Source organism: Rhizobium sp. L9 (assembly GCF_002531885.1).
GTDB lineage: Bacteria > Pseudomonadota > Alphaproteobacteria > Rhizobiales > Rhizobiaceae > Rhizobium.
Genome location: NZ_NWSZ01000012.1, coordinates 113814 through 225278, shown reverse-complemented (window position 1 = coordinate 225278; position 111465 = coordinate 113814). Strand labels below are relative to the sequence as shown.

Here is a 111465-nt window from a genome sequence, read left to right as displayed (position 1 = left end):
GGGGCAACTTCTGACCCGATCCTGACGCGCTGCCGGAACGGTCGCGGCTACGTCGAATGACGTACGGCGGCCCCTTAAGGAAATGCTGTATCAGTCGGGACGGTTTTGGTCCGTCCATTCTCTCTGTTATGCTAAGCCCGCCTCACCCCAGGCGGGCTTTTTTCATGCAAGAGGCTGCGTGTCGCCGGCAGCCGCCATTACTTCTTGGCGCCGGCCGAAAGCACCCGATGGGTCGCATTATCCATTGCGTGGCTCGCCTCCTGTCCATCCTTCTTCAGCCCGTATGCGGTATTGCCGCAGCCGGCGAGCGTAAGCAGGCAGAGGCAGCAGGCGATAGCGATTGCAGCTTTTGGCATCGAGGTTTTCCCTGATTGAACGAACCCCCGGAAAAATGACGCAGTCCGAGCCAAAATCAATCCGCCGGCGGCCGGACATAACTCAGCACCTGCGCCGAATTGATGCATCCGACGGCTCCCTGTTCCGTCGAGAAACGGATTACTTCAGCCAAAACTCTCCGAAACGTAGAATTGCCGGACGGCAATCGAAGGCACATACCATTTATCCGTGTCTTTCAGAATGATATCCGCGAACAACTGCGGGATCACGCTTGGAATTTATCATTTTACTTAAATATCTCACTTAACCAATTGTTATTAATAACCTTGCGTAGCACGCGCTTCGGCTTATGCTTTACTCAAAACGGGAGAGGAGAGAATGTTTAGCAAAAGCCTGATCATGCCTTTCGGCTTCGCAATTCTTGCGCTAAGCGGCCTAATGTTCCAACTCGTCGCGTACCTGCTGGAAACCCCGGTCACCGTGCTGCATCCCTAAGTTCCTCCAGGAGTGGAACTTTCCTTTGTTTCATGCATTCTTGCGAGTTGTTTCACCAGGAGGGATCACTATGGAAAACGCAGGCGTGGGTTGGATTGCGGCCATCATCATCGGCGGCATTGCCGGATGGCTGGCAGAAAAGGTCATGAGCAGCAATATGGGCGTGCTCATGAATATATTGCTCGGCATCGTCGGCGCGATTGTCGCCAACTGGATCTTGGGTCTGTTGCACATCCAGCCGTTGGCGGGGTGGCTTGGTTACCTGATCACCGGCTTCATCGGTGCCTGCATTCTGATCTTCATCGGCCGCGCCATCCGCCGCTGACTTGCATTACTGGCAGACATGACTAAAAGCCGGGCGCTCCATGCGTCCGGCTTTTTCTGTCCGGAATTCAGTGTTCAGCGGCGGCTCAGCAGGCCGAAAAGATAGGCTACGCCTGCCGTTACCGCGAGCGCCATGATCGGTTCTTCGCGAACCTTGTCGCGCAGCCGTTCCGTCATCAGCGAAGCTTCGTCCGTAACCACCGACTTTGCCCCCTGCCCCAGCGCCCGCACACTGTCCGTCAATCTGGAGAGATCTTCACGGAGTGCCGTAACCTGTGCCGACAGATCGTCTGCTGCGATATCCGCCTTGACGCGCGCAGCGGTGGATTCGGCGGAAGCGGTTTTCAATTCTGCCATGGTCTGCTCCTGTTTCATGGGATGCCGCTTCAACGAAATGGCGGCCTGAAAGGTTCCGCCGGCAGACGATCTTTTGTTCGCCATCAACGCCTTGCGTCGCGCTTGCGGCCATGCGCAGCTTTTCGCGTGACAACCCTTCATTTCCTGTCGGCTTTGTTTTAAGGAACGTCGAATGTCTGCCCGTGCGCGGGTCAATAAATACTGCGAGGTTTGCGTTTCCATGTTCCATCTTCTGAGAAGAGCTGCTCAGACCTGGGTTGCCAAGCTGCTCCTGCTTCTCCTGGTGGCCTCCTTCGGCATCTGGGGCATATCGCGCGAGCTGATATCTGGCGGCAGCAGCACCACGGTCGTGACCGTCGGCGATCAGAAGGTGGGGGTGAACGAGTTCCACCTTGCCTATCAGCGTCAGGTGGCAAGCATCGGCCAGCAGTTCGGCATGCGCCTCACGCCCGAGCAGGCCCGCGCCTTCGGAATTGAGCAGCAGGTGCTGTCACAGCTCGTTGCCGGCGCCTCGCTCGACCAGCTCGCCGAAGATATGAACCTCGGCCTGTCCGAGGATCGTCTCGCCCAGCTGATTGCCGACGATCCGGCCTTCAAGGCTGTCAACGGCCAGTTCGATCGCGAGCTGTTCGTTTCGCGCCTGCGCAATGCCGGCATTCGCCAGGACGATTACATCAGGGAGCGCAGCAAGGTCGCCGTCCGCAGCCAGATCGTCGATGCCGTTTCCAACGGCTTTACCGCGCCGAAGACGCTGATCGACGCACTGAAGCTTTATGGCGATGAAAGCCGCAGCATAGACTACCTTTTGCTGACCAACGCCAATATCGAGCCGATCAAGGCGCCCGCCGACGACGTGCTGGCGAGCTGGTTCGAAGGCGTCAAGCAACGCTACCGCGCACCGGAATACCGCAAGCTCATCTATCTCAAGCTGCAGCCGGCCGATATCGCCGATGCCGCGACCGTTACCGACGACCAAATCCGCGAAGCTTTCGAGAAGGGTAAGGACAGTTATCGCACGCCGGAAAGCCGGACGATCGAACAGCTGACCTTCACCAGCAAGGATCTCGCCACCGCCGCCGAAACGGCGCTGAAGGGCGGCACCAGCTTCGACCAGCTGGTCACCGACCAGGGCAAGACGGCAAGCGACGTGCTGCTCGGCGAGTTCACCAAGGACAAGGTTCCCGACCAGGCCGTCGCCGATGCCGCTTTTGCGGTGTCGAAGGATGGCGGCACGACGCCTGTCGTCGACGGCTCGTTCGGCCCGGTCATCCTGCGCATCACCAACATCAAGCCGGAAACGGTCAAGAACTTCGACGAGGTGAAGGAAGACATCCGCAAGCAGCTGGCGCTTTCCAACGCTTCTCAGGAAGTGATCAATGTTCATGACCGTATCGAGGATATGCGCGCCGGCGGCGCGACGCTCGAGGATATCGCCGGTCAGCTGAAGCTCAAGGCGGTGACCGTCGACGCCGTCGATGCGACCGGTGCCGACAAGGACGGCAAAGAGGTCAAGGATCTTCCTGCCAAGCAGCAGCTGCTCGGCGAAGCCTTCAAGACCGACGTCGGCGTCGATGCCTCGCCACTTCCGATCGGCAATGACGGCTATGTCTGGTTCAACGTCCGCGAAATCACGCCGGACCGGGACCGCCCGATTGCCGAGGTGCGCGAGAAAGCCGTCGAGGACTGGACAGCAGAGCAGCAGAAGGCCGAACTCGCCAAGAAGGCCGCTGAATTGAAGGCCCAGGCGCAAAAGGGCACCGCCCTTGCGGACATTGCAGCGCCGCTCGGCATTGCCGTCGAAAGCAAGAGCGGTATCACCCGCTCCACCGATGATCCGGTTCTCGGACGCGCCGCTGTCAAGGCCGCTTTCTCCGGCCCTGTCGATACGGTTGCGACCGCGGTCGGCGCCGATCCCTCGACGCAGATCCTGATGAAGGTCACCGAGGTCAACAGCCAGCCGACCGGCGACGTGCTGAACAACCGCGACGCCCAGCTCACCGCCATGGCCAATGCCGCCGGCGATGATATTCTCGACCAGATGGTCAACCTGCTGCAGACACAGTATGGGGCTTCGATCAACCAGACGCTCGCCGAACAGGCGGCGGTCCGCTAGGAGGTTTTATGACCGATCTGAAGCCGTTCCTGGCCAAGGCCGCAAGCCGCGAGCCGCTGACGCGTGACGAGGCCCGTGCCGCCTTCGAGATCCTCATGTCGGGCCAGGCGACGCCCTCGCAGATCGGCGCCTTCCTGATGGCGCTGCGCGTGCGTGGCGAAACCGTCGACGAGATCGTCGGCGCCGTCAACACCATGCGGTCGAAAATGCTGACCGTCGAAGCGCCGGCCGATGCCATCGACATCGTCGGCACCGGCGGCGATGCCAGCGGCACCTATAATATCTCGACGCTGGCTGCACTGATCGTCGCCGGTGCCGGTGTGCCCGTCGCCAAGCACGGCAACCGGGCACTGAGCTCGAAATCGGGCGCAGCAGACAATCTGGCAGCTCTCGGCGTCAATATCGATGTCGGTCCCGAGATCATCACGCGCTGCATCGCGGATGCGGGGGTCGGCTTCATGTTCGCCCAGCTGCATCATTCCGCCATGCGCCACGTCGGCCCCTCGCGCGTCGAACTTGGCACGCGCACCATCTTCAACCTGCTCGGGCCGCTTTCCAACCCAGCCGGCGTCCGCCGCCAGCTGCTTGGCGTCTTCTCGCCGCAATGGCTGGTGCCGCTTGCGGAAGTCATGCGCGATCTCGGTTCCGAATGCGTCTGGGTCGTCCATGGCGATGGCCTCGACGAAATCACCACGACCGGCGTCACCAAGGTGGCGGCGCTCGAAGACGGCAAGATCCGTACTTTCGAGCTATCGCCCGCCGATTTCGGCGTCAGCCCCTGCATGCTCGCCGATATCAAGGGCGGTGATGGCGTCGCCAATGCCGCAGCGCTTCGCGAAGTGCTCGGCGGCGCCAAGAATGCCTATCGCGATGTCTCGCTCGCCAATGCCGCCGCTTCGCTCGTCGTCGCGGGCAAAGCCGAGACGATCCGCGACGGCATGGCGCTGGCCGCGCATTCGCTTGATAGCGGCGCCACGGCGCTCGCCCTCGACAAACTCATCGCCGTTTCCAACGATATCGATTAGGATTGGCCGATGACCGATATCCTGAAGAAGATCGAACTCTATAAGCGCGATGAAATAGCCGCCGCCAAAGCCGCGGTGTCGCTCGCCGATTTGAAGGCGATGCAGGCCGATCAGTCAGCGCCTCGCGGATTTCATCGGGCGCTCCTTGCCAAGCGTGAGGCTGGCCAGTTCGGTCTCATTGCCGAGATCAAGAAGGCAAGCCCATCCAAGGGCCTAATCCGCCCGGACTTCGATCCGCCGGCGCTGGCAAAAGCCTATGAAGCCGGCGGCGCCGCCTGCCTTTCCGTGCTGACCGACACGCCGAGCTTTCAGGGGGCACCGGAATTCCTGACGGCGGCCCGAGCCGCCTGCGCGCTGCCTGCCCTGCGCAAGGATTTCATGTTCGAGACCTATCAGGTCCACGAGGCACGCGCCTGGGGTGCCGATTGCATTCTGCTGATCATGGCGTCGCTGAGCGATGACGATGCAGAGCGTCTGCAGGACGAAGCTTTTTCGCTCGGCATGGACGTGCTGGTCGAGGTTCACGACGCGCCGGAAATGGAGCGGGCGCTGAAGCTCTCTTCGCCGCTTATCGGCATCAACAACCGCAACCTGCGGACCTTCGAAGTCAGCCTGACGGTCAGCGAGACGCTTGCCTCCATGGTCCCCGGTGATCGGCTTCTCGTCGGAGAAAGCGGCATCTTCACCCATGCCGATTGCCAGCGCCTGCAGGCCGTCGACATCAATACCTTCCTTGTCGGCGAGAGCCTGATGCGCAAGGACGACGTGGCGGCCGCCACCCGCGCGCTGCTCTTCGGCGAAGCCGCCATCGCGGCCGAATGACATGAGCGGCGCGAAGCCCGGCCTCACCCATATCGATCCCTCCGGCGAGGCGCATATGGTCGATGTCTCCGACAAGGCCGAAACGGTACGCATCGCCACGGCCGAGGGTCATGTGAAGATGGCGCCGGAAACCCTCGCGCTCATTCGCCAAGGCAACGCCAAGAAGGGCGATGTCATCGGCACGGCGCGCTTGGCCGGCATCATGGCGGCAAAACGCACCGCCGATCTCATCCCGCTCTGCCATCCGCTGATGCTGACCAAGGTCACGGTCGAAATCGAGGAAGATGCCGCCCTGCCCGGCCTGCGCGTCACCGCCACCGCCAAGCTCACCGGCAAGACCGGTGTTGAGATGGAGGCGCTGACCGCCGTCTCGGTCGCTTGTCTGACGATCTATGACATGGCCAAGGCCGCCGACAAGGCGATGGAGATCGGCGCCATCAGGCTGCTCGAAAAGTCCGGCGGCAAATCAGGCGATTTCCGTCATCCGGAGGCAAGATGAACCTTCTGCCGGTCGCCGACGCTTTGGACCGCCTGCTCACCCGCGCAAAGCCCGTCGCCGCGTCCGAGACGTTGCCGCTTTCCGAGGCTGAGGGCCGCGCGCTGGCCGTTGATCTCACCGCGCGCCTGACCCAGCCGCCCTTCAATGCCTCGGCCATGGATGGCTATGCGCTGCGCCGCGAGGACGCACCGGAGCCGGGTGCTGAAGTGAAGGTCATCGGCACGTCGTCCGCCGGCCACGGCTTCGACGGAAGCGTCGGCCAGGGAGAGGCCGTGCGTATCTTCACCGGCGCGCCTGTTCCACCGGGCGCCGATAGCGTCCTGCTGCAGGAGGATGCGGAGAAGATCGATGGCGGCATCAGAACCAGGTTCCCGGTGCGGCTAGGCCAGCATGTGCGCCCCCGCGGTCAGGATTTCGCCGAAGGCGAAGCGGTGCTGCCTGCCGGCACCGTGCTCGATTTCTCCCGGCTGACGGTCGCGGCCGGCATGAACCGGCCCGATGTCGAGGTTCTCAAGCGCCCGCTGATTGCCATCCTGGCAACCGGCGACGAATTGCTGCCGCCCGGAACCACGCCCGGACCTTCGCAGATCATCGCCTCCAATACCTTCGGTATCGCAGCCCTGGCCCGCAATGCCGGCGCCGATGTGCTCGATCTCGGCATCGTGCCCGACGACAAGGCAAAAATCACCGCAGCGGTCGATAAGGCCCGGGATGCCAAGGCCGATGTCATCGTCACGCTCGGCGGCGCGTCGGTCGGCGATCATGATCTGGTGCAGGCCACACTGATCGAAGCCGGGATGCAGCTCGATTTCTGGCGCATCGCCATGCGCCCCGGCAAACCGCTGATGGTCGGCAGCTTCGGCGAAACCCATGTGCTCGGCCTGCCCGGCAATCCGGTTTCAAGCCTCGTCTGTTCGCTGCTGTTCCTCGAGCCACTGATTCGCAAGCTCGCCTCCCTGCCGCCGGTACGGCGTGAGACGACGGTGGAGGCTGCCGTCACACTGCGCGCCAATGATCACCGGCAGGACTATATCAGAGCGAAACTTACGAAGTCCGCGGCCGGAAACTGGCTAGCCGAACCGTTCGGCAAGCAGGATTCCTCGATGATGAAGGTGTTCGCGCAAGCCGACTGTCTCATTATCCGTCCGCCGCACGCGCCGGAACTGTCGGCCGGAGCACACTGCCCTGTCATGCTGCTGCGGCCGGATCTTCTCGTATAGTCTCGCCTCTTCCCGATCAGGAGAGCGAAAAAACGCCCGCTTGCACCGCGCTACTGCTGGCAGTCGCGCCGAAGTCCGCAACCGCCTGTGTCGAGATTCGCCTGAGTTCTCGATCCGGCAAATAGGCTCGCTCGGGATCGCCGACCAGCACCTCTATGCCGCTTGCCCGGCAAAGCCGCAAAAAGCCCAATACACGCAGGGCAAGCGAGGGATCATAGAAAAGATCGCCGACCACGATCAGATCAGTCGCTTCCGGTGGCGGCGCATCGAGGATATCGGCGGCGACCGCCGAGATGATCACGCCGTTGATGGCTGCGTTGAGACCGATTGCTGCAATGGCATTGGCATCGACATCGACCGCCATCACCATCGCTGCTCCAGCCTTCGCCGCCGCGATGGCGACCAGCCCAGAGCCGGCGCCGAGATCGAGGACGCGGCGGCCGGCGACCTTTTCCGGGCAGTCGAGCAGATGGCGGGCAAGCACGACGCCGCCGGCCCAGGGATAGGCCCAGTACGGCGGCGTATCGGCCTCTCCGCGGTCGGCGAGCCGCCAGAGGCCGCTCGCAGGCCCGGCCGAGTGGAGCAGGATCTCGGGGATAGACGGGACCGCCGCTATCGGCAGATTGGCCTTGATGAAGGCGGCCGGATCGACACGAAATATGCCGGAGTGTTTCATCGTCATCTGATCCTGGTCAAGAATCCTGCGCGATAGAAATCAGCCCGGCTTTTTCTTCGAGAATTTGCCTTTCGCTCCGCCTTTGCCTTCATATTTGCCGCCCTCGAATTTGGGCTTGTCATATCTAGGCTTGTCGAATTTCGCGCCATCGTAGCCGGGCTTGCTTGCCTTCTTGCTCCAGGGCTTGGCGTCGCGCCGTTCTCCGCCGCCATTGTCGGCTGCCGCATAGCCGCCGCTCGAACCCTTGCCGAACTTTTTCTTCGGCCGTTCGTCACGGAACGCCTCGCCAGGCCGTTCGTCACGGGCCTTGTCGGCATAAGGTTTCGGCGACGACGCGCGGCTGAAATCCGGCGTGCCGGCAAGCCTCGTCACGCGGATACCGCGTTCGAGCGCCTTGTTCGGTCCGATGGCGTTCAGGAAGCTCTCGGCGCTCGCTGCCGCAATCTCCACATAGGTTTCCTCGGGCTGCATCTTGATCGCGCCGATCTCGCGCTTCGTGACGTTGCCGTTGCGGCAGAGCATCGGGATCAGCCAGCGCGGCTCGGCATTCTGCTTGCGCCCGACCGAGACCGAGAACCAGACGCTCGGGCCGAAATCTTCGCGCGGTCCCTTTTGCGCCGGCTCGAAGGGGGCGGCATTGTCGCGGCGCTTACGGCTGCGATCGTCTTGAACGGTAACCTCGATCAGATCTTCCGGCGCCGAATGATTGGTGCGGTAAAGGCGCAGGAAAGCGGCGGCGAGCTTTTCGGCGCCATGGCTGGAAAGCAGTTGCTGCACCAGTCCCCGCTCTTCCTCCTGCGGCGCGTCGTGGAAGATCGGATCGGCAAGCAGCCGCTCGTCGTCGCGTTCGCTCACCTCCTCGGCCGACGGCGGCCGCGCCCAGGCCGCCGAAATGCCGGCATTCTCCAGCAGGCGTTCCGCCTTGCGCCGGGCATTCAGCGGCACGATCATGGCGCTGATGCCCTTGCGACCGGCCCGGCCGGTGCGGCCGCTGCGATGCAGCAGCGTTTCCGGATTGGTCGGCAGGTCGGCGTGGATGACGAGATCGAGGCCCGGCAGATCGATGCCGCGGGCGGCGACGTCGGTCGCGATGCAGACGCGGGCGCGCCCGTCCCGCATCGCCTGCAGCGCATGGCTGCGTTCGTTCTGCGTCAGTTCGCCGGAGAGCGCCACGACGGAGAAATTGCGGTTGTTGAAGCGCGCGGTCAGGTGATTGACGGCGGCGCGCGTCGAACAGAACACGATCGCGTTGGTCGCCTCGTAATAGCGCAACACGTTGATGATCGCGTTCTCGCGGTCGCTCGGGGCCACGACAAGCGCGCGATATTCGATATCGACATGCTGCTTTTCCTCGGCCGCGGTGCTGATGCGCACGGCGTTGCGCTGGTAGCTCTTGGCGAGCTTGGCAATGGCCGCTGGCACTGTCGCCGAAAACATCAGTGTGCGGCGCTCGTCCGGTGCCGAATCGAGAATGAATTCCAGGTCCTCGCGGAAGCCCAAGTCGAGCATCTCGTCGGCCTCGTCGAGCACGGCGGCCTTCAGCTCCGACATGTCGAGTGCGTGGCGGCGGATATGATCGCAGAGCCGGCCGGGCGTGCCGACGACGATATGGGCGCCGCGTTCGAGCGACCGGCGCTCGCTGCGGATGTCCATGCCGCCGACGCAGCTTGATATCACCGCACCGGTCATCTCATAAAGCCATTCGAGTTCGCGCTTCACCTGCAGGGCAAGCTCGCGCGTCGGCGCGATGACGAGGGCGAGCGGCGCTCCGGCGTTGCCGAAGCGTTCGCTGCCGTCGAGCAGCGTCGGCGCCAGCGCCAATCCGAAGGCGACGGTCTTGCCGGAACCGGTCTGGGCCGAGACGAGTGCGTCCGAAGCGGCAAGCGCCGGATCGAGCATCGCCTGCTGTACCGGGGTAAGTTCGGCGTAACCGCGTTTCTGCAACGCCTTGGCGATCGCCGGAACGACGCCGTTGAATTCTGTCATGAGTTCGATCTTTCGGAGCTTTCAGGCGCGAAATGCGCCATGGCCGGAGCCAGCCGGCGGGATATTTGCGCCGTTCCTAGCCGCTCCCGCAGCGATTGTCAAAGCGTGCGGCTGCGCCACAGCCAGGCATCGATATGGCTTGCCCTGCCGCGCAGTTCGGTTTCCAGCGGCCCTTCGATCCGGCCTGATTTGAGGAGCACGCTGTCCGGGCCTGCGGCGCCGACGATTTCGGCGCTGAGCGCCAGCTCGACGCCATGACGGGCGGCGACCTCCATCAGGCGGCTTCCGACGTTCACCGTATCGCCCGCCGCCGTGATCTGTTGCCTGTCGCCGGTGCCGAGCCGAGAGGCGACGATCGGCCCACAATGAGCGCCAACCTTGAAACCGATGTTCTTCCCGGCAAAGCCCCCCTGCGTCCGAAGCCAGGCGCGGGTGCGCTCGCAGAGCCTGACCGCGCAGGCGATGGCCCGGGCGGCATCGTCGTCGGCGACTTCCGGCAGGCCAAACAGGATCATCGCCCCGTCGCCCATGAAGCTGGTGATGGCTCCGCCTTGAGCCCGTGCCTCCTCATCGATGATTTCGAAGAAACCGCTCAGCATTTCGCTCACCCTGACCGGCCCGAGGGTTTCGCTGAGGCCGGTGAAGCCCGAGAGATCGATGAAGACGACGGCGGCGTTCTGGCGCACCGGGGCGGCGAGGAAGTTCGGATGGCGCGCCAGCCATTCTCCAAGACCGGGCGCCTCGATGCGCTGCAGCAGCGCGCTCTGCTCGGCGAAATGGCGGGCGCGGCCGCGGTCGAGCCAGAGCTCGGCTGCGCCGAAGATCAGCACTGGCGGCAACGCTGCGGCGATCGGCAGGGCGGCACTCAGCCAATAGCCATGCGCAAACGCCGCCAGATTGAGCATTGCCCAGACGACCAGCACCAGCACTATGATTGCATAGCCCGCAGCACTTCGCCGCCAGGCGGTCAGCGAAATCAGCATGATCGCCAGCCCGACGGCGATGGCGGCATCGATCAGCCTGATCCTGTGGTTGCGCACCATGCCGTCGCCAGTGACGAGATGGGTGATCGCGGTCGACATCACCTCGACGCCCGGCATCACGGGATCGAAGGGCGTCGGGAAGACGTCGCCGCCACCGGTGACGGTCGAGCCGATGACGACGATGCGGCCGGTGACCGCGTCCGCCGCAAGCTTGCCGTCAAGCGCATCGGCGGCGCTTGACGTGGCGATGCTGCCGCGCCGGCCATAGAAGGTCACCGGCAGGCGCTGGCCGATATCCGTGGGAATGCGCAATGCTCCGAGCATGATCGCATCGCGTTCGATGCTGGGATCGACACCGAGCGCCACCGAGGCGGCTCGCAGCGGAAAAGCCGGATCCAACCGGTCTGCGGCGCGCGAGATCAGTGGAATGAAACGAGGCGTGCCGGTCTGGTCGGTGGCGACATTGACGACACCGACCGCGGCCGCGCTGGCAAAGCGCGGAAGCGGCAAGAGAAGCTGATCTGCTTCAGGGATGGCGGCAAGCGGATCGTCTGCCAAGTCGGTAACCCGCTGCCGGCTCTGCGCAAAGGTGGCCGCCGCCGCAATCACGCTCGGTCCCTCTCCAAGGGCAGCGGTCAGTGCTGCATCGCCCTCCTCCGGTCCCGGATCGACGAGGAGGATGTCGAGAGCCAGTGCCTTCGGCTTCAAAGCGTTGATTGCATTGACCAGACGCGCCAGTGTCGCCCGGTCGAGCGGATAGCCGTGGGCCGCCGCCGTACGGTCGTCGATTGCGACGATCGAGACGACGGGAGGCGGCGCCTTCGCTCCGACGACGATGCTGCGAATGTCGGCGAGCGAGGCCTCCATCCGGTCGAGAAAGCCTATCCCGCCATTGAGATTGAGATAGCCGAGCGCCGCGCTCCAAAGACCGGCCAGCAGCAGCGCGATCATGGTCAGCAGGCGATGACTCATGGCATTTATTGGCCGAGGCGGGCAAGAAGGGCGGCGACACGGGGCGCGGGCCAGCGGCGCACGACCAGCGGTTCGGTTCCGCTGCTAACATCGACGCCCTCGCCCGGGGACAACACCACTGGCTCGCCGGCAGGCCGGCGGACGGCCACGCTGCCTCTGACGACAAGGACCGAGGTCTTGCCGCCCGCGACGTCGACAGCCCATTGCGTGCCGCGCACGGCAGCGATCGCCTGCGGTGTCACCACCTGGAAACCACCCGCATGCTGGCTGCCGTCGACATCGACGAGGATCGCTTTGCGCCGTAGCGACGCCGAATCGGGACTGCCGTCGCGATTGCGGTCGGAGAGTTGGAAAGACGCGCCGGCCTCCGCCGTCACCTTGACGCCACCGGGGCAACTGAGCGTCTGGCGGGCGCCGCCATCGCGCGAGATCGCGCAGCCCGCAGATTGCGCGAGTACCGCGCCCTGCGGAATGAGGCCGGCAGCGAGCCCGGCGGCAAACAGCTTGAGAAACGTTATATTCATGGAAAGCCCCCGTGACCGGGCGGAACTGCATCTGCGAAAGCGCCCGCCAACCGTCTTCTTCCATACGAGGCATGATAGCCGAATTCGGATATTTCAATAGGCGAAAAAAAGCGAACCGCGCATCCTCAAGTGCTGCTCTTCATATCGGGCGCCGGTCCGGTATAACGTGCCCGTGGCCGGATCAATTCGCCGCTTTCGATCTGCTCCATCGCATGCGCGAGCCAGCCGGTGCAGCGTGCAAGCGAAAAAATGACGATCGGCGCCTCTCTCGGCAGATCGAAGGCTGCCGCCATCGCGGCAAGCGCGAAATCGACATTGACCTTTTCCCCGACGATCTCCTCGCCCCTATCCCTGACCTCGGCGAACTCAGGTGGCAGTGAAAATTGCGAAAGCAGCGCCAACGCTCTGATATCTCCGTCCGGATAAAGCGGATGACCGAAGGCGGATAAGCGATTGCCCTGGGCAAGGGAGCGGCGGATTGCCTGCGCCGGACCGAGGGCGCAGGCTGCCTCGATCAATGCATCAACGCTCTGCCAGGCGGCGCCGTGCAGCGGTCCCGTCAGCGTCGCCAAGCCGGAAATTACGGCGGCCGATAGCGCCGCACCCGATGAGGCCGTGACTCGTGCAGCAAAGGCCGAGGCGTTGAGTTCATGATCGGCAAGCAGCACCAACGCGCGACGCAGGCATTCGCCGGCCTCCGGCCGCTGCCAGCTTGCCGCAAGTCTGAGATGCAGCGGCCGGTCCGAAGCGCCTGGTGCCAACGCATCTGCGATCGTGGCGAGAATTCCGTGCGCCTCGCGCCGGAGTGCCGCCGGCGAGCGGCCAAGCGACGGCAGGTCCGATGTCACCCGCCCGGCAAGCGCCAGGAACGCGGCCTGAAGCGATGGAGAGCCATGCGTGGTCGCGGTCGAGGAGGCAGGCGTCTCCGCTCCATTCCACAGCAATGCCGCGGTCTGCTCCAGCGTCGCCGTCTCGGCGAAACCGGCCACATCCTTCCCACGATAGAAAAGGCGTCCGCCCGTCACGGTGGAGATTGCCGAGGAAAGTACGGGATCGCCCCAGCGGATCGTCTCGGCCGCCACTATTTCGGCCTTGCGGCGGCCGGCATGGCGATCTGCAAGCCGCCGGACGTCGGCAGCGTGATAGAGGCTGCGGCGCGGATCGGCGGGATCGGGCTTGGCGCGGATGCGCCCTCGGCTGACATTGGCGTAGAGCGTCTGCGGTTTGGTCTTCAGCGCCTGCAGCGCCTCGTGGGTGGTCAACCACGGCATCACAGCCTCACATTGATCAATCGGGTCAAGATTGACGTCAATAAGACTAGGTCGGATCATTCAAGCCGTAAAGGAGAACCCACATGAAAAACGGCTTGGAAGATGTTATTGCCGCCGAAACGCAGCTGTCGGATGTCGATGGCGAAGCGGGTCGACTGATCATCCGCGGCGTATCGCTGGATCATCTGGTCGCAGGCGGCACCTATGAGCGCGTCGCTGCACTGCTGCTCGACGGGTTGATGGAGCGAAGCTTCGATGAGGCGCTCTTACGCGACTGGCTGGCACAGGCACGAACGAAGGTTTTCGCCCATATCAAAGCCGCCGACGCCGCCTTGATCGCCTTGCCGCCGGTCGATGCGATGCGGGCACTGTTAGCCCGGCTGTCCGATGGCGAGGATTTCGACATCGCGCTCAGCCTTCTGGCAGCGCCGGCGGTCTTCCTGCCGGCGGTTCTCAGGCTGCAGCGCGGGCAGAAACCGATTGCGCCCGACGCCTCGCTGCCACAAGCGGCCGATATCCTGCGCATGCTGATCGGACGATTGCCGACCAGGGAGCAGACGGCGGCACTCGACGCCTATCTCGTGACGATATCAGATCATGGGCTCAACGCCTCGACCTTCGCATCGCGGGTCATCGCCTCGACGCAGTCTGGCCTCACCTCTTCGGTTCTGGCGGCGTTGAGCGCGCTGAAGGGGCCGCTGCATGGCGGCGCGCCCGGTCCCGTCCTCGATATGCTGGATGCGGTGGGAACGCCGGATAATGCCGGCACATGGCTCGCCGATGCACTCGATCGCGGCGAAAGACTGATGGGCTTCGGCCACCGCATCTACCGCGTCCGCGATCCCCGCGCCGATGCGCTGAAAGGCGCGCTGACGCCTTTGATCTCGTCAGGCCAGGTCGACAGCGCCCGCGTCGAACTCGCCGAGGCGGTGGAAGCCGCCGCATTGGCGATCCTGAAAGCGCGCAAGCCCAACCGGCGGCTCGAGGTCAATGTCGAATTCTATACCGCGCTGCTGCTCGAAGCGCTGGGCTTCCCGCGCCAGGCCTTCACCGGCGTCTTTGCGATCGGCCGCACTGTGGGGTGGCTGGCGCATGCTCGCGAACAGGCGCTCGACGGCCGGCTGATCCGCCCGCGTTCGGTCTATATCGGGCCGCTGCCGACCGCTGCCTGAAAATAGAATGGCTGATTGACGAGATCGCGCGATAGCCGCGCGATCTGGCGCCGCAGTCGTCAGACGAGACGGCTCTGCTCGGTTGCTGCTTCGATGAAGCTTGCAAACAGCGGATGCGGATCGAGCGGCCGGCTCTTCAGTTCGGGATGGTATTGCACGCCGATGAACCAGGGATGATCGGGATATTCGATCGTCTCCGGCAGCACGCCATCCGGCGACATGCCGGAGAAGACGAGGCCGCAGCTCTCGAGCCGGTCCTTGTAGTCGATATTGACCTCGTACCGGTGGCGATGACGCTCGGAAATATCCGTCGAGCCGTAGATCTCCGAGATCTTCGTGCCCTTCTTCAGCGCCGCCTTGTAGGCGCCGAGGCGCATGGTGCCGCCGAGATCGCCGGCCGCCGTGCGCTTCTGCAGCTCGTTGCCCTTGACCCACTCTGTCATCAGGCCGACCACCGGCTCCTTCGCCGGGCCGAACTCGGTCGACGACGCGTCCGGCACATCAGCGAGATTGCGCGCCGCCTCGATGACGGCCATCTGCATGCCGAAGCAGATGCCGAAATAAGGCACCTTGCGCTCGCGGGCGAAGCGCGCCGCATGGATCTTGCCCTCGGAGCCGCGTTCGCCGAAGCCACCGGGCACGAGGATGCCGTGCACCTTTTCGAGATAAGGTGCGGGATCTTCCTTTTCGAAGACCTCCGACTCGATCCATTCGAGCTTGACCTTGACCCGATTGGCGATGCCGCCGTGATGCAGCGCCTCGATCAGCGACTTATAGGCATCCTTCAGACCGGTATATTTGCCGACGATCGCGATCGTCACCTCGCCTTCCGGCGTACGGATGCGGTTGCAGACCTCTTCCCACTGGTCGAGGCGCGGCTTCGGCGCCGGCTCGATGCCGAAAGCCGCGAGCACTTCGTCGTCGAGGCCTTCCTTGTGGTAGGCCATCGGCACGTCGTAGATGTTGCCCACATCGAGCGCCTGGATGACGGCAGAGGGACGCACGTTGCAGAACAGCGAGAGCTTGCGGCGCTCGGCTTCCGGAATTTCGCGGTCGGCGCGCACCAGCAGGATATCGGGGTGAATGCCAAGCGCCTGCAGTTCCTTCACCGAATGCTGGGTCGGCTTGGTCTTGAGCTCGCCGGCGGCCGGAATGTAAGGCATCAGCGTCAGATGCACGTAGACGGCGGTGCCGCGCGGCAGGTCGTTGCCGAGCTGGCGGATTGCCTCCATGAAGGGCATCGCCTCGATGTCGCCGACCGTGCCGCCGATCTCGCAGATGACGAAGTCGTAATCCTTATTGCCCTCGGTGACGAAATCCTTGATCTCGTTGGTGACGTGCGGAATGACCTGCACCGTCGCGCCGAGATAGTCGCCGCGCCGTTCCTTGTCGATGATGTTCTTGTAGATGCGGCCGGTGGTGATGTTGTCCGTCTTGGTCGCCGAACGGCCCGTGAAGCGCTCGTAGTGGCCAAGATCGAGATCGGTTTCCGCGCCGTCGTCGGTGACGAAGACCTCGCCGTGCTGGGTCGGGCTCATCGTGCCCGGGTCCACGTTCAGATAGGGGTCGAGCTTGCGAAGCCGTACCCGATATCCACGGGCCTGCAGCAACGCTCCGAGAGCCGCGGCCGCAATTCCTTTTCCGAGAGAGGAAACCACGCCGCCAGTGATGAATACGTATCGCGCCATGGGATTCACCGGATACCTTTTCAAAAACGATTCCACCAGCCCAAAAATTCTTTTCCAGAATTTTCGGAGCCTGACCGGGAATCTGCACAAAAGAAAACCGGCAGACCCGAGGGCCTGCCGGCGGTTTATGTCGAAGCCCGGTTTACTGTCCCGTCGGGACGCCGGAGGGCTGAGCCGGTGCCGGCGTGGCCGGGGCTGCGGGCGTTGCCGGCGCAGTCGTCGATGGGGCAGTTGCTGCCGGAGCAGTCGTCGAAGGCGCGGTGGCTGCCGGAGCCTCTGCTGCGGGAGCTTGCGCGGCCGGAGCCTGTTGTGCGGGCGCAGCCGCACCGCTGCTCGGAACGCCGTTGCCGGCCGGCTGGTTCGCCGGGGGCTGTGTGCCGCCGCCGAGCGAATCGAGAATGCCGTTGCCCTGGCCGCTCGTCGCGGGGATGCGGTTGAGGATGTCGCTCGGACGGCCCTCGTAGCGCGTCAATATGCCGAGACCGAGCGAGGTGAGGAAGAACAGGGTCGCCAGGATCGCGGTTGTGCGGGTCAGCGCATTGGCCGTGCCGCGGGCCGACATGAAGCCCGAACCGCCGCCGATGCCGAGGCCGCCGCCTTCCGAGCGCTGGATGAGCACGACGCCGACGAGGGCGAGCACGATCATGAGATGGATGACAATCAATACTGTCTGCATGGGTCCAGTCCTGCCCGCCTGGAGACGGACATAAGTAAGAATTCTGGCGGCTCTTTACATGAGGCTCTCGCCTATTCCAAGCCCTTCTGCCGGAATAAACCGAGCTATGAACAACGCGTCAGGCGAGCAGCGCCTCATAAGCCCGGTAGATGGCGAGGAAGTCGGCGGCTTTCAAGCTCGCTCCACCGATCAGCGCGCCGTCGACGTTGGCGATGCCCAGCAGTTCTCCGGCATTGGCGGGTTTAACCGAGCCGCCATAGAGAAGCCGCATCTTGCGGCCTTCATCGCCGAAGCGAGAGACGAGCTCCGCACGCATGAAGGCATGCGCCTTTTCGACATCGCCTGATGTCGGCGTGACCCCGGTGCCGATCGCCCAGATCGGCTCGTACGCGATGACTGTGTTCTCGGCGGTTGCGGCATCGGGAACCGAGGCGGAAAGCTGGCGCTTGATGACGTCGAGCTCCTGCCCGGCCCGGCGCTCGGCCGCCGTCTCGCCGATGCAGATGATCGCTGTGAGCGCGGCGGCGAAAGCCGCTTCCGCCTTGGCGCGCACCAGATGGTCCGTCTCTGCATGGTCGGTGCGACGTTCGGAATGGCCGACGATCACGTAGGTGCCGAAGCTATCGGCGATCATCTCGGCCGAGATGTCGCCGGTATGCGCGCCCGACGGCTTCTGGTGGCAGTCCTGCGCGCCGATCGCAAGCGGGCTGTCGGTGCAGAGCGCGGTTGCCACGTAGAGCAGCGTCGTCGGCGGGCAGATCAGCGCCTCGACCTTGTCGGCGAGCGGCGGGCGAACGCCCTCGGCGATCGCCTTGATCTGATCGAGCGAGGCACGCGTGCCGTTCATTTTCCAGTTTCCCGCCACCAGCGGGCGCACGTCAGGTGTCATGCCGGCCTTCCACAAACTTCATATCCCCGGCCGCATTATCAAAAGCTTGCGGCAAAGAAAAGCATCATGCCCCTGACGTAACGGGAATCTCCGCGATCTCGAGCATATTTCTGCCGGAAAACGCCCGTTAAGCCGCAAGGATCCAGTTCAAGACCCTGCGCCAGTCGATCATCCGGATCGGCGTTCCGTGATTGCCGGTCTGAAACAGCGTGAAGTGCGTCGGATATTTCGCCTTTCGCAGGCTCTCGAACAGCGCCTGCTGGTCGGCGGCGGCATAGACCGGGTCGCGGCTGCCATGCGCGAACCAGAGCGGTAGTTTCGCCTTGTAAAACGCGCTCCTGGTGAAATCGGGATCGGTGACACCGCTCATGACGAGCATGCCCTTCAGCCGCTTGACGCTGTCGCCGTCACGCGCAATGCCCCAGCAAATCTGGCTGCCCATCGAGGCGCAGGAAAGGACGATGGGCCGGCCCGGTGATTGCGCGCTGGCATAACGGATCAGGCCTTCGATCGCGGCAACGCCGTTGCTGTCGAAACTCCTGACTGTCGGCGAATAATAGACGCCGCCATTACCGGCGACGAGGTTCTTCAGCCGGTTGAAATTGCCGCCGAAGCTGTAATCATTGGCCCCGAGCCGGCGGTCGCCATCGCGTCCGTGGATGAAAATCACCGTGAAGGCAGCATTCTGGGCTGGTCCCACCCTGGTGACATCGAGCCTGACGCCGTCGAGTGAGAGGGTTTCGTCCGCCTGGGCCTTGCGGATGGCGAGAGACACATATTTCTGCTGCGCCCGCTTCTCCGGGATCTGGTCGCGGTCGTTGATATCGCGCATCTCGTCGTAATCGATAACCTCGGAGGCGCCGTCGTCGGCGCTCTGCAGCACTGCCTGCTTCGAGAACAGTTCGTCCTTGAAGGGTGCCAGCGCATCAGCTGCCCGCGCCGGCCCGCCGGAAGTCAGCAGCGCGGCGGCCAGCAAAAAGGCCGCAATTGTGGTGATAACGGTGCAATCACTTGTGGACATTCGCATGCGGATGGTTTCCTGAAGCCTGCCGCCGCTTGCCATTCCGCGCCCGGCAACGCAAATCAATTTGGGAAAGCCGCCAAACCGGCGGTGTCGCGTATAGCGGTGCTTTCTGGCAGAATCTGCCTGATTCGCAAACGTGAGATGAAATGCGGTGATTTTGGGTCGGCGGCGGATGCCCACCCAAGACAGGATGAAGATCTGAACGGCTCCATGGACGACAGCAACGACCTTTTTTCCGGACTGCCCCTTTCTGAAAAGCGCGAGGAGGCGCAGAAGCCTGCCGGCGTGGCCGATCGTGCGCCTGTGGCTGCGTCGCCCGCCTCTCCTCGCCCTGCCCCTGCGGCCTCGAACGCGGATGACTATGGCGCCTCGTCGATCCGCGTTCTCGAGGGCCTCGAGCCGGTGCGCATGCGCCCGGGCATGTATATCGGCGGCACCGACGAAAAGGCGCTGCATCACCTCTTCGCCGAAGTCATCGACAATGCGATGGACGAAGCGGTCGCCGGACACGCCAATTTCATCGAAGTGCATCTCGATTTGCAGGGTTATCTGACCGTCACCGACAACGGCCGCGGTATTCCGGTCGAGAACCATCCGCAGGTCCCGGGCAAGTCGACGCTCGAAGTCATCATGACCAAACTGCATGCCGGCGGCAAATTCGACGGCAAGGCCTACGAGACCTCGGGCGGCCTGCACGGCGTCGGCGTCTCGGTCGTCAATGCCCTCTCCGACTTCCTCGAAGTCGAGGTAGCGCGAAACCGCAAGCTCTACCGCCAGCGCTTTTCCCGCGGCCTGCCGCAAGGCGGGCTCGAAGAACTGGGCGACGTCCACAATCGACGCGGCACGCGCGTGCGCTTCCATCCCGACCCCCAGATCTTTGGGGAGCACATGAAGTTCGAAGCCGCCCGCGTCTTTCGCATGGCGCGCTCCAAGGCCTACCTCTTCGGCGGCGTCGAGATCCGCTGGAGCTGCGAGCCTGGCGTACTGCCCGAAGGGTCGGAGGTGCCCGACAAGGCGACATTCCATTTCCCCGGCGGTCTCAAGGACTATCTCCAGGCGACGATGGGAAAGGAATTCACCGTCACCCGCGAAATCTTCGCCGGCAAGACCGAGAAGGCCAGCGGCCACGGTTCGATGGAATGGGCGATCACCTGGTATGGAGGCGATCCGCAGGTGCATTCCTACTGCAACACCATCCCGACCCCCGAAGGCGGCACGCATGAGGCAGGCCTGCGCATCGCACTGACCAAGGGCCTGAAGGCCTATGCCGAGCTGACGCAGAACAAGCGCGCGGCCCAGATCACCACCGACGACGTGATGATCTCGGCCGTCGGCATGCTGTCGGTCTTCATCCGCGAGCCGGAATTCGTCGGCCAGACCAAGGACAAGCTTGCGACGGTCGAGGCCCAGCGCATCGTCGAGAACGCGCTGCGCGATCCCTTCGACCACTATCTTGCCGACAATCCGAACGAGGCGGCCAAGCTGCTCGACTGGGTGATCGAGCGCGCCGAGGAGCGCCTGCGCCGGCGCAAGGAAAAGGAAGTCAACCGCAAGACGGCGGTGCGCAAGCTGCGCCTGCCCGGCAAGCTCGCCGATTGCTCTCAGAATACCGCAGAGGGCGCCGAACTCTTCATCGTCGAGGGCGATTCGGCGGGCGGTTCGGCCAAGCAGGCGCGCAACCGCGCCAATCAGGCGATCCTTCCGCTGCGCGGCAAGATCCTCAACGTCGCCAGCGCCGGCCGCGAGAAGTTCGGCGCCAACCAGCAGCTCGCCGATCTTATCCAGGCGCTCGGCTGCGGCACGCGCTCGAAATACCGTCAGGAAGATCTGCGCTACGAGCGCATCATCGTCATGACCGATGCCGATGTCGACGGCGCTCACATTGCCTCGCTGCTCATCACTTTCTTTTATCAGGAAATGCCGGAATTGGTGCGTGGCGGTCATCTCTTCCTCGCCGTGCCGCCGCTCTACAAGATCACGCAAGGAGCGAAATCCGCCTATGCGCGCGACGATAATCATCGCGCCGAGCTGATGCAGACGGAATTCAAAGGCAAGGCCAAAGTGGAGATCAGCCGTTTCAAAGGTCTCGGCGAAATGATGCCCGCCCAGCTCAAGGAAACCACCATGGACCCGGCCAAGCGCACCCTGCTCCGGGTGCTGATCGACGAGGTGGATTTCGAAGGCACCCGCAGCGCCGTCGACGATCTGATGGGCACCAAGCCGGAAGCCCGCTTCCGCTTCATCCAGGAGCGCGCGGCCTTCGCCGAAAACCTCGATATTTAAACACGTGTAAGGCGCGCCGAGCGATCTGACTGATACGCCCGGCGCGCCGCATTTTAGCATCAGCGATTTCACGGAACTGACGAAGAACCGTAACAACTCCGTCAAAGAACCGGCGCATGAAGCGGACGGCGCGCGACCTTTCCAGGAAATGGTGGGTGCGTCGGTTCGAATCGTTTTCAACCTTGCCGGATCTTGCCATGACGAAGCGATTTGCCGCGACTGCCGTTTTCGTTCTCCTGTCCAGCACCGCAACGGTCGGCGCCACCTACGAAGTGCCTGCCCCGCGAGAGCCAGGTTCTCGATCTGACGCCAATCGGTCTCGTCCCGTACAACATCGGGGCGATGTCGCTCGGCAAGGCCCGGGACGGTACCGACGTTCTCATCCTCAGCTCCGAGAATAATTTCTCGACAAGCCAGAAGTCGCAATTCTACGCCTTCAAGGTTCTCCGCCGGTCGCAACAGTAAGATACGCTTTCGAATGGTCGAACTGCGACGCTTTGTATGGGCTTTCACCGTGCGCACCTTGAAACCGCCGGGTTCATGGCCCATAACCAGAGTACAACAATAAGAAGAGGCGCGCGTGGGTGTGTTCGACCGTCAGAAAACCAATCATGAGCCGCGATGGCTGGGGCCATCGGCGCCGACGCGCACGCCGCTGATTCCCTCCATCTCTGCGGCGCGCTGGCTGCTAGTGCTGGTCGTCGCCGCTGGAGTCTATTTCTTCTATGGTTTTCTCGTGCCGGTGCTTGCTGCCCTGGTCATCGGCTTTGCCAGCTGGCCGCTCTATCGCAAGCTGCTTGCCCGCGTTGGCGGGAATACGACGGTCGCCGCCACCATCGCCATCCTCATGATCCTTACCTTCCTGGTCATCCCGATCGGGCTCGCGGTCACCTATACGACGGGCGAAGTGCGCACCTGGCTCGCGTGGGCGATCCACGCCAACCGCGCCGGCGCCTCGACACCGGATTGGATCGTCGCCTTGCCGTTTGCCGGCCCCTATCTCGATGATCTCTGGACCAAATATGTCGGCAGTCCCGGCGCGCTCGGCGAACTCATTCAGGCGATTAGCGGCGCTCATATCGGCAACATCTATCGCGCCGTGCTGGCAGCTGGCGGCGGCGCTTTCCATCTTCTCCTGACGCTGCTCTTCATGCTGATCGCGCTGTTCTTCGTCTATCGCGACGGCTTCTCCTTCTCCAAGCAGATCGACATGCTGGGCGAGCGCATCCTGCCGAACCGTTGGGAACGCATTTCCCGCGTCGTCCCGGCAACGATCAGCTCCACCGTCATGGGCATGACGCTGATTGCGATCGGCGAAGGCATTGTGCTCGGTGTGGCTTATTGGATCGCCGGCGTGCCGTCGCCGGTAACGCTCGGCGTGCTCACGGGGGTGATGGCGCTGATACCAGGCGGTGCGCCGCTCTCCTTCACGCTCGTCTCCATCTATCTCCTGGCGAGCGGCTCGCATGTCGCCGGCATCGGCCTCTTCGTCTGGGGCACTGTCGAGCTCTTCATCGTCGACAAGACGCTGCGACCGAAGCTCGTCGGCGGGCCGATCAAGCTGCCCTTCCTACCGACCTTTTTCGGCCTTATCGGCGGCGTCAAGACGATGGGTTTTCTAGGCCTCTTCATCGGTCCGGTGCTGATGGCGCTGATCGTCGCCATCTGGCGCGAATGGATCCACGAGGCCCGCAACGCCGAGAGCAGCGAAAGGGTGCCGCAGATCGTCATCGACGAACAGGCGCCGCCGGCGAAACCGATCCCGCGCGTCGCCGAAGGCTGAACCTGCCTTCGCAGGCTGCTATCCCAGCCGCTTTTCCATGAACAGACTGAGCGGATCCGGAAGATAGGTGCCGAAAGCCTCGATCTCCTGGTATCCGTATTTACGGTAGAGGGCGATCGCCTCCGGCTGGTGGATGCCGGTTTCGAGCCGGATCGCCGTCAGCCGCTTTTCCCCCGCGATCGCCTCCAGCGCATTCATCAATCCGCTCGCGATCTTCAATCCCCTCGCCTGCGGGTCAACGAACATGCGCTTGATCTCCGCCGTGCCGTCGCCGGCCTCGACCAGCGCGCAGCATCCGACGATTGCCCCCTCATTGCGGGCGACGAAGAAGCTTACCGAAGGTTTCTCCAGCAAGGAGAGGTCGACCATGTGGTTGCTCTCCGCGGGATAGAGCGACGCTGCATAGGCGTCGGAAAGATCGAGAAGGCGGATGACGCCGTCCTGGCGCGGCGGCTCCTGGGTGATAGTGACGGACATGATGGTTTCCAATGTTTGCGGTAGGCGCAAATTTTGCGACATGACGAAGAGTTAATGCCTTCGCCTAGTTTCGGTTGGAATTGCGCCGTCTAAGGCGATCTCAAGGTTCAATAGCCAAGGAGGCAGAATATGCAAGCGGTGCTCATCGCAATGACCATTCTCGGTTGCGACGATTCCGTCAGTCAATGCAGCTATGTCGCAACGGTCGACAAACGCTGGGAAACCGTTGCCGCTTGCGATGCCGAAGCCGAACGCCGGCTCAAGGCCTATGCCAATGTCAGCTATCCCTCTGTCATCGCCGTGTGCGAGGCGCCGAAAGCGCTGGCCGCCGCCGAACCGCCGAAACCGGCGCCCTTGCCTGCCGCCGCGGCCGACACCGCTCCTGTGGCACCCGAAGAACCGACAGGCCTCGCCGGCTTTGCTGAAAACATCGCCGGCCAGGTCCGCGCACATCTGCCATCCGGCCGAGACGTCAGGGAGACGCTTTCCAAACCCGTGCATTTCGTATCCACCAGCTATTCCTGGGTGGTGACCCGGCTGAACGACTAAGCCGCCGCAAGCGCCGCATAGATGCGGGCCGTTTGGCGCTGCTCGGTGACATGAAGCTTTTCGACCATGTCGAGCAGTTCACCGGCCGCGCCGAGTGCACCATAGTGATGGCGGAATTTTTCGAGAAGACGGCCGCCGACCGTGCCCAGGATGCTGCCCGGGGCCCTTCGAGCGGCCTCGCGCCACAGAAGCGTCGCCTCGACGAAGATCACGCTGATATCCCTCGGCAGGCCGGCAGATTCGTAGAGGGCGCGAACCGCGTGCATGCGGCCGGTTGCCAGAATCGAGCGCACCCTGCGCTCGCTGCACGCTGTCAGATCGACGATTGCAGCAGCGAAGAAGTCCAGCTTGCCGACGCAGAGCGCATGCATCAGCAAGGACGGCGTCAGGCGGCCGTTGAGGCGCAGATGTTCGACGAGATCCGGGATCTCCCGCGGCGCGATATCACCGGCGATCGAAACGATGGCTGCCTCGGTCGCCTCGCGGCTGATGCGCTGGAGCCGCTGCAGGCCGATCGCCGCCTGCGCCAACGGCAGGCCGACCAGCGCATTGCTGACATGCTGGGTGAGCAGCTGGCGGGCATCGGCCGGAAGATCGCTGCGGTCGAGCAGCAGGTTGCGAATATCGCAGCAATCGCCAAGCCGCTCGGCGATCCGTTTCAACGATTGGCTGGAGATGGCCGCGCCATCGTTTTCGAGCAGGCAGAGCACTTCGTCTTCATCGCCGACCTCCGCAAGTGCAGCCGAGACCGGGCGCGTGACATGGGCCCTGGCCGCGATCAGCATGCGGGTGGCGCCATTGCCGCGCGCGGCGAGGTCGACGAGATCGGCGTCGCTGAGAAGCGGCGAACAGGTAACGGCGTGGCACGCAACCTCGGGCTGGTCCGCGGCGAGCGAAAGGATCAGGCTGCGCGGTGCGTCGGGTGACCAGGCGATCGCCTCGGCCAGTGCAAGCCGCACACGCGGCGACGGGTCATCGAGAAGAAAGGTCATCGCCATTTCGGCTGCGGCCCGCTCCTCTCCGCTCATCTCGGATTGCAGATAGGCTCGACCGAGTGCGTTCGCGGCCCGGGCCCGATCACCGGTCTTGGCCGTTTCGATCCAACGAAGGAAAGCTTCTACGATCACGCGACGCCCCAGCACTTGAACGCGATTCCTTCGCGTTTCATTCAATGCTGTGACCGTAGCGACAAAAGGTTTAAGATTGGTTCACCATATTTCTTAAGCCTTTCTATGCCTTGCCTTCAGGCTCCCGCCTTTGGTATCTGCGGCCGGAACATCTCGAAAACATCGCTGCCTTCGCTGTAATCCATGTAGCCCATGCGGGCGACAGGGCGGGCGATCGACATGTCGAGGCGGCCGTCCCTGACGATCGCCTCGTCGATATGGATGCCGACCACCTCGCCGAAGACGAGGACGTTTTCAGACGGCGCGCCCGATAGCGTTTTCGGCTCGATGATTTCGGTGACCCTGCATTCGAGCACGGCGTAAGCCTCGCCGACATAGGGCGCGTCAATCAGTTCGGACTGTTTCGGCGTCAGCCCGGCGAAATCGAATTCGCTGTTGCCGTACGGCAGCGCCGCCGAGGACAGATTCATCTTTTCGGCGAGATCGCGGCTGACGAAATTACAGGTGAAGGCGCCGGTTTCCCCCGCATTGCGCTGGCTGTCCTTGCGACCGGCGGAAGAAAACATCACCAGTTTCGGCCGGTCGGCGACAGCGTTGAAGAAGGAATAGGGCGCAAGATTGATTGAGCCGTCTCTGCCCTTGCTGCCGATCCAGCCGATCGGCCGCGGCGAAACGATCGCCTTGAAGGGATCGTGCGCAAGGCCATGCCGGTTGCTGTCGGTGGTGTAGAACATCAGTCCGCTCCCCCGACCCAGGTCACGGTATCGGCAAGCTCCGGCCGCGGCCGCTCTATCGCCGGGAATGTCGTCGAGCCGATATGGATGAAGCCCGCCACCTTTTCGCCAGGACCGACGCCGAGCAGAGGATAGGCGCGCTCATCATAGGCGAACCATTCCGTCAGCCAGTTGGCGACATAGCCGTTGGCATTGGCGGCAAGAATGACGTTGAAGCAAAGCGCGCCCGCCGACATGACCTGCTCCCATTCCGGGATCTTGATGTGCGGCCCCGCCTTGCTGACGACGGCGACGACCACGGGCGCGCGCGTGAAGCGGGTGCGCTCGACCTGGATCATCTCTGCGGAAAGGTCCGGCTTTGCCTCGAGCGCCAGTTTGAGAAGCTCCTCGCCGAGGCGCGCACGCTCATCTCCGCGATAGACGATGAAGCGCCAGGGAGCGATCTTGCCGTGGTCGGGAACGCGCGAAGCAAGCCGCAGGATCTCTTCGATTTCGGCCTTTTCCGGGCCGGGTTCGCACATCTGGAAAGCGGGAATGGAACGGCGCACGGCGAGGTAATCGATCAGCTTGATATCGGATTTCATGCGGGAGAAACTTTCATTTTTATGCTGCTGCAAAGCGTGGGTCTTGAATTTGCCATCGCGTTGGTCTTGAAGTGGCCTTTGCGATTTCAGAAGTCAATCGGTTCACGAAACAGATGTTTGGCATTTCGCCTCTTGCACGCATCGGCCTCGCCATCGCCCTGATGGTATTGATGCCCCTCGGCGCCGGTGCGCAGGATGCCTTCAAGGATTTCAAACAGCTCGACTCGACGTCGAAGATGCCTAAGCTCAATGCCTTCATCGCGCCCGGCGCCGCGCCTGAGGGCGCCAAGCTGCGCGACGTCGCGATGGAAGCCAAACTGACGGCCGACGGTACGCCTGTCGAGGATGGCCTTTCCTGGTATGTCTTCAGCCCGATCGCCGGCGCCGACGGCAAGCTGCCGCTGATCGCCAGCGCCAAGGGCGGACCCGCCGCCTTCCAGCTCGCTCCGGGCGATTATTTCGTCAATGTCTCCTTCGGCCGCGCCGGTGTCACCAAGAAGCTGACCGTGCCTGCTGACGGCGAGGTCGACAAGCAGGTGATGGTCCTTGATGCCGGCGGCCTGCTGCTCAATGCCGTCTCCGGCACTGATGCCCGCATCCGCCCCGACCAGCTGAGCTTCTCGATCTATTCCTCGGAAGTGCGCGACGATGGCGAGCGCGGTCTCGTGATGGCCGACGTCTCGCCGAACACCGTCGTGCGCCTCAATGCCGGCACCTATCACATCGTTTCCGAATATGGCAGCGTCAACGCCGTCATTCGAGCCGACATCCAGGTCGAGGCCGGCAAGCTCACAGAGGCAACGATCCAGCACCGCGCCGCCCAGATGACCTTCAAGCTGGTCTCCGAAGCCGGCGGCGAGGCGATTGCCGACACGGCCTGGTCGATCCTGACTGCCGCCGGCGACAGTGTCGGCGAAAGCGTCAGCGCCTTTCCGACCATGGTGCTTGCTGAAGGCGAATATTCTGCCATCGCCCGCAACAAGGACAAGATCTATCAGCGCGATTTTACAGTGGTTGCCGGCCGGAATACCGATGTAGAGGTTCTGATGAAGGACCAGGAGCCGCAGCAGCCCGAGAGCCCGGCGGCCCGCACGGTGCAGCAGGCGCCAGCCGGCAAGCCGCCGCCTGCGGGTGTCCAGGCGGCTCCGGAGGAGCCTCTGCCCTCCTACGAACAGCTCGTGCCACAGGGCGGCGGCGACGGCGCCAGCCTGGATTGATTCTACCAGGCACGCTTCTGCGGCGTGCCAGCGATCAAGCCGATCGGCCGGCGCTCTGCAGCGCCGCGCGTCTGATCAGACGCGCATAGGACGCTATCATTTTGGATCTACGCATCGGCCGATGCGCTAGGCGCGGATTTCATTCATTGACAGGAAGATTTGGAAGTGCAGACGAGAGGCGCATGGGCGGCTGCCCTTCGCGAAAGATATTTCCGACAGCGCCGAAGTCGGCGCTGTCGTATCCCCCTATTTTCAGGCGGCCTTGGCTTTCTTTGCGTCGGCCTTGCGACGGATGTCGGGCGGCGTAGCCTCGAGGGTGAGGCTCTCGACGGCGGCGTCAAGCTCCATGGAAACCTGGTCCTGGCTGCCGAGGCGGCGGATGTTGACCGTGCGCTCCTCGGCTTCCTTCCTGCCGCAGACGATGATGACAGGAACCTTGGTGACGGAATGCTCGCGGATCTTGTAGTTGATCTTCTCGTTGCGGAAGTCGGTCTCGACGTTGAGACCGGCCTCGCGCAGCGCCTCGGCCACTTCAAGCCCGTAGGCATCAGCCTCCGATGTGATCGTTGCGACCACCACCTGCAGCGGCGACACCCAGAGCGGCATATGGCCGGCGAAGTTCTCGATCAGGATGCCGAGGAAGCGTTCCATCGATCCGCAGATGGCGCGATGGATCATCACCGGCTGCGTCTTTTCGGAGTTGCTGTCGATGTAAAAGGCGCCGAAGCGTTCCGGCAGGTTGAAGTCGACCTGCGTCGTGCCGCATTGCCATTCGCGGCCGATCGCATCCTTCAACGTATATTCGAACTTCGGACCGTAGAAGGCGCCCTCGCCCGGCAGGATGCCGGTCTTGATGCGGCCCTCTGACTGAGCCTCGATCGTCTTCAGCACATCGGTCATGACGGCTTCGGCGCGATCCCAGAGGGCGTCGGAGCCGACGCGCTTTTCCGGACGGGTGGAAAGCTTGACGACGATTTCCTTGAATCCGAAGTCTTCATAGACCGACAGGATCAGGTCGTTGATCTTCAGGCATTCGGCGGCCATCTGCTCGTCGGTGCAGAAGATATGCGCATCGTCCTGGGTGAAGCCGCGCACGCGCATCAATCCATGCAGCGCGCCCGAAGGCTCGTAGCGATGCACCAGCCCGAATTCCGCCAGACGGATCGGCAGCTCGCGATAGGACTTCAGGCCATGCTTGAAGATCTGCACGTGGCCGGGGCAGTTCATCGGCTTCAGCGCGAAGACGCGGTTGTCCGCTTCCTTGTCGTCGGGATGCGTCATCGCATGCGCCGATTTTACGGCGAACATGTTTTCCTGATACCAGCCCCAGTGACCGGAGGTTTCCCAGAGCGACGTATCGAGCACCTGTGGCGCGTTGACTTCTTCATAATCGACGGCAAGCCGACGGCGCATATAGGCGACGAGCGTCTGAAAGATACGCCAGCCCTTACCGTGCCAAAAGACGACACCCGGGCCCTCTTCCTGGAAGTGGAACAGGTCCATTTCGCGGCCAAGCTTGCGGTGGTCGCGCTTTTCGGCTTCCGCCAGCATATGCAGGTAATTGTCCAGGTCGGCCTGATCGGCCCATGCCGTGCCGTAGATGCGCGATAGCATGGCGTTGTTGCTGTCGCCGCGCCAATAGGCGCCGGCAACCTTCATCAGCTTGAAGGCCGTGCCGACCTGGCCGGTGGAGGCCATATGCGGGCCGCGGCATAGGTCGAACCAGTCGCCCTGATGATAGATCTTCAGATCCTGCCCTTCGGGGATCGCATCGACGAGCTCGACCTTGTACTGCTCGCCCTTGGCGGCAAAGACTTCCTTGGCCTTTTCGCGCGACCAGATCTGCTTGGTGAACGGCGCGTTGCGGGCGATGATCTCCTTCATCTTCTTTTCGATCTTCGGCAGATCGTCGGGTGTGAAGGGCTCGTTCTTGGCAAAGTCGTAATAGAAGCCGTTCTCGATGACCGGGCCGATCGTCACCTGAGTGCCGGGCCAAAGCTCCTGCACCGCTTCGGCCATCACATGCGCGGCGTCATGGCGGATGAGCTCCAGCGCACGAGGATCCTTGCGGGTAATGATCTCGATCTTGCCGTCGCTCACGGTATCGGAAAGATCGCGCACGGCGTCGTCGATCGCGATGGCGACGGCGCTCTTCGCAAGCGACTTGGAAATGGATTCGGCGACATCCCTGCCGGTCGCGCCAGCAGGGAAACTGCGCACGGAACCATCGGGAAATGTCAGGGAAACGGATTGGGACATCGAAATTCTCCTTGTCCAGTCCCGCCAACGAATGCGGGTGGTTGAAATGACGCGACACCCAAGCGGGAGGCGTTGCCGCCTGATACTCAGGTTTCGCTCGGGAGTAAAGCAGCCGGTTCACATGATCATTTGCGCAAGACCGCAAACGGTGTTCCAGTTGCGCATCGTTCCGACGCCAAGCCGCTTGGTCGTCAGCGCCGAAAGCAGTTTTGACTGGCTCGGTTTGCCGGCGAAATCGATCCAGAGGTCGCCGCCGACGACGGCGATGCGTTGTCCTTCCGCCATCAGCGGCTTCAGCGCCTCCACCTTCTCAGGATCGATCGGCAGGCGCATCACCCGGACGATCACCTGGTCGCCGCTGCCGTCCCTGAAGGGGTTGGTGCCGCAGAGCGCCATCCAGGTGCAGTCGCTGCGCACGATGATATCGACATGTTTGCCGAACTTTTCTTCAAAGGCCTCTTCCAGCGCAACCTCGATTTCATGCGGACGCATGTCGTCGGCCTCGAAAACGAGATTGCCTGTTGAAACCAGAGTGCGCGGCTCGCGATAGCCGAGCTCTCTGGCAAGCGCGCGCAAGTCTTCCATGATCACCCGGCGACCTGGCGCCAGGACGATGCTGTGCAGCAGGGCGATGAACGTGCTCATGGCCGCCAGAACTCCGCTGCTCCTTCTGGCAAGGTCTGTAGCACCCTGTCGAATGCCGTTTCGTCGACTCGTTTTCGCACGGCCGCCGCCACGTCGCGAATGGCGGTGTCGGGCGAGAAATTGTGGTCACTCCGCAGTGACTGAACTTCGCGAGTCATCGTCCTGCGATCCTCGAAGGGACGTTTGACCTCATCGGGATCCCAGTCGGCGACGAAAATCGCCCGCAGCACCGGCGGCAGCAGATTGGCAAAGCGGATCGCCTCCTCGATATCAAGCCGTCGGCGAAACGTTTGGAAGACACCCTGGGTCATCGTATAGATCGCATTTCGGCTGTCGATCAGCGTATCGGTGCGGACGTCGTCAAGGTAGGCGTCGAAATCTGAGGATGCACGCCTGTACTCGCCGGGCATCGTCATCTTGCTCAACCTCTCTTGCGTCCGAGCGAGAGATACCGCCACGGTGTCCACCAGCGGAAGCCGTCTCCGAGCACTTCCGGAACGGGATCGAGGCCGCTGGTGCCGCCCGGGCCGCAACGGCCCACTCGAAACAGCGTCATCCAGCCGCCGGCCCATAATCCGTGGCGGGCGATCGACTCGTAACCATATTCCGAGCAGGTCGGGACATGGCGGCAGGCATTGCCGACAAAGCCGGAAAGAGTCAGCTGATAGAGGCGGATAAACCCCATGCCGAGCAGGCGGTCCGGGGTCTTGCGAAACGGCCCGCTGTAATTGCGGGAGTAGTGCGCATTTCTCGCGTGCGGCCGTCTTGCGGCCGCGCCGCCATCGTCCTCATCGTCAGCATGCCGGACGCAAGACTCGCACATTTCGGTTACGCCTCGACAACTTCCGCTCGTTTCGCCTCGATCTGCCCGATCGCATCGACGACGGCGTCGAAGGTCAGCATCGTGGAAGCGTGACGAGCCTTGTAGTCCCGCACGGGCAGGAGATAACGCATGTCTTCGAACCGTCCGCCGGGCCCTGCCCCGTCCGCCCTCAGCATAGCGAGCATGTCCAGTCGCGCCTGCCGCAATTCGCCCGATGTCGCGCCGACGACATGGCGGGCCATGATCGAGGACGAGGCCTGGCCGAGCGCGCAGGCCTTCACGTCATGGGAAAAACCGGTCACGACATCGCCATCCATCTTCAGCCAGATCCGCACCTTGGAGCCGCAAAGCCTGGAATGCGCCTGGGCGGTCGCATCGGCATCATCAAGCATCCCGGTCAACGGAATATTGCCGGCGAATTCGAGGATTTTGCTGTTGTAGATGTCGTCCATGCTGGATTTCCGCTCCAAAATCGCTGCGGATCGGCCTAAATAGGGCTGTCATTGTCGTTGAAACAAAAAACACATCGTGTCATCCGAGGATACTTACATATAATGGCCGTCTTCCTATATGTATGTCGTTCCAAGGCCATGAAAATGCAATGGCCTTGTGTAAGTTTGATTGGGAAACCGTGCCGGATGGGCGCTTGAAATCAGCCCTGAAAGCCCCGGAGCCTGCCAAAGGTGCATGAATTCCCGCATGGGACTGACCAGTGGCGATTCCGACAGATGGGTCCGCGATGCGGGCCAGGAGACCATTGATCATGGACGCCATCGTAAAGAACTTTCCGCAGCCGAACCGTGAATCGGACCGCCCCTCCCAGCAGGAAGCGGAAGAAGCCGTTCGCGTTCTGTTGCGCTGGGCCGGTGACGATCCGACGCGCGAAGGCCTCATCGAGACGCCGGCTCGTGTCGCCAAAGCATACCGCGAGCTTTTCGCCGGTTACGACATGGCGCCGGAAGACGTGCTCGGCCGAACCTTCGAGGAGGTCGCCGGTTACGACGACATGGTCCTCGTCAAGGACATTCCGTTCTACTCGCATTGCGAACACCATATGGTTCCGATCATCGGCAAGGCGCATGTCGCCTACATGCCTGATGGCCGCGTGCTCGGCCTGTCGAAGATTGCCCGTGTCGTCGAGATCTATGGCCGGCGCCTGCAGACCCAGGAAACGATGACCGCGCAGATCGCCCGGGCCATTGACGATACGCTTAACCCGCGCGGTGTTGCCGTACTCATCGAGGCCGAACATATGTGCATGGCGATGCGTGGCGTTCAGAAGCAGGGTTCGACCACCTTGACCACGACGTTTACCGGAACGTTCAAGACCGAGCCGGCCGATCAGGCCCGTTTCATGAGCATGGTGCGGAGCCGCTGATACCGGCTCCCTCGGGAGGGCCGCAATGAGTCAACTGATCTTCAATCAACCATCCGAGGACAAGTCGGCGTTGGAAGACGCCGGCGATTTCACGCCGCGTTTCGATGACCGTGGCCTGATCACTGCGATCGTCACCGACGCCGGCGATGGCGAACTGCTGATGGTGGCGCATATGAATGCCCAGGCCCTGGCGTTGACCATCCAGACGGGCACGGCCCATTATTTCAGCCGGTCGCGTGGCAAGATCTGGAAAAAGGGCGAGACCTCGGGCAATCTTCAGACAGTGAAAGAAATTCGCACCGATTGCGATCAGGATGCCATATGGCTGAAGGTCGAGGTCGCCGGCCATGACGCGACCTGTCACACCGGCCGCCGTTCCTGCTTCTATCGGACGGTGACGCTGCGCGACGGAAAGCCGATGCTCGACATCGTCGATGACGAGCGTCATTTCGATCCGCAGGACGTCTACGGAAAATAGACTGAACTATACTGGCATTTGCCCCTTATTGTGCCAGAAACCAGTTCTATATACCATTTGGCAACCGATCGGGCACACTATCAAGACTTACGTGTTCTACTGGAGGGGAGAGCGCAATGCTGAACTGGAGTCTGCACCGTCAAAGCGCTGAAGGCGAAGGTTCCGGTTCTGGCATGGCGACGATACTCGAGACAATCCCTGCGCCCGCGCCTGTCACCAGGATCAAGATCGCGCTCGCTCTTGGCGGCGGCGCGGCCCGCGGCTGGGCCCATATCGGCGTCTTGCGTGCTTTGGACGAAGCAAAGATCGAGATCGGCATGATCGCCGGCACATCGATCGGCGCGCTGGTCGGCGGCTGCTATCTCGCCGGCAAACTCGATGAACTCGAAAGCTTCGCTCGCTCGCTGACCATGCGCCGCATCGCCAGTCTGCTCGATCTGACGATCGGCGGCAGCGGGTTGTTCGGCGGCATGCGGCTGACCAAACGCATGCAGGAGCATCTCGAGGGCCTGAACGTCGAGGATCTGGACCGGCCGTTCGTCGCAGTCGCGGCCGAGGTCAATACCGGCCATGAGGTCTGGATCGCCAATGGTTCGCTGATCACGGCGCTGCGCGCCTCCTATGCGCTACCCGGCATTTTCGAGCCGGTCCGCAGCAATCACCGCACGCTGGTCGACGGCGCGCTGGTGAACCCGGTTCCCGTCTCCGTCTGCCGCGCCTATGAGCAGCCGCTGGTCGTCGCCGTCAATCTCAATTACGATCTCTACGGCCGCTCGGCCGTCGTCCGGCACAATGCCAGCCTCTCGCAGCAGGAAGTGCAGAAACAGGAAGAGGCACCCTATGCCCGCCTCGGCATGACCGGAGTCATGGTGCAGGCCTTCAACATTATCCAGGACAGAATTGCCCGCGCTCGCCTTGCCGGCGATCCGCCCGACATTTCGCTGCAGCCGCGCCTAAGCTATATCGGCCTCTCGGAATTCCACCGCGCCGGTGAGGCCATCGAGCGGGGCTACGAGGAAGCCAGGGCCAGGCTTCCCGAGATCAAGCGCATGCAGGAAGTCTACGCCAGCGCTCCGTGACGCGTCGCCCCGACAGGAGCGACAGCACGTTTGAACGAACAGCCGCACCCTCAGCCGGCAATATAGGCCTTGATGTCCTCGGCTTCGCGCTCGACTTCGGCGATCCGCGATTTTACCACGTCGCCGATCGAGATGATGCCGGCAAGCTTGCCGTTGCTTTCCACCGGTACGTGGCGGAAGCGGCGGCTGGTCATCAGTTCCATCAGCTCGTTGACGGTCGTCTCCTCGTGGCAACGGTAGACTTTTGAAGTCATCACCTGCGAGAGCGGCTGATCGAGACCCCCCTTGCCGTGTTTGGCGATGGCATGCACGAGATCGCGCTCGGTGAACATGCCGGAAATCCGGTTCTCCATGCCGACGACAACGATGGCGCCGATCTTCTTCTTGCTCAGAATCGCGGCTGCCTCGGCGACGGTGGTGTTCGGCCCGGCGGTGACGACGTCCCTGCCCTTCAGGTCGAGGATTGCTTTGACTGAACTGGTCATTCGAACCTCCTTTGTCGAACCTGTGACATGTGTCACAGGCATCCACGACGGCTTCTCCCCCCAATCGCGGATCGTTCGATGGTGCACCGCCCGGCTCAGGATTGCAACATATCCTTCTCCGCTCCCTTCGGTTCTGCAGGCGGCCGTGGCGCCCGGTCGAACAACGAAAACAAAAGGAATCCGAAGACGAAGCCGCCAATATGCGCATCCCAGGCGATCGCTTGGTCGCTGTCGCCTACGAGCGGAATGCCGACGGCGATCAGGGCGTTACCGACCAGCCAGAGAAGAATGAAAATGACGACGGTCCGGCTCTTCAGGGCGTCGACGACAGAAAGCCGGGCGTTGAGATGCGCAACCGGCATCGGTCGCCGATCGGCCGGAAAGGCGAATCGGCAGGCGGCCCCCATCAGCCCGGAAATGACGCCCGACGCGCCGATCAGCAGCGATACGTCTCCCCAATTCAGGATCGCGTGCAGGGCGGCGGAAGCGGCGGCGGACAAGATCCAGAAGAACAGGAAGCGTAACGTCCCGATGCGGCGCACGACCGGTGCGCCGAAGGCCATCAGCCAGAAGGCGTTGAAGAGGATATGCTGGGTGCTGCCGTGCAGCAGCGAATAGGTAACGGGCGTCCAGAACAGCTCCAGCCCCTGCTGCGATAGCGGAATCACGTAGCGAGCGGGGACGAAACCGAAGGTAAACAGCAGCCAGCCCACCGCATCGTCCGATAGAACGAGCGCCTGCACTGCATAGATGAGGATAAGCAGGCATAGGCTGAAGAGCAGCGCCGGCGGAAGGTTGAAGACCGGTACGCGCGGGGGCCGCGCCGGCGGCTCGGCCTCGGAAGGTTCGGGCGCCTTGTCTGGCGCGCCCGTCTGCTCGTTCATCTTTATCGCCTCGTTGAGGCCTCAGCCATACAGGAGGCATGACCAAAAAAAAAGCCGCCCGTAGTGCCGGGCGGCGTAACCCGAATTCCTGGAAAGACCCCGGATCGGCAGATTGTGCTGAACTCCGAAAGTCGGAGCGATGGCTGGACATTGTCACGATGGACGCCGCGCTTCAACCGAAACCCTTTCTTAACCTTAACGGCCCGGATCTGGCATGAAATCCGCAAGGTAGAAGCTGTACGGGCAATGACTGCCCGAAAATGCTCCGGAATGGGACAGGTTGGTGTGAAATGCGTGTTCAAACGACCATCGAAATTTTTGACTACTGGAACCATATCCGCGGCGCCGCCGATGCGCCGCTGAAATCACAGGTTGAACCCTCTGCCGTTCCCCATCTTCTGCAAAGTCTCTTTATCCTTGAGGCGCGCGACGACGGAGACATCGTTTTCCGACTCGCCGGCACCCGCATCTGCGATTTCTTCGGGCGCGACCTGCGGGGTGAACATTTTTCATCCCTCTGGGCGCATGGCCAGCATGCGGACATCGAACGCACGGCGATGGGCGTCATGGACCATGCCATGCCGGCCCTGTTCAACACCACCGGCTACAGCACCGTCGGTCATCAGGCCTCTTTCGAGATCATCATGATGCCGCTGCGCTCGTCTAACGGTGCCTGCGACCGGCTGCTCGGCGCGATCGCTCCGACGGCGGCTGCGAGCTGGCTGGAGATCGTGCCGCTGGAATTCCTGGCGCTCGACCGCAGCCGTCTGCTGCCCGAAAAATTCAGCAAGGCCACGCCGGCCGAACTGCGCTCGATCAACGAGGTCGTCGCGGCAAAAGGCATCGGATTCGGCCAGGCCATGCGCCGCATGGTGTCACAGCTGCTGAGCGCCGAGGCGCGTTAAAGCGTCTCGTTTCGGGACACGGCGCGCACTCGTTTTCGGCTATGTCACAATAGGGCGAAACAACCTTCTGTTAATGGATTGGAGGTAAGGATTAATCTCTCCAGTTTTCATGAAGAAGCCCTTTGATGCACTCGTTCCAGCCAGCTCAGACGCAACGACCTGCGCCGCGCCCTGAACAAGGCGTTTTCCAGCGTGTGCCGATCAATATGCAGGGCCGGCTCATGCTTGCGAATTACGAGGAATTCGAATGCATGGTGATCGACATGTCGCCCGGCGACATGTACGTCACCTGCTCCGGCCGGCCGCGCGCCAACGAACGCGTTGTCGCCTATATCGACCATCTCGGGCGCGTCGAAGGTTACGTCCAGACACTCGACGGCCGCGGATTCACCATGTCGATCAACGCCACCGAGCGCAAGCGCGAGAAGCTCGCCGCCCAGCTCACCTGGCTTGCCAACAAGCACGAGCTCGGCCTGCCGGAAGATCGTCGCCACGACCGTCTGACGCCGCGTGATACGAAGACCGAACTCACGCTCGAGGATGGCACGCGCTATACCTGCCGGATCATGGACCTGTCGCTGTCCGGCGCCGCCATCGACGTCGAAATGCGTCCCTCGATCGGAACGGCGGTGCGCCTCGGCAACATGCGCGGCCGCGTCGTGCGTCACTTCGTCGAAGGCGTGGCGATCGAATTTCTGTCGATCCAGTCCCGCGAGACGCTGCGCGAATTCCTCTGACAGCCTGAAAAAAACCGATGCCCTGCCGCGAGCCTTTGTGGCGGGTCCATTGATGACGGACAGTTCCGAAAGCGTTTGTCAAATCGGAGCCGCACCAGGTCTGTCGTGCACCGGGTCAGGTCGTGTTGAAACGCACAAGCCTCCCCGCAAGCGATCTACAAGCGGGCAGCAAATCCGGCTTTGGAAGATTGGCGCGAATCCTGTCGCAAGTCCTTCCAACCAGTAAGCACATAAAGTTATGAGTGGAACAACCTGCGACATCGTTCGCCCGGAGCAGGTCGCGTGAAATCGGGCAGGATTGTTTTGGCCGGCAATTCCCGTCCTGTCATCCGTCCTCCCTTCGCCATGGATATGATGGATAAGCCTATCTCGACCGCAGGTGCACCGATGCCAGCCCTCTATCCGGAAATCGAACCATACGATCACGGCCTACTCGGTACGGGCGATGGCAACCTGATCTATTGGGAAGCCTGCGGCAACCCGATGGGGCGGCCGGCGCTTGTCCTGCACGGCGGGCCGGGTTCAGGCTGTTCGACCGCGGCGCGCCGGCAGTTCGATCCGGACGCCTACCGGATCATCCTTTTCGACCAGCGCAATTGCGGCCGAAGCCTGCCGAGTGCAGCCGATCCCGAAACCGATCTCTCCTGCAATACGACCTGGCATCTCGTGGCCGATATCGAAAGGCTGCGGCTCTTCCTAGGCATCGAGAGCTGGCTGCTGTTCGGTAACTCCTGGGGCTCGACGCTGGCGCTCGCCTATGCCGAATCGCATCCACAGTGCGTCAGGGCGATTGTCATATCGGGCGTCACCACCACGCGGCGATCGGAAATCGACTGGCTTTGCCGCGGCATGGCGCCGCTTTTTCCGGAAGAATGGCACCGCTTCCGTCGGGGAATCCCGTCCGGCACGCCAGGGCTGGACGACGACATGGCCAGCGCCTATCACCACCTCCTCAACGATCCGGACTCTGAGACGCGTCTCAAGGCGGCGCGAGACTGGCATGATTGGGAAGCTGCCTCAATCCTGCTCGCTGGAGAAGGACTGCCGCGCCGCTGGGCCGATCCGGCTTATGTGCTGACACGCGCCCGCATCATCACCCACTACTTCGTCAACGGAGCCTGGCTGGAGGATGGCGTGCTCCTGAAGAACGCCGCGCGGCTTGCCGACATTCCCGGCATCCTGCTGCAGGGGCGGTTCGACATCGAGGCGCCGCTCGTCACCGCCTGGGAACTGGCCCGCGCCTGGCCACAAAGCGAACTCGTAATCCTTCCGCACGCTTCCCATTCCACCGCAGGCCCCGATATGAGCGCAGCAATCGTCGCCGCCACCGATCGATTTCGCAATCTTTCTCAAAAATAATTTTAATGCCAGACGCCGGAATCCGAGCGATATTGTGCTTTCGGCCCATTCCAACCGACCGATTCCACCGGTATCGCCGTCGCAAACATCCCGTCGCAGCGCCGCCGGCACTTATCCGGCCCAGCGAAAACTCTTAACGCCGCGACGGCGGCGCAGGCTGTCCGTGGACGAAGTCCTTGTCGCGTCCATTACAAATTTAATCGATTTCGCCACAAATACGCACTGAATTTTATTCGCATTCGAGCCAAGTTTTAGCGGCATTTGATTCAACTAAGCCTTTAATTCTACTGCGTATTTTTGCGTGAGATAAAAACGTCCGTGTCATTGTCGCCTCAACTTAGGGGAGACGGCAATGACAACTGCGAACATCCTGAAAGGCGGCCTGCTGGCCGGTGCGATCATGGTGGCAATGGCGAGCCCGGGACAGGCAACGCCCGCCAGCATGGCACTGGCAGGCAATGCCAGCCCGCCGATCGGACACTACGAATTCTGCAAGGCCAATCCGACGGAATGCAGCTATGCAGGCGGCGACGCCGGGCCGGCCATCCTCACGGAGGATCGCTGGAAGGAAATTCTCAAGGTCAACTACACCGTCAATTCGTCGATTCAGCCGGAGACGGACGAACAGATCTACGGTGTCGAAGAGCGCTGGGCCTATCCGACTAGTGTCGGCGATTGCGAGGACTATGCCCTGCTGAAGCGCAAGATGCTGATCGAGGACGGCTTCTCGCCATCCGACACGCTGATCACCGTCGTGCTGCAGCCGAACGGCGAAGGCCACGCTGTGCTGACTGTCCGCACTGATCACGGCGACTTTATTCTCGACAACATGCGCAACAAGGTGCTGCTGTGGTCGGACACCGAATACACCTATCTGAAGCGCCAGTCCGCCAGCGATCCGGCCCGCTGGTCGAAGCTTCAGGACGGCCGCGCTGTCGCCGTCGGCAGCGTCAGGTAAACCAGCCAGCCGGCAAAGCCGACACAGGTTTCGGCCCGGTCAGTCCCCGCATCCCGTCCCCGACCGGTGCCCAAGAGCCGTTCCCGCTGTCCCGGGAACGGCTCGCTCCTTGTTGAGACAGGGGTCCACGGCACAACGGCGACCCGAAATCTTAGCGAAGTATTAACCCTGCCGGCTCGATCATGGCGATGAGATTCATCATCGGCACCGGCGGCTCATGTTCTTCCTGCGGCGGACCGAAACGCGAAGAACCGCCATGAGCCAAGCCGCCCAAAGCGCACCCGACGAGCAGCCGCTTCTTTCGAGGAGGTTTCTTCTGCGCACGATGGCGGTGATATCAGTCCTGGCGGTCCTGACCGTCGCCATCAGCATCGCCGGCCGTTGGTTCGGCCGGCATATCTCCCTTGCCGGCAACACCGACAGCACGGCTGAAATCACGCTGACCATCGGCCGCGACACAGTGAAATTTCCCGAAAATACCATCCGCTTCCCGAGCCAGCGGCATGACGGCACTGCCGAGCGCGTCGATCTCTACCTCGCCTGGCCCTCCATGCAGGGTTACGGCAAGGACAATCATTTGCGGTTCGACGATATCGGCCAATCCTCCGGCCTCATCTTCCTGCAGATCGCCCAAAGCACCATGTCGCGCGACATGTCCGGCCGGCTGGAGCCGATCTATTCGCATCTGATCGAAGGAGCAGCCGAGCCTTTCCCGGACGGATTGACACTCCATCGACTTCGCGCCGACGCCGGTTATGGCGGAGAAGTGCTGCTCACGGCCCCGGTCAAAGGCGGGCCGGACTACGTCGTGCGCTGCATATTGCCTTCAACTCCGGACAAGGCCGCAGGCGGAGATTGTCAGCGCGACATCAAGGTCGGCAAGGATCTCAGCGTCCTCTACCGATTCTCCAGCAGCCATCTCGCCGACTGGGAACATATTGATGCCGCGATCCGCCTCTTTGTGGAGCCGCGTCTTGTGAACCGATCTGTGACAGGTCCCTAAAATGCCGGCGGAGAAGGCATGAAACGATTCATCATAAACGGATTGGTAACGCTGAATCGGTAATTTCAAAAGACGAGCTGTGCGGCGGGGGGGTGTGCGGTTCCTGCCCAATATCTGAAATGCAAAGCGAAGAGTGGAATAGTGTCAAGGTCAGTCTCCTCCGTATCATCGTCCCGGTCCGGCAGCTTCTTCGCGAAGCTCCTGGCGATCCTTTCGATGGCTCTCACGGTCGTCCTGGTTGATTCGGTCAATGCCGACGCGGAGGCGGCCAATCCGAAATATGCGGGCATTGTCGTCGACGCCAAGACCGGCAACGTTCTCTACAGCGAGAATGCCGATCGGTTGCAGTATCCTGCCTCGCTGACCAAGATGATGACCCTTTATATGACCTTCGAGGCCCTGGAGCAGGGTCGCATTCGCCTCGATACGCCGGTTCCCTTCTCCGCTCACGCGGCCGCCCAAGCGCCGACCAAGCTTGGCGTGCGCGCCGGCGGCACCATCACCGTCGAGCAGGGCATCCTCGGTCTCGTCACTCTGTCGGCCAATGATGCGGCAACCGCGCTTGGCGAGATGCTCGGCGGCAGCGAAGACCGCTTCGCCCAGATGATGACCGCCAAGGCGCATGCGCTCGGCATGACGCGCACCACCTATCGCAACGCCAACGGCCTGCCGAATACGGCGCAGATGACGACGGCCCGCGACCAGGCCCGCCTCGGCATCGCCCTTCGCCAGCATTTCCCGCAATATTACGGCTATTTTTCCACCCGCGCCTTCAAGTTCGGCACCCGCACGATCCGCAGCCACAACCGGCTGGTCGGCTCCGTGCGCGGCGTCGACGGCATCAAGACCGGTTACACCCGCGCCGCCGGCTTTAATCTGGTGAGTTCGGTGCAGGTCGACGGCAAGTCGATCGTCAGCGTCGTGCTCGGCGGCACTTCCGGGTCGGCTCGCGACGCTCAGATGCGCAACCTGATCGCCACCTACCTGCCGAAGGCGTCGAGCCGCGGCGGAAATTCGGCGCTGGTGGCCCAGACAGCCCCCGCCCCTGAAATGATCGAAACCCCCGCTCCGGTTCAGCCGCAGAAGGCCCGGCAGCAGGTCGCTTCACAGCAGGTTGCCCCCCAGCAGGTCGCAAAGACGATCACTGCGGCGCAGCCGCCAGTTTCTGCCGCTGCCGCCGATCTCAGCCTGCCGCATAAGGGGCCGCTGCCGGATGCGCGCGAGGTGGCTGAGACCGAGGTTGCCTATACCGAAACATCGGCGCCGAAGTCCGACAACCCGCTGGTCGCCCAGACGATGCCGTCGCCGACCAGGGTCAAAACCAGGAGCTTCAAGCAGCAGCCCCCGGTGGCCGCACCGGCTGCACAGGACGACGCCGCCGTCGACCACGTCACGACCGCTTCGACCAGCAGCACCCCGGCAAGCGCCGCGCCTGCGGGCTGGGTCGTGCAGGTCGGCGTCTCGCCGAGCCGCCAGATGGCCATGGACCTCCTGGAGAGCGCCAAGAGCAAGGGCGGCAAGGCGCTGGCCTCGGCAAAGCCCTTCGCCGTCGCCTACGGCGCTGGCAATGACCAGATCTACCGCGCCCGTTTCGGCGGCTTTGACGATCAGCGCGATGCGGTCAACGCCTGCAAGGCCTTGAAGAAGGCCGGCATCAAGTGCTGGGCAGCCGCACAATGAGCTATTCGATGCTGCCTGCGACATGGTCGGCGGCATCCCTAACGGCCGGAATCGGTGTTTGCGTTTCCGGCCACCGGTTTTGAACTCGATCAGTAGTGCGTACGGGGAAAACAATGGCGATCAATGAGAATGTTCCGGGAATGCCAGGCGACCGCCGCGGCGGGGCCAAAGCGCGTTCACCCCTGCATCCGCTGCACGAAGCGGCTCTGCGACTTGCCGAAATCGGTCTGCAACGACCGAGGGCGAAGTCCGCCAAGACCCGGGATCTCATCAATCTGCTGCTTTGTCATGGCGCCCGCGCCTGGCGCTATTCGCAGCCGGAAGCCCGCATTCATCTGCATGTGACGTCGCCGGACGGCAGCGCCCCGGTGCAACTGCGTCTGCGCTGAAATCCACAGGCCGTTGTCCGAAACCGGCATAGGGCGATAAAATTAGAGCAGGCCGAGCTCTGTCAGCTCGCGGCGCAGCTCCGCGGGCATTTCGGCGATCCCGGCGCCCAAGCTCGTCAGATCGGGCGGCACGTCGTCCTGCGTATAGTAGCGCCAGCCCTGGAAGGGCCGCTTCGGCTGCACCGCGGTTTCGACGACCTCCGGGCCGAGCATCAGGCGGCAGCGTGAAATTCCTTCATCGTCGGTGAACGTTTCGATGTCGAGCAGCCTCTGCCTCGCCTGCACCTGTCCCTTGATCACCCAATAGAGCGAGCCGCCGTCGAGAAGCTCCTCCATGCGTTTGGGCACCATGCGCGTCGTGTGAACCGAATGCGGTTCGAGCCCGGCGGCTATGGCGCGCAGCGAGCGCTCCGCCACCCATTCGCGCAGATCCTCGATCGAGTCGGCGCCGACACAGAGTTTGATGAGATGCAATGCCATGCCGCCGTTGAAATCCTTTTGGCGGCGGGCGTCAAGTGTGAAGCTATGGAGTTCGCACGCTCAGCATTCGACGACGTTGACGGCCAGGCCGCCGGTCGAAGTTTCCTTGTATTTCTCGCTCATGTCGTGGCCGGTCTGGCGCATCGTCTCGATACAGGCGTCGAGCGGCACGAAATGCTGGCCGTCTCCCTTGACGGCAAGCGAGGCCGCCGTGACGGCCTTGACGGCGCCAAGCGCGTTGCGCTCGATACAGGGAACCTGCACGAGGCCTGCGACAGGATCGCAGGTCATGCCGAGATGATGTTCGAGCGCGATCTCGGCGGCATTTTCGATCTGCTCCGGCGTACCGCCCATTACGGCCGCAAGGCCCGCAGCCGCCATCGCCGCGGCCGAGCCGACCTCGCCCTGACAGCCGACCTCGGCGCCGGAGATCGAGGCATTGTGCTTGATGATGCCGCCGATCGCCGCAGCCGTCAGCAGGTAATCGCGGATGCCGTTCTGGTCCCAGTCCTCGTGGAAATGCTCATAGTAGCGGATCGTTGCCGGAATGACGCCGGCCGCGCCATTGGTCGGCGCGGTGACGACGCGCCCGCCCGCCGCATTCTCCTCGTTGACGGCCATTGCATAGACGCTGAGCCAATCATTGGCGAGCAGCGGATTGACACGGTTGCTGCGCCACTCCTCCTGCAGCTTGTCGTGGATGCGGCGGGCACGGCGCTTGACATTGAGGCCGCCGGGCATGACACCCTCGACCTTGAGGCCGCGCTCGATGCAGGAGCGCATTGCTTCCCAGATGCGGTCGAGCCCCTGATCGAGCTCTTCTCGGCTGCGCTGGCTCTCCTCGTTCGCGCGCTTCATCTGCGCGATCGAAAGCCCCGAGCGCTCCGCCATCTCCAGCATCTGCTTGGCGGTCGAGAAGGGATAGGGCACGCGCACGCCGCCCGTCGCATTCTTCTTCGCCCGCATCTGCTCCAGCTCGGTGTCGGTGACGACGAAGCCGCCGCCGACCGAATAATAGATGCGCTTGAGGAGCAGCCGGCCGTCCTTGTCAAATGCGGAAAAGATCATGCCGTTGGCATGGCCTGGCAGCGGCCGTTTCTTGTCGAAGATCAGATCGGTCTTCGGCTGAAACTGGTAGGGCGGATGGCCCGCAGGCGTGATGCGGCCGGTGCGCTCCACGGTATCGATGATGCCGTCCATCCTGTCGGGATCGACACTGTCGGGCGCTTCGCCCATCAGTCCGAGAATGACAGCCCTGCCCGTGCCATGGCCGATCCCCGTATGGGCGAGCGAGCCATGCAGGCTGACCTTGATCGCGACGACCTGAGCGCCCGATGACGGACGCGGCCATTCGTTCGACAGGATCAGGTCGAGAAAACGATTGGCGGCCGACATCGGCCCCATCGTGTGCGAGCTCGACGGTCCGACACCGATCTTGAACACGTCGAATACCGATAGAAACATGGATGCGCCTTCTGAACACTGGAATGCGAATTTAAACCCCGCCGGTTTCGGATCCCAGCGGCGAACCGACATCGCATGGAGTCGGTGCGACATTTCACACTAACGCAGCGCTCTGAAAATCGGAATCGCTTTTCATAGCGCTATATCGTTCCGGGCACGCCCTGCCGGTCATTGCAGCATCGCGGCGCATATGTAAGGTGGCCGCATTCATGCGGAGACTGAATCATTGATGACGACGGCGGATTATATCGCTCTGGCCTTCTTTGCCTGTGTCTGGGCGGGTTATTCCTGGCTGTTGAAGGGCCGCACCTTCTTCGGCCGCACCAGCCTGACCCACGCGATGACCGAACGGCGGCGGGAGTGGATCTACAATTCGCTACGCCGCGACCTGAAAATGATCGACACGCAGATCATGGCCGGACTGCAGAACGGCACGGCCTTTTTCGCCTCGACCTCGATTTTCGCGATGGGCAGCTGCTTCGCGCTGCTCGGCGCAACGGAGAAGGTCGACGCCGTCTTTGCCGACCTGCCCTTCGTGCTCCATGGCGGCCACGCCGCCTTCGAGATGAAGGTCGGTGGCCTGGCGGCGCTTTTCGGCTATGCCTTCTTCAAGTTCGGCTGGTCCTATCGGCTGTTCAATTACTGCACCATCCTCTTCGGCTCCATCCCGATGATGCGCGAAGCCGAGAGCGACATCATCGCCGCCGAGCGGGCCGCCGAGCGCGTCATCCGCATGAATGTCATCGCCGGCAGCAATTTCAACGAGGGTCTCAGGGCAATCTTCCTGTCGATCGGCTATCTCGGCTGGTTCATCAATCCTTACGTCTTCATGCTGACGACGGCGACCGTGATCTTCGTGCTGACCCGGCGACAGTTCTTTTCGCAGGCGCGGCTGGCGATCATGGATGCGGGCCCGCCATCAAATCTCCACCTTTCTGCTATTCGCCGCGACACGCCGTCGAACGACGGAAATGATTTGACAGGGGGACTTTGATGACAATGCCGGCAATGCAGGCCGATGGGGTGGCAAGACCGCCGCGCATCGGCCTATTGGATACGGCGCGCGGCGTCGCATTGATTGCTATGGCGAGCTACCATTTCACCTGGGATATGGAGTTCATGGCCTATTTGGCGCCGGGCACGGCCGAGACCGGCTGGCTGAAGATCTATGCCCGGGCGATCGCCACGACCTTTCTCTTCATCGTCGGCATCAGCCTGGTGCTCTCCAGCACGCCAACAATTCGCTGGCCGTCCTTCTGGAAACGTTTCGGCATGATTGCCGCGGCGGCTGCGGTCATTTCGATCGCTACCCGCATCGCGATGCTGGACACGTGGATTTATTTCGGCATCCTGCATTGTATCGCGGTGCTCACGCTCATCGGCGTCGTTTTTGTCAGATTGCCGCTCGCCTTCACGCTCCTCGTCACAGTCGCGCTCCTTGCCGCCTGGATTCTCGATAATTTCGGCACACCGGGCCTTCTGCGCTCATCCTTCTTCGATCCGAGATATCTCGCCTGGATCGGGCTTGCCGAAACGCCGCAACGCTCTAACGATTATGTGCCGCTGTTTCCCTGGGCTACGCCGTTTTTCGTTGGCTTAAGCAGCGCCTTGATTGCCATCAGAACCAGGCTGCCGCATCGGCTCGCGGCCATCGGCACAGGCTCCTGGTGGCCGGCGAAGCTTGGCCGCCACAGCCTTGCCTTCTACCTCGTTCATCAGCCGGTGCTGATCGCGATCGCTTACGGACTTTCCCTTGTCGTCCGGCCGCCGCAGCCGGATCCGGTCGAAACTTACCTTAGGCAATGCAACTCCGCTTGCGTCATGCAGCAAGGCGAAGCCCTCTGCCGCAGCTTCTGCCAGTGCACGCTCGACAGATTGGAGGCTCAGGCGCTGCTGACACCGCTGCAGGCGGGCAAGATCGATCTGCAGAGCGATGAGCGAGTCCAGACGATCGCCGGCGAATGCAGCGCCGAGGCGCAATAAAGGTTCGGCGCCACCCTGCGGCAAGTCTCAGGTGGTAACGCCGATTTCGGCAAGGCGGCCGAGGCAGGCCTCTTCGATATTGTCGAGTTCGGTCAGCGTATCGTCTATGTCCTTGCGCTTCTGGCGCAGGTCCTCACGCTTCTCGTCGACGCGCTTCATCAGAAGTTTCAGTTGGCCTAGCTCGCCTGGCGGCTCCTTGTAGACCTGGATGATCTCGCGGATTTCCGCGATGGTGAAACCGATCCGCCGCCCGCGCAGGATTTCTCCAATGAGCCGTCGGTCCGCCGGCCGGAAAAGACGCGTGCGCCCTCGCCGCTCCGGATGGATCAGTCCCTCGTCTTCGTAGAAGCGGAGCGTGCGCGTCGATACTCCAAATTCGCGCGTCAGCTCCGTTATGCTATAATATTTGTTCACCGGCATGTGTTCCCCGTCCTCGAACCGGCAATAATATTGACTTTTACGTAATAGTCAATTTCGGCGAACCGTCAGATGCCGAACCACCACGTGGCAATGCCGAGAAAGGCGAAGAATCCGGTGCAGTCGGTCACCGTCGTGACGAACACCGACGAGGCGATCGCCGGGTCGGCACCCACCTTGTCGAGCAGTAGCGGCAGCAGAATGCCGGCAAGCGCGGCCGCCATCAAATTGATGATCATCGCCGCCGCGATCACCCCGCCAAGCTGATAGTCATGAAACCAGATGCCGGCGATCGCGCCCATGATCGTCGCAAAGACAGCGCCGTTGAGAAGGCCGACGCCGGCCTCCCTGCGGATGATGCGGCCGGCATTGTAAATGTCGAGATCGCGAGTGGCGAGCGCGCGCACCGTCACCGTCATCGTCTGCGTGCCGGCATTGCCGCCCATCGAGGCGACGATCGGCATCAGCACCGCAAGCGCGATCATTTTCTCGATCGAGGCATCGAACAGGCCAATGACGCTCGCCGACAGCATCGCGGTGCCGAGATTGATCAGAAGCCAGAGGAAACGCGAGCGCGCCGTCGAGATCACGTTGTCCGACAGTTCTTCGTCGCCGACGCCGCCGAGGCGCTTGATGTCCTCGTCCGCCTCTTCGTGGATGACGTCGACGACGTCGTCGATGGTCAGCACGCCAACCAGCCGGCCGTTCTCGTCAACGACGGCAGCAGACAGAAGGTCGTACTGTTCGAAGAGCTGGGCGGCCTCCTCCTGGTCCATCTCGGCGGGAACCGGATGGTTGGTTTCCCGCATGATCTGCTCGATCTTCGTCTGCCGCTTGGTGCGCAGGATCTGATCGAGATCGACGGCGCCAAGCAGCTTGAAGGTCGGATCGATGACGAATATCTGCGAGAAGGAATAGGGCAGATCCTCCTCGTCGCGCATATAGTCGATCGTCTGGCCCACCGTCCAGAATGGCGGCACGGCGACGAACTCGGTCTGCATGCGGCGTCCGGCCGAGCTTTCCGGATAGTCGAGCGCCCGGCGCAGCCGCACCCGCTCGGTAAACGGCATCTGGGCGAGGATTTCTTCCCGGTCCTCCTTGTCGAGGTCTTCGAGAATGTAAACAGCATCGTCCGAGTCGAGCTCGCCGATGGCGGCCGCGATCTGCTCGTTCGGCATCTGGTCGACGATTTCGCGGCGAATTGCCTCGTCGACCTCGGTCAGCGCCGTCATGTCGAAATCTTCGCCGAGCAGCCGCACCAGCGCCAGGCGCTGATCCGGCTGGATCGATTCGAGCAGGTCGCCTATCTCGGATTCATGCAGGCGGGCGACATTCCCGCGCAGGAACAGCGTGTCGCGATCGGCGATCGCCGCACCGACGAGCGCCAGGAAATCGCCGCGGACATTACCGTCCTCATCGTAGATATCCGCTTCCTCGTCATCGCGCCGGCGAATGCGGTCTTCCGTGTCGGTCGTCGTCATCTGCCGCCCTCGCACCTGGTTCGAATTTCAACGACTGCCGCACAGCATTCGCAAATGTCGGCCGAAAACACATTGTCAACAAGCGGATAAGCGAATCCCGCGCAAGGCTCCCGCGGTCGGAATTCTTGGCCCCTGCTAGCTCAAAGCATCCTTGTCGTAAAGCGCCAACCGTGCTTCGTGATGACAATGTCTGCGGCCGGCGATAGTTTCCCGCCGCTCAAAGACAGGGGAGCCCGCTTCATGCCCATCCGTCCGATCCTGCGCTATCCGCATCCGGGCCTAAAGACCCTCTGCAAACCGGTGACGGCCTTCGATGCGTCGCTGCCCGCGCTTGCCGACGACCTGCTGGCGACCATGCGCGCAGCCCCCGGCGTCGGCATCACCGCCGCCCATATCGGCGTCTTCCTCCGCGTGACGGTGCTAGAGCTCGATCGGGCCGACGGCGTGCGCCTCTACGTCAATCCGCAGATTACCTGGAGGTCGCAGGAGACGATGAACCATGCCGAGGGCAGCGTCTCCATGCCCGGCGCGATCGAAGAGGTCACACGCCCACGGGCGATCCGCTTTCGCTATCAGGATGCCGGCGGCATCGTGCATGAGGAGGCCGCCGAAGGTTTCCTCGCCATCTGCGTCCAGCACGAGGTGGACCAGCTCGACGGTATCTTCTGGCTGCAGCGGCTTTCGCGGCTGAAACGCGAACGCCTCGTCAAAAAATGGGAGAAAACCCAAGGCTGACAAAACGCCCGCCACACCGAACAATTCGCCCCTGTCGGCGTTGTCCCGAGAGAAACTAGGAGCGACTATAATGGCAAGGATCGGTGACAAGACCCCGATTTCACGCGAGGCCCCCGCGCTTTCCCGTGAAGAAGATTATCGCGACCTCGAAGAACGCAATCTCGATGACGGCTGGCCCTATGCCGATGGCACCGCTGGCAGCGACCCGGCAAACCGTCCGTATGGCGAGACTGCCGCAAATTTCGACAGCGATCCCAACACAGGTTTCCGAGTCGATGGCACAGACCAAGACGGCAACGAGAATCGCCTCAAGGATTCGTTACGCGCCGGTATGATCGATCGCGACGAAAGCGACGAGCTCGAGGCGCGGGTGAACGACGCTCTCGAAAACATTCCCGAGGTCGATATCAACAGTATCGAGGTTCATGCCGACGGTCATGTCATCACCCTCGAAGGCTCGGTCGAGACCATCGGCATTGCCCGCAAGGTCGAGCTCGGCGCGCTCTCGGTCGACGGCGTTCACCATGTCCGCAACAAGCTGCAGCTGACCGGGGTTGACGCGCATATCCCGAACGAAGACTGAAAAGCCCCGCATCAACGACCCGCCAGGAGGCGGCGCACCGCCTCCTATTGGTTCCGGACATTACCAAAAGTTAACAATTTCCGATTGTAGCAGGAGCAAGTAGCTTGCAGTCTATTTTGCTAGGCGATTGCCGTAACGGAAACGTCAAATTCGTTAACAACACCGTGATTTCATTTGAACAAAAGGCAATGAAGCGACCGGCTTCAGTTCACAATATTGCCGCAATTGACGCGCGAAATCTTCTCCGCCGGGGATGGTTTATGTTGTTGAATGCAACAACAGATTGAGGAGAAGAACCATGCGCATCAAATTTGCCCTCGCCGCGTCCCTGTTTGCCGTCAGCCTTGCAGGCTCTGCCTTCGCTCAGCCGACTTATTCCGATGATTATACCAACGACAGTGATGGCTTTGCGCCCTCCAAGATGGCGCCGCCTGCCCCCGTGCACTATAGTAACAACCACAAGGCTCCGGCCTATTCCAGCGATTACACCAATGACAGCGACGGCTTCGCCCCGGTTGCCATGACGAAACCGGCGATCGACAGGACCGCGACCGCAAGCATCAAGCCCCTCCCCCCGTGCCATAGCATGGTCGGCCCGAGCGGCTCCCATACCAAAGGTGCCGACAGCGGCGCCTCGCGCACAGAAGCCTGCCGCGCAACGCATTGATCCGATAAATAAGGGGCCGGAGAATCGGCCCCTTCATTCTAAACAGGGATCTGTCTGGCTTCAGAACACCAATGGAACGAGCCGGTAACGGGTCGTAGCCATGAAGGCCGCGTAAACAGGATCCTCCCTGAGCAGGCGCTCTTCCGCAAGAAGGCGTAGACACTGTGCGGCAAGTGCCGTGGCATAAATGGCAAAATTCCAAAAGCTCGGATGGGCCAGGAAGAAGCCGACATGCGTCAGCAGATAACCTGCGTACATCGGATGGCGGATCAACCTGTAGGGCCCGCCGATCTTCACGCCGCGATTTGCCGGCACCAGGCCGAAGCTTCGCCGCAATACCAGCTTTGCCGATATCTGCAGCAGGAAACCCAGCAACATTGCCAGAAAACAGAACCAGAGCGGTGCGAACGGCACCGCTGCCGAAGGCCTGACCAGCAGCGGGAAGAGCGTCCCGATCGCGGTGACCGCCCAGTCGAAGAGGCGCAAAGATGCGTTCCGAGTCGGCCGGCGCGTCAGGATCAGAAAGGCGGCGGCTCCTTCCGAAATCAGCAACAAACAGTCAATGATCGCCCGATTGTCCTGCATCTGGGGCATGACACGCATAACGATCGCAACGAAGAGATAGCCCAGGAGCACCTTCTCGATAATGTCGAGGACGAAATATGTATCGAGGAATGACCAGCCTGCCGCCTCTTTCTTTTCCATCATCCCCAAGACTTCCGCAGCTATGAAATTGTAGCGTCTTATGTATTCGTCGAAACTAATAATAGGTTAAACCACCGCCCAACATCTCGCAGTTCGAGCGAGTCGCCCGAAGAGCCGAATCGTTTTTCGCATGGATTGTTCGATGCCCATATGCTTTGCCGATCCTTTGCAGAAACGGCAGCGATCATAGCCACGGGCTGATCAAGGGATGCCGAAATTATCGCTCGGCGAACGTTTCCCTGATAGGGATGGTGCGGTCGAGAAGACTCGAACTTCCACGGGTTGCCCCACAGCGACCTCAACGCTGCGCGTCTACCAATTCCGCCACGACCGCATCGTGGTAGGTGCCGATTTGCTTCGGCGGGGCAGCATGTAGCAAAAGCATTTGGGGTGCACAAGGGCGATATGACAGTTTTTTTGAAAACCTTTCACGGCATTTGAATTGGCCGGAAAACGGGTCCATATAGGTCTCCTGCCGCCCCTGTTTCGTCAGGCATTTGGGACAGGCGGCAAGGAATGGCCATGCTTCGCACCGATCTCGAATTCTCCATGCTCCCGAAACTCGGCACCCGCCCGGTGCGCTGGCGCATCGCCGATGGACTCGTTGCCTATGAGGCGGCGGTGGAGACGATGGAGCGCGAGGTGGCGGCAATCGGAGAAGGCGGCGACGAGCTTGTCTGGCTCGTGGAACATCCGCCGCTCTATACTGCCGGCACCAGCGCCAATGCGGGCGACCTCGTCCAGCCGGATCGCTTTCCGGTCTTTGCGACGGGACGCGGCGGTGAATATACCTATCACGGACCCGGTCAGCGCGTCGCCTATGTCATGCTCGACCTGAAGCGCAGGCGCCAGGATGTACGCGCCTTTGTCGCCGCGCTCGAGGAGGTCGTCATCCGTACGCTCGACATGATGAACGTGCGCGGCGAACGCCGCGAGGATCGTGTCGGCGTCTGGGTTCGCCGCCCGGAAAAGCCGTTGCTGTCAGACGGCACGATGGCTGAAGACAAGATTGCCGCCCTCGGCATCCGGCTGCGCAAATGGGTGACCTTCCACGGCCTGTCGCTCAACGTCGATCCCGATCTCGATCATTTCAGCGGCATCGTGCCCTGCGGGATATCTGCCTATGGCGTCACCAGCCTCGTCGATCTCGGCCTTCCCCTCATGATGGCGGATGTGGACATCCGGCTGCGCGCCGCTTTCGAGACGGTTTTTGGTGAAACGGTCAATGACGCCTGACCGTTTGCGGGGTTTCACGGGCTTGATTTGCCCGCCTTTCCCGTGATTGATGGGCACTGTTCCCATAAGAATCGGCAGCCATGTCAAAGCCCCACCAAAATTCCCTGCAGGGCATGGCAATCATGTCCGGCGCCATGTTCATTCTGCCCACCATGGATGCCATCGCCAAATATATGGCGACCTTTGAGGCGATGTCGCCGGGTCAGGTCACCTTCTATCGCTTCTTCTTCCAGATCGCCTGCACCCTGCCGATTCTCTTTGCTGTTTTTGGACGCAGGGCGCTTTCGGCAAAGCGGCCGTGGATGAATCTGCTGCGCGGCGTGTTGCACGGGGCAGCGAGCCTGCTGTTTTTTGTCGCCGTCAAATACATGCCGCTGGCCGACGTATTTGCCATCTATTTCGTCGAGCCTTTCATGCTGACCGCCATGTCGGCCCTGTTCCTTGGAGAGAAGGTCGGCTGGCGCCGCTGGATGGCGATCGCTGTCGGTTTCGGCGGCGCCATGATCGTCATCCAGCCGAGTTACGAGATTTTCGGCCTGAAGGCGCTGCTGCCGGTAGCCTGCGCCTTTCTCTTCTCGCTCTACCTTTTCCTCAATCGCGCGATCGGCGAGGCTGATTCGCCGCTCACCATGCAGACGATGGCCGGCATCGGCGGAACGATCTTCATGGCGGCGGCCCTTCTCGTCGGCAGCAGCGCCGGCAATGGGGACTTCGCCATATCCCTGCCCTCCTCCGGCCTCGGCCTTGCGCTGCTTCTCGCCCTCGGCTCGATCTCAGGATATGCGCACATGCTGGTGGTGCGAGCGTTCCGGCTTGCACCGCTGTCGCTGCTTGCCCCGTTCCAATATTTCGAGATCATCTCGGCCACCGTGCTCGGCTATGCGCTGTTCAATGATTTCCCGAATTTCTCCAAATGGATCGGCATTTTCATCATCGTCGCATCCGGCCTCTTCATCATCTGGCGAGAGCGGCTGCAGGCGCGATCGCTAAAATCTTCGTGATTTGCGCAGCAGCCGGTTAACTCCCCTTCTTGAGGGATCGTCAATTCGCAGTCGCTAAAACTGTCTCCGGCTTCATGATGAAGCCTGGAGTTAAAACATGAGCGAATTCCGTCTCGCTTTTCCGGCCTGTGTCGTGGCCGGGAAGCATCGGCTGACGGCCGAAGATATCGTGCTGTTGCGCAAACATGCTTTCCCCGAAGGCATCCGGACGTCCCAGGATGTCGTTGCAATGTTGGCGCTCAACAATTCCTGCCCCGAAAAATGTACCGAGTGGAACACTTTCTTCGTAGAGCAGATCGCCGGTTTCATCGTCCACTACACCTATCCGCAGGGCTCGCTTGATGAAATCAACGTTGCCTGGATCATGCGCATGTTCACGACCGACGGCATCGTCAACTCGGCGCTGGAGCTTGAGCTCATTCTTCACGTCATGGAGATTTCAGCCGATGTCCCGGGTGAATTGAGAGCGCTTGCCCTCGACCAGCTTCGCCTGGCAATTACAGACGGCATCGGCGGCTATAAGCTGTCGCGCGCCGTCGACCACAAGAACATCACGCGCCAGGACGTCGATTTTGCGATGCGCATCTTCAGAAGCATCGCCGCAGACGGGGTGATCGCCGTGTCGCCGCCCGAATATGGCGTCCTCCATCAAATCGAGCAGGCAACGCTGCCGGGCGCCAACCATCCGCACTGGGCTGGGATCATGGCCGCGGTCACGCTGCGCGATCGCCCGGAACCGTCGCGCAGCCGCTGGCTGCGCATCATCGACGAGGAATCGGTCGCGGAAGCGGCCGTCGCCTGACATTAAGCGGCTTAATCTCACGTCTCCCGCCAGCCGGTTCCAAGCCCGATTGTGCGTTCCGGTGTTTTATGCGTAAAACTCCGGAACGCATTTCTGGGTGGAGTCTCGATGTTCAAGAAAATCCTGATCGCGAATCGCGGCGAGATTGCCTGCCGCGTGATCAAGACCGCGCGCCGCATGGGCATTTCGACCGTTGCGGTCTATTCGGACGCGGATCGGGATGCGCTGCATGTCGAAATGGCCGACGAAGCCGTCCATATCGGCCCCGCCGCAGCGTCGGAAAGCTACCTGGTCGCCGACAAGATCATTGCCGCCTGCAAGGCGACCGGCGCCGAGGCGGTGCATCCCGGTTACGGATTTCTCTCCGAGCGCGCCTCTTTCTGCGACGAACTGGAAAAGCAGGGCATCGTCTTCATCGGCCCGAAGCCGAAGGCCATCATGGCGATGGGCGACAAGATCGAATCGAAGAAGTTCGCCAATGCGGCCGGCGTCTCCACCGTGCCCGGCCATCTCGGCATCATCGAGGACGCCGCGCGCGCGGAAAAGATCGCTGGCGGCATCGGCTATCCGGTCATGATCAAGGCGTCTGCCGGCGGCGGCGGCAAGGGCATGCGCATTGCCTGGAACGAGGCCGAGGTGCGCGACGGCTTCGAGCGCGCCCGCTCCGAGGCGAAGAGCTCCTTCGGGGACGACCGCGTCTTCATCGAGAAGTTCATCGTCGAGCCGCGCCATATCGAGATCCAGGTGCTGGCTGATGCGCATGGCAAGGTCGTCTATCTCGGCGAGCGGGAATGCTCGATCCAGCGGCGGAACCAGAAGGTGGCGGAAGAGGCGCCCTCGCCTTTCCTCGACGAAAAAACGCGCAAGGCTATGGGCGAACAATCGGTGGCGCTGGCGAAGGCCGTCGACTACCAGAGCGCCGGCACCGTCGAATTCATCGTCGACCGCGACCGCAATTTCTATTTCCTCGAAATGAACACCCGCCTGCAGGTCGAGCATCCGGTGACCGAACTCATCACCGGCATTGATCTCGTCGAACAGATGATCCGCATCGCCGCGGGAGAGCCGCTTAGCTTCAGCCAGGAGGATGTCAGACTGGACGGCTGGGCGATCGAAAGCCGGCTCTATGCCGAAGATCCATACCGCAACTTCCTGCCTTCGATCGGCCGCCTGACACGCTACCGGCCTCCGGCCGAAGGCAGGACCGGCAACATTGTCGTCCGCAACGATACCGGCGTCTACGAGGGCGCCGAGATCTCGATGTATTACGACCCGATGATCGCCAAGCTCTGCACCTGGGCGCCGACGCGCAGCGAAGCGATCGAGGCCATGGGTCGGGCGCTGGACGGCTTCGTCGTCGACGGCATCGAGCACAATGTTCCCTTCCTGTCGGCGCTGATGAAACATCCGCGCTGGCGCGAGGGCCGGCTTTCCACTGGCTTCATTGCCGAGGAATATCCTGACGGTTTCGCGCCGATGAAGCCGGACCGGCAGGAGGAAGCCGTGCTTTCCGCAATCGCGCTGTCTGCCTCGCTCATCGAAGCGAACCGCCGCGAACGTTTCGCCGATCGCCTGCGCGCCGCATCGGCCACACTGCGGGAGCATTGGGTGGTCAAAACAGGAGACAGCTACGTCGCTGTCAGATTGCTCGATGGCCTCGTCACTATTCCTTTCGATATGGAGATGGAGATCGAGGGTGAAAGCCGGAGCGTTGTCACCGATTGGAGACCGGGCGATCCGGTCTGGAGCGGCAGAGTCGGCGACCAGGATATGGCCGCGCAGATCCGCCCCGTCCTCAACGGCCTGCGCATCGACTGGCAGGGACTGTCGGTGATCGCCAAGGTCTTTTCGCCGCGCCATGCGGAACTCGACAGGCTGATGCCGGTGAAGCTGCCGCCGGATACCTCTAGGCTCCTGCTCTGTCCGATGCCCGGCCTGGTCGTGTCCATCGCGGTCGCCGAGGGTCAGGAGGTCAAGGCCGGTGAGACGCTTGCGATCGTCGAGGCGATGAAGATGGAAAACGTCTTGCGCGCCGAGCGCGATCTCGTCGTCTCGAAGATCAATGCCGCCGCCGGCGAAAGCCTGGCCGTCGACGCCGTCATCATGGAATTCGCTTGAGCCCTGCTCGCCAGCCATGTCAAGCTTGGCCGATGCAAGCAGTTGGGAACCGACAAATTAGCAGGAGATAGGAAGATGGACGTTCGCGCCGCCGTAGCCGTTCAGGCAGGCAAACCGCTGGAAGTGATGACCGTGCAGCTGGAGGGGCCGAAGGCCGGCGAGGTGCTGGTGGAGGTTAAAGCGACGGGCATCTGCCACACCGACGATTTCACCCTGTCGGGCGCCGATCCGGAAGGCCTGTTTCCTGCCATTCTCGGCCATGAGGGCGCCGGCATCGTCGTCGATGTCGGCCCGGGCGTGACCTCAGTCAAGAAGGGCGACCATGTTATTCCGCTTTACACGCCGGAATGCCGTGAATGTTATTCCTGCACATCGCGCAAAACCAATCTCTGCACCGCCATCCGCGCCACCCAGGGTCAGGGCGTGATGCCGGACGGCACCTCGCGCTTCTCGATCGGCAAGGACAAGATCCATCACTATATGGGCTGCTCGACCTTCGCCAATTACACGGTGCTGCCGGAGATCGCGCTCGCCAAGATCAACCCCGACGCGCCCTTCGACAAGGTCTGCTACATCGGCTGCGGCGTCACCACCGGCATCGGCGCCGTCATCAACACCGCCAAGGTCGAGGTCGGATCGACGGCGATCGTCTTCGGCCTCGGCGGCATTGGCCTGAACGTCATTCAGGGCCTGCGGCTTGCCGGCGCCGACATGATCATCGGCGTAGATATCAATCCGGATCGCAAGGCCTGGGGCGAGAAGTTCGGCATGACGCATTTCGTCAATCCGAAGGAGGTCGGCGACGACATCGTTCCCTATCTGGTCAACATGACCAAGCGGGGCGGCGACCTGATCGGCGGCGCCGACTACACCTTCGACTGCACCGGCAATACCAAGGTCATGCGCCAGGCGCTGGAGGCCAGCCATCGCGGCTGGGGCAAATCGGTCATCATCGGCGTGGCCGGCGCCGGCCAGGAGATCTCGACGCGTCCGTTCCAGCTGGTGACCGGCCGCAACTGGATGGGCACCGCCTTCGGCGGCGCGCGCGGCCGCACCGACGTGCCGAAGATCGTCGACTGGTACATGCAGGGCAAGATCCAGATCGATCCGATGATCACCCACACCATGCCGCTCGAAGACATCAACAAGGGCTTCGACCTGATGCACAAGGGTGAAAGCATCCGCGGCGTGGTGGTCTATTGATGCCTGCAGCAAGCTACCGGGTCGATCTGAGGACTCTCGATGAGCTCCCCGCGCGGGAGCTCTACGACCTCCTGCGAATGCGGGTCGATGTCTTCGTCGTCGAGCAGAACTGTCCCTATCCGGAACTCGACGGCAAGGACATCGATGCCCTGCATCTCAGACTGCTGGAGGGCGGTGACCTCCTGGCGGCGGCGCGGATCCTCAAACCGCATGAGCCGCAGGACCCGTCCAAGATCGGCCGCGTCGTCGTCTCGCCTGCCCATCGCGGCAAACGTCTGGGCGACGCATTGATGCGTGAATCGATCACCGCCTGTGAGCGGCGTTATCCGGCAAATCCGATTGCCTTGTCAGCGCAGGCCCATCTGCGCCGCTTCTACGAATCCTTCGGCTTTGTCGGGACGTCGCAGGAATATCTGGAAGACGGCATTCCCCATATCGATATGGTCAGACGGCCGGCCATTCAGACGGCATGAGGACAACGCCATGATCTATGTCGACGCCGATGCCTGCCCGGTGAAGCCGGAGATCCTGAAGGTTGCCGAACGCCACGGCATCGAAGTCACCTTCGTCGCCAATTCCGGCCTGCGCCCGTCCCGCGACCCGATGGTCCACAACGTCATCGTCTCCAATGCCTTCGATGCCGCCGATAACTGGATCGCCGAGCGCGCCAGCGCCGGCGACGTCGTCGTTACCGCCGACGTGCCGCTTGCCGTGCGCTGCGTCGCCGCCGGCGCCTTCGTCAGCGGTCCGACCGGGCGTGTTTTCGACGAGACTAATATCGGCATGGCGAGCGCCATGCGCGATCTTGGTGCACATTTGCGCGAAACCGGGGAAAGCAAAGGTTACAACGCCGCCTTCAGCCCGAAAGACCGCTCGCGTTTCCTCGAAACCTTCGACCGCCTCTGCCGCCGCGCCAAGAACCTTTCCGCCGAGGCCGGCGGCCAGTCATGACCTCTTTGGCGGCCGGCAAGAAACGGGTGGCATGGCAGCCATGCCGATTCCTACCTTGAAGACAGCCGTTCCCTCACTGATATAGGCACTATCGCAGACGACTGCGGCGTCCTGAGGATGCACCGTCGCGGGGACGGCCTCGCTCTTGAACAAGGAGAGGCGTATGGCCTGGTTTCTGCTTTTTCTCGCTGGGCTTTTTGAATGTGGCTGGGCGATCGGCCTTAAATACACCGAGGGTTTCACGCGGCCGCTGCCGACGGCGCTGACTGTCATTTCCATGGTGGTGAGCGTCGTCCTGCTCGGCCTGGCGGTGAAGTACCTGCCGATCGGCACCGCTTATGCGGTGTGGACCGGCATCGGCACGGTCGGCACCGTGCTCCTGGGCATTTGGCTGCTCGGCGATGGGGCAAGTGTCTCCCGTCTTGCCTGTATTGCACTGATCGTCGCCGGCATCACCGGCCTCAAGCTCACCGCCTGATTCCGAAACGCTGCGGGGCGCCGAAACGCCCCGCAAACAATGTTCATTTCAAGCCGTCTTCCGGTTATCGACGGCAAGAGCGCCGGGACCGGAGAAGAACAGGTAAAGGAAGACGAAGCAGAACAGGATTGCCGCGTCACCCTGGTTGACGGCCGGGAAGAAGCTGTTGGGTGCATGCGCCATGAAATAGGCAACCGCCATTTCGCCCGCCAGCAGGAAGGCCACAGGCCGCGTCAGCAAGCCGACGAGAATGAGGATGCCGCCGACCAGTTCCAGAAGGGCCGCAAACAACATCAGCGGCGGCAGCGAACCTGACATTTGTGACGCCGGAAAGCCGAAAAGCTTCATCGTGCCGTGCTCGATGAACAGCAGCGCGGTGATGATTCTGAGAGCGGCTAGCCCATAGGGGCGATAGGCGGAAAGACGCTCGAAAGTTGACATTAAACCTCTCCATTAAAGAAATTGCAGCCGAGCGTTAGCCCGTCTCCGGCCGCGATTGAACACACGGATCTCTGACGGCCGTTCACTTTTTCGACAGCGGATAGACACGCGAGCGGCAGCTTTATTCAATTTGGAATGTCAGAGCGGGATGTTGTCGTGTTTTTTCCAAGGATTGGCGAGATCCTTGTTGCGCAGCATCTTCAGGCCGCGCGCCAGCCGCCGCCGGGTCGAATGCGGCATGATCACCTCGTCGACATAACCGCGCTCGGCAGCGACGAAGGGCGACAGGAACCTGTCCTCGTACATTTTCGTATGGGCGGCGATCTTCTCCGGGTCGGCAATATCCTTGCGGAAGATGATCTCGACCGCGCCCTTGGCGCCCATCACGGCGATCTGCGCCGTCGGCCAGGCATAATTCAGGTCCCCCCGCAAATGTTTTGACGCCATCACGTCATAGGCGCCACCAAAGGCTTTCCTGGTGATGACGGTGAGCTTCGGCACCGTCGCCTCCGCGTAGGCGAAGAGCAGCTTGGCGCCATGCTTGATCAGGCCGCCATATTCCTGTGCCGTGCCCGGCAGAAAACCCGGCACGTCGACGAAGGTGACGATCGGAATGTTGAAGCAGTCGCAGAAGCGCACGAAGCGCGCCGCCTTACGCGAGGCGTCGCTGTCGAGCACGCCGGCCAGCACCATCGGCTGGTTGGCGACGAAACCGACGGTGGAGCCCTCGACGCGGCCGAAGCCGCAGACGATGTTTTTGGCGAAGCTCTCCTGGATCTCAAAGAAATCCCCCTCGTCCGCCACCTTCCGGATCAGCTCCTTGATATCGTAAGGCTTGTTGGCGCTCGCCGGCACCAGCGTATCGAGCGACGCATCGGTCTCGGTCACCGATTGGTAACATTCGATCTCCGGCAACGGCGACGTGTTCGAAAGCGGCAGGAAATCGATCAGCCGGCGCACCTGCAACAGCGTATCGACATCATTCTCATAGGCGCCGTCGGCGATCGATGAGCGTGTCGTGTGCACCGTAGCGCCGCCAAGCTCCTCAGCTGTCACCGTCTCGTTGGTCACGGTCTTCACCACATCGGGACCGGTGACGAACATGTAGGAGGTGTCGCGCACCATGAAGATGAAATCGGTCATCGCAGGCGAATAGACGTCGCCGCCGGCGCAGGGGCCCATGATCACCGAGATCTGCGGAATGACGCCCGAGGCAAGCACATTGCGCTGGAAGACTTCGGCATAACCGCCAAGCGCGGCGACCCCTTCCTGGATGCGGGCGCCGCCGGCATCGTAGATGCCGACGATTGGCGCGCGGTTCTTCAGCGCCATGTCCTGCACCTTCATGATCTTCTCGGCATGCGCTTCCGAAAGCGAGCCACCGAAGACGGTGAAGTCCTTGGCGAAGACGAAGACCGTGCGGCCGTTGACCGTGCCCCACCCGCTGACGACGCCGTCGCCGGCGATACGGCTCTTATCCATGCCGAAATCGGTGGAGCGGTGCTCCACGAACATGTCGAACTCTTCGAAGGTGCCCTCGTCGAGGAAGAGGTCGATGCGCTCGCGCGCCGTCAGCTTGCCGCGCTTGTGCTGGGCATCGATCCGCTCCTTGCCACCGCCGAGACGCGCGATGCCGCGGCGGCGTTCCAGTTCTTCGAGAATTTCCTTCATGCGATCTCCCCTCGCCGCTCTCGCGGTCGATATGCGCTAGCGGCTGCGTCCGCTGAGCGAGAAAACCGAGCGGATCCGTGCAGCGACGTCCTCGGCGATGATGTCGTCGGCAAGTTTCGGGTCGGCGGCCATACTGGTTACGTCGAAGGCGCTGACGGCAATCACCGAGCCGTCGTCGACCGAAGCCGCGTCAACCCTGATTTTCGCGACGTTGCGGTCCTTTTGGAAACCGAGTCCCTTCTCAATCGAAACCACGCGAATTGTCAGCACCACCCGCGGCAGCACGGTGTCGCGCAGCGTTGCATTGATTGCGGCATTGACGCGGTCGTTGATCCCGGCAAGCAGCTCGGCGGGGATGTTCGGGCCGGAGAGAACGACAGCGCTGCGCACATCATAGAGCGGTGCCTTCGGCTTGTTGGCCGAGAGGCTGCCGCAGGCCGTCAGCGCAATACAGACGAGCACGGTCCGGCAAAAACTCGACCTCAGCCAATCCATCGCAAAATCCCGCACCACCCCGTTGGAGTCGCAGATTTCGCCATAATGTCTGGGAAGGCAATATGTTTCAGGTGCTTAGGGCGAAAAAAACATCCGCTGCCGCCTTGAACTCGGCGAAGCGCTTGGCTCTTCGCTCCTCGGCTTCCTCGTCCCGCCCCCAATGCTCGATCGTCCAGTCTTCGTCGAGATGAGCAAGCGACCACGCCTCCTCCGCCGTCAGCCGGCCCTCGGCAAACGCGAGCGCCAGGATCGCCGAGCCGGTCAGCGTCGTGACCGTATGGAGGGCAGCGAGCGCCATGGGACTCTGATGCCGCGCCAGTGTCACGGCGAAGGCCGCCGTCGCCTCTCGCGGCTGTTCGTGAGGCATCACCCCTTCGACGAGGATGAAACGGGCGCCGAGATCGTGGGCCGCCCAGTCGATTACCGGGTCCCAACGCTCCCTCTGGCGCTCGACCAACAGCTCCGGCGTGTCGGCGCGGTAGCAGATGAGGTCGCTCGAGGAAAAGCGGAGAATGTCTTCGAAGATGGCCTGCGTATTGGTTGCCACGCCATCGAGCGCGGTGTTGACCAGCCGGGTCACCGGCATGGTGACCGGATCGATTTCCTCGCCCTGCCCACGCCATTCGGCGGCGACAAGCTGTGCGAGCGCCTCTGTGGGAACGGCAAGAACCTGCCGTGCCGGCGTGCGCACCGACTTGCCGTCGAGCGTGATCGCGAAGCTGCCCTCGTGATCGGCGACCGCCACGTCGGTATAGAAACGCTTCGGCAGCGGCTTCTTCATCTGGATCTGCGCCCGACGGATGGGATCGGGATGACTCAGACCCTCGGAAAGATCGTTCAGCAGATCGCGCATGGGCTCACCTCAAGAAAAATGGCGCAATATCTCGTTCGGATGATAGGCGATCGCATCGGCGCCGTTGGCGATCAGTTCATCCACGCTGGCATAGCCCCAGGCAACACCGATCGCTTTTGCGCCGGCAGCCTTTGCCATTTGCATATCGTAAACCGCATCGCCAATGACAATGGTATCGGCGGCATTCATCCCGGTTTCGTCGCAACATTCCGTCACCATGGCCGGATGCGGCTTGGAGGGGCAGTCGTCGGCGGTGCGCGCAACGACGAAATGCCTGTCAAAGCCGTGCGTGTCCATTACGAGCTTCAAACCGCGGCGGGATTTACCCGTCACCGCCCCGATCAGCAGATCCTCGCGGCCGCTGATCGCATCGATCATCTCGCGGATTCCGGCAAACAGCGGCTCCCGGTACTCGAGATCCTGACGCACGATGGTAAACAGCGATTTGTAATGCGCCGTCATCTCGACGTCTTCCTGCTCGACGTGCGGCTTGCCCTGCATGCGGGCTATGGCGATATCCAGCGACAGGCCGATAATGGCCTTGGTGTCCTCAAATCGCGGCTCAGCCTTGCCGAACTTCTCGAAGGTGCGCCGCATGGTTTCATGGATAAGCCCGGCACTGTCGACCAAGGTGCCGTCGCAATCAAAAAGCGCAAGTTTCATTCTTGGTCGTCCAGGATGGGAGCCGAATTTTCATCGAAGCCGAGCAGGTTCCAGCTCTGCACCATATGCGGCGGCAGAGGCGCGGTGACGCGCAGGCGCCCCCCTGAGGGATGCGGGATGTCGATATGACGGGCGTGCAGGTGCAGCCGCTTCTGGATACCGCCGGGAAAATCCCAGTTCGGATCGTCGTCGAAATATTTGGGATCGCCGATGATCGGATGGCCGATATGCAAGGCATGGACACGCAGCTGGTGCGTGCGCCCTGTATAAGGCTCCATCTCCAGCCAGGCGAGACGTTGCGCCGCCGTCTCAATGATGCGGTAGAAGGACACTGCATGATCGGCGCCGTCTTCGCCATGCTTGGCGATGCGCATGCGGTCGCCGTCGGCGGTCGGCTCCTTGACGAGCCAGGTCGAAATCTTGTCCTCACGCTTGCGCGGCACCCCTTTCACGAGAGACCAGTAGGTCTTCTTCGTATCACGCTCCCGGAAGGCGGCGGTCAGCTTCTGTGCCGCACCCCGGGTGCGGGCGATGACGAGCACGCCTGACGTATCGCGGTCGAGGCGGTGGACGAGCCGCGGCTTCTCGCCCTTCGGGCTGGTCCAGGCCTCCAGCATCTGGTCGATATGCCTGGCGACGCCGGAGCCGCCCTGGACGGCAAGGCCGGGCGGTTTGTTGAGGACAATCACCTTTTCGTCCTCGTGCAGCACCATGCGTGACAGGAGGTCGAAATCCGTGGAATGTTTGAGATCCTTGCCGGCGATCGGCCCGGTTTTCAGCCTGGCGTCGACATCAAGCGGCGGCACACGCACCGTCTGGCCGGGCTGCACGCGTGCGTCCGATTTCACGCGTCCGCCGTCGACGCGTATCTGGCCGGAGCGCAACAGCTTCTGCAGCGGCCCGAAGCCCAGCCCGGGAAAATGCACCTTGAACCAGCGATCGAGCCGCATGCCCGCCTCGTCGGCTTCAACCTTGATATGTTCTATGCCAGCCATGAATAGTCTTTCGGAAATTGCAGCGCGGGCCAAGCCGGCGTTCTTGCCGCAGCCTTAGAGCATTTTCATGCAAAACGGAAACCAGAATCAGACCAAAGCGCGCATGATGGCGAGGCCCGCGAACACGGCCGCCATCGAAAGGCCGACGCTCGCTGCTATGTAGAGGCCGCCGGCGACAGCCTCGCCGCGCTCGAAGAGCGAGATGGCATCCAGCGAGAAGGCCGAGAAGGTGGTGAAGCCGCCGAGAAAGCCGGTGATCAGCAGCAGGCGCAGTTCCATCGATGCGTTGAACTTCCGCGCGACCAGTTCGGCGAAGACACCGATGACGAAGCAGCCGACGACATTGACGGCAAGAGTGCCCCAGGGAAAGGCCGGCCCCATGAGCTTTAGCGCCCATTGGCCGACATAATATCTGAGGACGGAACCGATTGCGCCGCCCAGCGCGACAAGGAGAGCCTGAATCATAAGCCGGATTTACCTCAGTTCGGCGACGACTCCAATGGAACCGCGCGAATTCTTGCCACTCGGTAAAATGCCAATGATTTTGTTACGATAGCACCAAGACCATGCGAATATCGTGACGGCATGACGCAGCTCCTGTCCATATCGGCCAACACCGCCGCCATTGCCTTCGAATCGCTGAGGATCCCCCAGCGCGTCGCTACGAGCACGGCGGCGCGTGATGCAAAGCGCATCGCTGACCGGCAATTGAACGGCGGGGCGTTCGATCAGGCCGAGGAGCCCTCCAGCATCATCCAGTCGACGGAGGTGGCGCTCGACCTGATGGCAAAGGGCAACCAGCAACCACAGACAGGCCTGCGGCAGGCGCTGCAATCCTACGAGGATGTCTAACAGACAAGCCGCTTCCAATAGAAAGCCCGCGACTTTAATCGCAACCGCAGGCTCTCTGTGTGAATCGGCCGGCCCTACTTGCCCTGGGCCGACAGCACCTGCAGCACCAGATCGACCTTGCCGGCTTTCTCGAAGCTCAGCGTCACCGGCACCGTGTCACCCTCTTTAAATGGCGTCTTCACCTTCTGAAACATCAGATGCAGGCCGCCGGGCTCGAGCTTGACCGTTTCGCCCGCGGCAATGGCGATGCCATCCTTCAGCTGGCGCATCCGCATGACATTGTCCTTGGTAGCCATCTCGTGGATCTGAACCTCGCCCGCCGCGGGCGAGCTGATGGAGAGCAGGCGATCATCCGTCTTGCCGTTGTTCTTCACCATGAAAAAGCCGCCGCCGACCGGCTGGCCGGGCAGCATCGCTTTGGCGAAGGCGCCGGAGATTTCAAGGTCGCCGGCCTTGACTGTGTCGCCGGCTGGAATTGCTGCTGACATGTCCATGCCGGGCATGGGGGACATTCCGGACATGTTCATCCCCGCCATATCGTCATGGTCGTGGCCATGATCATCACCGGCAACGACCTTCAGGAGCGGCGCCGGGCTTTTAAGCGCGTGCGGATCGCCGCCTTCTCCAGCCACCTGATCCCAGGCCGTGACCTTATCGCCGCACAGCTGCGTCACCGGAAAGGCAAGCGAGCTGCCGGCTTCGACGCCCGACACCTTGCCCTGGATGACGAAGGTATCGTAGAAATCATCGGAAAGATTGCCGTTCTTCCAGCGGATCTCGATGGCGCCCGTCTTCACCTTGTCGCCGTGATTGTCGTAGCTCTTCTGGTAATCGCCCTTGATCACCTCGAGTTCCCAGCCGGCCTTCGGCTGCGGCTTGGCGAAGACGAAGCCTTCCGGCAGTTTGACCCGCACTTCCGTGGTCGCCTTGCCATCGCAGCCGTGCGGCACCTGCAGCGTCGCAAGAATGGTGCTGTCGAGCTTCGCCTCCTTGTCGAGGAAGGTGACATGCGCCTCGGCGCCTGCGAAGGCGGTTGCGGAAAGAAGCGCGGCAAGCGCGAAAGTCTTGAATGTTTTCATCGGATATCTCCTCGCCGGCCGCTGCCCTCTTCGGGCGAACCGGCATTTTGCGTCATAGGTTGCGGAGGCAGATCAGATGAGGGTGGGAGGTCCACGCGAATTCGGTCGGCTGACGGCACTGACGGTGACAACGGCTGCAGTCTCGATTGGCGGATTGACGAGCGAGGCGAGCTTGCGCTCGAGCCACCAACCCGCATCCGGCGTCGGCAGGATCACCGATGCAGACAGCCGGCAGGCTTCGCAATTCGGCTTGAAGCCGACAGTCTTGCCTCCGGCCTCCTTCACGGTGACGCAGAGCGAGGCAAAGCTGCCGTCGGGCAGCACGTAGGCCGCGGCATCATAACCATCGGAAGCGACAGCCTGCGGCGCTTGATGGGCGAATCCGAGCAAAAGCAGGCCCAAGGCGCAAAGCATGCGCAGGAAGAGCGTCGCTTTCAGTCCTGTCTGCCGCATGAGATCCCTTCAACAGCATGTCGCGATAGCCGTTTTCCCAGCCGAATGCAAAAGCAGATTTGCCGCAGATCGCGCCCTTCCCTGACTTTGGCGACAAAAATTTGTCAGGTCACGACATTTGGCCTTGCCAAGCGCTGCGCCCGCCGGATAATTGCGGCCAACCCTGTTGGGAGAATCCGGTGCTTCTGCCACCGGTGCCGAAGGAGCAACCGCCCCGGAAACTCTCAGGCCAAAGGACCAGCAAGGGGGCAGACGGAACTCTGGAGAGAAGCGTTTTCGAAACGCTCGCCGAAGGGATAACAATCTCAGGCAAAGGGACAGAGGGGGCTCAGAAGAGAAGCGCGCAGCCGCGCCTTCAGATTTGAGCCCGCGCCTTAATAAGAGGCGCAAACCCCGGAGGCGTCGTTTGGACGATACTGCTGCCCTCAAGAAAACCCCGCTGCATGCCCTGCATCTTTCGCTCGGCGCCCGCATGGTGCCGTTTGCTGCTTACGACATGCCAGTGCAATATCCGGCGGGCGTCATGAAGGAACATCTTCATACCCGCGCCGAGGCTGGCCTCTTCGACGTCTCCCACATGGGCCAGGTCATCGTGAAGGCGAAGTCGGGCAGCTATGAGGATGCGGCGCTGGCGCTGGAAAGCCTGGTGCCGGTCGATATTTTCGGGCTCCCGGCCGGCCGCCAGCGATACGGCTTCTTTACCGACGACACCGGCGGCATCCTCGACGATCTGATGATCACCCATGTCGACGACCACCTTTTCGTTGTCGTCAACGCCGCCTGCAAGGAGGCCGATCTGGCCCATCTGCAGACCCACATCGGCGACCAGTGCGACATCACGCTTCTGAACCGCGCCTTGATCGCGCTGCAGGGACCGCGCGCGGTCGAGGTTCTCGCCGAGCTCTGGGCCGACGTCGCGGCGATGAAATTCATGGATGTGCGCCACTGCCGGCTGCACGACGTTTCCTGCCTGGTTTCGCGCTCCGGCTATAGTGGCGAGGACGGCTTCGAAATCTCCGTCCCGGCCGACAAGGCCGAAGATGTCGCTATGCGGTTGCTCGAACATCCGGACGTCCAGGCGATCGGCCTCGGCGCCCGTGACTCGCTGCGTCTGGAAGCCGGCCTTTGCCTTTATGGCAATGATATCGATACGACCACCTCGCCGGTCGAGGCAGCGCTCGAATGGGCTATGCAGAAGGCGCGGCGCACGGGCGGGGCCCGAGCCGGCGGCTTTCCGGGCTCCGGCCGCATCCTCTCCGAACTCGAAAACGGCGCCGCCCGCCGTCGTGTCGGCCTGAAGCCGGAAGGCAAGGCGCCGGTGCGCGGCCATGCCAAGCTCTACGCCGATGCCGAGGGAAAGGTCGAAATCGGTGAAGTCACGTCGGGCGGCTTCGGCCCCAGCGTCGAAGGTCCCGTCGCCATGGGCTACGTGCCCGTCTCCCATTCGACCGTAGGGACCCTTGTCTACGCCGAGGTGCGCGGCAAGTTCCTGCCGGTCACCGTCTCCGCCCTGCCCTTCGTCAAGCCGACCTACAAACGCTGAAACCCTGTTTCCCGAGAGGATATTTCCATGCTGAAATTTACCGCTGAACATGAATGGCTCGAACTTGACGGCGATGTCGCAACCGTCGGCATCACCACCTATGCCGTCGAACAGTTGGGCGATCTTGTCTTCGTCGAACTGCCTGAAGTGGGCAAGAGCTTCGCCAAGAACGACGACGCCGCAACCGTTGAATCCGTCAAGGCGGCCTCCGAGGTCTATTGTCCGCTCGATGGCGAGATCACCGCGGTCAACGAGGCGATCGTCGCCGACCCCTCGCTCATCAACTCCGACCCTCAAGGCGCCGGCTGGTTCTTCAAGCTGAAGCTCAAGAACCCCGCCGATGCCGATGGTCTGCTCGATGAGGCCGCCTACAAGGAGCTCACCGCGTAATGACGACGCCGACCGAATTCCAGTTCACCGATTATCAGCCCTACGATTTCGCCAATCGCCGTCACATCGGCCCCTCGCCGACCGAGATGACCGAGATGCTGAAGGTGATCGGCTATAACAGCCTCGACGGCCTGATCGACGCGACGCTGCCGCCCGCCATCCGTCAGAAGGCGCCGCTCGTCTGGGGCGCGCCGATGACCGAGCGCGAAGCGCTCGACAAACTGCGCGAGACGGCAAACAAGAACAAGGTGCTGGTCTCGTTGATCGGCCAGGGCTACTACGGCACGATCACGCCGCCGGTCATTCAGCGCAACATTCTGGAAAACCCCGCCTGGTACACGGCCTATACGCCCTATCAGCCTGAGATCAGCCAAGGCCGTCTCGAAGCGCTGCTCAACTATCAGACGATGATCTGCGACTTGACCGGCCTCGACGTCGCCAACGCCTCGCTGCTTGACGAGGCGACCGCCGCCGCCGAAGGCATGGCGATGGCCGAGCGCGTTTCGAAGTCGAAGGCGAAAGCCTTCTTCGTCGATGCCGATTGCCATCCGCAGACCATCGCCCTCATTCGCACCCGTGCCGAGCCGCTTGGCTGGCAGGTCATCGTCGGCAATCCCTTCACCGATCTCGATCCCGTCGACGTCTTTGGCGCGATCTTCCAATATCCCGGCACGCACGGTCACCTGCATGACTTCACCGGCCTGATTGCGCGCCTGCACCAGGCTGGCGCCATCGCAATCGTTGCCGCCGATATTCTCGCGCTGACGCTGCTGAAATCGCCGGGCGAGATGGGCGCCGATATAGCCGTCGGCTCTTCGCAGCGTTTTGGCGTTCCGGTCGGCTACGGCGGTCCACACGCCGCCTATATGGCGGTCAAGGACGCCATCAAACGCTCCATGCCCGGCCGCCTCGTCGGCGTTTCCGTCGATGCCCGTGGCAACCGCGCCTATCGACTGTCGCTGCAGACCCGCGAACAGCACATCCGCCGGGAGAAAGCGACTTCCAACATCTGCACCGCCCAGGTGCTGCTTGCTGTCATGGCCTCGATGTATGCGGTCTTCCACGGTCCGAAGGGCATCAAGGCGATCGCCCAGCAGGTGCACCAGAAGGCCGTGCTGATGGCCAAGGGCCTGGAGAAACTCGGCTACAAGGTCGAGCCGGAAAGCTTCTTCGATACGATCACTGTCGATGTCGGCCATATGCAGGGCTTGATCCTACGCGCTGCCGTCGCCGAAGGCGTCAATCTGCGCAAGGTCGGCGAAACGAAGATCGGCATGAGCCTCGACGAGCGCACGCGGCCCGCGACACTCGAAGCGGTATGGCGCGCCTTCGGCGGCAATTTCGCCGTCGCGGATTTCGAGCCTTCCTACCGCCTGCCGAAGGACCTCCTCAGGACCAGCGATTATCTCACCCACCCGATCTTCCACATGAACCGGGCTGAAAGCGAGATGACGCGGTACATCCGGCGGCTCTCCGACCGTGACCTCGCGCTCGACCGTGCGATGATCCCGCTCGGCTCCTGCACGATGAAGCTCAATGCGACGGCGGAAATGCTGCCGATCACCTGGCCGGAATTTTCCGATATCCATCCCTTCGTGCCATCGGACCAGGCGCTCGGCTATCGCGAGATGCTGGATGACCTCACGGGAAAGCTATGCGCCGTCACCGGCTACGACGCCTTCTCGATGCAGCCGAATTCCGGCGCGCAAGGCGAATATGCCGGCCTGCTGACGATCCGCAACTATCATATCGCCAATGGCGACGGTCATCGCGACGTCTGCCTGATTCCGACATCGGCACACGGCACCAACCCCGCTTCCGCCCAGATGGTCGGCATGAAGGTTGTCGTCGTCAAGGTCCGTGAGAACGGCGACATCGACATGGACGACTTCCGCGCCAAGGCTGAAGAGCACGCAGCAAACCTCTCCTGCTGCATGATCACCTATCCCTCGACGCACGGCGTATTCGAGGAGACGGTCAAGGAAATCTGCGGTCTCGTGCATCAGCATGGTGGCCAAGTCTATCTCGACGGCGCCAACATGAACGCCATGGTCGGCGTGTCCCGCCCCGGGGACATCGGCTCCGACGTGTCGCACCTCAACCTGCACAAGACCTTCTGCATCCCGCATGGCGGCGGCGGCCCCGGCATGGGCCCGATCGGAGTCAAGGCGCACCTGGCGCCCTACCTCCCGGGTCATCCGGAAACCGATGGGCGGCCGGGTGCCGTATCGGCGGCGGCCTTCGGCTCGGCCTCGATCCTGCCGATCTCCTGGAGCTACTGCCTGATGATGGGCGGCGAAGGCCTGACCCAGGCGACCAAGGTGGCGATCCTCAACGCCAACTACATCGCCACCCGGCTGAAGGGCGCTTATGACGTGCTCTATAAGTCGAAGACCGGGCGCGTCGCGCATGAATGCATCATCGACACGCGTCCACTGGTCGACAGCGCAGGCGTGACCGTCGACGATGTCGCCAAGCGCCTGATCGACTGCGGCTTCCACGCACCGACCATGAGCTGGCCGGTATCAGGCACGCTGATGATCGAGCCGACGGAAAGCGAGACCAAGGCCGAGCTCGACCGCTTCTGCGAGGCGATGCTGGCGATCCGCGAGGAAGCCCGCGCCATCGAGGAAGGACGCATGGACAAGGCCAATAACCCGCTGAAAAACGCGCCGCACACGGTCGAAGATCTCGTTGGCGAATGGGATCGCCCCTACAGCCGGGAGCAGGCCTGCTTCCCACCCGGCGCCTTCCGCGTCGACAAATACTGGTCCCCAGTCAACCGCGTCGACAATGTCTACGGCGACCGCAACCTCATCTGCACCTGCCCGCCGGTGGAAAGCTACGCCGAAGCGGCGGAATGACATGACTTGGTAAGCCCTTCCCGACGAATTCGGGAGGGGCTGCCGACACTTCGGCCTTCCATGCACCGCTCGTGCCATCCCTGACACAGCCCTGCGAGGCACTGGTTCAAATTTAACCTTTCTTAGCAAGTCTCTGTTAGCAATTCGAAATGGGCGGTTTCCACCTGTGATGGATGTTGCCGCCGACCTCTGTTTTGCGTGCGGGTTCTCATGCGTCCATCGGCTGTGCCAGCAATTCTCCTCACCACCCTGATCCTGTCGGGATGCGCCGCAAGCTCCGGCGCCGAAGATGTGCTCACCCCTGTGCCGTCGGTGGAAACCACCAATGCCATCAGCAAGCCGAACGGCCCGATACCGGCTGCTGCTGTCGGCGACCCTGCGCCACAGGCAAGCCCGCCGCAGCAGGCGCTGAGCTGGACAGGGCCCGTTCCGGAGCCGCAAGCGCTCGCGCCAGCCGACAGGCCGGTCGGCATGCCGATGCCGACGGAAAGGCCTGTCGCGATGCTGATGCCCGATGCCCCGGATGTCGATCCTGACGCCGGCCCGAAATCCCCCAAACGCTCGCGAATCTATAGCCACCGCTTCCGCGATGCCAAACCGATCAACTTCGGCAGGACTTCGCCGAGAAAGCTTGCCGTGCATGGCGTCGACGTGTCGCGCTGGCAGGGCGAGATCGACTGGGAGACTTTGCGCCAGCAGGGGGCCAACTTCGTCTACATCAAGGCGACGGACGGCGGCGATCACCTCGACCCGATGTTTAAGAAGAACTGGCGCCGCGCCAAGGAAGCCGGGCTGAAACATGGCGCCTATCACTTCTTCTACTGGTGCCGGACAGCCGGCGAACAGGCCGACTGGTTCATCCGCAACGTTCCGAAGGAAGCCAACGCGCTCCCGCCCGTCATCGATGTCGAGTGGAACGGTGAGTCGAGCTGCAAGCGCCGCATCTCCCCGGCTCGGGTCCGGGAAAAGATGCAGGTCTTCATGGACAAGCTCGAGCGGCATTACGGCCAGCGCCCGATCATCTACACGGCGCCGGACTTCTATCGCGACAATCTGAAGGGCCAGATGCTTGACTATCCCTTCTGGCTGCGCTCGGTAGCCGCTCACCCCTCCAAGGTCTATCCCGGCCGCAAGTGGGTGTTCTGGCAGTATTCCGGCTCCGGCCTCTCCGACGGCGTCGACGGCAAGATCGACCTCAATGTGTTCAACGGCAGCGAAAGCGATTGGCACGACTGGGTAGCGTCGCGTTAATCTCGAAAGCCTGAAAGCCCATGTCCTTGCCTTCGTCACAGCCTATAACTGTGCCAAGCACCTCAAGCCATTGCGATGGCGAACGCCCTACCAGGCAATCTGCGATTCAGTCTCGTGCCGTTCTTGGAGATGATCTTCTCCGCCACTTTCCGAAACTTCTCATCGAATATCTCACCACCATTGGCGTCCGCGAAATCTGCGCGCAACTGTTCGAGTCGGTTTTTGTCCCACACCATGCGCATATGTCTCCGCTTCGGTTCCGTCTCAGCCGACAAAGGGGTTGAGAAGGTAATTGGTATCGTTGTAGCAATTGCCATCAAAGAGAAATCGACATGATCGCTGCAAAACCCAATTTACGTGTTTCCCGACTCTCGGCCCCGCCCATTCCTTCCGTCATCGCCTGGAGCCGCGAATATAAAGGAAACAAGGGGCCGCTCATCGATCTATCGCAAGCCGTACCCGGCTATCCCGCCCATCCGGAGATGCTTCGCCTACTTGCCGAGACGGCCGGACAGCAGGCGATGACAGGCTACGGTCCGATCGAAGGCGAGCCCGTGTTACGCAAGGCCTATGCAGCACATCTCGCCGCGCTTTACGGCGCCGACCTTTCCGAAGGGAATATCCACATTACCGCCGGCTGCAATCAGGCGTTCATGTGCGCGGCGATCGCCCTTGCTGGCGCGGGCGATACGGTGGCTCTCACCAATCCCTTCTATTTCAATCACGATACGACGCTGTGGATGCTGGGGATCGGACGTCGATTGGTTGAGTGCGATCCTGCCAGCGGTTTTCTGCCTAATCCGAGTTCGACCGAAGCAGCACTTGCGGCCGGCGCCAAGGTGCTGGCAGTCGTCTCACCCAACAATCCCACCGGAGCGGTATATCCGCCAAGCCTGCTGCACGAGCTTTTTGTTCTTTGCCGGAAGTATGGCACCTGGCTGATCCTTGATGAAACCTATCGCGATTTCCTGGGCGAGGATTACGGCCGGCCGCACTCACTCCTGTCCGAGCCGGGTTGGGAGGACACGGTCGTCCTTCTTTACAGTTTTTCGAAATCCTTTTGCATCCCCGGCCACAGGCTGGGTGCCATCACGGCAGGACCCAAGCTCGTCGCCGAGATCGCCAAGGTGATGGACAATATGCAGATCTGCGCACCGCGCTCGGCTCAGATCGCCGTTGCATCGGCTATCCCCGCGCTTGCCGATTGGCGGGCCGGCAACCGGCTGGAAATCGCGCGCCGGGCGGATGAGTTAAAGCTGGTCTTTTCCAGCTTGCATGATTGGGAAATAGGAGCGATCGGCGCCTATTTCGCCTTCGTCCGCCACCCTTTCGCCGATCGATCATCTTCAGAGGTCGCCGAAAGACTCGCCAGGGAATCGGGCATCGTCTGTTTGCCGGGCGCCTATTTCGGCGAGAGACAAGAGCATTACCTCAGACTTGCCTTTGCCAATGCGGATGTTGCCTCGATAGAGCTATTGTCGGAGCGGCTCCGCTAGAACGCGGCAATCGACCTCCGCCGGAGTTCACGATAGCCGCCGCGCCAATAGATGAGCGGCCCTATGCCTTGTCGGACTTGGATAGCGCAAATATGTCCGATCAGAATCGCATGGGAATGATGGTGGAATGCCGTTTCTAGCTTGCAGTCCAGCACGGTAAGAGCGTTTTCGAGAACGGGCGCGCCAGTCCTGAGGCGATACCATCCCGCATTACCGAAGCGTTCGATGCCCTTGCGTCCGTCGAAACCTGCAAATGATTGCGCCACCTGCTGCTGGTCGGCCGCCAGCACGTTGACACAGAAACAGCCGTACCGCTGCAAGATCGGCCACGAGGAAGATGCGCGGTTGACACTGACCATGACCGAGGGCACCTCCGCCGAAAATGAAGAGACCGAGGTTGCGGTGAAGCCGGTGTGGTTTTTTCCGTCGCCGACCGTGATCACGCTGACTGCACCCGCCAGATGACGCATCGAAAGCTTGAAATCTGCTTCGCTGATTAAAGCCGCGGCACTCATCGGGCCGGCGTCCGCGTTTCGGCAAAACGATTTGCCGGCATTGAAAGACCGAGGTTTTCGCGCAGGGTCCTTCCCTCATATTCCTCGCGGAACAGACCGCGGCGGCGAAGCTCGGGCAGGACGAGCCTCACGAAATCGTCGAGGCTGGACGGCAGGGTCGGGAACATCAGGATGAAGCCATCGGCGGCCCGCGTCTCGAACCATTCCTCCATAAAGTCGGCGATCTGGGTGGGCGTGCCTGTAATGCCATTTCCGGTATGCTTCTCGGCATAGTGCCGGATGAGCTCGCCGACGGTATGGCCGCTCCTGACAAAACCGACCAATTCGTCGAACAAGGAGCGTGAACCCTTCGGCGCCGCCGGAAGTCGATCCATGGGGAAGGGCTTATCGAGCGGCACGTCGCGCAAGTCCGCTTCCAGGAATTCGGAAAGCATCAACCGGCCGACATCAGGATGCATCTTGTCGATCAGATAGTCGACCTTCGCCTTTGCCTCGGCTTCCGTTTCACCGATGTTGAGAACGATGCCCGGCATGATCTTCAGGTCGTCGGCATCGCGCCCATAGGCCGGCATCCGGCTCTTGACGTTTTCGTAGAAGGCCCTGTTTCGCTCGATATTCGACGCAAGGCTGAAGACGATCTCGGCAGTGCGCGCCGCCATGTCCATTCCGGGTTCCGAACCGCCGGCCTGGGCGATGACGGGACGGCCCTGGGGCGTTCGCGCAATGTTGAGGGGTCCGCGGACCTGGAAATGCTTGCCTCTGTGATTGAGCGTGTGGTGCTTGTCCTTGTCATAATAGACACCGCTTTCGCGGTCGAGAAGCAGAGCACCTTCCTCGAAGCTGTCCCAAAGGCCGAAAACGACATCGACGAATTCGTTGCCGCGCTCATAGCGCAGCGCGTGCGGATCAAGTCCCTCGCGATTGAAGTTGTAACCGGTTTCGTCATGGTCGGAGGTGACGACGTTCCAGCAGACGCGCCCGTTGCTCAGATGGTCTATCGAGGCGAACAGGCGGGCGACATTGTATGGCTCGTAATAACTTGTCGACACCGTCGCAACGAGACCGAGATTGCTGGTCGTGACCGCCAATGCTGATAGCAGTGAGAGGGGTTCGAAGCGATTCATCTTGGTCGGAATACGGGCAAGCGCATTCGGATCACCGACGGCGGCAGCCGGAGAATCCGCCATGAACATGAAATCGAACTTGGCCGCCTCGGATCGTTTGGCGACATCGAGCAGATGAGCGAAGTCATTGGCGCCGCCGACATCGCTGGCCGGATGCAGCCACGAGGCCGGATGAAAGCCGAAAGTGTAGACGAAGGTCCCAAGTTTCATCTTGTCAGTTCGCGCCATCGAGCTCTCCCCTTATGCATGCTGCCTATTGAAGGTGGCCGCTCAAATTATCACCAGGCGCAAATTTTCATCAACATCGCGGCGCTAAGGTCCGTTTTAGATTTTCTAAAACGTTCATTTGGGCGCTGACACCAAAGCCTGCTGACGGGAAATGGCGACGAGCCAGTCGCGGAATTCGCGGCCGCGCGGCTTTTGCAGTGCCGCGCGGTCCCAGGCCAGAAAGTAGCTTTCGCGCAGCGGCATCCGCATGTCGACGGGAGTGACGAGCGTCTGCGCCTCGAGCTCATCGGTAATCATCGACATCTGCGCTAGGACGACGCCCCGCTTGTTGACGGCTGCATCGATCGCGCTGCTCGACAGGGTAAAGGAGAGGCCAGGCGTCGACGCGTCGAACGGTATACCGGCCATGGCCGCAAACTCCGCCCAGCTTGGGTAAGGCGTGAAGTGCCTTTCCCACTCGACATGCAGAAGTGGCTGTTCAAAGAGATCCCGGGCCGCGTGCGCGCGATCCTGCATTAGCGACGGCGAGCAGACAGGCACGACCCAATCGCGAAACAGTTCCGTATAATGGTCGTGCTGCAGGACGTCCGACCCGTAGCTTACGCGGAAATCGACATCGTCGAAACCGATCCTGGGCTCCTTGTCCCGTCCGATAATTCTCACTTGAACATCGGGGTGTATGGCCTGCCAGTCGAAGATTCGCCTGCCGATCCATCTGTTGACGACGGAAGAAAGCGCGCTAAGGACCAGCGGCGTCTCGTTGCGTGCCCTTTCCAACAACTGCTGAGCGAATGCAAATTGCTCAAATCCCTTCGAAATCTCCTGATGATAAAGCCGGCCCCAGGCGGTCAGCTCAACGGTTCGCCCGCTCCGCTCCAGTAGCGAAACTCCGAGAAAACTTTCGATCTTGTGAATTTGCTGGCTGATTGCCCCCGGCGACACCTTGAGCTCCAGTGCCGCAGCCGTCACCCCGCCGCAACGCCCCACCGCCTCGAAGGCTTGCAGACCCTTGAGCGGGATCGTCTTGAAGCGCTCATTGATCACTTGCAGAACCTCCCGTGGTTTTGCGCCAACTCAATTTGCCATCGGATGAAACGTCCCTGCGAACTGGAACCGGTCGCCTGGATGGGTAATCTCGACATATGTCACCGTCCGGCCGTTCTGCCAGGTCTGCCGGATTAGGCTAAGGCACGCCTGACCTCTTTCTGTCTCCAGCATCCGCGCCGTCGCCGGATCGGCCGAGACGGCGCGGATGACGTGTTTGGCCTTGGACCAGGGAACTTCTGCAAGCAGCCATTTGCCGGGCGGGATCGAGGCGAAGCTCTCGCCGCGCGCACGGGGGACGACGTCGAGCATGATGATCCGCCGTTCGATGGCATAGGGTCTGCCGTCCACGATATGCAGGCATTGAAGCCTGAGTATCTCCGCATCGGGGGCTTCCGACAGCTGTTTCGCGTCCGTTTCTCCAAGGCGTTCGACTTTACGTGTGAGAAGCTCGAAGCGGTGTTCGTGCCCGGCCAGTTCCGCTTCGGTGCTGATATCCTGAATATCCATTACCGTGCGGTCGATCTGGGGCGATGCAACAAACGAACCGGTCTTGCGCCTTCTGACGATCATGCCGCGCTCGACCAGAGCCGACAGTGCCTTGCTGACAGTCATGCGCGAGCATTGATATTCCGCGACCAGTTCATGTTCTATGGGAATACGGTCGCCAGGCCGCCAATCGCCGCTGATGATCTTCGCCTCGATATCCATGAAAATACGCTGATAAATCGACACCAAGTCCACACCTCGTTGGGCGTCACGATCAAAGTGCCGAGCGGTCGCGTCACACCGGCAAAGATTGCCACAACCCGGCACAATTTTTGCGTTCCTTGACTTTTACATTGACACTCTAAGCCAGCCTATATCTATTTGTATAGTCAAAAGCGGAGCATAAAAATCCGCGCATTGAAATCAAAATCGGGAACAAAACTCCTCCGTCGGAGGAATAAAACTGGAGAGATGATCATGAAGGCAAAGTCACTGCTGAGGGGTCTGGTCGGCGCTGCGTTCCTGTTAGGAGCAGCCTTTTCCGCCCACGCAGCCGATACGCTGGCGGCCGTCAAGGCAGCCGGCACGCTCAAGGTTGGCACCGAAACGGCCTTCGCACCGTTTGACTATATCGATGCCGGTGAACATACGGGCCTGAACGTCGACCTTTTTGCCGAGATCGGCAAGGAACTTGGCGTCAAGATCGAGTGGGTGGCACTTCCCTGGGACGGCGTCTTCCCCGCGCTTGAGGCCGGCAAGTTCGATGTCGTCGCAGGTCCGGCAACGATCACCAAGAAGCGCATGGAGCGCTATCGCTTCACGCCGCCGATCGCCGAAGCGACGATTGCCATCCTCAAGAAAGCCGGCGACACAACGATCAACAAGCCGGAAGACATTGCCGGCAAGACGATTGGTGTCGGCAAGGCAACTGCCCAGCTCGACCAGCTGAAGGAATTCTCCGACACGCTGCCGACCAAAGTCGATGTGCGCGAATATCCTGCCTTCACTGAGACCTACGCCGATCTCGCAGCCGGCCGTATTGCCGGCGTTGCCAATTCGCTCCCGAACATCGCCTTTGTCGCCAGCCAGCGAAAGGGCACTTTCGAAGTCGTTCTGCCGCCTTTCGGAAAGAAGTCCTATTTCGGCTTCATCGGTCTCAAGGACGCCGATCACGCCCCGCTGATGGACGCGATCGATGCCGCAATGCTCAAGATAAAGGCAGACGGGCGTATGGCGGAGCTGCAAAAGAAGTGGTTCGGTGCGTCTTTCGACACGCCTGACGCTGTCAAAGATCCGGCATTCTGATCATTGCCGGTGAAATGCCCGCGCCCCGCCATCGGTCGGGGCGCAATTTGCCGTGGAACAGACTTCACGGCCGCAGCACGCAGGCAAGCACCGCCCATGTCCACCAAACTTTTCGAGCTTCTTCTGCAAGCTTCGATCTACACCGTTACGATCAGCGTAGTTTCGATTCTGATCGGCTTTGCAATCGCGATCATTGTTTCCGCCATGCTCCTTTCGCGGCAACGGCTTTTCGTGTTGCCGGGGAAGATTTTCATCAGCTTCTTTCGCGGCGTGCCGCTGCTGGTGCAGCTGTTACTGATCTATAACCTTCTGCCGGTGATCGGCATCAACGTGCCGAGTATCGTTGCGGCGATCGTTGGCCTTTCGCTGTGCACGGCTGCCTATCAGGCTGAAAATCTACGCGGCGGGTTTGCCAGCGTTCCGTCGGGCCTTGTCGAGTCCGCCGAGATGGTCGGCCTCACGCCCATGCAGATCTTCCGCCGGATCAAGGCGCCGATCGCTCTGCGGCTGACCTTTCCGGCGCTCGTCAACGAAGCGATCCTTATTTTGAAGGCTTCTTCGCTGGTCTCCGTTGTCGGGATCGTCGAGCTGACGCGCATGGCCCAGGACCTTGCCGGCAGCACCTTTCTGCCGCTCGAAATCTTCGCTTCCGCCGGTCTGATCTACCTCGCCATTAATTGGATCGTAGCGCTTGCCGGCGGTCTGATCGAACGCTCCCTGCCGGGAGTACCGCGATGACCTTCGATATCAATGTGATTTTCAGCCATTTGCCGGAGATCGCCAGCGGTGCCTTCGTGACGATCGTTATCTGGATCGTCGCCGCTCTTGCCGCTGCCGTTCTGGGTTTCCTTGTCGCTGTCGCGCGGCGTTTTGGCGGGGTGCTCTTGGACAGGGCGTTCGGCATTGTCATCGCAGTGCTGCGCGGCACGCCCTTCCTCATTCAGATATTCCTCGTCTACTACGGGGGCCCCTTCATCGGATTGTCGCTCAATCCGATCCCGGCAGGCGTCGTTGGCCTGTCCATCTACGGCGCGGCCTATTTCAGCGAGATATTCCGCTCGGGCTTTGCCGCCGTCCCGAAGGGGCATATCGAAGCGGGTCTATGCGTTGGCCTGACACACACGCAGATCGTCAGGCGCATATTGCTGCCTGAGATGACCATGCTTGTGCTGCCGCCATCGCTCAACATGACCATCATCCTCATGAAGGAGACGGCCGTGTTGTCGATCATCACCGTGCCGGAACTGACGGCAACACTGAGCGCCATCGGATCGCAGCAATATGCATTTGTCGAAGCGCTTTTTGTACTCGCCCTCTTCTATTGGGCCCTGGTCGAAATCACCGGCTGGCTCGGTCGTCTCGCCGAAACGAAACTCACCAGATTCAGGTTTTTCAACATATGAGCGTTCCCGCGATTGCAGTCAAAAATCTTGTCAAGACGTTTGGCGATTCCACCGTGCTGAACGGTATCGATCTTGATATTGCCCAGGGACAGGTTTCCTGCGTGATCGGTCCGTCGGGATCAGGCAAGAGCACGCTGCTGCGCTGCATGGCGTTTCTGGAAGAATCGACAAAGGGGACCATTGCCGTCAATGGCGAGGTGCTCGGCTTTGCGGAAAATGCGAATGGCGTAAGGGAGCGGCTGCCGGCTCCCACCAATCGCCGGATTCGCGCCCAGATCGGCATGGTTTTTCAGCAGTTCAATCTCTGGCCGCACATGACGGCGCTCGGCAACGTCAGCGAGGCGCTGAAGACGGTTCACAAAAAGAACCGCAAGGAGGCAGAGGAGCGGGCAATGGCTCAACTCGCCAAGGTCGGTCTCGAGGGCCGGGCAAACCACTATCCGTCACAGCTCTCGGGAGGACAGCAGCAGCGTGTTGCTATCGCGCGAGCCCTGGCTCTCAACCCGAAGATCATGCTCTTTGACGAACCAACCTCATCACTCGATCCCGAACTGACCGGCGAAGTGCTGAACGTCATGCGCGATCTCGCCGCCGAAGGCATGACAATGGTCGTCGTTTCCCACGAGATCGGGTTTGCCGCAACGGTCGGCCAGCAGATCATCTTTCTTGATCACGGCAAGGTGCTGTTCACCGGTCCGCCCCAAGAGGTTTTCAAGCGACCGAGAAACCCGCGCCTCGAGCAGTTTCTTGATACCTATATCGATCGCGGAGCCTCGATGTTGCTGTGATGCTCGTCCCACTTGATCCGTCCAAGCGTTTTGGTCCTGTAGGTTTGTCCCGGCTGCGCGCCGTGCCAATGCGAAGCACATCTGACGGCATGGTTGCGTACCCATAGGTCTTTGCTAACGCAACGCCTTCAGCATTCCCTAAATCCTTGCGGGTAAAAAACGACGATCCAGTTCTGGGGAAAAGGCTGATGAGCATATCGACTATTGCAGGCACTGCTCTTTTGGGAATGCGGGCACAGACGACACGGATCAGCGCGATCGCCAGCAACGTCGCAAACAGCAGCACCCCTGGTTATAGCAGGCTGAACACCAGCCTCACCTCCGTTGCCTCAGGCAGCGTCGAGGCCATCGTCGGTCCGACGGATTCCGATCTCGATCCGGCCACCGAACTCACCGACCTGATCGAAGCCGAGCAGAGCTACAAGGCGAACGCCATGGTCTTCGAGACCGGCCCCGACATCTGGGAAATGCTGATGAGCATCAAGCGCGACTAGGCAATCCTCAAAGCCATGGCCCTATTCGTTACTCTATTTTTCACACGTGCCGATCCGCATATTGGGCTCGGCCATGGGGGCTCAAATACCACTTCAGGAGGTATGTCGCTTGCGTCACGTTGCCTTGCCAGTCCTTCTGAATTTGGCCCTCGTAACCAGTGCAGGTGCCAGCGAAGACCTGTCCGGTGTGTGGCGCGACCTGTTCACACGATGTCGAATTGCCGTGGAGAACGGCAAAGACTTTAATGCAACAGGATTACGCGACCTTGGCCGTCACCTCAGGACGGTAGCCCCCTTGACCGCTCCTGGAGTACCCTTTCCACTGACATCTGGATACCAGGAGGCTGAATGGCGCTGGGAAGTTCCGGGATCTCGCTTCGTGGTCGCGGAAGGCGAGCATCCATCCGATCGTGGCAAATCAAAACGTTCGTGCGAGATCAATCGCGGAGAAAGCAGAGCCGATCTCCACGGACGAGGAAAAGCTACTGAGGGCGACATTTCTCGTGGAACGGGATAAACTCCTCGTCACTGGACGCTATGAATATTGGAACCCGGATCCGTTATTTTCTACCAATCTCGATATTCGGCTGGCCCGTAAGAACCCCCACGGCTGCCGCGTCGTTTCTTTCCTAGACATCGACACGCGATCCGACTCGCAGCCGTTTTTTATGACAGGTTCCGCTGAGCAGGACACAATATGTGGCGCGGCGCCTCGCCTTGCTCGTCCATAAGCAAGACACAGGCCCGCGACCGTCTGGCAGGAAGCAGTTGATGGAGAATTCCCCATCAGCCTAAAGGGGGACGGTTATCAGGAATGCGCCGGCTCGCTCTGGCGCTGTGCGGCAAGGGCCGCGAGATCGGCAGGTTTCAGCTCGACGGATTCGCCGCAGCCGCAGGCCGATGTCTGGTTGGGATTGGTGAAGGTGAAGCCGGAGCGGAGCGTCGTCTGCTCGAAGCCCATTTCGGTGCCGAGAAGATAGAGCACGGCTGACGGTTCGACCCAGACCTTGGCGCCGTCGCGTTCGATCAGGTCATCCTTGGCGTCCGGCTCGGTCACCAGGTCGATGGTATATTCCATCCCGGCACAGCCGCCCTTCTTGATGCCGACACGAATGCCCTTGGCTTCCGGTCCGGAATTTTCGACGATCGCCTTGACGCGGGCGGCAGCCCCTTCCGTCATGCTCATCACTGCAAAGCCCATCGGCTTTTTCTCCTTCCACAACCGGGGTCCGGTGCTTCGTGAATCAAATGTAGTCGCCCGAGGTAAACGGATCAATACCGCGCGCGGTACTGCTCCTAGCGCAGCTCAGTACCAGCCGACGGCGACCTGCGCCTCCTCGGACATCCGGTCCGGCGTCCACGGCGGATCAAAGGTCATTTCGACCTCGACGCCCGACACGCCTTCGACGGCGCCGACGGCATTCTCCACCCACCCCGGCATCTCGCCGGCAACCGGGCAGCCGGGCGCGGTCAGGGTCATCATGATCTTTACCATCCGGTCGTCCTCGATGTCGATCTTGTAGACCAGACCGAGTTCGAAGATGTCGGCGGGGATTTCGGGGTCATAGACGGTCTTCAGCGCGGCAATGACGTCATCGCTGAGCCGCGCCAGTTCATCGGCCGGGATGCTGGAATGCACGATGCCTTCGCGCACATCGATCTTCTGTTCGCTTTCGTCCAGGCTCATCACGGACACTCCTCAGGCAAAGAACTTGCGCGCATAGTCAAGCGCATCGGCCAGGGCATCGACCTCGGCGCGGGTATTGTACATGCCGAACGATGCACGGCATGTGGAGGTGACGCCGAAGCGTTTCAAGAGCGGCATGGCACAATGGGTGCCGGCCCGCACGGCAATGCCCTGCCGGTCGATTACCATCGAGACGTCATGGGCGTGAATGCCTGCCAGTTCGAAGGAAAAAATGCTCCCCTTGCCGGCTGCTGTCCCGAACATCCGCAGCGAATTGACCGACCGGAGGCGCTCGGTCGCGTAAGCTGCGAGATCGGCCTCATGCCGGGCGATTGCCTCGCGGCCGACCTTCTCCATATAGTCGAGGGCGTAACCGAGCCCGATCGCCTGCACGATCGGCGGCGTGCCGGCTTCGAAGCGATGTGGCGGATCGTTGTACGTGACCGAGTCCTCGGCGACTTCGAAGATCATCTCGCCGCCGCCCTGGAAGGGGCGCATCTGCGAGAGCCGCTCCTTCTTGCCGTAGAGAATGCCGATTCCCGACGGGCCGTAGAGCTTGTGGCCTGTCATGACATACCAGTCGCAGTCGATATCCTGCACGTCGACCGGCAGGTGCACGGCGCCCTGGCTGCCGTCGATCAGCACCGGGATGCCGCGTTCATGGGCAATGCGGCAGACCTCCTTGACCGGAACAATCGTGCCGAGCGCATTCGACATATGGGTAATGGCGACAAGCTTGGTACGCTCCGTCAGGCTCTTCTCGAATTCCTCGATATGGAAGGCGCCTTCGTCATCGACCGGCACCCAGACCAGCTTGGCGCCCTGGCGCTCGCGGATGAAGTGCCAGGGCACGATATTGGAATGGTGCTCCATGATCGTCAGGACGATCTCGTCGCCTTCGCCGATCTTAGGCATGCCCCAGCCATAGGCGACAGTATTGATCGCTTCGGTCGAATTCTTGGTGAAGACGATGTCGTTGACATCAGGCGCGTTGAGGAAGCGGCGGACCTTCTCGCGGGCTGCCTCATAGGCATCCGTCGCGACGTTAGAGAGATAGTGCAGGCCGCGATGCACATTGGCGTATTCATGGGCGTAGGCATGCGAGATGGCGTCGATCACCGACCGCGGCTTCTGTGCCGAGGCGCCATTGTCGAGATACACCAGCGGCTTGCCGTGCACTTTCTCCGCCAGGATCGGAAAATCCCGGCGGATGGCTTCGACGTCGTACTCAGTGGCCGGCACAATCTTGTCCATGGCATTTATCCGATCAGGCGTGCTTTTCGAGCCAAGCCGAGATCACGCTTTCCAGCGCTTCGACCAGGCCTTCGTCTTCCAGTTCCTCGACGATTTCGGCGACGAAAGCATTGACGAGCATCGCCCGCGCCTTGTTTTCCGGAATGCCGCGCGCCATCAGATAATAGAGATGATTGGCGTCGATATCGGTCACCGTCGCCCCATGGCCGCACTGCACGTCGTCGGCGAAGATCTCGAGCTCCGGCTTCACCGAGAATTCGGCGTCGTCGGACATCAAGAGCGTGTTGCACGCCATCTTGGCGTCCGTCTTCTGGGCGTCAGGCGCAACCCGGATCATGCCCTGGAAGACGCCCTTTGCGCGGTCGAAGACGACGTTGCGGATCACTTCGGTCGAACCGGTATGTGGCACATCGTGGCCGAGCACCATTGTCACATCGGTATGGCTCTCGGCCCCGAGCAGATTGATGCCGCGCAGCGTCAGATCGGCGCCCTCGCCCGTCACCTTGATATTCAGTTCCTGGCGCACCAGCTTGCCGCCGGCATTGATGACGAACAGGCGAAGTTTGGCATCGGCACCGAGATCGACGCGGATCTGGCCGAGATGCGTGTCGTCGACGCCCTGCTGCTGCAGGATGATCCAGGTCAACTCCGTGCCCTCGCCAACCGCGATGTCACTGACGTGGGACACGAAGGCCGCATCGCCCGTCACCGCACGGTGACGCTCGATGACCGTTCCCTTGACGCCGGCGCCGAAGGAAACCGGGAGACGCGTATGCGTCTGCCCGCCGGCATGGATGAACTGGATTTCCAGCGGATTTTCAAGCTCGGTTTCATCGGGCACATCGACGACATAGCCGTCGCGCACGAAGCTGCCGTTGATCCGGCCGACCGCATCGTCGCTGCCCAATGCATCGAGCCTTTCGACAGCCGAACCGTCGATCAGCCGTTCGGAATAGGCCGAAAGCCCAAGACCATCGATGGTAGCCTTCTGATTGGCATGGCCTTGGATGACCGCCAGCACCGAGGAACCGGCAACGACCGGCTCGAGTGCGTTGGAGCCGGCATCCCCCACTTGCGCCGGTACGGCGCGCAGCAGATTCTTGAGGTCGGTATAGTGCCAGGCTTCGATTCGGCGCGTCGGCAAGCCGGCTTTCTTGAGATCGTCGAGAAGCCGGTCACGCAGCGCCGTCACTGCACCATTGCCGGGCAGGTCACCGATCTGATGGTTGAAGGCCTCGATCAGCGCCGTTTCGGCCGCGGTGAGACGGCTCGTCGTCTGCATGTTCATGGACGTTGTCCTTTCCACCTGAACTCAGGCCGCTGCTGCGCCGATGATGTCGGCGTAACCATTGGCTTCCAGCTCATGCGCCAGGGTCTTGTCGCCGGACTTGACCACCTGGCCCTTGTAAAGGACGTGGACGGTGTCAGGCACGATATAGTCGAGCAGGCGCTGGTAGTGGGTGATGACGACGACGGCGCGGTCGGGCGAACGCAGCGCGTTAACGCCGTCGGCAACGATCTTCAGCGCGTCGATGTCGAGGCCGGAATCGGTTTCGTCGAGCACGCAGAGCTTCGGCTCCAGCAGCGCCATCTGCAGAATTTCGGCCCGCTTCTTCTCGCCGCCGGAGAAACCGACATTGAGCGGCCGCTTCAGCATTTCGGTATTGATCTGCAGCTTGGCCGCTGCTTCCTTGACACGGCGCATGAAATCCGGCGTCGTCAGCTCGTCCTCGCCACGCGCCTTGCGCTGCTCGTTCATCGCCACCTTCAGGAATTGCATGGTGGCGACACCGGGGATTTCGACCGGATACTGGAAGGCGAGGAAGATGCCCTTGGCGGCGCGTTCGGACGGATCGAGCTCGAGAATGCTCTCGCCGTTATATAGGATGTCGCCCTCGGTCACCTCATAGTCTTCGCGGCCCGACAGCACGTAGGAGAGTGTCGACTTGCCGGAGCCGTTCGGCCCCATGATCGCCGCCACTTCGCCGGCCTTCACCGTGAGGTTCAGGCCACGGATGATCTCGGTGCCGTCTTCGGCGATACGGGCATGAAGGTTCTTGATTTCAAGCATTTCGTTCTTCCTGTTCATAAAGCGGGTTCAAGTGCCGCCTGATTGACCGTTCGCACCGGCCTCGATCCGTCATCCTCGGGCTTGTCCCGAGGATCTAAGCCTTCAATTGTAATCGCTCTACTGCTCCGACGAGACTTTCCGCTTACGTGCGTAGATCCTCGGGACAAGCCCGAGGATGACGTCACTAAGGGTGTGCAGGCTTCGGATTTCAAGCATACCATTCTTCCTATTCATAGAGCGGCTTCAAGGGCCGCCCAATTGACCGTTTTCACCGGTCTCGATCGTCATCCTCGGGCTTGTCCCGAGGATCTAAGCCTTCAATTGTGATCGCTCCACTGCCGCGTATTCTCATGCGGCCGATAGACATTCTCGATTTCGTCGATGCGCTCGTAAAGGTCCATCCAGGTCGGGTTGAGCTCCTCGACGAGCTTGATTTTCCATTCACGCAGGTAGCGTTTTAGAGATTTCTCTCGCTGGATCGCCAGCACAATGTTCGGGTGGCTTTCAAACCAGACGAGGTTTTTCGCTCTGTATTTCTCCGTAAAACCCTTATGGATTTTGTTGCGGTGTTCCCATACGCGCCCTTGCAGATCGCTGGTGACGCCGGTGTAGATTACACCTCTTGGTTTGTCGGACATCATGTAGACAAACCCGCTCACCCGATCCTCCGCAGTTGTGCTTAGATCCTCGGGACAAGCCCGAGGATGACGGAAAACCGCTTAGCCAACACTCCCTTCAAGCGAGATGCTGATCAGCTTCTGCGCCTCGACCGCGAATTCCATCGGCAGTTCCTGCAGGACTTCCTTGACGAAGCCGTTGACGATCAGCGCGATCGCCGCTTCGGTGGGGATGCCGCGCTGCAGGCAGTAGAACAGCTGGTCCTCGGAAATCTTCGAGGTCGTCGCTTCGTGCTCGAACTGCGCCGTCGAATTCTTCGCCTCGATATAAGGCACGGTGTGAGCGCCGCACTTGTCACCGATCAGCAGCGAATCGCACTGGGTGAAATTGCGCGCGTTCGACGCCTTGCGGTGAGCCGAGACCTGGCCGCGATAGGTGTTGTTGGAAACGCCGGCGGCGATGCCCTTGGAGACGATGCGGCTCGACGTGTTCTTGCCGAGATGGATCATCTTGGTGCCGCTGTCGATCTGCTGATGGCCGTTGGAGACGGCGATCGAGTAGAATTCACCGCGGCTGTCGTCGCCGCGCAGGATGCAGGACGGGTACTTCCAGGTGATCGCCGAGCCGGTTTCGACCTGCGTCCAGGAGATTTTCGATCGGTGACCGCGGCAATCGCCGCGCTTGGTGACGAAGTTGTAGATGCCGCCCTTGCCTTCCTTGTCGCCCGGATACCAGTTCTGGACGGTGGAATATTTAATCTCGGCATCGTCGAGAGCCACGAGCTCGACCACGGCCGCATGCAGCTGGTTTTCATCGCGCTGCGGCGCCGTGCAGCCTTCGAGATAGGAGACGTAAGCGCCCTCTTCCGCGATGATCAGCGTGCGCTCGAACTGGCCGGTGCCCTTCTCGTTGATGCGGAAATAGGTGGAAAGCTCCATCGGGCAGCGAACGCCCTTCGGCACGAAAACGAAGGAGCCGTCGGTGAAAACAGCCGAATTCAGCGTCGCGTAATAGTTGTCCGAGGTCGGCACCACGGAGCCGAGATATTTGCGGACGAGATCGGGATACTCGCGGATGGCTTCGGAGATCGACATGAAGATCACGCCGGCCTTCTTCAGCTCCGCCTTGAAGGTGGTGACGACCGAGACGCTGTCGAAAACGGCGTCCACGGCGATCTTCGGCTTCTCGACCCCGGCCAGGATCTCCTGCTCGCGCAGCGGGATGCCAAGCTTCTCATAGACCTTCAAGAGCTCCGGATCGACCTCGTCGAGCGACTTCGGACCTGGCGCGCTCTTCGGCGCGGCGTAATAGTGGATGTCGTTGAAATCGATCTTCGGATAGTTGACGCGCGCCCAGGTCGGTTCTTCCAGCGTCAGCCAACGCCGATAGGCCTCGAGACGCCATTCCAGCATCCACTCCGGCTCCTGCTTCTTGGCCGAAATGAAGCGGATGATATCCTCGGACAGGCCCTTCGGCGCCTTATCCATTTCGATGACGGTCTCGAAACCGTATTTGTACTGGTCCACATCGATCAGGCGGACCTGGTCGATCGTTTCCTGCACGGCAGCCATTTCGTTCTCCAATCTCGCCGGATACAAGGTCCGGCAGCTTGTAGCGTATGGGCAATTGACTTGCCCCGGCAAATTCTTTGCCCTGATGTAGGAGGCCAAAAGGAACTTTTCAGCCCGATTGGCAAGCGGAAATTTGTGTTTCCGCAAGTTTATGAGGCGGTCAAGCCGCCTCGCCCGCCGACTTGCGCCGGCAGGCGATCTTCGCGAAGGCGGCGATCGCCCGGTCGATATCCTCTTCAGTGGTCGAAAAGCCGAGCGAGATGCGCAGCGCACCGAGCTTGGCGTCGCGCCCCATCGCCGTCAGCACATGGCTTTCGCCGACCTTGCCGGATGAGCAAGCAGAGCCCGCCGAAAGGGCAACGCCTTCAAGATCGAAAGCGATCTGCCCGGTCTCCGCCTTCAGGCAAGGGAGCGTGAAGAAAATCGTGTTGGCGACCCGCGGACCACCGGTACCGTGGATGATAACATCGGGCGCGGCAGCGCGCATGCCGGCTTCCAGCCTGTCGCGAAGCGCAGCAATCGCAGCGTTCCGTTCCTCAAGATCCTGAAGCACGGTTTCCGCCGCAGCTCCGAAGCCGATCAGCGCCAGCGAATTCTGTGTCCCCGAGCGGTGACCTTTTTCCTGCCCGCCGCCGCGGATAAGCGCCTTCGGCATCAGCGCCTCGCCGCGCGCGATCAGTGCACCCGCCCCCTTCGGTCCACCGATCTTGTGAGAGGAGACGATGATGAAATCCGCGCCGATGCGCTCGATCTCGATCGGCAGACGGCCGGCCGCCTGCACGGCGTCGACGACAAAGAGACCACCGTGCTCCCGCACAATCTTGGCCGCCTCTTCGACCGGCTGGACGATGCCCGTCTCGTTGTTGACGAACATGATCGCCACTATCGGAAGGCCCGTCGATTTGTCATGGGCATCGAGAAGCGCGACCAGCTCGTTCAGATCGACGATACCGGCATTCGTTACCGGAATCTCGGTCGTGCGATCCTTCGGGAACCGGCCTCCCTCTCGTACAGCCAGGTGCTCAACGGCGGAAAAATAGAGGTGGCCGAGTTGAAGCGGCGTGCGGCCCATACGAAAATCCGGCGTCAGTACCAGATTGGCAGCTTCCGTCGCGCCGCTGGTGAAGATCACGTTGCCCGGATCGGTGCCGGCAAGGGCGGCCACCTTGCGCCGTGCTCCCTCAATGGCGGCGCGGGCGGCACGGCCCTCTCCATGTACGCTGTTCGGATTGCCGAATATGTCGATGGCGCGCATGATCGCATCGCGTGCTGCGGGGTGCAGCGGCGATGTGGCGTTCCAGTCGAGATAAAGGCGTGGCGGCGCCATGATCCTCAGTCCTGCGCTTAACGAGCTTGCTTCAGCGGCCGCGGTGCATTTTTCTTGAAATTTCCGCCGGGCTTGCCTTATGACACGTTCCACGACGCGTGGATCGCCATGCAAGTTTCGAATTGTTCTAAACTGCGTTTTAGAAAAGATGACAACATTAGTCAAGTCATGTTGTCATCCAACGCAGCGCGAACACGAAATAAAACCCGGAGTACCAATGCCCGAAGTTATTTTCAACGGCCCAGCCGGCCGTCTTGAAGGCCGCTACCAGCCCTCCAAAGAAAAAAGCGCGCCCATCGCGCTCATCCTGCATCCGCATCCGCAGTTCGGCGGCACGATGAACAATCAGATCGTCTATCAGCTCTTCTACATGTTCCAGAAGCGCGGGTTCACGACGCTGCGCTTCAATTTCCGGGGCATCGGCCGCAGCCAGGGCGAATTCGATCATGGCGCCGGCGAACTCTCGGATGCCGCCTCCGCGCTCGACTGGGTTCAGAGCCTACACCCTGATTCCAAAACCTGCTGGGTCGCCGGTTATTCCTTCGGCGCCTGGATCGGCATGCAGCTTCTGATGCGCCGGCCGGAAATCGAGGGCTTCATGTCGATCGCCCCGCAGCCGAATACCTACGACTTCTCCTTCCTGGCGCCGTGCCCCTCGTCCGGCCTGATCATCAACGGCGAGGCCGACAAGGTGGCGCCGGAAAAGGATGTCAACGGCCTTGTGGAGAAACTGAAAACCCAGAAAGGCATCCTCATCACCCATCGCACCGTCGCCAACGCCAACCACTTCTTCAATGGTCAGGTGGAGACGCTGATGAGCGAATGCGAGGATTATCTCGACCGTCGCCTCAATGGCGAACTGGTGCCCGAGCCGGCTGCCAAGCGGATCCGCTGACCGCATGGCGCCGGCGTCTGCCCACCGGCATCCTCACGACGCGCTGGGTTGTTCGCTTGTCATGGCGTTGCCAGCACGCCGCCGCTGACGGGAGCCGCAACTCCCGTCGTGCCGGGAAAGGTCAGCGGCAGCCCGTCCAGCGAGCGTACGGCAAGATAGGCCCAGGCCTCGGCCTCCATCGCATCGCCGTCGAAGCCCGCGGCCTCGGCGCTCAACACTTTCGATCCCTCGGCCATCGCCGAGAGCTCGGCCATCAAGGTGCCGTTCAGCCGTCCGCCGCCGCAGACGATATAGGCCGAGGGACGTTCTGGCAGGAACCCGGCGGATTTGACGATCGATGCGGCGGCGACATGCGCAAGCGTCCGGGCGCCGTCTTCGAGGCTCGCATCGCCAGGCCGAAGTGGTGCGAAATCGCCGCGATCGAGCGAACGGCGGACATTGCCGCGGAAGAACGGGCTGTCCAGATACCGCTCCGCCAGAGCCGGGACGATCTTGCCGCGCCCGCCGATCTGGCCGCCGGGATCATAGGTTTTGCCGGTCTGCATCTCTATCCATTGGTCGATCAGCGTATTGCCAGGGCCGCTGTCGAAGGCGGCAATCCGGCCGTCAGCGCCGACATAGGTGAGGTTGGAGATGCCGCCGATATTGACGAAGCACACCGCCTCTCCCGCCTGCTGGAATTTTCCCGCAAGGGCAGCGTGATAGACCGGCACCAGTGGCGCACCTTGCCCGCCATGCACCATGTCGTTGGCACGCATGTCGTAAACCACCGGCAGGCCCGTTCGGCGCGCCAGTTCCCGGCCGTCACCGATCTGGATCGTCAGTCCCTCGTCCGGCCGGTGAAGCACCGTCTGGCCATGGAAACCGACAACGTCGATGCCATTGGGCGTGAACCCGAAACGCTCGAGGAATGCCGTAACGGCAGTTGCATGCCGTTGGGTGAATTCGTCCTCGATCTCGCGAAGTTCCCCCGGCCGTTCGTTCCTGTCGCGAAGCGGCCGTGCCAGTTCCAGCGCCCGTTTGAGACGCGCACGAAACTCTGCATCATACGGCACGCCCACGAACGGCCCGCGCTCGATGAAGCCGCGGCCGTCGGTTCTGATCAGCGCGACATCGATTCCGTCCATCGACGTGCCGCTCATCAGGCCGATCGCTGTTCTGACCACATCCATGAGGCTTGCCTCCCATGCGATTCCCGGATGCACTTTTGCAAAAACAGTGCTAAACGCGCCGCGACAGATCAACAACAACGAAGTTGCGCGAAGCCTGGTGGGTGCAGCGCAGGCACGAAGAGACGAAAGCCATGTCCGAGTTCAAGTCCGATTTCCTCCGCACGCTGAAAGAGCGCGACTTCATTCATCAGGTTTCCGATGAACGCGGCCTCGACGACCTGTTCGCGAAGGAGGTCGTGACGGCCTATGTCGGCTACGACGCAACGGCGACGAGCCTGCATATCGGCAACTTGATCTCCGCCACCATGCTGTACTGGCTGCAAGAGACCGGCCACCGGCCGATCGCACTGATGGGCGGCGGCACTTCGATGGTCGGCGACCCCTCCTTCCGTGACGAGCAGCGCAAGCTTCTGACGCCGGAGGCGATCTCGACCAACATCGAAGGCATCAAAAAGATCTTCTCGCGCATCCTGCGCTTCGGAGACGGCCCGACTGATGCCCTCATGGTCAATAATGCCGACTGGCTACTGAAGCTCAACTATATCGAATTCCTGCGCGATGTCGGCCGGCACTTCTCGGTCAACCGCATGCTCTCCTTCGACAGCGTCAAGCTGCGCCTCGACCGCGAGCAGTCGCTCTCCTTCCTCGAATTCAACTACATGATCATGCAGGGCTACGACTTCGTCGAGCTCAACCGCCGCTACGGCTGCCGCCTGCAGATGGGCGGTTCGGACCAGTGGGGCAACATCATTAACGGCGTGGATCTCGGTCACCGCATGGGCACGCCGCAGCTCTACGCGCTGACGACGCCGCTTCTGACGACGAGCTCCGGCGCGAAAATGGGTAAGACCGCCTCCGGCGCCGTCTGGTTGAACGAAGACGTCTTCAGCCCCTATGATTTTTGGCAGTACTGGCGCAACACCGAAGACGCCGATGTCGGCCGCTTCCTTAAGATTTTCACCCGCCTGCCGCTCGCCGAGATCGCCAGGCTCGAGGCCCTCGGCGGCGCCGAAATCAACGAGGCGAAGAAGATTCTTGCCACGGAAGCGACCGCGATTGTCCACGGTCGCGAGGCGGCCGAAGCATCCGCTGAAACGGCGCGCACCACCTTCGAGGAAGGCCGCGTCGCCGAAAACCTGCCTTCGGTCGAGATCCCGGCCACCGAACTCGACGGCGGCATCGGCCTGCTCTCGCTGATGGTGCGCGCCGGCCTTGCCGGCTCCAACGGCGAGGCCCGTCGTCACGTCCAGGGCGGCGCAGTGCGCATCAATGACGAGGCTGTCAGCGACGAACGCCGCCTGATCGGCAGCGGCGAAATCACCGCCGATGGCGTGATCAAGCTGTCGCTCGGCAAGAAGAAGCACATCCTGATCCGCCGCGCGGCATAGGTTGCTTCAAATTGGACGGATCTTGAAGCCGGCGCCCCCACGCCGGCTTTTGTTTTGACGCGGGATCAGTCGGCCTGCCATCGGTATTCCGCCTCGTCTTGTTTCGTCACTCGAAGGAGAGGTCCGGGTGGATTGACCTGCGAAGCGGGTCGTACACGCGACCACCAGCCGATCGAGAAGATCGGCGGCGTCATCTTTGCGTCGAGCGGAACCAGGAGGACATGCTCGGAGGGGATGGTCTTCACCGGCTTTAGCCGTCCGCCCTTTTCTGCAGAATTTGAAGCCTCGCCGACTGTCACGGCCATCATGGTGGCCGATAGGAAAGAGACTGTCCGGGCGCACTGCATGGCATCCTCCGACATTGCACCGACCGCTTTACAGCTGGCACGCACATTACATCAGAGTTGTCTAAAATAAGCAAAACATCAATGGCCGGCCTGTCGCTATAGGTCGGTACTATCCGACAGGCCGCGCCACGATTTCGCCTACCCGGAACCTTTTCCGCCCGACGGGATTTGCGACCAGATGCATTTGGAGCGCCGGCATGATCAACGACCTCTGGTATAAGAACGCCGTCATCTACTGCCTGTCCGTCGAGACCTTCATGGATGCGAACGGCGACGGCGTCGGTGATTTTCAAGGCCTGATGCGCCGCCTCGACTATCTCTCCGGACTCGGCGTGACGGCAATCTGGCTCATGCCGTTCCAGGCTTCGCCCGGTCGCGACGACGGCTACGACGTCTCCGATTACTACAATGTCGATCCGCGCTATGGCTCACTCGGCGATTTCGTCGAGTTCACCCACGGTGCCAAACAGCGGGGGATCCGGGTGTTGATCGATCTTGTGATCAATCACACCTCGAAGGATCATCCCTGGTTCGAAGACGCCAGGAGCGATCCGCATTCACGCTATCGCGATTGGTACGTCTGGTCGGAGAAAAAGCCTGCAAATGCAGATCATGGCATGGTTTTCCCCGGCGTCCAAAAGACGACCTGGACCTATGACGAAAAAGCCAGGGCCTATTATTTCCACCGCTTCTACGATCACCAGCCTGATCTCAACACCTCCAATCCTGAGGTGCAGGCGGAGATCCTCAAGATAATGGGCTTCTGGATTCAGCTCGGCGTCTCGGGCTTTCGGATGGACGCTGCCCCTTTCATCATTGCCACGAAGGGCGCCGAGGTCACCAAGCCGGTCGAGCAGTTTGACATGCTGAGAAAGTTCCGCGAATTCCTGCAATGGCGCCTGGGAGACTCCATCGTGCTAGCGGAGGCCAATATCCTGCCGAAGGACAATTTCGAATATTTCGGCGACGACGGCGACCGTATGCAGATGATGTTCAATTTCCAAGTCAATCAGACGCTGTTTTATGCGCTCGCGACCGCCGACACGCGGCCTCTGAAGAAGGCCATGGAGGTCACCAAGCCGCGCCCGGCGACCGCGCAATGGGGGCTGTTTCTTCGCAATCACGATGAACTCGATCTCGGTCGCCTGACGGATAAGCAGCGCGACGCAGTATTCGCCGCGTTTGGCCCCGAAAAGGGCATGCAGCTTTACGACAGGGGCATTCGCCGGCGCCTCGCCCCCATGCTCGGCGGCGACCGTCGCAGGATCGAGCTGGCCTACAGCCTGCTGTTCTCGCTGCCCGGAACGCCAGTCATCCGCTACGGCGATGAAATCGGCATGGGCGACGATTTGTGCCTGCCGGAGCGCAGCTGCGCGCGCACGCCGATGCAATGGTCGACGGAGCCGGAAGGCGGTTTCACCAAAAGCGCGAAGTCCGTTTCGCCTGTTATCAAGGACGGCCCCTACGGTTTCGAACATATCAATGTCGCCGTCCAGCGGCGCGATCCGAATTCGCTCTTGAACTGGACCGAGCGGATGATCCGGATGCGCAAGGAGGCTCCCGAGATCGGCTGGGGCGATTTCTCAACGGTCGACACAGGTGACGACGGCGTGCTGGCGCTGCGCTATGACTGGCGCGGCAATTCGGTGCTGATCCTGCATAACCTGCATCCGCACCCGACGGAAGTGACCTTCGATCCTGATGTTGGCGAACTCGGGCGATTGCTGATCGATATTGCCGATGGGGCAAGCAGCGAAGCCGACGACAAAGGGCGCCATACGGTCATGCTCGATGCCTATGGCTACCGCTGGTATCGGGTCGGCGGTCTCGACTATCTCCTCAGGCGGAAAGATATCTAAGTCTCGCTTTTCCTCACTGGAATTCGAAAATCTGCCGGAAAACACCAGGCGCGATGATCGATAGCGGATTGATCTGCAGGTTCGGCTGGTCGAACTTGCCGGTGAGCTTGAACGTGATGCCGATCAGGCCGCGGTCGCTGCCATTGCCGAGGATGACGCCGATCAGCGGCAATTCGGCAAAGAGGCGGTTGAGGCCATAGGCCGGCATGAAGGTGCCGGTCATATCCATATTGCCCTTGCGGTCGCGCACCACGCCCTGGAAAGTCGCGCCGATCTGGTCGCCGCGCAGCACGCCGTTCTCGATACCGACCATGCCATTGCGCGAGATGACGCGGGCAAAGCCGCGCTGGAAGCGTTGCGAAGAGGTGTCGATGTCGCGTTTGACCGCCTCATTGAGGCTTCGCTGCTCGTTTCCGACAGGTGTCGAGACGATCGAATGCAGGCGCTGTTCGTTGACGATCGAAAAGCGGCGCACATCTAGCGAGCCGTCCCATCCACCCTGCGGCGAAAGCCGGATAGCCAGGTTGAGCAGGCCGCCCTGTATGTGCTGATAGAGATCGGCAAAACGCGATACCGCACCGGCGTCGCCGCTTGTGATATTGATGACACCGCCGTCCTTCATCTGGCTGACAACGGCCTCGCCGCTATCCGTGATGCCGGAAAAATTCAGCGTCTGCAGCTTGTCGCCGCGCAGTGATACCTGCGCCTGGAAATTGCCGACCTTCTCGTCATTGAAGCCGACGACGTTTTTCAGCTTGGCGCGCACCGATACGCCGGTGTTGTCGCCATCGCCGTCCTCGCCGCCCTCCGAGCCCGATTTTAATCGGGCGATGATCGGCCGCGCATCCGCGCTGTCGCCGGAAACGGAGACGTCGAAATTGCCCTTGCTGCGTTTGACCGACAGAGCGAAATCGTCGAGCGAGGAGAGCCTGACGCTGTCGAAATCCGCCGAGATAAGGCCGGTCTTGCCGACAACAAGCGATCCGCTGGCGCCGAAGCCGTCACCCTTCAGCCGGAAACTCTTGATCTCGGTATTCTCGGGCGGGCCGGACATTTCGAATTCCGCGGAGGCGGCAATGCCGCTGCCTTTCGACCAGCCGATCCAGGGCAGGTCGAGCATCGATTTGGTGAGGTCGAGCTGAACGTCTTGCCGGTCATCGTCGATCCGCGTCAGCACCATCTTCAGGTTGCCCCTGACGATATCGGAAAGCCCGGGCATCACCTTGCTGCGCTGCTCATCGGAGAGCGTCGCCGTAATCACGCGCTGCCGCTGCACACCAGACGACGCCTCGACCGGCTCGGTCAGATCGATATCGGCAGGAATGCCGTCGATCTCGCCTTTGGCGTCGAGCGTGATCTGCTTCGGATCGCCGTTCAGCATGCCGCTGACATTGCTGATCGTGCGGCCGGAAAACGGCTTGGCAAGATCGACGTCAGCGAGCTTCATGGCGGCCTTCCACTCGGCCGGCGGCGGGTTTTGTGACGACAGTAGTCCGAAATGCGCCTTCACATTCGCGTCGATATGCCCCTTGAAATCGTCGGGCGTAAAGCCGGCGCGCTGCAGCACCCGGATCGGCTTATAGGTGAGGAGCTCGCCTATGGCGTCCGCCGCGCCCGATACCGCAAGATCGATATCGGCCATCAGCGGTTTGTCGTAGGCGGACGGTATGACGAACGTTCCCTGCCCGAGGCCGACGGACCGGCCGGAGGGAAAATAGGACATGCCGCTCTTGATCGAAATCGTTGCAACGGGACCGGTCAGATCGAAATGCGCCGCCGTATCACGGACCGGCGGAATGTCGCCGGCGACGTTCATCCGCGCGCCTGCAATATCGAAGCCGATGCGGATCTGATTGGTGTCGAGCTTCAATCCTTTACCGCCGGCTGCCTCGTCAAGCCGACCAAAGGGAATGAAGACTGAAATCGAGGCATCGGTCACGGTGCCGCCGAAGAGATTGCCATGCACCCAAGTGCGCACCTTGGGCGCCATCCAGAACGGCCAGAGCTGCTTGATCGCCGTCGTCTGCAGCTCTCTGGACTGGCCGGCAAAGCTGATTTCCGGCGATTTGTCACCGAGCCTGATGTGCAACGCCCCGTAAAGCGCGCCGAGCGGGCTGGAGACAGTCATATTGGGGAACAGGAATTCCCGGCCGGCGACCATATAGCGTCCGGTCGCCTGGATGTCGAAAGCAACAGGCTCTTCGCCGGAGCCGCTCGGAGCGGCAGTGCCGCCGCTGACGAGCAGATCGATGCCGAAGCCCTTGCCGGCTTTAGGATCGAGTTTGTCGAGATCGATCAGCGCGCCGTTGAGGGGGAGCGTGGTTGCGCCGAACCGGAGATTCGATTTAGCGATCTCGACTGTCTGCTTGACGAAGTCATAGGCCAGATTGATTTGCCCGCCCGACAGTTCCTGCGAATCGCCGTCGGCATAGATCAGACCGGGATCGACGTCGATCGTCGCTCCGAGCGCCGGCTCGACGCCATCGCGCGCCCTGGTGGCCGACACCGTCAGATCGGCAAAAGTGTTAAGTCCCTGCCGTATCACGCCCTGATCGTTGCGCTTCAGCGTAAACGGCGTCAGGTTCGCATGCTTGAGCGTTGCCGTCACCTTCGACACCTGGCCGTCTTCCTTCTCGGCCAGCACGTCGAGTTCCGCCACCTCGCCGTTAAGCGCCACCTCGCCTCTCAATTGCAGCGAGGATGGCCCGCCAAGAGCAAACACCAGATTGTCGACGACGAGCGACAGCGGGCCGTTCGCGGTATCGGCAAGCTTGATGTCGATGCCGGAGATGCGGACCGAATTCGTCGAGCCGCGCGTCACGATGCTGTCGAACACGTCGAGTTGCGCGAAGATCGTCTCCATCGCCGCCGGCATGGCGTCGAGGCGCAGATCGTCAAGCTTGACCGGGTTGCCGGAGGGCAGAAGCGCGGTGTCGAGTGCGATATCCTCCGCTTCGATATCCGCAACGGCGATGCGGCCGCGGAAAAGCTGCAGCGGATCGAGGCCCAGGCGCACCGAACCCGTCGTCGACAAGTGCTGGCCGCTCTTCTGGTCGATCATATTGACGTTGCGCGCTTCCAGCGCCAGTCGGAAGTCGGAGGTGAACCGGATGACGGTGGAGCCGACTTCGGCGCGGTAACGCGGTCCCGCCACGCCATCAAGCGCCGCCTGCGCCTGCTGAGACAGCGGCTTGTCGAACATGCCGCCTTCGATGGTGAACACGATGGCAGCAAGGATAATGAGAATCAGTCCTAGAAAAACTGATGTCAGCTTCGCCGTCCGGCGCATCGGCGAACGCGGCGGCGGGCAATGAACGATGATCGGATCCTCGGCCTGAGCGGACGGCAAGCGGTCCAGCGCAACGATATCCTTCTTGCGAAACGTGACCTTTTCGCCGCGGATGGCTGACATGCGCCCTCGGGCTCTCCCTTAAATCGAAGAATTGAACCCGGCCATGCTGGACGGGTTTCCGTCCAATATATAATTCGGGGACAGAGAGTGTCATCCATAAACCCGGCAAAAGAAAGGTTTTCCCAATGGCGGTTCCCGGCATCGGTGCCCTGGCCCCCGACTTCAACCTCCCCCGCGACGGCGGCGGCCGTGTCTCGCTTTCCGATTTTCACGGTCGGTCCCTCGTTATCTTCTTCTACCCCAAGGACGACACGACAGGCTGCACGGCTGAATCGCTGGCTTTCACAGCGCTGGCGCCGGAGTTTGAAGCAGCAGGTGCTGCCGTTATCGGCATGTCACCCGATTCGGCAGCCTGCCATGACAAGTTCATCAAAAAGCACCGTCTTTCGGTGGCGCTCGCCTCCGACGAAGAGAAGACGACGCTCCAGGCCTACGGTGTCTGGAAGGAAAAGAGTATGTACGGCCGCAATTTCATGGGCGTGGAGCGCACGACTTTCCTCATCCGCCAGGACGGCACGATCGCGACGATCTGGCAGAAGGTGAAGGTGCAGGGCCATGCCGAGACCGTCCTCGAAGCCGTCAGGAACCTGGCCGCGTGACCGGTGATCTCGCGATAAGCTCGCTGCGCGGCGGCGCTATCGACGCCATCCGCTCAGCCGATCTCGACCGCAAGACCGCCCTTGCGCAAGAAAGCGCCACCCGTTGGTTCGCCCGCCGGGTGTCGCTGCGCTCACCGCTCGACGCAGCCCTGCCGGAGAGGCCCGGTCGCCCCGAGAAACCGGTACTGACGCCGCCGACCCAGGTGGAAAGGCGCTCGCTGCACACGCTGAAAGGCCGGATCGCCCTTCTCCATGCCATTGCTCATATCGAGCTCAACGCCGTCGATCTGGCGCTCGATATCGTCGCACGATTCGCGACCGAGCCTGTGCCCAATTCCTTCTTCGACGGCTGGATGCAGGTCGCCTTCGAGGAAGCAAAGCATTTCCGCATGGTGCGCGCCCGTCTCAACGATCTCGGCGCCGATTACGGCGATCTTCCCGCCCATGACGGGTTGTGGCAGGCGGCTCATTCGACGCGCAATGATCTCACGGCGAGACTCGCCGTCGTGCCGCTCATTCTGGAAGCCCGCGGTCTCGACGTCACCCCTTCGCTGCAGGCGAAGATGCGTGAGACTGGCGATCTCGAAAGCGCAGCGGTGCTCGATGTCATCTACAACGACGAGAAAGGTCACGTCGCCGTTGGCGCCAAATGGTTCCGCTTCCTCTGCGCGCGGGAGAAACGCGACCCGGCAAAGGCCTTTCAGGAGCTGGTGCGCGCCAATTTCCGCGGGCCGCTGAAGCCGCCTTTCAACGATCTCGCTCGCGCCGAAGCCGGGCTGACGCCATCCTTCTACCGCTCCCTGGCATCGATCAGCCATGCATGAGCTGATCGATTTTCTAACGTAAACCACGACGACGAAAGCATTCATTAACCATAAACGTGTCTAATTTTCCGAAAGAGGCGTAGAGCATCAATCGGGAGAGCCTGCGTGAACGGCGGACATCAGCACCGGGTATTCGGCAAGCGGGCGCAGGAACATATTCTGATCCTGGCAAGCGGTGACAAGGTCCGCCACATGACGGTTCGGCCGTGGATGGCCGCTCTCGCCTTCTGCTTCCTCGGCGTCTTTTCCATCGGCTATCTCCTGGCGACCTCCTATCTCGTCCTGCGCGACGACCTGATCGGCGCCACTATGGCGCGCCAGGCCCGCATGCAGCACGACTATGAGGACCGCATCGCCGCCCTTCGCGCCCAGGTCGACCGCATCACCTCCCGTCAACTTCTTGACCAACAGGTAGTGGAAGACAAAGTCGACAAGCTGATGGAGCAGCAGATGGCGCTCACCTCACGCCACGGCAAACTCGACAACTTGCTCGATCGTGCCGAAAGCTCCGGGCTCACAGATAAGGACAGCGCGCCGTCTTCGCCTGCGCAATCCTATGCCCCGGCCATTAAGGATAAGCGCGCTTCGCTCGGCGAAAGCGGCATCGAGGCTATCGAGAAACAGCTCGCAGGCGGCGCACCAGCCGACGCCACTCCCGACAATACGACTCTTGCTTACGTGCCGGCCACAGAGACGGTCGGCGATCGCGCCGACCGCATCTTCTCCAAGGTGACGCTGTCGCTGAAGGATGTCGAACAGGACCAGCGCAACCGCATCGAGCAACTGACGAGCGACGCCGGCAATGCCGCCAATGCCATCGAGAGCGTGCTGACCCGGTTCAAGATTCCGATGCCCGAGACCGCTACCAAGCAGGACTGGGATGACAGCGCCGTTGGCGGCCCGTTCGTCGAGCCGGAGAGCAATGATGATTTCAACAATTCGCTGATCGCTCTCGACGGCGCGCTGACACGGCTCGAAGCTGTGCGTAATACCGCCGAATCCCTGCCCTTCCGCAACCCCGCCGTCGGCAAGGAAATGACCAGCCCCTTCGGCAACCGGCGCGATCCTTTCCTGGGCCGCCTGGCGCTGCATTCCGGCGTAGACTTCCGCTTTTCGCCGGGCGAAAAGATCCGCCCGACAGCGCCCGGCAAGGTGATATCAGCCGGCTGGACAGGCGGTTACGGCAATATGGTCGAGATCGATCACGGCAACGGCATCTCGACGCGTTATGGCCACATGTCCCAGGTTCTGGTCACGGCCGGCGATACGGTCGACCGCAACGACGTCATCGGCCTTGCCGGCAGCACCGGCCGCTCGACCGGTACCCATCTGCATTATGAAGTGCGCCAGAACGGCCATGCGGTCGATCCAGTATATTTCATGAATGCGGGCCTTAAACTCGCCACCTATATCAAGTAATACCCGCCCGGTAACCAAAGCTTCACTCTGCACAGGGTGCGGCCTCTCTATTTCTTGACTTGCCGGCCATTCGGAGCTATGTCGCGCTGCATTGCGGCATGCAATCCCGCCGACTCGTTCAGAGCTCGGCCGAACCGGAACGGAAACAGTTTTCCCTTTGACGACATTCGCTGACCTTGGCTTGAGCCAAAAAGTGCTATCGGCCGTTGCCGATGCGGGCTATTCGACCCCCACGCCTATTCAGGCGGGAGCCATTCCTTTTGCGCTTGAACGCCGCGATATTTGCGGCATCGCGCAGACCGGCACCGGCAAGACGGCATCCTTTGTCCTGCCGATGCTGTCGCTTCTGGAAAAGGGCCGCGCCCGCGCCCGCATGCCCCGCACGCTGATCCTCGAGCCGACGCGCGAACTCGCCGCTCAGGTCGCCGAGAATTTCGAGAAGTACGGCAAGAACCACCGCCTCAATGTCGCGCTTCTGATCGGCGGCGTTTCGTTCGAGGACCAGGATCGCAAGCTCGAGCGCGGCGCCGACGTGCTGATCTGCACGCCCGGCCGCCTGCTCGACCATTTCGAGCGCGGCAAGCTCTTGATGAGCGGCGTTGAAATCCTTGTCATCGACGAGGCCGACCGCATGCTCGACATGGGCTTCATTCCCGACATCGAGCGCATCGCCAAGCTCATCCCCTTCACCCGCCAGACGCTGTTCTTCTCGGCCACCATGCCGCCGGAGATCCAGAAGCTCGCCGACCGGTTCCTGCAGAACCCCGAGCGTATCGAGGTGGCAAAGCCCGCTTCGGCCGCAAAGACCGTGACGCAGCGCTTCGTCGCCTCGCACAGCAAGGATTACGAGAAGCGCGCGGTTCTGCGTGAGCTGGTCCGCGCCCAGACCGAACTCAAGAACGCCATCATCTTCTGCAACCGCAAGAAGGATGTCGCCGATCTCTTCCGTTCGCTCGAACGCCACGGCTTCTCCGTCGGTGCGTTGCATGGCGACATGGACCAGCGTTCCCGCACGACGATGCTGCAGAACTTCCGTGACGGTAACCTCCAGCTGCTGGTGGCCTCCGACGTTGCCGCCCGCGGTCTCGACATTCCCGATGTCAGCCACGTCTTCAATTTCGACGTGCCGATCCACTCCGAGGACTATGTCCACCGCATCGGCCGCACCGGCCGCGCCGGTCGATCCGGCGCCGCCTTCACTCTCGTCACCAAGCGCGACACGAAGTTTGTCGACGCGATCGAGAAGCTGATCGGCGAAAATGTCGAATGGCTGAATGGCGACCTGAACTCGCTGCCACCGGCGGAAGAAGGCAAGGATAGCGACCGTCCTCGCCGCAACGGACGCGAACGTGGCGACAAGGATCGCGGGCGCGGACGCGGCAGGCACAGTGCTGCGAGTCATAAATCTGATAACGACATACAGGATAATGACGTCCAAGTGATCACAGCAGCACCAGCAAAGGCCGAAGTCGTGAAGAACGAGCGCAAAGCAGAGCAGAAGCCGCAAAACAATGCGCGCAACAATCGGCCTTATCCGGCAAATGACGACAGCCGCGACCGCCGCCGTCATCGTGATCACGACGACGGCCCGACTCCGGTCGGTTTCGGCGACGATATCCCCGCCTTCATGCTGATCGCCGGCAGCGCCAAGGTCTGAACGTCCATTGGGCAAGCCTGGCGTCAACTTCCCGGGCCTTGGCGTCGGTTTGGTGATCCTACGCCAAGGCAGGATCCTTCTCTACAAGCGCATTCGGCCACCTGAAGCCGGCTACTGGAACATCGTCGGCGGCAAGGTCGATCACATGGAGCCGGCTGAAGAAGCTGCGCGCCGCGAGGCCGAGGAAGAAACCGGCCTCAGGATCGGCCGGATCGAGCGCATCGGCATGACCGAACAGATCATCGATGCCGACCGCCAGCACTGGATCTCCATCCTTTATCTCGCGCGCGACGTCGATGGCGAGCCGCAATTGACCGAGCCGGACAAACTTTCGGATTTCGGCTGGTTTCCCTTGACGGATTTGCCGGAACCGCTGTCAGCCTTCACCAAGGCGGCGATCGCAGCCTTGCCACCCGCTCAACTTTCGGCGCGAAGCGCCGCCTCATAGGCGAGCCGCACCCACTTCGCCATCAGATCGGGATCGTCGTAAGCCTCTTCAGGAATCGACCAGTAGGGCATTTTCACCGGCTTGCCCTTTTTGCCTTCATAGGCCCATTGCGTGGCGCCGGCGGCAGCAAATTCCGGGGCGCTCGTCTCATCGGCTTTCAGTAGCATCTCGTCGCGCACTTCGACGGCGACGATGCGCCCGAGATGATAGATGCCCTTGCCTCCGAACATCCGCTTGATCGTGACGGGGCCAATCCCCTGAAACATTTCCTCGATCCCGGCATTATCCATTCTCTGTTTCCTTACCCGCCAGCCGCATTACAGCGTGTGATAATCCCGGTTCATATAGATGAGCGCCGGGTGCTTCTCGCTGAAGCGGACGGCGGCAACCTCACCGAAGATGACATTGTGTGTCAGCATTTCCTTGATGTCGGTCACCCGGCAATCGAAGGCGGCGAGCGCATCGGCAAGAACGGGGGCGCCGGTGACGAGCGTGTCGAAACGGCTGCTGGCGAAGCGCTCGTCATTGGCAATCGCGGTGCGCCCGGAGAAAGCGTCGGCGACGGCCTGGTGGTGGGCGCCGAGCGTGTTGAGCACGAAGATGCCGCTGCGGAAAAAGATCTCGTTCTTCGGATTGGTATTGTTGAGGCAGATCAGCACCGAAGCCGGGTTGTCCGAGACCGAGCAGGCGGCGGTGATGGTGACGCCGCGGCGCAGACCTTCCATTGCCGTCGTCACGAGCTGCACATGACCGGCATAACGGCTCATGGCATCGCGATAAAGGCCGGGGTCGATATGCTGCCTGTTCAACACGTGCTTCTCCCGCGTGCTCTTCTGCCTGCGTCGTTCCTTAAATCGGGATCGATTTAGGAGAACTATGCAGCAATTCAAAATGCTACAGTGTCCTTTGCGCGACTGAAATGAGGTCCGGCACCGTAGTTCGACTTGCTATCGCGCCAATATGGCGAGCATCGGTTACCTTTTCTACAATAGGACCGGTGAAAAGCGCTGGGTTCCGCTTGTTTTTCTTTGACGATTGCGGCCTTGCGGATAAAAGGGCATGGACGATGGCTAGGGATCTTCGCCTTTCATGATCAACCTGCGTGGCATAGCAGCCTTTCTGACGCTGCTCGGAACGGCGGCGCAAGGTCATGCGGCCGGGGTGACGATCGGCGTCGTCGCCCCGCAGGGCGGGCCGCTCGGCCTGCTCGGCGCGCAGATCGCCGCCGGCGCCGGTTTCGAGATCCAGCAATCAGGCAATACGCTCGTCGCCGTCAACGAGAGCTGCGAGGACAATAGCGGCGCGGCGGTCGCCGATGCGCTCGTGAGTGCCAAGGTGCAGATTGCCGTTGGTTTTCTCTGCAGTGAGACGCTGGAAGGCGCACTGCCGAAGCTGAAGGACGCCAATATTCCCGCGATCACCGTTTCGGCACGTTCGCGCATCCTGATGGAGGATGCGCTGAAAAACGGCTGGCCGCTCTTCCGCTTGGCACCGGCCGACGGCACTGAGGCGGCAAAGATCATCGAGGTGATCCTCAAGGACTGGGCAGCCGACCCGATCGCGCTGATCGAGGACGGCACCATTCATGGCCGCGAACTGACGGAAGCTGTGCGCAATGCGCTGGAGCAGAACGGCCTGAAGCCAGTTTTCACCGATACCTACCGGCCGGGACAGGAGCAGCAGATCGCCCTCGTCCGCCGCCTGAAACGGGCCGGCGCCACAAGGGTCTTCGTTGGCGGCGATCGCAACGATGTCGCCGTCATGGCCCGCGACGCCAAGGCGGAAAACATTCCGCTGTCGATCCTCGGCGGCGACGCCATGCGCGCCGCCGATCAGCCGCAGCCTCTCGCCCCCGGGGTGCGTGCCGTCGCCCTGCCCGAATATGCGCTTTTTCCAGAAGGCGCGCCGGCGGCCGGCGCTTTGCGCGCCAAGGGCACCGAGCCTGAAGGTTATGTCCTGCCATCCCTGGCGGCGGCCCTGATTGCCGGCCAGGCGGCCGAAGCCGCCGCTGCCGCCGGCAAGCCGCTGCGGGAGACCCTTGTCGGCACGACGTTCCAGACACCAATCGGCGCGGTCGCCTTCACCGGCGCGCACGAGCTTTCGCAAAACCCCTACCGCCTGCTTGAATGGCGGGGCAATGGCTTTTTTCCACCTGCTGCGCCGACGCAATGAGCGGCCGCCAGCCCTGAATTCCGGCGCCGTGCGCAGATGGCGCCCATACGGGAGTAAGACTTGATGACGCTGCCCATTCGCATTGCCCCTTCGATCCTCGCGGCGGATTTCGCCAGGCTCGGCGAGGAGGTGCGCGACGTAACGGCCGCCGGCGCCGACTGGATCCACCTTGACGTGATGGATGGGCATTTCGTGCCGAACATCTCCTTCGGTCCCGATGTCATCAAGTCGCTGCGTTCCTATACGAATGCCACTTTCGACTGCCATCTGATGATCTCTCCGGCCGATGACTACCTCGAAGCCTTCGCCAAGGCGGGCTGCGACCGCATCACCGTGCATGCCGAATCCGGGCCACATCTGCACCGCTCGCTGCAAACCATCCGCAATCTTGGCAAGAAGGTCGGCGTGACGATCAATCCGGCGACGCCGCTGAGCGCCATCGAGAACGTGGTCGACGACGTCAACCTCATCCTCATCATGTCGGTCAATCCCGGTTTCGGCGGGCAGAAATTCATTCCGGCGATGACGGCCAAGATCGCCGCGGCAAAGTCTCTGATCGGTGACCGGCCGATCGAACTCGAGGTTGACGGCGGCGTCACCGTAGAAACGGCGCCTGATATCGCGCGCGCCGGCGGCAACGTGCTCGTTGCCGGCTCGGCAATTTTCAAGGGCGGTACGGTCGACAGCTATCGTAAGACCGTCGCCGAATTGCGTCAGGCAGCCGAAGGGGCACGAGCATGAGGAAGCGTCTGATCTTTGGTGGCATGATTGCCGCCGCATTGGCCGGCCTGCCCGGCTTGTCGCTGGCCGGAGACATTGCCAGCATCCAGCCGATCGGCTTTTCCGCTGACGGCAAGGTCTTCGCATTTCAGGAATTCGGCATCAAAGAAAACAGCAAGACTCCCTATTCGGAAACCTACTTCATCAATACCGACGGCGGCCAATATCTCGAAGGCACCCCCTTTCGCACCGAACTGACGGATAAGGACGCCAATCTTTCCAAGGCCCGCCGGCAGAACTTAACGGCGGCGCGCAGCCAGATGGATAAGTACGACGTTCTGACAAATCCGGGTCTGATTGCCGCCTTCAACCCGCCAACCGAGCTCGGCTCGCCCTCGAAGACACTTCGCTACACCACACTTGCGATCGATGGGCCACCGAAGTCGCCCTATACGCTCTCACTCGGCGAGACGCCGGTGCCGACGCCGAAGGAATGCGCAACGGTCGACAAGCGTGTCCTTGGTTTCAGCCTACAGATGATCGAGAAGGAAGGTGTCCCGAACCGTCAGGCTGCGCGGCAGGCAACGGCTGTTCCGGCCGACCGCACATGCTCGGTCGAATTCAGGATCGGCGGCGCGGTGGTCTACCAGCCGGAAGACGGAAATCAAATTCACATTGCGCTGGTTCTCGCCTTCGATGCTGAGAGGAACGGACGCTGGATCGCCGTCCCGGTCCATCCCTGAGCATGGATCGCCCCAGGATGGATCGCCTAAGGGCGGCAAAGCCGCCCTCCTCCGATCTCTTTGCCGGTGCGTTGCTCTGGGGCGTGCAGATGCTGGCCGCCGCCATGCTCGGCCTTTACCTCCGCAACGGCCTCGAGACGAGCCGGCTCGCCGAGGTGGCGGCACTCTATTTTCTCGGCGGCCTGCTCTCCTGGCCCTTCGCCCTGCCGGTCGCTCGGTTTTTTGCCTATAACAGGCCACCGGAAGCGCGCTTCGCCGCCTTCTTCGTGACGCTGACGGCAGCCACGATCCTGATGACCGCCTTCCTCTTCGCCATGGAATACCGGATCTTCTATTCGCGCTGGCACGCGCCCTTCGGCAGCGTCGCCTGGGCCTTCCAGTTCGTCTTCACCGGCATCAGTGCCGTCTACCAGTTTCTGGTGATCGGCCTTCGCCTTTTCCTGCCGCTCGGCCTCGTCTGCCTCGTCGTCAGCAGCTATCATCTCACCAAACGCATGCGTTGAGATTGCCGCCGGTCTTTGCTACAGGGGCGCTAACTCAATGAAGCAAACCTCTCGAAGTGAAGGCAGCCGCCCATGATCCCGCGTTACTCCCGGCCTGAAATGGTCGCCATCTGGTCTCCCGAAACCAAGTTCCGCATCTGGTTCGAGATCGAGGCACATGCCTGCGACGCGCTGGCCGAACTCGGCGTCATCCCGAAATCGGCGGCAAGGACGATCTGGGAAAAAGGGGGTGCGGCCACCTTCGACGTCGCCCGCATCGACGAAATCGAGGCGGTCACCAAGCATGACGTCATCGCCTTCCTGACTCACCTCGCCGAAATCGTCGGCCCGGATGCGCGCTTCGTCCACCAGGGCATGACCTCATCAGACGTGCTCGACACCTGCTTCAACGTCCAGCTGGTGCGTGCCACTGACATCCTCATCGCCGATCTCGACCGGCTCCTCGCAGCGCTGAAAACCCGCGCCTTCGAACACAAGGACACGGTCACCATCGGCCGCTCGCACGGCATCCATGCCGAGCCGACCACCTTCGGCGTCAAGCTGGCGCTTGCCTATGCCGAATTCGAGCGCTGCCGCCAGCGTCTCGTCGCTGCCCGCGAGGAAGTCGCGACCTGCGCCATCTCGGGCGCCGTCGGCACCTTCGCCAATATCGATCCACGCGTCGAGGAACATGTCGCCGAAGCACTCGGCCTGAAGGCCGAGCCGGTCTCGACCCAGGTCATCCCGCGCGACCGCCACGCCATGTATTTCGCGACCCTCGGTGTTGTCGCCTCGTCGATCGAGCGGCTCGCGACCGAAATCCGCCATCTGCAGCGCACCGAAGTGCTGGAGGCGGAAGAATACTTCTCGCCCGGCCAGAAGGGCTCCTCGGCCATGCCGCACAAGCGTAACCCGGTGCTGACCGAAAACCTTACCGGCCTTGCCCGCATGGTCCGCTCCTACGCCATGCCGGCCATGGAAAACGTCGCCCTCTGGCACGAGCGCGATATCTCCCATTCCTCGGTCGAACGCATGATCGGCCCGGACGCCACAGTCACCCTCGATTTCGCCCTGTCGCGTCTGGCCGGCGTCGTCGAAAAGCTGCTGGTCTATCCCGAAAACATGGAGAAGAACCTCAACAAGTTCCGCGGCCTCGTCCACTCCCAGCGCGTCCTCCTGGCGCTGACCCAGGCCGGCACCTCCCGCGAAGACGCCTACCGGCTGGTGCAGCGCAACGCCATGAAAGTCTGGGAACAGGGCAAGGATTTTCTGGAAGAGCTGCTGGCTGACGCTGAGGTCAGGGCTGCCTTGTCCGAGGAGGATATTCGGGAGAAGTTCGATCTTGGGTATCACACGAAGCATGTGGATACGATCTTCCGCCGCGTCTTCGGCAACGCTTGAGCGGACTGCAACGATGTGACGGCGTCTTGTAGCCGCCGTCCGACTGTTGACAAACTACTGCGAAAGCCGCGACGTCATCCTCGGCTTTGTTGTGCCGAGGATCTGCGCCGACCCAATTAAGTGACTGAAAATAGATGTTTTCCTGTCAAGAAACTGCAGTGATTAGATGCTCGGCACAAGGCCGAGCATGACGGACGAGACTTTTTAACAGACTGACGGGGACTACGCAGGCGCCGTTTTCATTTCTGTCTTTTTCTTTTGTGATTGCAGAATGGATGATGGTTAGCTTTTCTCAAGTGGCCGTTGTTTCTGCTTCGATGCTTTGGCATTCGCAGAGCGTTTGCGCGCCTGCGCCTTTTTCGGTGGTGGCATCGCTAGCTCAATCTCGGTCGTTTGGCAGGCCTCCGTCTGCCCCCTGCCCTTGGCGGCCTTGGCGACCAGTTCGTCGAGATGTTTCAGCTCTTCCTCGTCGAGATTTTCGATGCCGATAAAGCGGTTCTCCGCATGGCTTGTCAAAATGATTTCGTTGAGTTTGGCTTGGATTGCCCGGGTGTCGCGCGTCTGGGCGTTCTGCAGGACGAAGACCATCAGGAAGGTGATGATGGTCGTTCCCGTGTTGATGATGAGCTGCCAGGTTTCCGAATAGTCGAAGAAAGGTCCGAGCAAGGCCCAGATAATAACGACGCACAGTGCCAGGATGAAGATGACGGGCTTACCCGCCCATTCCGATGTCTTGCTTGCGAAGCGGGCAAACAGATGCGTCATCATCACCTCTGAAATCTCTCCTCGGAGTAAAAAACTCCGAGGCAGGTTCGAGGTTCCCGAAAATCGGGGATCCCACGGTATCAAGGTTTTCCCGCGGGCAGGACCGAAGCTACACAGCTTCCCGCGCAATCAGCTTGCGGTAGAGATGCCAGGTCGCGTGGCCGAGGATCGGGATAACGAGTGCGAGTCCGGCAAAGACCGGGATGGTGCCGACGACGAGAAGTCCGGCGACGATCAGGCCCCAGAGCAGCACCGGTACCGGATTGGCGATCGTCGCACGAATCGAGGTCACGACGGCGGCAACCGCTCCGACGTCGCGGTCGAGCAGAAGCGGAAAGGTGATGACCGATATCGCCAGCACGACGAGCGCGAAGACAAAACCGATGAGATTGCCCCAGATGATCAACTGCAGGCCCTGGGCCGTACCGAAGACCTGGCGGGTGAAGTCCGTCATGGTGCGCGGGAACACATCACCGAGAAGATTGGCGTACAGCGTCTGTGCCGTCACCAGCCAGACGACGAAAAGGGCAAAGAGCATCAGTCCGACGGCGATGATCGATGGCAGCGCCGGCGAATGGCGCACCTCAAGCGCATGCGTCCATGACGTATCGAGGCCTTCCTCGCGTCGGCGGCTGATCTCATAAAGACCGATCGCCGCAATCGGACCGATCAGCACGAAACCGGACATCAGCGGGAATATCATCGGCAGCAGGTTGGCGCCGGAGGTCCACAGCGTCAGGAAGACGCCGGCGATTGGATACATCAGGCACAAGAACACATAGTGGGAAGGCTTTTCACTGAAATCGTCGAGCCCGCGCTTCAGCGCGTCGAAGACGTCGGCGATACCGATGCGATTGACCACGGGCCGCGCCAGGTTTTCACTGGCACCCGTCATGACATGAAATGCCGCCATGGCTTTCTCCTCCTCAGCCGAGACTTTGGTCGGCCGCGGATACGCATCGGCGGGCAAGCCGATACGAAATCCGCAACCGGCACTCGAGCAACATAACAAAATTCATCGCCCGT

General features: G+C 61.6%; 112 protein-coding genes, 1 tRNA gene, 4 pseudogenes and 2 riboswitches. Of the genes and pseudogenes, 60 read left to right on the top strand and 57 right to left on the bottom strand.

Annotation, left to right across the window (positions count from 1 at the left end; all coding sequences use genetic code 11):
• Positions 1 to 197: 197 nt before the first annotated feature.
• Positions 198 to 356 carry an entericidin gene (locus CO660_RS14900; RefSeq protein WP_085778213.1) on the bottom strand — a complete coding sequence of 53 codons (159 nt, stop codon included), beginning with the start codon at positions 354 to 356 and terminating at the stop codon, positions 198 to 200.
• 545 nt (positions 357 to 901) lie between these two features.
• Here CO660_RS14900 and CO660_RS14895 point away from each other — a divergent pair.
• Entirely contained in the window at positions 902 to 1156 is a 255-nt protein-coding gene (locus tag CO660_RS14895) for a GlsB/YeaQ/YmgE family stress response membrane protein (RefSeq protein ID WP_064802691.1), read from the top strand.
• A 74-nt stretch (positions 1157 to 1230) separates the two neighbouring features.
• On the opposite strand, the gene CO660_RS14890 is transcribed toward CO660_RS14895, so the two are convergent.
• Entirely contained in the window at positions 1231 to 1512 is a 282-nt protein-coding gene (locus tag CO660_RS14890) for a hypothetical protein (RefSeq protein WP_085780070.1), read from the bottom strand.
• Positions 1513 to 1732: 220 nt separating this feature from the next.
• Here CO660_RS14890 and CO660_RS14885 point away from each other — a divergent pair, with 220 nt between their 5' ends.
• From CO660_RS14885 to glp, 5 genes are read left to right on the top strand one after another with little or no spacing between them, the layout of a single operon-like run.
• Entirely contained in the window at positions 1733 to 3625 is a 1893-nt protein-coding gene (locus tag CO660_RS14885; protein WP_097599346.1) for a peptidylprolyl isomerase, read from the top strand.
• Positions 3626 to 3633: 8 nt separating this feature from the next.
• A complete protein-coding gene (trpD, locus tag CO660_RS14880; protein WP_097599345.1) occupies positions 3634 to 4650 on the top strand; it encodes an anthranilate phosphoribosyltransferase in 1017 nt (338 codons plus the stop codon).
• 9 nt (positions 4651 to 4659) lie between these two features.
• Positions 4660 to 5472, top strand: a complete 813-nt coding sequence (gene trpC / locus CO660_RS14875; RefSeq protein ID WP_097599344.1) for an indole-3-glycerol phosphate synthase TrpC — start codon at positions 4660 to 4662, stop codon at positions 5470 to 5472.
• A gap of 1 nt (position 5473) precedes the next feature.
• Positions 5474 to 5971 (top strand): cyclic pyranopterin monophosphate synthase MoaC, encoded by a 498-nt coding sequence (moaC, locus tag CO660_RS14870; RefSeq protein WP_097599343.1) that lies wholly within the window; start codon positions 5474 to 5476, stop codon positions 5969 to 5971.
• Positions 5968 to 7191, top strand: a complete 1224-nt coding sequence (gene glp / locus CO660_RS14865; RefSeq protein WP_097599342.1) for a gephyrin-like molybdotransferase Glp — start codon at positions 5968 to 5970, stop codon at positions 7189 to 7191. Before moaC ends, glp begins: the two co-directional genes overlap by 4 nt.
• A gap of 16 nt (positions 7192 to 7207) precedes the next feature.
• Here glp and CO660_RS14860 read toward each other — a convergent pair whose 3' ends face one another.
• The 5 genes from CO660_RS14860 to CO660_RS14840 all read right to left on the bottom strand — a co-directional run bounded on the left by CO660_RS14860 (position 7208) and on the right by CO660_RS14840 (position 13603).
• The gene (locus CO660_RS14860) at positions 7208 to 7867 is read right to left on the bottom strand and encodes a 50S ribosomal protein L11 methyltransferase (RefSeq protein WP_097599381.1); all 660 of its coding nucleotides are present in this window, start codon (positions 7865 to 7867) and stop codon (positions 7208 to 7210) included.
• 39 nt (positions 7868 to 7906) lie between these two features.
• Entirely contained in the window at positions 7907 to 9853 is a 1947-nt protein-coding gene (locus CO660_RS14855) for a DEAD/DEAH box helicase (RefSeq protein ID WP_097599341.1), read from the bottom strand.
• Positions 9854 to 9951: 98 nt separating this feature from the next.
• Positions 9952 to 11808, bottom strand: a complete 1857-nt coding sequence (locus CO660_RS14850; protein ID WP_097599340.1) for an adenylate/guanylate cyclase domain-containing protein — start codon at positions 11806 to 11808, stop codon at positions 9952 to 9954.
• A 5-nt stretch (positions 11809 to 11813) separates the two neighbouring features.
• A complete protein-coding gene (locus CO660_RS14845) occupies positions 11814 to 12332 on the bottom strand; it encodes a FecR domain-containing protein (RefSeq protein WP_097599339.1) in 519 nt (172 codons plus the stop codon).
• A 125-nt stretch (positions 12333 to 12457) separates the two neighbouring features.
• A complete protein-coding gene (locus CO660_RS14840) occupies positions 12458 to 13603 on the bottom strand; it encodes a citrate synthase (RefSeq protein ID WP_097599338.1) in 1146 nt (381 codons plus the stop codon).
• An 83-nt stretch (positions 13604 to 13686) separates the two neighbouring features.
• On the opposite strand from CO660_RS14840, the gene CO660_RS14835 reads away from it, so the two are divergent.
• Positions 13687 to 14775, top strand: a complete 1089-nt coding sequence (locus CO660_RS14835; protein ID WP_097599337.1) for a citrate synthase/methylcitrate synthase — start codon at positions 13687 to 13689, stop codon at positions 14773 to 14775.
• Between the two features lie 59 nt (positions 14776 to 14834).
• Here CO660_RS14835 and CO660_RS14830 read toward each other — a convergent pair whose 3' ends face one another.
• The 4 genes from CO660_RS14830 to CO660_RS14815 all read right to left on the bottom strand — a co-directional run bounded on the left by CO660_RS14830 (position 14835) and on the right by CO660_RS14815 (position 19055).
• Complete coding sequence (locus CO660_RS14830; protein ID WP_097599336.1) at positions 14835 to 16463, bottom strand: CTP synthase; 1629 nt, start codon at positions 16461 to 16463, stop codon at positions 14835 to 14837.
• Positions 16464 to 16605: 142 nt separating this feature from the next.
• Positions 16606 to 17139, bottom strand: coding sequence for a preprotein translocase subunit SecG (secG, locus tag CO660_RS14825; RefSeq protein ID WP_097599335.1), 534 nt, complete (start codon positions 17137 to 17139; stop codon positions 16606 to 16608).
• 118 nt (positions 17140 to 17257) lie between these two features.
• Positions 17258 to 18028 (bottom strand): triose-phosphate isomerase, encoded by a 771-nt coding sequence (tpiA, locus tag CO660_RS14820; RefSeq protein WP_097599334.1) that lies wholly within the window; start codon positions 18026 to 18028, stop codon positions 17258 to 17260.
• 127 nt (positions 18029 to 18155) lie between these two features.
• Positions 18156 to 19055 (bottom strand): phospholipase, encoded by a 900-nt coding sequence (locus tag CO660_RS14815; protein ID WP_097599380.1) that lies wholly within the window; start codon positions 19053 to 19055, stop codon positions 18156 to 18158.
• A gap of 207 nt (positions 19056 to 19262) precedes the next feature.
• On the opposite strand from CO660_RS14815, the gene parE reads away from it, so the two are divergent.
• The 3 genes and pseudogenes from parE (at position 19263) to CO660_RS14800 (ending at position 23118) form a co-directional block, all read left to right on the top strand.
• A complete protein-coding gene (gene parE, locus CO660_RS14810) occupies positions 19263 to 21335 on the top strand; it encodes a DNA topoisomerase IV subunit B (protein WP_097599333.1) in 2073 nt (690 codons plus the stop codon).
• A 282-nt stretch (positions 21336 to 21617) separates the two neighbouring features.
• Positions 21618 to 21800: pseudogene (locus tag CO660_RS33845) on the top strand (esterase-like activity of phytase family protein); the annotation flags it as partial.
• 115 nt (positions 21801 to 21915) lie between these two features.
• Positions 21916 to 23118, top strand: coding sequence for an AI-2E family transporter (locus CO660_RS14800; RefSeq protein WP_097599332.1), 1203 nt, complete (start codon positions 21916 to 21918; stop codon positions 23116 to 23118).
• 18 nt (positions 23119 to 23136) lie between these two features.
• Here CO660_RS14800 and CO660_RS14795 read toward each other — a convergent pair whose 3' ends face one another.
• Positions 23137 to 23595, bottom strand: coding sequence for a GNAT family N-acetyltransferase (locus CO660_RS14795; protein ID WP_097599331.1), 459 nt, complete (start codon positions 23593 to 23595; stop codon positions 23137 to 23139).
• 129 nt (positions 23596 to 23724) lie between these two features.
• Between CO660_RS14795 and CO660_RS14790 the strand changes: the two genes are divergently transcribed.
• Positions 23725 to 24144: a hypothetical protein gene (locus tag CO660_RS14790; RefSeq protein ID WP_097599330.1), complete on the top strand. Its 420-nt coding sequence runs from the start codon at positions 23725 to 23727 to the stop codon at positions 24142 to 24144.
• Here CO660_RS14790 and CO660_RS14785 read toward each other — a convergent pair.
• The 3 genes from CO660_RS14785 to CO660_RS14775 all read right to left on the bottom strand — a co-directional run bounded on the left by CO660_RS14785 (position 24141) and on the right by CO660_RS14775 (position 26589).
• On the bottom strand, positions 24141 to 25286 hold the full coding sequence (locus CO660_RS14785; RefSeq protein ID WP_097599329.1) for a DUF2336 domain-containing protein: 1146 nt from the start codon (positions 25284 to 25286) through the stop codon (positions 24141 to 24143). The two genes, CO660_RS14790 and CO660_RS14785, sit on opposite strands and share 4 nt — an antisense overlap.
• 101 nt (positions 25287 to 25387) lie before the next feature.
• Positions 25388 to 26005, bottom strand: a complete 618-nt coding sequence (locus CO660_RS14780; protein WP_097599328.1) for a flavin reductase family protein — start codon at positions 26003 to 26005, stop codon at positions 25388 to 25390.
• Entirely contained in the window at positions 26005 to 26589 is a 585-nt protein-coding gene (locus tag CO660_RS14775; protein ID WP_085778232.1) for a nitroreductase, read from the bottom strand. The genes CO660_RS14780 and CO660_RS14775 overlap by 1 nt, the downstream gene beginning before the upstream one ends.
• A 113-nt stretch (positions 26590 to 26702) precedes the next feature.
• On the opposite strand from CO660_RS14775, the gene CO660_RS14770 reads away from it, so the two are divergent.
• Entirely contained in the window at positions 26703 to 27806 is a 1104-nt protein-coding gene (locus tag CO660_RS14770; RefSeq protein ID WP_097599327.1) for a hypothetical protein, read from the top strand.
• A 252-nt stretch (positions 27807 to 28058) separates the two neighbouring features.
• On the opposite strand, the gene thrS is transcribed toward CO660_RS14770, so the two are convergent.
• From thrS to CO660_RS14745, 5 genes are all read right to left on the bottom strand, one after another.
• The gene (gene thrS, locus CO660_RS14765) at positions 28059 to 30065 is read right to left on the bottom strand and encodes a threonine--tRNA ligase (RefSeq protein WP_097599326.1); all 2007 of its coding nucleotides are present in this window, start codon (positions 30063 to 30065) and stop codon (positions 28059 to 28061) included.
• A 117-nt stretch (positions 30066 to 30182) separates the two neighbouring features.
• Complete coding sequence (locus CO660_RS14760) at positions 30183 to 30710, bottom strand: DUF1697 domain-containing protein (RefSeq protein WP_085778234.1); 528 nt, start codon at positions 30708 to 30710, stop codon at positions 30183 to 30185.
• Positions 30707 to 31135, bottom strand: a complete 429-nt coding sequence (locus CO660_RS14755) for a DUF2267 domain-containing protein (RefSeq protein ID WP_176536291.1) — start codon at positions 31133 to 31135, stop codon at positions 30707 to 30709. The genes CO660_RS14760 and CO660_RS14755 overlap by 4 nt, the downstream gene beginning before the upstream one ends.
• Entirely contained in the window at positions 31132 to 31533 is a 402-nt protein-coding gene (gene yidD, locus CO660_RS14750; protein WP_097599325.1) for a membrane protein insertion efficiency factor YidD, read from the bottom strand. Before yidD ends, CO660_RS14755 begins: the two co-directional genes overlap by 4 nt.
• 5 nt (positions 31534 to 31538) lie before the next feature.
• Positions 31539 to 31985, bottom strand: coding sequence for an iron-sulfur cluster assembly scaffold protein (locus CO660_RS14745; protein ID WP_097599324.1), 447 nt, complete (start codon positions 31983 to 31985; stop codon positions 31539 to 31541).
• 311 nt (positions 31986 to 32296) lie between these two features.
• On the opposite strand from CO660_RS14745, the gene folE reads away from it, so the two are divergent.
• From folE to CO660_RS14730, 3 genes are all read left to right on the top strand, one after another.
• Entirely contained in the window at positions 32297 to 32911 is a 615-nt protein-coding gene (gene folE, locus CO660_RS14740; RefSeq protein ID WP_097599323.1) for a GTP cyclohydrolase I FolE, read from the top strand.
• A gap of 25 nt (positions 32912 to 32936) precedes the next feature.
• Complete coding sequence (gene hisI, locus CO660_RS14735; protein WP_085778238.1) at positions 32937 to 33389, top strand: phosphoribosyl-AMP cyclohydrolase; 453 nt, start codon at positions 32937 to 32939, stop codon at positions 33387 to 33389.
• Between the two features lie 116 nt (positions 33390 to 33505).
• Positions 33506 to 34468, top strand: a complete 963-nt coding sequence (locus tag CO660_RS14730) for a patatin-like phospholipase family protein (RefSeq protein ID WP_085778239.1) — start codon at positions 33506 to 33508, stop codon at positions 34466 to 34468.
• A gap of 50 nt (positions 34469 to 34518) precedes the next feature.
• Here CO660_RS14730 and CO660_RS14725 read toward each other — a convergent pair whose 3' ends face one another.
• Together CO660_RS14725 and CO660_RS14720 are read right to left on the bottom strand one after the other, a co-directional pair.
• A complete protein-coding gene (locus CO660_RS14725; RefSeq protein ID WP_097599322.1) occupies positions 34519 to 34953 on the bottom strand; it encodes a CBS domain-containing protein in 435 nt (144 codons plus the stop codon).
• Positions 34954 to 35048: 95 nt separating this feature from the next.
• Positions 35049 to 35837: a rhomboid family intramembrane serine protease gene (locus tag CO660_RS14720; protein ID WP_097599321.1), complete on the bottom strand. Its 789-nt coding sequence runs from the start codon at positions 35835 to 35837 to the stop codon at positions 35049 to 35051.
• 260 nt (positions 35838 to 36097) lie between these two features.
• On the opposite strand from CO660_RS14720, the gene CO660_RS14715 reads away from it, so the two are divergent.
• From CO660_RS14715 to CO660_RS14685, 7 genes are all read left to right on the top strand, one after another.
• On the top strand, positions 36098 to 36742 hold the full coding sequence (locus CO660_RS14715; protein WP_176536290.1) for a PAS domain-containing protein: 645 nt from the start codon (positions 36098 to 36100) through the stop codon (positions 36740 to 36742).
• 125 nt (positions 36743 to 36867) lie between these two features.
• Positions 36868 to 37479: a PilZ domain-containing protein gene (locus tag CO660_RS14710; protein ID WP_085778243.1), complete on the top strand. Its 612-nt coding sequence runs from the start codon at positions 36868 to 36870 to the stop codon at positions 37477 to 37479.
• 387 nt (positions 37480 to 37866) lie between these two features.
• On the top strand, positions 37867 to 38838 hold the full coding sequence (gene pip / locus CO660_RS14705) for a prolyl aminopeptidase (RefSeq protein WP_097599378.1): 972 nt from the start codon (positions 37867 to 37869) through the stop codon (positions 38836 to 38838).
• 352 nt (positions 38839 to 39190) lie between these two features.
• Positions 39191 to 39796, top strand: coding sequence for a transglutaminase-like cysteine peptidase (locus CO660_RS14700; protein WP_097599319.1), 606 nt, complete (start codon positions 39191 to 39193; stop codon positions 39794 to 39796).
• Between the two features lie 217 nt (positions 39797 to 40013).
• Positions 40014 to 40799: a hypothetical protein gene (locus CO660_RS14695; protein WP_097599318.1), complete on the top strand. Its 786-nt coding sequence runs from the start codon at positions 40014 to 40016 to the stop codon at positions 40797 to 40799.
• 141 nt (positions 40800 to 40940) lie between these two features.
• Positions 40941 to 42479 (top strand): D-alanyl-D-alanine carboxypeptidase, encoded by a 1539-nt coding sequence (locus CO660_RS14690; protein ID WP_097599317.1) that lies wholly within the window; start codon positions 40941 to 40943, stop codon positions 42477 to 42479.
• A gap of 113 nt (positions 42480 to 42592) precedes the next feature.
• On the top strand, positions 42593 to 42868 hold the full coding sequence (locus tag CO660_RS14685; protein WP_097599316.1) for a hypothetical protein: 276 nt from the start codon (positions 42593 to 42595) through the stop codon (positions 42866 to 42868).
• A 42-nt stretch (positions 42869 to 42910) separates the two neighbouring features.
• On the opposite strand, the gene CO660_RS14680 is transcribed toward CO660_RS14685, so the two are convergent.
• Positions 42911 to 43348 carry a DUF1489 family protein gene (locus CO660_RS14680; protein WP_097599315.1) on the bottom strand — a complete coding sequence of 146 codons (438 nt, stop codon included), beginning with the start codon at positions 43346 to 43348 and terminating at the stop codon, positions 42911 to 42913.
• A gap of 60 nt (positions 43349 to 43408) precedes the next feature.
• Positions 43409 to 44812 carry an L-serine ammonia-lyase gene (locus CO660_RS14675; RefSeq protein WP_097599314.1) on the bottom strand — a complete coding sequence of 468 codons (1404 nt, stop codon included), beginning with the start codon at positions 44810 to 44812 and terminating at the stop codon, positions 43409 to 43411.
• Positions 44813 to 45041: 229 nt separating this feature from the next.
• Between CO660_RS14675 and CO660_RS14670 the strand changes: the two genes are divergently transcribed.
• Both CO660_RS14670 and CO660_RS14665 read left to right on the top strand, forming a co-directional pair.
• On the top strand, positions 45042 to 45806 hold the full coding sequence (locus CO660_RS14670) for a DUF599 domain-containing protein (RefSeq protein WP_097599313.1): 765 nt from the start codon (positions 45042 to 45044) through the stop codon (positions 45804 to 45806).
• Positions 45806 to 46795 (top strand): DUF1624 domain-containing protein, encoded by a 990-nt coding sequence (locus CO660_RS14665; RefSeq protein ID WP_097599312.1) that lies wholly within the window; start codon positions 45806 to 45808, stop codon positions 46793 to 46795. The genes CO660_RS14670 and CO660_RS14665 overlap by 1 nt, the downstream gene beginning before the upstream one ends.
• Before the next feature lie 27 nt (positions 46796 to 46822).
• Here CO660_RS14665 and CO660_RS14660 read toward each other — a convergent pair whose 3' ends face one another.
• Both CO660_RS14660 and mgtE read right to left on the bottom strand, forming a co-directional pair.
• Positions 46823 to 47215 carry a MerR family DNA-binding transcriptional regulator gene (locus CO660_RS14660; RefSeq protein WP_011425479.1) on the bottom strand — a complete coding sequence of 131 codons (393 nt, stop codon included), beginning with the start codon at positions 47213 to 47215 and terminating at the stop codon, positions 46823 to 46825.
• 65 nt (positions 47216 to 47280) lie between these two features.
• Complete coding sequence (mgtE, locus tag CO660_RS14655) at positions 47281 to 48693, bottom strand: magnesium transporter (RefSeq protein WP_085778252.1); 1413 nt, start codon at positions 48691 to 48693, stop codon at positions 47281 to 47283.
• Positions 48694 to 48933: 240 nt separating this feature from the next.
• Between mgtE and CO660_RS14650 the strand changes: the two genes are divergently transcribed.
• From CO660_RS14650 to CO660_RS14640, 3 genes are all read left to right on the top strand, one after another.
• Positions 48934 to 49428, top strand: a complete 495-nt coding sequence (locus CO660_RS14650; protein ID WP_097599311.1) for a peptide deformylase — start codon at positions 48934 to 48936, stop codon at positions 49426 to 49428.
• 70 nt (positions 49429 to 49498) lie between these two features.
• Positions 49499 to 50011, top strand: a complete 513-nt coding sequence (locus CO660_RS14645; protein WP_097599310.1) for a BON domain-containing protein — start codon at positions 49499 to 49501, stop codon at positions 50009 to 50011.
• 298 nt (positions 50012 to 50309) lie between these two features.
• The gene (locus CO660_RS14640) at positions 50310 to 50678 is read left to right on the top strand and encodes a hypothetical protein (RefSeq protein WP_097599309.1); all 369 of its coding nucleotides are present in this window, start codon (positions 50310 to 50312) and stop codon (positions 50676 to 50678) included.
• 60 nt (positions 50679 to 50738) lie between these two features.
• Here the strand turns inward: CO660_RS14640 and CO660_RS14635 are convergent, their stop codons facing one another.
• Entirely contained in the window at positions 50739 to 51383 is a 645-nt protein-coding gene (locus tag CO660_RS14635) for a methyltransferase (protein ID WP_097599377.1), read from the bottom strand.
• 249 nt (positions 51384 to 51632) lie between these two features.
• Positions 51633 to 51717: transfer RNA gene (locus CO660_RS14630), tRNA-Leu, on the bottom strand.
• A gap of 182 nt (positions 51718 to 51899) precedes the next feature.
• Between CO660_RS14630 and lipB the strand changes: the two genes are divergently transcribed.
• From lipB to sugE, 8 genes are all read left to right on the top strand, one after another.
• The gene (lipB, locus tag CO660_RS14625; RefSeq protein ID WP_097599308.1) at positions 51900 to 52619 is read left to right on the top strand and encodes a lipoyl(octanoyl) transferase LipB; all 720 of its coding nucleotides are present in this window, start codon (positions 51900 to 51902) and stop codon (positions 52617 to 52619) included.
• A gap of 80 nt (positions 52620 to 52699) precedes the next feature.
• On the top strand, positions 52700 to 53620 hold the full coding sequence (locus tag CO660_RS14620; RefSeq protein WP_097599307.1) for a DMT family transporter: 921 nt from the start codon (positions 52700 to 52702) through the stop codon (positions 53618 to 53620).
• A gap of 97 nt (positions 53621 to 53717) precedes the next feature.
• Positions 53718 to 54422 (top strand): hypothetical protein, encoded by a 705-nt coding sequence (locus CO660_RS14615; RefSeq protein WP_097599306.1) that lies wholly within the window; start codon positions 53718 to 53720, stop codon positions 54420 to 54422.
• A 108-nt stretch (positions 54423 to 54530) separates the two neighbouring features.
• The gene (locus CO660_RS14610) at positions 54531 to 56540 is read left to right on the top strand and encodes an acetyl/propionyl/methylcrotonyl-CoA carboxylase subunit alpha (RefSeq protein ID WP_097599305.1); all 2010 of its coding nucleotides are present in this window, start codon (positions 54531 to 54533) and stop codon (positions 56538 to 56540) included.
• Between the two features lie 75 nt (positions 56541 to 56615).
• Complete coding sequence (locus tag CO660_RS14605) at positions 56616 to 57743, top strand: S-(hydroxymethyl)glutathione dehydrogenase/class III alcohol dehydrogenase (RefSeq protein ID WP_097599304.1); 1128 nt, start codon at positions 56616 to 56618, stop codon at positions 57741 to 57743.
• Positions 57743 to 58216 carry a GNAT family N-acetyltransferase gene (locus CO660_RS14600; protein ID WP_097599303.1) on the top strand — a complete coding sequence of 158 codons (474 nt, stop codon included), beginning with the start codon at positions 57743 to 57745 and terminating at the stop codon, positions 58214 to 58216. The genes CO660_RS14605 and CO660_RS14600 overlap by 1 nt, the downstream gene beginning before the upstream one ends.
• Before the next feature lie 10 nt (positions 58217 to 58226).
• The gene (locus tag CO660_RS14595) at positions 58227 to 58694 is read left to right on the top strand and encodes a YaiI/YqxD family protein (protein ID WP_097599302.1); all 468 of its coding nucleotides are present in this window, start codon (positions 58227 to 58229) and stop codon (positions 58692 to 58694) included.
• 163 nt (positions 58695 to 58857) lie between these two features.
• Positions 58858 to 59172, top strand: a complete 315-nt coding sequence (gene sugE / locus CO660_RS14590) for a quaternary ammonium compound efflux SMR transporter SugE (RefSeq protein ID WP_097599301.1) — start codon at positions 58858 to 58860, stop codon at positions 59170 to 59172.
• 48 nt (positions 59173 to 59220) lie between these two features.
• On the opposite strand, the gene CO660_RS14585 is transcribed toward sugE, so the two are convergent.
• From CO660_RS14585 to crcB, 7 genes are all read right to left on the bottom strand, one after another.
• Complete coding sequence (locus CO660_RS14585; protein WP_097599300.1) at positions 59221 to 59613, bottom strand: DoxX family protein; 393 nt, start codon at positions 59611 to 59613, stop codon at positions 59221 to 59223.
• A gap of 138 nt (positions 59614 to 59751) precedes the next feature.
• The gene (locus tag CO660_RS14580) at positions 59752 to 61284 is read right to left on the bottom strand and encodes an acyl-CoA carboxylase subunit beta (RefSeq protein WP_085778264.1); all 1533 of its coding nucleotides are present in this window, start codon (positions 61282 to 61284) and stop codon (positions 59752 to 59754) included.
• 36 nt (positions 61285 to 61320) lie between these two features.
• Positions 61321 to 61779 carry a hypothetical protein gene (locus tag CO660_RS14575; protein WP_097599376.1) on the bottom strand — a complete coding sequence of 153 codons (459 nt, stop codon included), beginning with the start codon at positions 61777 to 61779 and terminating at the stop codon, positions 61321 to 61323.
• 67 nt (positions 61780 to 61846) lie between these two features.
• Positions 61847 to 62632, bottom strand: a complete 786-nt coding sequence (locus CO660_RS14570; RefSeq protein ID WP_097599299.1) for an ATP12 family chaperone protein — start codon at positions 62630 to 62632, stop codon at positions 61847 to 61849.
• Positions 62633 to 62641: 9 nt separating this feature from the next.
• Positions 62642 to 63295, bottom strand: a complete 654-nt coding sequence (locus CO660_RS14565) for an HAD-IA family hydrolase (RefSeq protein WP_097599298.1) — start codon at positions 63293 to 63295, stop codon at positions 62642 to 62644.
• Positions 63292 to 64290 carry an RluA family pseudouridine synthase gene (locus CO660_RS14560; protein ID WP_097599375.1) on the bottom strand — a complete coding sequence of 333 codons (999 nt, stop codon included), beginning with the start codon at positions 64288 to 64290 and terminating at the stop codon, positions 63292 to 63294. Before CO660_RS14560 ends, CO660_RS14565 begins: the two co-directional genes overlap by 4 nt.
• An 87-nt stretch (positions 64291 to 64377) precedes the next feature.
• On the bottom strand, positions 64378 to 64755 hold the full coding sequence (gene crcB, locus CO660_RS14555) for a fluoride efflux transporter CrcB (protein ID WP_097599297.1): 378 nt from the start codon (positions 64753 to 64755) through the stop codon (positions 64378 to 64380).
• A gap of 120 nt (positions 64756 to 64875) precedes the next feature.
• On the opposite strand from crcB, the gene CO660_RS14550 reads away from it, so the two are divergent.
• Positions 64876 to 65142 carry a hypothetical protein gene (locus tag CO660_RS14550; RefSeq protein WP_097599296.1) on the top strand — a complete coding sequence of 89 codons (267 nt, stop codon included), beginning with the start codon at positions 64876 to 64878 and terminating at the stop codon, positions 65140 to 65142.
• A gap of 74 nt (positions 65143 to 65216) precedes the next feature.
• Here CO660_RS14550 and CO660_RS14545 read toward each other — a convergent pair whose 3' ends face one another.
• Both CO660_RS14545 and CO660_RS14540 read right to left on the bottom strand, forming a co-directional pair.
• A complete protein-coding gene (locus tag CO660_RS14545; RefSeq protein ID WP_097599295.1) occupies positions 65217 to 66221 on the bottom strand; it encodes a DUF1775 domain-containing protein in 1005 nt (334 codons plus the stop codon).
• 72 nt (positions 66222 to 66293) lie between these two features.
• Positions 66294 to 66674: a hypothetical protein gene (locus CO660_RS14540; protein ID WP_097599294.1), complete on the bottom strand. Its 381-nt coding sequence runs from the start codon at positions 66672 to 66674 to the stop codon at positions 66294 to 66296.
• Between the two features lie 157 nt (positions 66675 to 66831).
• Positions 66832 to 66924: riboswitch (glycine riboswitch) on the top strand.
• Positions 66925 to 67005: riboswitch (glycine riboswitch) on the top strand.
• A gap of 75 nt (positions 67006 to 67080) precedes the next feature.
• Between CO660_RS14540 and gcvT the strand changes: the two genes are divergently transcribed.
• The 5 genes and pseudogenes from gcvT to CO660_RS33840 all read left to right on the top strand — a co-directional run.
• Positions 67081 to 68217, top strand: a complete 1137-nt coding sequence (gene gcvT, locus CO660_RS14535; RefSeq protein ID WP_097599293.1) for a glycine cleavage system aminomethyltransferase GcvT — start codon at positions 67081 to 67083, stop codon at positions 68215 to 68217.
• A gap of 27 nt (positions 68218 to 68244) precedes the next feature.
• The gene (gcvH, locus tag CO660_RS14530) at positions 68245 to 68607 is read left to right on the top strand and encodes a glycine cleavage system protein GcvH (protein WP_064802805.1); all 363 of its coding nucleotides are present in this window, start codon (positions 68245 to 68247) and stop codon (positions 68605 to 68607) included.
• Positions 68607 to 71471 (top strand): aminomethyl-transferring glycine dehydrogenase, encoded by a 2865-nt coding sequence (gene gcvP / locus CO660_RS14525; RefSeq protein WP_097599292.1) that lies wholly within the window; start codon positions 68607 to 68609, stop codon positions 71469 to 71471. The genes gcvH and gcvP overlap by 1 nt, the downstream gene beginning before the upstream one ends.
• A gap of 210 nt (positions 71472 to 71681) precedes the next feature.
• Positions 71682 to 72722 carry a GH25 family lysozyme gene (locus tag CO660_RS14520; RefSeq protein WP_097599291.1) on the top strand — a complete coding sequence of 347 codons (1041 nt, stop codon included), beginning with the start codon at positions 71682 to 71684 and terminating at the stop codon, positions 72720 to 72722.
• Positions 72721 to 72822 (top strand): annotated as a pseudogene (locus tag CO660_RS33840) (IS481 family transposase); the annotation flags it as partial. The gene CO660_RS14520 and the pseudogene CO660_RS33840, both read left to right, overlap by 2 nt.
• A 7-nt stretch (positions 72823 to 72829) precedes the next feature.
• Here CO660_RS33840 and CO660_RS14515 read toward each other — a convergent pair.
• Positions 72830 to 72958, bottom strand: a pseudogene (locus tag CO660_RS14515) (agmatinase); the annotation flags it as partial.
• 96 nt (positions 72959 to 73054) lie between these two features.
• On the opposite strand from CO660_RS14515, the gene CO660_RS14510 reads away from it, so the two are divergent.
• Positions 73055 to 74218 carry an aminotransferase gene (locus CO660_RS14510; RefSeq protein ID WP_097599290.1) on the top strand — a complete coding sequence of 388 codons (1164 nt, stop codon included), beginning with the start codon at positions 73055 to 73057 and terminating at the stop codon, positions 74216 to 74218.
• Here the strand turns inward: CO660_RS14510 and CO660_RS14505 are convergent.
• The 4 genes and pseudogenes from CO660_RS14505 to hutC all read right to left on the bottom strand — a co-directional run bounded on the left by CO660_RS14505 (position 74195) and on the right by hutC (position 77867).
• A pseudogene (locus CO660_RS14505) lies at positions 74195 to 74733 on the bottom strand (flavin reductase family protein). The gene CO660_RS14510 and the pseudogene CO660_RS14505 overlap by 24 nt on opposite strands.
• Positions 74730 to 76085: an LLM class flavin-dependent oxidoreductase gene (locus CO660_RS14500; protein WP_097599289.1), complete on the bottom strand. Its 1356-nt coding sequence runs from the start codon at positions 76083 to 76085 to the stop codon at positions 74730 to 74732. Before CO660_RS14500 ends, CO660_RS14505 begins: the two are co-directional and overlap by 4 nt.
• Positions 76086 to 76199: 114 nt before the next feature.
• Complete coding sequence (locus tag CO660_RS14495; protein WP_097599288.1) at positions 76200 to 77129, bottom strand: LysR family transcriptional regulator; 930 nt, start codon at positions 77127 to 77129, stop codon at positions 76200 to 76202.
• A gap of 30 nt (positions 77130 to 77159) precedes the next feature.
• Positions 77160 to 77867, bottom strand: coding sequence for a histidine utilization repressor (hutC, locus tag CO660_RS14490; protein WP_097599287.1), 708 nt, complete (start codon positions 77865 to 77867; stop codon positions 77160 to 77162).
• Positions 77868 to 78095: 228 nt separating this feature from the next.
• Between hutC and CO660_RS14485 the strand changes: the two genes are divergently transcribed.
• From CO660_RS14485 to CO660_RS14465, 5 genes are all read left to right on the top strand, one after another.
• Positions 78096 to 78923, top strand: a complete 828-nt coding sequence (locus CO660_RS14485) for a transporter substrate-binding domain-containing protein (protein WP_097599374.1) — start codon at positions 78096 to 78098, stop codon at positions 78921 to 78923.
• Positions 78924 to 79019: 96 nt separating this feature from the next.
• Positions 79020 to 79661: an amino acid ABC transporter permease gene (locus CO660_RS14480; RefSeq protein WP_097599286.1), complete on the top strand. Its 642-nt coding sequence runs from the start codon at positions 79020 to 79022 to the stop codon at positions 79659 to 79661.
• Entirely contained in the window at positions 79658 to 80326 is a 669-nt protein-coding gene (locus tag CO660_RS14475; protein ID WP_097599285.1) for an amino acid ABC transporter permease, read from the top strand. Before CO660_RS14480 ends, CO660_RS14475 begins: the two co-directional genes overlap by 4 nt.
• Positions 80323 to 81114: an amino acid ABC transporter ATP-binding protein gene (locus CO660_RS14470; RefSeq protein WP_097599284.1), complete on the top strand. Its 792-nt coding sequence runs from the start codon at positions 80323 to 80325 to the stop codon at positions 81112 to 81114. Before CO660_RS14475 ends, CO660_RS14470 begins: the two co-directional genes overlap by 4 nt.
• A 188-nt stretch (positions 81115 to 81302) precedes the next feature.
• Positions 81303 to 81608 carry a flagellar basal body protein gene (locus CO660_RS14465; protein WP_097599283.1) on the top strand — a complete coding sequence of 102 codons (306 nt, stop codon included), beginning with the start codon at positions 81303 to 81305 and terminating at the stop codon, positions 81606 to 81608.
• Between the two features lie 808 nt (positions 81609 to 82416).
• Here CO660_RS14465 and sufA read toward each other — a convergent pair.
• The 8 genes from sufA to CO660_RS14420 all read right to left on the bottom strand — a co-directional run bounded on the left by sufA (position 82417) and on the right by CO660_RS14420 (position 90136).
• Entirely contained in the window at positions 82417 to 82809 is a 393-nt protein-coding gene (gene sufA / locus CO660_RS14455) for a Fe-S cluster assembly scaffold SufA (protein WP_097599282.1), read from the bottom strand.
• Between the two features lie 105 nt (positions 82810 to 82914).
• Positions 82915 to 83295, bottom strand: a complete 381-nt coding sequence (locus tag CO660_RS14450) for an SUF system Fe-S cluster assembly protein (protein WP_064705069.1) — start codon at positions 83293 to 83295, stop codon at positions 82915 to 82917.
• Between the two features lie 12 nt (positions 83296 to 83307).
• The gene (locus CO660_RS14445; protein ID WP_097599281.1) at positions 83308 to 84549 is read right to left on the bottom strand and encodes a cysteine desulfurase; all 1242 of its coding nucleotides are present in this window, start codon (positions 84547 to 84549) and stop codon (positions 83308 to 83310) included.
• Between the two features lie 13 nt (positions 84550 to 84562).
• Entirely contained in the window at positions 84563 to 85837 is a 1275-nt protein-coding gene (gene sufD / locus CO660_RS14440; RefSeq protein ID WP_097599280.1) for a Fe-S cluster assembly protein SufD, read from the bottom strand.
• Between the two features lie 24 nt (positions 85838 to 85861).
• Positions 85862 to 86620: a Fe-S cluster assembly ATPase SufC gene (sufC, locus tag CO660_RS14435; protein ID WP_064691723.1), complete on the bottom strand. Its 759-nt coding sequence runs from the start codon at positions 86618 to 86620 to the stop codon at positions 85862 to 85864.
• A gap of 317 nt (positions 86621 to 86937) precedes the next feature.
• Positions 86938 to 87279 (bottom strand): GIY-YIG nuclease family protein, encoded by a 342-nt coding sequence (locus CO660_RS14430; RefSeq protein WP_097599279.1) that lies wholly within the window; start codon positions 87277 to 87279, stop codon positions 86938 to 86940.
• 60 nt (positions 87280 to 87339) lie between these two features.
• Positions 87340 to 88809, bottom strand: a complete 1470-nt coding sequence (gene sufB, locus CO660_RS14425) for a Fe-S cluster assembly protein SufB (protein ID WP_097599278.1) — start codon at positions 88807 to 88809, stop codon at positions 87340 to 87342.
• A 160-nt stretch (positions 88810 to 88969) separates the two neighbouring features.
• Positions 88970 to 90136 (bottom strand): cysteine desulfurase family protein, encoded by a 1167-nt coding sequence (locus CO660_RS14420; RefSeq protein ID WP_097599277.1) that lies wholly within the window; start codon positions 90134 to 90136, stop codon positions 88970 to 88972.
• Positions 90137 to 90353: 217 nt separating this feature from the next.
• Between CO660_RS14420 and CO660_RS14415 the strand changes: the two genes are divergently transcribed.
• Positions 90354 to 91031, top strand: a complete 678-nt coding sequence (locus CO660_RS14415; protein WP_064705075.1) for an alpha/beta hydrolase — start codon at positions 90354 to 90356, stop codon at positions 91029 to 91031.
• Positions 91032 to 91090: 59 nt separating this feature from the next.
• Here CO660_RS14415 and CO660_RS14410 read toward each other — a convergent pair whose 3' ends face one another.
• Positions 91091 to 92203, bottom strand: a complete 1113-nt coding sequence (locus CO660_RS14410) for an anhydro-N-acetylmuramic acid kinase (RefSeq protein WP_097599276.1) — start codon at positions 92201 to 92203, stop codon at positions 91091 to 91093.
• A 131-nt stretch (positions 92204 to 92334) separates the two neighbouring features.
• On the opposite strand from CO660_RS14410, the gene tyrS reads away from it, so the two are divergent.
• On the top strand, positions 92335 to 93591 hold the full coding sequence (gene tyrS, locus CO660_RS14405) for a tyrosine--tRNA ligase (RefSeq protein ID WP_097599373.1): 1257 nt from the start codon (positions 92335 to 92337) through the stop codon (positions 93589 to 93591).
• A 65-nt stretch (positions 93592 to 93656) separates the two neighbouring features.
• Here the strand turns inward: tyrS and CO660_RS14400 are convergent, their stop codons facing one another.
• On the bottom strand, positions 93657 to 93953 hold the full coding sequence (locus CO660_RS14400; RefSeq protein WP_097599275.1) for a hypothetical protein: 297 nt from the start codon (positions 93951 to 93953) through the stop codon (positions 93657 to 93659).
• 182 nt (positions 93954 to 94135) lie between these two features.
• Here CO660_RS14400 and CO660_RS14395 point away from each other — a divergent pair, with 182 nt between their 5' ends.
• A complete protein-coding gene (locus CO660_RS14395; protein ID WP_097599274.1) occupies positions 94136 to 95797 on the top strand; it encodes an alpha-amylase family protein in 1662 nt (553 codons plus the stop codon).
• Positions 95798 to 95810: 13 nt separating this feature from the next.
• Here the strand turns inward: CO660_RS14395 and CO660_RS14390 are convergent, their stop codons facing one another.
• Positions 95811 to 99209, bottom strand: a complete 3399-nt coding sequence (locus CO660_RS14390) for an AsmA-like C-terminal domain-containing protein (protein ID WP_097599273.1) — start codon at positions 99207 to 99209, stop codon at positions 95811 to 95813.
• A 125-nt stretch (positions 99210 to 99334) separates the two neighbouring features.
• On the opposite strand from CO660_RS14390, the gene CO660_RS14385 reads away from it, so the two are divergent.
• The 5 genes from CO660_RS14385 (at position 99335) to CO660_RS14365 (ending at position 104156) form a co-directional block, all read left to right on the top strand.
• Entirely contained in the window at positions 99335 to 99808 is a 474-nt protein-coding gene (locus CO660_RS14385) for a peroxiredoxin (RefSeq protein WP_097599272.1), read from the top strand.
• The gene (locus CO660_RS14380) at positions 99805 to 100632 is read left to right on the top strand and encodes a ferritin-like domain-containing protein (RefSeq protein ID WP_097599271.1); all 828 of its coding nucleotides are present in this window, start codon (positions 99805 to 99807) and stop codon (positions 100630 to 100632) included. Before CO660_RS14385 ends, CO660_RS14380 begins: the two co-directional genes overlap by 4 nt.
• 105 nt (positions 100633 to 100737) lie before the next feature.
• Positions 100738 to 102051 (top strand): peptidoglycan DD-metalloendopeptidase family protein, encoded by a 1314-nt coding sequence (locus tag CO660_RS14375; protein WP_097599270.1) that lies wholly within the window; start codon positions 100738 to 100740, stop codon positions 102049 to 102051.
• 157 nt (positions 102052 to 102208) lie between these two features.
• Positions 102209 to 103708, top strand: coding sequence for a DEAD/DEAH box helicase (locus tag CO660_RS14370; protein WP_097599269.1), 1500 nt, complete (start codon positions 102209 to 102211; stop codon positions 103706 to 103708).
• Between the two features lie 7 nt (positions 103709 to 103715).
• Positions 103716 to 104156, top strand: coding sequence for an NUDIX domain-containing protein (locus CO660_RS14365; protein WP_097599268.1), 441 nt, complete (start codon positions 103716 to 103718; stop codon positions 104154 to 104156).
• On the opposite strand, the gene CO660_RS14360 is transcribed toward CO660_RS14365, so the two are convergent.
• Both CO660_RS14360 and CO660_RS14355 read right to left on the bottom strand, forming a co-directional pair.
• Positions 104126 to 104446, bottom strand: a complete 321-nt coding sequence (locus CO660_RS14360; RefSeq protein ID WP_097599267.1) for a TfoX/Sxy family protein — start codon at positions 104444 to 104446, stop codon at positions 104126 to 104128. The two genes, CO660_RS14365 and CO660_RS14360, sit on opposite strands and share 31 nt — an antisense overlap.
• Before the next feature lie 27 nt (positions 104447 to 104473).
• Entirely contained in the window at positions 104474 to 104968 is a 495-nt protein-coding gene (locus CO660_RS14355) for a flavin reductase (RefSeq protein WP_097599266.1), read from the bottom strand.
• A 277-nt stretch (positions 104969 to 105245) separates the two neighbouring features.
• Between CO660_RS14355 and CO660_RS14350 the strand changes: the two genes are divergently transcribed.
• The 5 genes from CO660_RS14350 (at position 105246) to purB (ending at position 109674) form a co-directional block, all read left to right on the top strand.
• Complete coding sequence (locus tag CO660_RS14350; protein WP_097599265.1) at positions 105246 to 106328, top strand: ABC transporter substrate-binding protein; 1083 nt, start codon at positions 105246 to 105248, stop codon at positions 106326 to 106328.
• A gap of 63 nt (positions 106329 to 106391) precedes the next feature.
• On the top strand, positions 106392 to 107069 hold the full coding sequence (gene rpe / locus CO660_RS14345; RefSeq protein ID WP_097599264.1) for a ribulose-phosphate 3-epimerase: 678 nt from the start codon (positions 106392 to 106394) through the stop codon (positions 107067 to 107069).
• On the top strand, positions 107066 to 107791 hold the full coding sequence (locus CO660_RS14340; RefSeq protein WP_097599263.1) for a DUF2259 domain-containing protein: 726 nt from the start codon (positions 107066 to 107068) through the stop codon (positions 107789 to 107791). Before rpe ends, CO660_RS14340 begins: the two co-directional genes overlap by 4 nt.
• 17 nt (positions 107792 to 107808) lie before the next feature.
• Positions 107809 to 108294 carry a hypothetical protein gene (locus CO660_RS14335; protein ID WP_097599262.1) on the top strand — a complete coding sequence of 162 codons (486 nt, stop codon included), beginning with the start codon at positions 107809 to 107811 and terminating at the stop codon, positions 108292 to 108294.
• Between the two features lie 72 nt (positions 108295 to 108366).
• Positions 108367 to 109674 (top strand): adenylosuccinate lyase, encoded by a 1308-nt coding sequence (purB, locus tag CO660_RS14330; protein WP_097599261.1) that lies wholly within the window; start codon positions 108367 to 108369, stop codon positions 109672 to 109674.
• Between the two features lie 282 nt (positions 109675 to 109956).
• Here purB and CO660_RS14325 read toward each other — a convergent pair whose 3' ends face one another.
• On the bottom strand, positions 109957 to 110439 hold the full coding sequence (locus CO660_RS14325) for a low affinity iron permease family protein (RefSeq protein WP_097599372.1): 483 nt from the start codon (positions 110437 to 110439) through the stop codon (positions 109957 to 109959).
• Between the two features lie 109 nt (positions 110440 to 110548).
• Entirely contained in the window at positions 110549 to 111352 is an 804-nt protein-coding gene (locus CO660_RS14320; RefSeq protein ID WP_097599260.1) for a DUF2189 domain-containing protein, read from the bottom strand.
• Between the last annotated feature and the right edge of the window lie 113 nt (positions 111353 to 111465).

Bases quoted from the DNA above. Each gene is read 5' to 3' on its own strand.
- CO660_RS14900 (WP_085778213.1), bottom strand. From the start codon at position 356: ATGCCAAAAGCTGCAATCGCTATCGCCTGCTGCCTCTGCCTGCTTACG.
- CO660_RS14895 (WP_064802691.1), top strand. From the start codon at position 902: ATGGAAAACGCAGGCGTGGGTTGGATTGCGGCCATCATCATCGGCGGC.
- CO660_RS14890 (WP_085780070.1), bottom strand. From the start codon at position 1,512: ATGGCAGAATTGAAAACCGCTTCCGCCGAATCCACCGCTGCGCGCGTC.
- CO660_RS14885 (WP_097599346.1), top strand. From the start codon at position 1,733: ATGTTCCATCTTCTGAGAAGAGCTGCTCAGACCTGGGTTGCCAAGCTG.
- trpD (WP_097599345.1), top strand. From the start codon at position 3,634: ATGACCGATCTGAAGCCGTTCCTGGCCAAGGCCGCAAGCCGCGAGCCG.
- trpC (WP_097599344.1), top strand. From the start codon at position 4,660: ATGACCGATATCCTGAAGAAGATCGAACTCTATAAGCGCGATGAAATA.
- moaC (WP_097599343.1), top strand. From the start codon at position 5,474: ATGAGCGGCGCGAAGCCCGGCCTCACCCATATCGATCCCTCCGGCGAG.
- glp (WP_097599342.1), top strand. From the start codon at position 5,968: ATGAACCTTCTGCCGGTCGCCGACGCTTTGGACCGCCTGCTCACCCGC.
- CO660_RS14860 (WP_097599381.1), bottom strand. From the start codon at position 7,867: ATGAAACACTCCGGCATATTTCGTGTCGATCCGGCCGCCTTCATCAAG.
- CO660_RS14855 (WP_097599341.1), bottom strand. From the start codon at position 9,853: ATGACAGAATTCAACGGCGTCGTTCCGGCGATCGCCAAGGCGTTGCAG.
- CO660_RS14850 (WP_097599340.1), bottom strand. From the start codon at position 11,808: ATGAGTCATCGCCTGCTGACCATGATCGCGCTGCTGCTGGCCGGTCTT.
- CO660_RS14845 (WP_097599339.1), bottom strand. From the start codon at position 12,332: ATGAATATAACGTTTCTCAAGCTGTTTGCCGCCGGGCTCGCTGCCGGC.
- CO660_RS14840 (WP_097599338.1), bottom strand. From the start codon at position 13,603: ATGCCGTGGTTGACCACCCACGAGGCGCTGCAGGCGCTGAAGACCAAA.
- CO660_RS14835 (WP_097599337.1), top strand. From the start codon at position 13,687: ATGAAAAACGGCTTGGAAGATGTTATTGCCGCCGAAACGCAGCTGTCG.
- CO660_RS14830 (WP_097599336.1), bottom strand. From the start codon at position 16,463: ATGGCGCGATACGTATTCATCACTGGCGGCGTGGTTTCCTCTCTCGGA.
- secG (WP_097599335.1), bottom strand. From the start codon at position 17,139: ATGCAGACAGTATTGATTGTCATCCATCTCATGATCGTGCTCGCCCTC.
- tpiA (WP_097599334.1), bottom strand. From the start codon at position 18,028: ATGACACCTGACGTGCGCCCGCTGGTGGCGGGAAACTGGAAAATGAAC.
- CO660_RS14815 (WP_097599380.1), bottom strand. From the start codon at position 19,055: ATGCGAATGTCCACAAGTGATTGCACCGTTATCACCACAATTGCGGCC.
- parE (WP_097599333.1), top strand. From the start codon at position 19,263: ATGGACGACAGCAACGACCTTTTTTCCGGACTGCCCCTTTCTGAAAAG.
- CO660_RS14795 (WP_097599331.1), bottom strand. From the start codon at position 23,595: ATGTCCGTCACTATCACCCAGGAGCCGCCGCGCCAGGACGGCGTCATC.
- CO660_RS14790 (WP_097599330.1), top strand. From the start codon at position 23,725: ATGCAAGCGGTGCTCATCGCAATGACCATTCTCGGTTGCGACGATTCC.
- CO660_RS14780 (WP_097599328.1), bottom strand. From the start codon at position 26,005: ATGTTCTACACCACCGACAGCAACCGGCATGGCCTTGCGCACGATCCC.
- CO660_RS14775 (WP_085778232.1), bottom strand. From the start codon at position 26,589: ATGAAATCCGATATCAAGCTGATCGATTACCTCGCCGTGCGCCGTTCC.
- CO660_RS14770 (WP_097599327.1), top strand. From the start codon at position 26,703: ATGTTTGGCATTTCGCCTCTTGCACGCATCGGCCTCGCCATCGCCCTG.
- thrS (WP_097599326.1), bottom strand. From the start codon at position 30,065: ATGTCCCAATCCGTTTCCCTGACATTTCCCGATGGTTCCGTGCGCAGT.
- CO660_RS14760 (WP_085778234.1), bottom strand. From the start codon at position 30,710: ATGAGCACGTTCATCGCCCTGCTGCACAGCATCGTCCTGGCGCCAGGT.
- yidD (WP_097599325.1), bottom strand. From the start codon at position 31,533: ATGTGCGAGTCTTGCGTCCGGCATGCTGACGATGAGGACGATGGCGGC.
- CO660_RS14745 (WP_097599324.1), bottom strand. From the start codon at position 31,985: ATGGACGACATCTACAACAGCAAAATCCTCGAATTCGCCGGCAATATT.
- folE (WP_097599323.1), top strand. From the start codon at position 32,297: ATGGACGCCATCGTAAAGAACTTTCCGCAGCCGAACCGTGAATCGGAC.
- hisI (WP_085778238.1), top strand. From the start codon at position 32,937: ATGAGTCAACTGATCTTCAATCAACCATCCGAGGACAAGTCGGCGTTG.
- CO660_RS14730 (WP_085778239.1), top strand. From the start codon at position 33,506: ATGCTGAACTGGAGTCTGCACCGTCAAAGCGCTGAAGGCGAAGGTTCC.
- CO660_RS14725 (WP_097599322.1), bottom strand. From the start codon at position 34,953: ATGACCAGTTCAGTCAAAGCAATCCTCGACCTGAAGGGCAGGGACGTC.
- CO660_RS14720 (WP_097599321.1), bottom strand. From the start codon at position 35,837: ATGAACGAGCAGACGGGCGCGCCAGACAAGGCGCCCGAACCTTCCGAG.
- CO660_RS14715 (WP_176536290.1), top strand. From the start codon at position 36,098: ATGCTCCGGAATGGGACAGGTTGGTGTGAAATGCGTGTTCAAACGACC.
- CO660_RS14710 (WP_085778243.1), top strand. From the start codon at position 36,868: ATGCACTCGTTCCAGCCAGCTCAGACGCAACGACCTGCGCCGCGCCCT.
- pip (WP_097599378.1), top strand. From the start codon at position 37,867: ATGCCAGCCCTCTATCCGGAAATCGAACCATACGATCACGGCCTACTC.
- CO660_RS14700 (WP_097599319.1), top strand. From the start codon at position 39,191: ATGACAACTGCGAACATCCTGAAAGGCGGCCTGCTGGCCGGTGCGATC.
- CO660_RS14695 (WP_097599318.1), top strand. From the start codon at position 40,014: ATGTTCTTCCTGCGGCGGACCGAAACGCGAAGAACCGCCATGAGCCAA.
- CO660_RS14685 (WP_097599316.1), top strand. From the start codon at position 42,593: ATGGCGATCAATGAGAATGTTCCGGGAATGCCAGGCGACCGCCGCGGC.
- CO660_RS14680 (WP_097599315.1), bottom strand. From the start codon at position 43,348: ATGGCATTGCATCTCATCAAACTCTGTGTCGGCGCCGACTCGATCGAG.
- CO660_RS14675 (WP_097599314.1), bottom strand. From the start codon at position 44,812: ATGTTTCTATCGGTATTCGACGTGTTCAAGATCGGTGTCGGACCGTCG.
- CO660_RS14670 (WP_097599313.1), top strand. From the start codon at position 45,042: ATGACGACGGCGGATTATATCGCTCTGGCCTTCTTTGCCTGTGTCTGG.
- CO660_RS14665 (WP_097599312.1), top strand. From the start codon at position 45,806: ATGACAATGCCGGCAATGCAGGCCGATGGGGTGGCAAGACCGCCGCGC.
- CO660_RS14660 (WP_011425479.1), bottom strand. From the start codon at position 47,215: ATGCCGGTGAACAAATATTATAGCATAACGGAGCTGACGCGCGAATTT.
- mgtE (WP_085778252.1), bottom strand. From the start codon at position 48,693: ATGACGACGACCGACACGGAAGACCGCATTCGCCGGCGCGATGACGAG.
- CO660_RS14650 (WP_097599311.1), top strand. From the start codon at position 48,934: ATGCCCATCCGTCCGATCCTGCGCTATCCGCATCCGGGCCTAAAGACC.
- CO660_RS14645 (WP_097599310.1), top strand. From the start codon at position 49,499: ATGGCAAGGATCGGTGACAAGACCCCGATTTCACGCGAGGCCCCCGCG.
- CO660_RS14640 (WP_097599309.1), top strand. From the start codon at position 50,310: ATGCGCATCAAATTTGCCCTCGCCGCGTCCCTGTTTGCCGTCAGCCTT.
- CO660_RS14635 (WP_097599377.1), bottom strand. From the start codon at position 51,383: ATGGAAAAGAAAGAGGCGGCAGGCTGGTCATTCCTCGATACATATTTC.
- lipB (WP_097599308.1), top strand. From the start codon at position 51,900: ATGGCCATGCTTCGCACCGATCTCGAATTCTCCATGCTCCCGAAACTC.
- CO660_RS14620 (WP_097599307.1), top strand. From the start codon at position 52,700: ATGTCAAAGCCCCACCAAAATTCCCTGCAGGGCATGGCAATCATGTCC.
- CO660_RS14615 (WP_097599306.1), top strand. From the start codon at position 53,718: ATGAGCGAATTCCGTCTCGCTTTTCCGGCCTGTGTCGTGGCCGGGAAG.
- CO660_RS14610 (WP_097599305.1), top strand. From the start codon at position 54,531: ATGTTCAAGAAAATCCTGATCGCGAATCGCGGCGAGATTGCCTGCCGC.
- CO660_RS14605 (WP_097599304.1), top strand. From the start codon at position 56,616: ATGGACGTTCGCGCCGCCGTAGCCGTTCAGGCAGGCAAACCGCTGGAA.
- CO660_RS14600 (WP_097599303.1), top strand. From the start codon at position 57,743: ATGCCTGCAGCAAGCTACCGGGTCGATCTGAGGACTCTCGATGAGCTC.
- CO660_RS14595 (WP_097599302.1), top strand. From the start codon at position 58,227: ATGATCTATGTCGACGCCGATGCCTGCCCGGTGAAGCCGGAGATCCTG.
- sugE (WP_097599301.1), top strand. From the start codon at position 58,858: ATGGCCTGGTTTCTGCTTTTTCTCGCTGGGCTTTTTGAATGTGGCTGG.
- CO660_RS14585 (WP_097599300.1), bottom strand. From the start codon at position 59,613: ATGTCAACTTTCGAGCGTCTTTCCGCCTATCGCCCCTATGGGCTAGCC.
- CO660_RS14580 (WP_085778264.1), bottom strand. From the start codon at position 61,284: ATGAAGGAAATTCTCGAAGAACTGGAACGCCGCCGCGGCATCGCGCGT.
- CO660_RS14575 (WP_097599376.1), bottom strand. From the start codon at position 61,779: ATGGATTGGCTGAGGTCGAGTTTTTGCCGGACCGTGCTCGTCTGTATT.
- CO660_RS14570 (WP_097599299.1), bottom strand. From the start codon at position 62,632: ATGCGCGATCTGCTGAACGATCTTTCCGAGGGTCTGAGTCATCCCGAT.
- CO660_RS14565 (WP_097599298.1), bottom strand. From the start codon at position 63,295: ATGAAACTTGCGCTTTTTGATTGCGACGGCACCTTGGTCGACAGTGCC.
- CO660_RS14560 (WP_097599375.1), bottom strand. From the start codon at position 64,290: ATGGCTGGCATAGAACATATCAAGGTTGAAGCCGACGAGGCGGGCATG.
- crcB (WP_097599297.1), bottom strand. From the start codon at position 64,755: ATGATTCAGGCTCTCCTTGTCGCGCTGGGCGGCGCAATCGGTTCCGTC.
- CO660_RS14550 (WP_097599296.1), top strand. From the start codon at position 64,876: ATGACGCAGCTCCTGTCCATATCGGCCAACACCGCCGCCATTGCCTTC.
- CO660_RS14545 (WP_097599295.1), bottom strand. From the start codon at position 66,221: ATGAAAACATTCAAGACTTTCGCGCTTGCCGCGCTTCTTTCCGCAACC.
- CO660_RS14540 (WP_097599294.1), bottom strand. From the start codon at position 66,674: ATGCGGCAGACAGGACTGAAAGCGACGCTCTTCCTGCGCATGCTTTGC.
- gcvH (WP_064802805.1), top strand. From the start codon at position 68,245: ATGCTGAAATTTACCGCTGAACATGAATGGCTCGAACTTGACGGCGAT.
- gcvP (WP_097599292.1), top strand. From the start codon at position 68,607: ATGACGACGCCGACCGAATTCCAGTTCACCGATTATCAGCCCTACGAT.
- CO660_RS14520 (WP_097599291.1), top strand. From the start codon at position 71,682: ATGCGTCCATCGGCTGTGCCAGCAATTCTCCTCACCACCCTGATCCTG.
- CO660_RS14510 (WP_097599290.1), top strand. From the start codon at position 73,055: ATGATCGCTGCAAAACCCAATTTACGTGTTTCCCGACTCTCGGCCCCG.
- CO660_RS14500 (WP_097599289.1), bottom strand. From the start codon at position 76,085: ATGGCGCGAACTGACAAGATGAAACTTGGGACCTTCGTCTACACTTTC.
- CO660_RS14485 (WP_097599374.1), top strand. From the start codon at position 78,096: ATGAAGGCAAAGTCACTGCTGAGGGGTCTGGTCGGCGCTGCGTTCCTG.
- CO660_RS14480 (WP_097599286.1), top strand. From the start codon at position 79,020: ATGTCCACCAAACTTTTCGAGCTTCTTCTGCAAGCTTCGATCTACACC.
- CO660_RS14475 (WP_097599285.1), top strand. From the start codon at position 79,658: ATGACCTTCGATATCAATGTGATTTTCAGCCATTTGCCGGAGATCGCC.
- CO660_RS14470 (WP_097599284.1), top strand. From the start codon at position 80,323: ATGAGCGTTCCCGCGATTGCAGTCAAAAATCTTGTCAAGACGTTTGGC.
- CO660_RS14465 (WP_097599283.1), top strand. From the start codon at position 81,303: ATGAGCATATCGACTATTGCAGGCACTGCTCTTTTGGGAATGCGGGCA.
- sufA (WP_097599282.1), bottom strand. From the start codon at position 82,809: ATGGGCTTTGCAGTGATGAGCATGACGGAAGGGGCTGCCGCCCGCGTC.
- CO660_RS14450 (WP_064705069.1), bottom strand. From the start codon at position 83,295: ATGAGCCTGGACGAAAGCGAACAGAAGATCGATGTGCGCGAAGGCATC.
- CO660_RS14445 (WP_097599281.1), bottom strand. From the start codon at position 84,549: ATGGACAAGATTGTGCCGGCCACTGAGTACGACGTCGAAGCCATCCGC.
- sufD (WP_097599280.1), bottom strand. From the start codon at position 85,837: ATGAACATGCAGACGACGAGCCGTCTCACCGCGGCCGAAACGGCGCTG.
- sufC (WP_064691723.1), bottom strand. From the start codon at position 86,620: ATGCTTGAAATCAAGAACCTTCATGCCCGTATCGCCGAAGACGGCACC.
- sufB (WP_097599278.1), bottom strand. From the start codon at position 88,809: ATGGCTGCCGTGCAGGAAACGATCGACCAGGTCCGCCTGATCGATGTG.
- CO660_RS14420 (WP_097599277.1), bottom strand. From the start codon at position 90,136: ATGGCGCCGCCACGCCTTTATCTCGACTGGAACGCCACATCGCCGCTG.
- CO660_RS14415 (WP_064705075.1), top strand. From the start codon at position 90,354: ATGCCCGAAGTTATTTTCAACGGCCCAGCCGGCCGTCTTGAAGGCCGC.
- CO660_RS14410 (WP_097599276.1), bottom strand. From the start codon at position 92,203: ATGGATGTGGTCAGAACAGCGATCGGCCTGATGAGCGGCACGTCGATG.
- tyrS (WP_097599373.1), top strand. From the start codon at position 92,335: ATGTCCGAGTTCAAGTCCGATTTCCTCCGCACGCTGAAAGAGCGCGAC.
- CO660_RS14400 (WP_097599275.1), bottom strand. From the start codon at position 93,953: ATGTCGGAGGATGCCATGCAGTGCGCCCGGACAGTCTCTTTCCTATCG.
- CO660_RS14395 (WP_097599274.1), top strand. From the start codon at position 94,136: ATGATCAACGACCTCTGGTATAAGAACGCCGTCATCTACTGCCTGTCC.
- CO660_RS14390 (WP_097599273.1), bottom strand. From the start codon at position 99,209: ATGTCAGCCATCCGCGGCGAAAAGGTCACGTTTCGCAAGAAGGATATC.
- CO660_RS14385 (WP_097599272.1), top strand. From the start codon at position 99,335: ATGGCGGTTCCCGGCATCGGTGCCCTGGCCCCCGACTTCAACCTCCCC.
- CO660_RS14360 (WP_097599267.1), bottom strand. From the start codon at position 104,446: ATGGATAATGCCGGGATCGAGGAAATGTTTCAGGGGATTGGCCCCGTC.
- CO660_RS14350 (WP_097599265.1), top strand. From the start codon at position 105,246: ATGATCAACCTGCGTGGCATAGCAGCCTTTCTGACGCTGCTCGGAACG.
- rpe (WP_097599264.1), top strand. From the start codon at position 106,392: ATGACGCTGCCCATTCGCATTGCCCCTTCGATCCTCGCGGCGGATTTC.
- CO660_RS14340 (WP_097599263.1), top strand. From the start codon at position 107,066: ATGAGGAAGCGTCTGATCTTTGGTGGCATGATTGCCGCCGCATTGGCC.
- CO660_RS14335 (WP_097599262.1), top strand. From the start codon at position 107,809: ATGGATCGCCTAAGGGCGGCAAAGCCGCCCTCCTCCGATCTCTTTGCC.
- purB (WP_097599261.1), top strand. From the start codon at position 108,367: ATGATCCCGCGTTACTCCCGGCCTGAAATGGTCGCCATCTGGTCTCCC.
- CO660_RS14325 (WP_097599372.1), bottom strand. From the start codon at position 110,439: ATGACGCATCTGTTTGCCCGCTTCGCAAGCAAGACATCGGAATGGGCG.
- CO660_RS14320 (WP_097599260.1), bottom strand. From the start codon at position 111,352: ATGGCGGCATTTCATGTCATGACGGGTGCCAGTGAAAACCTGGCGCGG.